This window comes from Runella sp. CRIBMP (assembly GCF_009905605.1).
Classification (GTDB): domain Bacteria; phylum Bacteroidota; class Bacteroidia; order Cytophagales; family Spirosomataceae; genus Runella.
Map to the genome: position 1 here is coordinate 288,358 of NZ_JAAAKZ010000004.1, position 112,499 is coordinate 400,856.

The 112,499-nt window shown below is 45.2% G+C and carries 95 protein-coding genes and 1 tRNA gene (1 of these 96 running past the window's edge); 47 read left to right on the plus strand and 49 right to left on the minus strand.

Annotated features, from left to right (window positions below):
- The 4 genes from GVN20_RS14525 to GVN20_RS14540 all read left to right on the plus strand — a co-directional run.
- Positions 1 to 225, plus strand: the final stretch of a protein-coding gene (locus GVN20_RS14525) for a PLP-dependent aspartate aminotransferase family protein (protein WP_166559027.1). Its footprint begins 894 nt before the window's first position; the window shows 225 of its 1,119 coding nt (coding positions 895-1,119); its start codon lies beyond the left edge, outside the window; its stop codon occupies positions 223 to 225.
- Between the two features lie 154 nt (positions 226 to 379).
- Positions 380 to 464 (plus strand) — tRNA-Ser (locus tag GVN20_RS14530).
- 115 nt (positions 465 to 579) lie between these two features.
- Complete coding sequence (locus GVN20_RS14535) at positions 580 to 897, plus strand: hypothetical protein (RefSeq protein ID WP_166559028.1); 318 nt, start codon at positions 580 to 582, stop codon at positions 895 to 897.
- An 81-nt stretch (positions 898 to 978) separates the two neighbouring features.
- The gene (locus tag GVN20_RS14540; RefSeq protein WP_166559029.1) at positions 979 to 1,287 is read left to right on the plus strand and encodes a hypothetical protein; all 309 of its coding nucleotides are present in this window, start codon (positions 979 to 981) and stop codon (positions 1,285 to 1,287) included.
- A 66-nt stretch (positions 1,288 to 1,353) separates the two neighbouring features.
- On the opposite strand, the gene GVN20_RS14545 is transcribed toward GVN20_RS14540, so the two are convergent.
- The 8 genes from GVN20_RS14545 to GVN20_RS14580 all read right to left on the minus strand — a co-directional run bounded on the left by GVN20_RS14545 (position 1,354) and on the right by GVN20_RS14580 (position 5,387).
- Positions 1,354 to 1,638: a PIN domain-containing protein gene (locus GVN20_RS14545; RefSeq protein ID WP_310586824.1), complete on the minus strand. Its 285-nt coding sequence runs from the start codon at positions 1,636 to 1,638 to the stop codon at positions 1,354 to 1,356.
- Positions 1,639 to 1,727: 89 nt separating this feature from the next.
- Positions 1,728 to 1,889, minus strand: coding sequence for a hypothetical protein (locus GVN20_RS14550; RefSeq protein ID WP_166559031.1), 162 nt, complete (start codon positions 1,887 to 1,889; stop codon positions 1,728 to 1,730).
- A 199-nt stretch (positions 1,890 to 2,088) separates the two neighbouring features.
- Positions 2,089 to 2,232: a hypothetical protein gene (locus GVN20_RS14555; protein WP_166559032.1), complete on the minus strand. Its 144-nt coding sequence runs from the start codon at positions 2,230 to 2,232 to the stop codon at positions 2,089 to 2,091.
- Positions 2,233 to 2,252: 20 nt separating this feature from the next.
- On the minus strand, positions 2,253 to 2,648 hold the full coding sequence (locus GVN20_RS14560) for a hypothetical protein (protein WP_166559033.1): 396 nt from the start codon (positions 2,646 to 2,648) through the stop codon (positions 2,253 to 2,255).
- Positions 2,649 to 2,992: 344 nt separating this feature from the next.
- Positions 2,993 to 3,190, minus strand: coding sequence for a hypothetical protein (locus tag GVN20_RS14565; protein ID WP_166559034.1), 198 nt, complete (start codon positions 3,188 to 3,190; stop codon positions 2,993 to 2,995).
- Positions 3,191 to 3,399: 209 nt separating this feature from the next.
- A complete protein-coding gene (locus GVN20_RS14570; protein WP_229599073.1) occupies positions 3,400 to 3,753 on the minus strand; it encodes a putative toxin-antitoxin system toxin component, PIN family in 354 nt (117 codons plus the stop codon).
- Positions 3,750 to 4,013 (minus strand): hypothetical protein, encoded by a 264-nt coding sequence (locus tag GVN20_RS14575; RefSeq protein ID WP_166559035.1) that lies wholly within the window; start codon positions 4,011 to 4,013, stop codon positions 3,750 to 3,752. The genes GVN20_RS14570 and GVN20_RS14575 overlap by 4 nt, the downstream gene beginning before the upstream one ends.
- A gap of 63 nt (positions 4,014 to 4,076) precedes the next feature.
- Complete coding sequence (locus GVN20_RS14580; protein WP_166559036.1) at positions 4,077 to 5,387, minus strand: restriction endonuclease subunit S; 1,311 nt, start codon at positions 5,385 to 5,387, stop codon at positions 4,077 to 4,079.
- A 324-nt stretch (positions 5,388 to 5,711) separates the two neighbouring features.
- On the opposite strand from GVN20_RS14580, the gene GVN20_RS14585 reads away from it, so the two are divergent.
- Together GVN20_RS14585 and GVN20_RS14590 are read left to right on the plus strand one after the other, a co-directional pair.
- Complete coding sequence (locus GVN20_RS14585; RefSeq protein WP_166559037.1) at positions 5,712 to 5,864, plus strand: hypothetical protein; 153 nt, start codon at positions 5,712 to 5,714, stop codon at positions 5,862 to 5,864.
- Positions 5,861 to 6,268, plus strand: a complete 408-nt coding sequence (locus GVN20_RS14590) for a type II toxin-antitoxin system VapC family toxin (protein ID WP_166559038.1) — start codon at positions 5,861 to 5,863, stop codon at positions 6,266 to 6,268. Before GVN20_RS14585 ends, GVN20_RS14590 begins: the two co-directional genes overlap by 4 nt.
- A gap of 7 nt (positions 6,269 to 6,275) precedes the next feature.
- Here the strand turns inward: GVN20_RS14590 and GVN20_RS14595 are convergent, their stop codons facing one another.
- The 6 genes from GVN20_RS14595 to GVN20_RS14620 form a co-directional block, all read right to left on the minus strand.
- Positions 6,276 to 7,715: an N-6 DNA methylase gene (locus tag GVN20_RS14595; RefSeq protein ID WP_166559039.1), complete on the minus strand. Its 1,440-nt coding sequence runs from the start codon at positions 7,713 to 7,715 to the stop codon at positions 6,276 to 6,278.
- 190 nt (positions 7,716 to 7,905) lie between these two features.
- Positions 7,906 to 8,292, minus strand: a complete 387-nt coding sequence (locus GVN20_RS14600) for a GxxExxY protein (RefSeq protein ID WP_166559040.1) — start codon at positions 8,290 to 8,292, stop codon at positions 7,906 to 7,908.
- 115 nt (positions 8,293 to 8,407) lie between these two features.
- Positions 8,408 to 10,807 carry an EcoAI/FtnUII family type I restriction enzme subunit R gene (gene hsdR, locus GVN20_RS14605; RefSeq protein ID WP_166559041.1) on the minus strand — a complete coding sequence of 800 codons (2,400 nt, stop codon included), beginning with the start codon at positions 10,805 to 10,807 and terminating at the stop codon, positions 8,408 to 8,410.
- Between the two features lie 145 nt (positions 10,808 to 10,952).
- Entirely contained in the window at positions 10,953 to 12,479 is a 1,527-nt protein-coding gene (locus tag GVN20_RS14610; RefSeq protein ID WP_166559042.1) for an SBBP repeat-containing protein, read from the minus strand.
- 199 nt (positions 12,480 to 12,678) lie between these two features.
- Complete coding sequence (locus GVN20_RS14615) at positions 12,679 to 13,827, minus strand: BamA/TamA family outer membrane protein (RefSeq protein WP_229599074.1); 1,149 nt, start codon at positions 13,825 to 13,827, stop codon at positions 12,679 to 12,681.
- A gap of 104 nt (positions 13,828 to 13,931) precedes the next feature.
- Positions 13,932 to 14,690 carry an oxygenase MpaB family protein gene (locus GVN20_RS14620; RefSeq protein ID WP_166559043.1) on the minus strand — a complete coding sequence of 253 codons (759 nt, stop codon included), beginning with the start codon at positions 14,688 to 14,690 and terminating at the stop codon, positions 13,932 to 13,934.
- A 458-nt stretch (positions 14,691 to 15,148) separates the two neighbouring features.
- Here GVN20_RS14620 and GVN20_RS14625 point away from each other — a divergent pair, with 458 nt between their 5' ends.
- Positions 15,149 to 16,948 carry a hypothetical protein gene (locus GVN20_RS14625; protein WP_166559044.1) on the plus strand — a complete coding sequence of 600 codons (1,800 nt, stop codon included), beginning with the start codon at positions 15,149 to 15,151 and terminating at the stop codon, positions 16,946 to 16,948.
- Between the two features lie 373 nt (positions 16,949 to 17,321).
- Here GVN20_RS14625 and GVN20_RS14630 read toward each other — a convergent pair whose 3' ends face one another.
- Together GVN20_RS14630 and GVN20_RS14635 are read right to left on the minus strand one after the other, a co-directional pair.
- Positions 17,322 to 18,689 (minus strand): HAMP domain-containing sensor histidine kinase, encoded by a 1,368-nt coding sequence (locus GVN20_RS14630; protein ID WP_166559045.1) that lies wholly within the window; start codon positions 18,687 to 18,689, stop codon positions 17,322 to 17,324.
- Positions 18,686 to 19,363 carry a response regulator transcription factor gene (locus tag GVN20_RS14635; RefSeq protein ID WP_114065893.1) on the minus strand — a complete coding sequence of 226 codons (678 nt, stop codon included), beginning with the start codon at positions 19,361 to 19,363 and terminating at the stop codon, positions 18,686 to 18,688. The genes GVN20_RS14630 and GVN20_RS14635 overlap by 4 nt, the downstream gene beginning before the upstream one ends.
- A 174-nt stretch (positions 19,364 to 19,537) precedes the next feature.
- On the opposite strand from GVN20_RS14635, the gene GVN20_RS14640 reads away from it, so the two are divergent.
- Genes GVN20_RS14640 through GVN20_RS14655 form a run of 4 tightly spaced genes read left to right on the plus strand, consistent with a single transcriptional unit; the run spans position 19,538 to position 25,863 of the window.
- Positions 19,538 to 20,917 (plus strand): TolC family protein, encoded by a 1,380-nt coding sequence (locus GVN20_RS14640; protein WP_166559046.1) that lies wholly within the window; start codon positions 19,538 to 19,540, stop codon positions 20,915 to 20,917.
- A gap of 25 nt (positions 20,918 to 20,942) precedes the next feature.
- Positions 20,943 to 24,146, plus strand: a complete 3,204-nt coding sequence (locus GVN20_RS14645; protein WP_166559047.1) for an efflux RND transporter permease subunit — start codon at positions 20,943 to 20,945, stop codon at positions 24,144 to 24,146.
- The gene (locus GVN20_RS14650; protein ID WP_166559048.1) at positions 24,143 to 25,240 is read left to right on the plus strand and encodes an efflux RND transporter periplasmic adaptor subunit; all 1,098 of its coding nucleotides are present in this window, start codon (positions 24,143 to 24,145) and stop codon (positions 25,238 to 25,240) included. The genes GVN20_RS14645 and GVN20_RS14650 overlap by 4 nt, the downstream gene beginning before the upstream one ends.
- Before the next feature lie 20 nt (positions 25,241 to 25,260).
- Positions 25,261 to 25,863 carry a hypothetical protein gene (locus GVN20_RS14655; RefSeq protein ID WP_166559049.1) on the plus strand — a complete coding sequence of 201 codons (603 nt, stop codon included), beginning with the start codon at positions 25,261 to 25,263 and terminating at the stop codon, positions 25,861 to 25,863.
- A gap of 67 nt (positions 25,864 to 25,930) precedes the next feature.
- Here GVN20_RS14655 and GVN20_RS14660 read toward each other — a convergent pair whose 3' ends face one another.
- The 3 genes from GVN20_RS14660 to GVN20_RS14670 form a co-directional block, all read right to left on the minus strand.
- Positions 25,931 to 27,352, minus strand: a complete 1,422-nt coding sequence (locus tag GVN20_RS14660; protein ID WP_166559050.1) for a hypothetical protein — start codon at positions 27,350 to 27,352, stop codon at positions 25,931 to 25,933.
- Between the two features lie 372 nt (positions 27,353 to 27,724).
- A complete protein-coding gene (locus tag GVN20_RS14665) occupies positions 27,725 to 28,969 on the minus strand; it encodes a VCBS repeat-containing protein (protein WP_166559051.1) in 1,245 nt (414 codons plus the stop codon).
- Positions 28,970 to 28,982: 13 nt separating this feature from the next.
- On the minus strand, positions 28,983 to 31,835 hold the full coding sequence (locus GVN20_RS14670; protein ID WP_166559052.1) for a PVC-type heme-binding CxxCH protein: 2,853 nt from the start codon (positions 31,833 to 31,835) through the stop codon (positions 28,983 to 28,985).
- 290 nt (positions 31,836 to 32,125) lie between these two features.
- Here GVN20_RS14670 and GVN20_RS14675 point away from each other — a divergent pair, with 290 nt between their 5' ends.
- From GVN20_RS14675 to GVN20_RS14685, 3 genes are all read left to right on the plus strand, one after another.
- Positions 32,126 to 32,461: a hypothetical protein gene (locus GVN20_RS14675; RefSeq protein ID WP_166559053.1), complete on the plus strand. Its 336-nt coding sequence runs from the start codon at positions 32,126 to 32,128 to the stop codon at positions 32,459 to 32,461.
- 62 nt (positions 32,462 to 32,523) lie between these two features.
- Positions 32,524 to 32,673 (plus strand): hypothetical protein, encoded by a 150-nt coding sequence (locus GVN20_RS14680; protein ID WP_166559054.1) that lies wholly within the window; start codon positions 32,524 to 32,526, stop codon positions 32,671 to 32,673.
- A 630-nt stretch (positions 32,674 to 33,303) separates the two neighbouring features.
- On the plus strand, positions 33,304 to 33,576 hold the full coding sequence (locus tag GVN20_RS14685; RefSeq protein ID WP_166559055.1) for a hypothetical protein: 273 nt from the start codon (positions 33,304 to 33,306) through the stop codon (positions 33,574 to 33,576).
- Between the two features lie 8 nt (positions 33,577 to 33,584).
- Here the strand turns inward: GVN20_RS14685 and GVN20_RS14690 are convergent, their stop codons facing one another.
- From GVN20_RS14690 to GVN20_RS14700, 3 genes are all read right to left on the minus strand, one after another.
- The gene (locus tag GVN20_RS14690; RefSeq protein WP_166559056.1) at positions 33,585 to 34,967 is read right to left on the minus strand and encodes a hypothetical protein; all 1,383 of its coding nucleotides are present in this window, start codon (positions 34,965 to 34,967) and stop codon (positions 33,585 to 33,587) included.
- Positions 34,968 to 35,162: 195 nt separating this feature from the next.
- Complete coding sequence (locus GVN20_RS14695; protein ID WP_114065882.1) at positions 35,163 to 35,612, minus strand: cold-shock protein; 450 nt, start codon at positions 35,610 to 35,612, stop codon at positions 35,163 to 35,165.
- A gap of 443 nt (positions 35,613 to 36,055) precedes the next feature.
- The gene (locus tag GVN20_RS14700; protein WP_229599075.1) at positions 36,056 to 37,264 is read right to left on the minus strand and encodes a sorbosone dehydrogenase family protein; all 1,209 of its coding nucleotides are present in this window, start codon (positions 37,262 to 37,264) and stop codon (positions 36,056 to 36,058) included.
- 338 nt (positions 37,265 to 37,602) lie between these two features.
- On the opposite strand from GVN20_RS14700, the gene GVN20_RS14705 reads away from it, so the two are divergent.
- Positions 37,603 to 38,133 (plus strand): gluconate 2-dehydrogenase subunit 3 family protein, encoded by a 531-nt coding sequence (locus GVN20_RS14705; protein ID WP_166559058.1) that lies wholly within the window; start codon positions 37,603 to 37,605, stop codon positions 38,131 to 38,133.
- 76 nt (positions 38,134 to 38,209) lie between these two features.
- Entirely contained in the window at positions 38,210 to 39,922 is a 1,713-nt protein-coding gene (locus GVN20_RS14710) for a GMC oxidoreductase (protein WP_166559059.1), read from the plus strand.
- Positions 39,923 to 40,040: 118 nt separating this feature from the next.
- On the opposite strand, the gene GVN20_RS14715 is transcribed toward GVN20_RS14710, so the two are convergent.
- From GVN20_RS14715 to GVN20_RS14725, 3 genes are all read right to left on the minus strand, one after another.
- Complete coding sequence (locus GVN20_RS14715) at positions 40,041 to 42,800, minus strand: 3-coathanger stack domain-containing protein (RefSeq protein WP_166559060.1); 2,760 nt, start codon at positions 42,798 to 42,800, stop codon at positions 40,041 to 40,043.
- A gap of 324 nt (positions 42,801 to 43,124) precedes the next feature.
- Entirely contained in the window at positions 43,125 to 43,763 is a 639-nt protein-coding gene (locus GVN20_RS14720; RefSeq protein ID WP_166559061.1) for a response regulator transcription factor, read from the minus strand.
- Between the two features lie 78 nt (positions 43,764 to 43,841).
- Entirely contained in the window at positions 43,842 to 46,814 is a 2,973-nt protein-coding gene (locus GVN20_RS14725) for a sensor histidine kinase (RefSeq protein WP_166559062.1), read from the minus strand.
- A gap of 189 nt (positions 46,815 to 47,003) precedes the next feature.
- On the opposite strand from GVN20_RS14725, the gene GVN20_RS14730 reads away from it, so the two are divergent.
- The 5 genes from GVN20_RS14730 (at position 47,004) to GVN20_RS14750 (ending at position 50,696) form a co-directional block, all read left to right on the plus strand.
- The gene (locus GVN20_RS14730) at positions 47,004 to 47,885 is read left to right on the plus strand and encodes an ABC transporter permease (protein WP_166559063.1); all 882 of its coding nucleotides are present in this window, start codon (positions 47,004 to 47,006) and stop codon (positions 47,883 to 47,885) included.
- 47 nt (positions 47,886 to 47,932) lie between these two features.
- Positions 47,933 to 48,145, plus strand: coding sequence for a DUF3098 domain-containing protein (locus tag GVN20_RS14735; RefSeq protein ID WP_114065869.1), 213 nt, complete (start codon positions 47,933 to 47,935; stop codon positions 48,143 to 48,145).
- A 61-nt stretch (positions 48,146 to 48,206) separates the two neighbouring features.
- Complete coding sequence (locus tag GVN20_RS14740; RefSeq protein WP_166559064.1) at positions 48,207 to 49,001, plus strand: undecaprenyl-diphosphate phosphatase; 795 nt, start codon at positions 48,207 to 48,209, stop codon at positions 48,999 to 49,001.
- Positions 49,002 to 49,011: 10 nt separating this feature from the next.
- On the plus strand, positions 49,012 to 49,743 hold the full coding sequence (gene truB, locus GVN20_RS14745) for a tRNA pseudouridine(55) synthase TruB (RefSeq protein ID WP_166559065.1): 732 nt from the start codon (positions 49,012 to 49,014) through the stop codon (positions 49,741 to 49,743).
- A gap of 17 nt (positions 49,744 to 49,760) precedes the next feature.
- Positions 49,761 to 50,696, plus strand: a complete 936-nt coding sequence (locus GVN20_RS14750) for a bifunctional riboflavin kinase/FAD synthetase (protein ID WP_166559066.1) — start codon at positions 49,761 to 49,763, stop codon at positions 50,694 to 50,696.
- Positions 50,697 to 50,710: 14 nt separating this feature from the next.
- Here the strand turns inward: GVN20_RS14750 and GVN20_RS14755 are convergent, their stop codons facing one another.
- The 6 genes from GVN20_RS14755 to GVN20_RS14780 all read right to left on the minus strand — a co-directional run bounded on the left by GVN20_RS14755 (position 50,711) and on the right by GVN20_RS14780 (position 59,486).
- On the minus strand, positions 50,711 to 51,283 hold the full coding sequence (locus GVN20_RS14755; RefSeq protein WP_166559067.1) for an NAD(P)H-dependent oxidoreductase: 573 nt from the start codon (positions 51,281 to 51,283) through the stop codon (positions 50,711 to 50,713).
- A 67-nt stretch (positions 51,284 to 51,350) separates the two neighbouring features.
- A complete protein-coding gene (locus GVN20_RS14760) occupies positions 51,351 to 52,202 on the minus strand; it encodes a helix-turn-helix domain-containing protein (protein WP_166559068.1) in 852 nt (283 codons plus the stop codon).
- A 103-nt stretch (positions 52,203 to 52,305) separates the two neighbouring features.
- Positions 52,306 to 54,576 carry an NADP-dependent malic enzyme gene (locus GVN20_RS14765; RefSeq protein WP_166559069.1) on the minus strand — a complete coding sequence of 757 codons (2,271 nt, stop codon included), beginning with the start codon at positions 54,574 to 54,576 and terminating at the stop codon, positions 52,306 to 52,308.
- A 224-nt stretch (positions 54,577 to 54,800) separates the two neighbouring features.
- Complete coding sequence (locus tag GVN20_RS14770) at positions 54,801 to 55,763, minus strand: MoxR family ATPase (RefSeq protein WP_166559070.1); 963 nt, start codon at positions 55,761 to 55,763, stop codon at positions 54,801 to 54,803.
- A gap of 73 nt (positions 55,764 to 55,836) precedes the next feature.
- Positions 55,837 to 57,231 (minus strand): peptidylprolyl isomerase, encoded by a 1,395-nt coding sequence (locus GVN20_RS14775; protein WP_166559071.1) that lies wholly within the window; start codon positions 57,229 to 57,231, stop codon positions 55,837 to 55,839.
- A gap of 59 nt (positions 57,232 to 57,290) precedes the next feature.
- Positions 57,291 to 59,486 carry a peptidylprolyl isomerase gene (locus tag GVN20_RS14780; protein WP_310586823.1) on the minus strand — a complete coding sequence of 732 codons (2,196 nt, stop codon included), beginning with the start codon at positions 59,484 to 59,486 and terminating at the stop codon, positions 57,291 to 57,293.
- Between the two features lie 227 nt (positions 59,487 to 59,713).
- Here GVN20_RS14780 and truA point away from each other — a divergent pair, with 227 nt between their 5' ends.
- The 11 genes from truA (at position 59,714) to GVN20_RS14835 (ending at position 73,675) form a co-directional block, all read left to right on the plus strand.
- The gene (gene truA / locus GVN20_RS14785; protein WP_166559073.1) at positions 59,714 to 60,469 is read left to right on the plus strand and encodes a tRNA pseudouridine(38-40) synthase TruA; all 756 of its coding nucleotides are present in this window, start codon (positions 59,714 to 59,716) and stop codon (positions 60,467 to 60,469) included.
- Between the two features lie 47 nt (positions 60,470 to 60,516).
- Positions 60,517 to 61,134, plus strand: a complete 618-nt coding sequence (locus tag GVN20_RS14790; protein ID WP_255455446.1) for an NTP transferase domain-containing protein — start codon at positions 60,517 to 60,519, stop codon at positions 61,132 to 61,134.
- 228 nt (positions 61,135 to 61,362) lie between these two features.
- Entirely contained in the window at positions 61,363 to 63,009 is a 1,647-nt protein-coding gene (locus tag GVN20_RS14795) for a TldD/PmbA family protein (protein ID WP_166559074.1), read from the plus strand.
- A gap of 19 nt (positions 63,010 to 63,028) precedes the next feature.
- Entirely contained in the window at positions 63,029 to 64,345 is a 1,317-nt protein-coding gene (locus tag GVN20_RS14800; protein ID WP_166559075.1) for a TldD/PmbA family protein, read from the plus strand.
- Positions 64,346 to 64,598: 253 nt separating this feature from the next.
- The gene (locus GVN20_RS14805) at positions 64,599 to 66,239 is read left to right on the plus strand and encodes a TldD/PmbA family protein (protein ID WP_166559076.1); all 1,641 of its coding nucleotides are present in this window, start codon (positions 64,599 to 64,601) and stop codon (positions 66,237 to 66,239) included.
- A 37-nt stretch (positions 66,240 to 66,276) separates the two neighbouring features.
- The gene (locus GVN20_RS14810; RefSeq protein WP_166559077.1) at positions 66,277 to 67,614 is read left to right on the plus strand and encodes a TldD/PmbA family protein; all 1,338 of its coding nucleotides are present in this window, start codon (positions 66,277 to 66,279) and stop codon (positions 67,612 to 67,614) included.
- Between the two features lie 65 nt (positions 67,615 to 67,679).
- Positions 67,680 to 68,297, plus strand: a complete 618-nt coding sequence (locus GVN20_RS14815; protein ID WP_166559078.1) for a DUF4159 domain-containing protein — start codon at positions 67,680 to 67,682, stop codon at positions 68,295 to 68,297.
- A 3-nt stretch (positions 68,298 to 68,300) separates the two neighbouring features.
- Positions 68,301 to 69,278: a MoxR family ATPase gene (locus GVN20_RS14820; protein ID WP_166559079.1), complete on the plus strand. Its 978-nt coding sequence runs from the start codon at positions 68,301 to 68,303 to the stop codon at positions 69,276 to 69,278.
- Positions 69,279 to 69,280: 2 nt separating this feature from the next.
- The gene (locus GVN20_RS14825) at positions 69,281 to 70,141 is read left to right on the plus strand and encodes a DUF58 domain-containing protein (RefSeq protein ID WP_166559080.1); all 861 of its coding nucleotides are present in this window, start codon (positions 69,281 to 69,283) and stop codon (positions 70,139 to 70,141) included.
- 94 nt (positions 70,142 to 70,235) lie between these two features.
- Complete coding sequence (locus GVN20_RS14830; RefSeq protein WP_166559081.1) at positions 70,236 to 71,456, plus strand: BatA domain-containing protein; 1,221 nt, start codon at positions 70,236 to 70,238, stop codon at positions 71,454 to 71,456.
- The gene (locus GVN20_RS14835) at positions 71,453 to 73,675 is read left to right on the plus strand and encodes a hypothetical protein (protein ID WP_166559082.1); all 2,223 of its coding nucleotides are present in this window, start codon (positions 71,453 to 71,455) and stop codon (positions 73,673 to 73,675) included. Before GVN20_RS14830 ends, GVN20_RS14835 begins: the two co-directional genes overlap by 4 nt.
- Positions 73,676 to 73,728: 53 nt before the next feature.
- On the opposite strand, the gene GVN20_RS14840 is transcribed toward GVN20_RS14835, so the two are convergent.
- From GVN20_RS14840 to GVN20_RS14860, 5 genes are all read right to left on the minus strand, one after another.
- Positions 73,729 to 74,757, minus strand: coding sequence for a cobalamin-independent methionine synthase II family protein (locus tag GVN20_RS14840; protein ID WP_166559083.1), 1,029 nt, complete (start codon positions 74,755 to 74,757; stop codon positions 73,729 to 73,731).
- 144 nt (positions 74,758 to 74,901) lie between these two features.
- A complete protein-coding gene (locus tag GVN20_RS14845; protein WP_166559084.1) occupies positions 74,902 to 75,390 on the minus strand; it encodes a GNAT family N-acetyltransferase in 489 nt (162 codons plus the stop codon).
- A 16-nt stretch (positions 75,391 to 75,406) separates the two neighbouring features.
- Complete coding sequence (locus tag GVN20_RS14850; RefSeq protein ID WP_166559085.1) at positions 75,407 to 76,219, minus strand: sugar isomerase domain-containing protein; 813 nt, start codon at positions 76,217 to 76,219, stop codon at positions 75,407 to 75,409.
- A 47-nt stretch (positions 76,220 to 76,266) separates the two neighbouring features.
- Positions 76,267 to 77,163, minus strand: coding sequence for an ROK family protein (locus tag GVN20_RS14855; RefSeq protein ID WP_166559086.1), 897 nt, complete (start codon positions 77,161 to 77,163; stop codon positions 76,267 to 76,269).
- Positions 77,164 to 77,165: 2 nt separating this feature from the next.
- Positions 77,166 to 77,963, minus strand: coding sequence for an SDR family NAD(P)-dependent oxidoreductase (locus GVN20_RS14860; protein WP_166559087.1), 798 nt, complete (start codon positions 77,961 to 77,963; stop codon positions 77,166 to 77,168).
- A gap of 135 nt (positions 77,964 to 78,098) precedes the next feature.
- On the opposite strand from GVN20_RS14860, the gene GVN20_RS14865 reads away from it, so the two are divergent.
- The 4 genes from GVN20_RS14865 to trxA all read left to right on the plus strand — a co-directional run bounded on the left by GVN20_RS14865 (position 78,099) and on the right by trxA (position 81,626).
- Positions 78,099 to 78,989: a hypothetical protein gene (locus GVN20_RS14865; RefSeq protein ID WP_166559088.1), complete on the plus strand. Its 891-nt coding sequence runs from the start codon at positions 78,099 to 78,101 to the stop codon at positions 78,987 to 78,989.
- Complete coding sequence (gene miaA / locus GVN20_RS14870) at positions 78,986 to 79,909, plus strand: tRNA (adenosine(37)-N6)-dimethylallyltransferase MiaA (protein ID WP_166559089.1); 924 nt, start codon at positions 78,986 to 78,988, stop codon at positions 79,907 to 79,909. The genes GVN20_RS14865 and miaA overlap by 4 nt, the downstream gene beginning before the upstream one ends.
- 6 nt (positions 79,910 to 79,915) lie before the next feature.
- Positions 79,916 to 81,172 carry a serine hydrolase gene (locus GVN20_RS14875; RefSeq protein ID WP_166559090.1) on the plus strand — a complete coding sequence of 419 codons (1,257 nt, stop codon included), beginning with the start codon at positions 79,916 to 79,918 and terminating at the stop codon, positions 81,170 to 81,172.
- A gap of 118 nt (positions 81,173 to 81,290) precedes the next feature.
- Positions 81,291 to 81,626, plus strand: coding sequence for a thioredoxin (trxA, locus tag GVN20_RS14880; RefSeq protein WP_114065843.1), 336 nt, complete (start codon positions 81,291 to 81,293; stop codon positions 81,624 to 81,626).
- A gap of 85 nt (positions 81,627 to 81,711) precedes the next feature.
- On the opposite strand, the gene GVN20_RS14885 is transcribed toward trxA, so the two are convergent.
- From GVN20_RS14885 to trpS, 4 genes are all read right to left on the minus strand, one after another.
- Positions 81,712 to 82,275: a 50S ribosomal protein L25/general stress protein Ctc gene (locus GVN20_RS14885; protein WP_166559091.1), complete on the minus strand. Its 564-nt coding sequence runs from the start codon at positions 82,273 to 82,275 to the stop codon at positions 81,712 to 81,714.
- A gap of 56 nt (positions 82,276 to 82,331) precedes the next feature.
- Positions 82,332 to 83,276 (minus strand): ribose-phosphate pyrophosphokinase, encoded by a 945-nt coding sequence (locus tag GVN20_RS14890; RefSeq protein WP_114462363.1) that lies wholly within the window; start codon positions 83,274 to 83,276, stop codon positions 82,332 to 82,334.
- A 75-nt stretch (positions 83,277 to 83,351) separates the two neighbouring features.
- Positions 83,352 to 83,927 (minus strand): phosphatase PAP2 family protein, encoded by a 576-nt coding sequence (locus GVN20_RS14895; RefSeq protein ID WP_166559092.1) that lies wholly within the window; start codon positions 83,925 to 83,927, stop codon positions 83,352 to 83,354.
- Positions 83,928 to 83,969: 42 nt separating this feature from the next.
- Positions 83,970 to 84,947 carry a tryptophan--tRNA ligase gene (gene trpS / locus GVN20_RS14900; protein WP_166559093.1) on the minus strand — a complete coding sequence of 326 codons (978 nt, stop codon included), beginning with the start codon at positions 84,945 to 84,947 and terminating at the stop codon, positions 83,970 to 83,972.
- Between the two features lie 74 nt (positions 84,948 to 85,021).
- Between trpS and GVN20_RS14905 the strand changes: the two genes are divergently transcribed.
- Positions 85,022 to 85,702: a DUF2461 domain-containing protein gene (locus GVN20_RS14905; protein ID WP_206023272.1), complete on the plus strand. Its 681-nt coding sequence runs from the start codon at positions 85,022 to 85,024 to the stop codon at positions 85,700 to 85,702.
- A 61-nt stretch (positions 85,703 to 85,763) separates the two neighbouring features.
- Here GVN20_RS14905 and GVN20_RS14910 read toward each other — a convergent pair whose 3' ends face one another.
- From GVN20_RS14910 to GVN20_RS14935, 6 genes are all read right to left on the minus strand, one after another.
- Positions 85,764 to 86,108: a hypothetical protein gene (locus tag GVN20_RS14910; RefSeq protein ID WP_166559094.1), complete on the minus strand. Its 345-nt coding sequence runs from the start codon at positions 86,106 to 86,108 to the stop codon at positions 85,764 to 85,766.
- Between the two features lie 253 nt (positions 86,109 to 86,361).
- Entirely contained in the window at positions 86,362 to 86,643 is a 282-nt protein-coding gene (locus GVN20_RS14915) for a hypothetical protein (protein ID WP_166559095.1), read from the minus strand.
- Positions 86,644 to 86,891: 248 nt separating this feature from the next.
- Positions 86,892 to 87,173 carry a hypothetical protein gene (locus tag GVN20_RS14920; RefSeq protein WP_166559096.1) on the minus strand — a complete coding sequence of 94 codons (282 nt, stop codon included), beginning with the start codon at positions 87,171 to 87,173 and terminating at the stop codon, positions 86,892 to 86,894.
- A 380-nt stretch (positions 87,174 to 87,553) separates the two neighbouring features.
- Complete coding sequence (locus GVN20_RS14925) at positions 87,554 to 88,306, minus strand: succinate dehydrogenase/fumarate reductase iron-sulfur subunit (protein WP_206023275.1); 753 nt, start codon at positions 88,304 to 88,306, stop codon at positions 87,554 to 87,556.
- Positions 88,307 to 88,409: 103 nt separating this feature from the next.
- Positions 88,410 to 90,398, minus strand: a complete 1,989-nt coding sequence (locus GVN20_RS14930; RefSeq protein WP_166559098.1) for a fumarate reductase/succinate dehydrogenase flavoprotein subunit — start codon at positions 90,396 to 90,398, stop codon at positions 88,410 to 88,412.
- 74 nt (positions 90,399 to 90,472) lie between these two features.
- On the minus strand, positions 90,473 to 91,258 hold the full coding sequence (locus GVN20_RS14935; RefSeq protein WP_166559099.1) for a succinate dehydrogenase cytochrome b subunit: 786 nt from the start codon (positions 91,256 to 91,258) through the stop codon (positions 90,473 to 90,475).
- Positions 91,259 to 91,571: 313 nt separating this feature from the next.
- Here GVN20_RS14935 and GVN20_RS14940 point away from each other — a divergent pair, with 313 nt between their 5' ends.
- Both GVN20_RS14940 and GVN20_RS14945 read left to right on the plus strand, forming a co-directional pair.
- Positions 91,572 to 94,439, plus strand: a complete 2,868-nt coding sequence (locus tag GVN20_RS14940) for a gliding motility-associated C-terminal domain-containing protein (RefSeq protein WP_166559100.1) — start codon at positions 91,572 to 91,574, stop codon at positions 94,437 to 94,439.
- A gap of 138 nt (positions 94,440 to 94,577) precedes the next feature.
- Entirely contained in the window at positions 94,578 to 95,222 is a 645-nt protein-coding gene (locus GVN20_RS14945; RefSeq protein WP_166559101.1) for a DUF1080 domain-containing protein, read from the plus strand.
- Between the two features lie 91 nt (positions 95,223 to 95,313).
- On the opposite strand, the gene GVN20_RS14950 is transcribed toward GVN20_RS14945, so the two are convergent.
- A complete protein-coding gene (locus GVN20_RS14950; protein WP_166559102.1) occupies positions 95,314 to 96,108 on the minus strand; it encodes a pesticin C-terminus-like muramidase in 795 nt (264 codons plus the stop codon).
- 213 nt (positions 96,109 to 96,321) lie between these two features.
- Here GVN20_RS14950 and GVN20_RS14955 point away from each other — a divergent pair, with 213 nt between their 5' ends.
- Together GVN20_RS14955 and GVN20_RS14960 are read left to right on the plus strand one after the other, a co-directional pair.
- Positions 96,322 to 98,262 (plus strand): putative porin, encoded by a 1,941-nt coding sequence (locus GVN20_RS14955; protein WP_166559103.1) that lies wholly within the window; start codon positions 96,322 to 96,324, stop codon positions 98,260 to 98,262.
- A gap of 144 nt (positions 98,263 to 98,406) precedes the next feature.
- A complete protein-coding gene (locus tag GVN20_RS14960) occupies positions 98,407 to 101,091 on the plus strand; it encodes a TonB-dependent receptor domain-containing protein (protein WP_166559104.1) in 2,685 nt (894 codons plus the stop codon).
- Between the two features lie 211 nt (positions 101,092 to 101,302).
- Here GVN20_RS14960 and GVN20_RS14965 read toward each other — a convergent pair whose 3' ends face one another.
- Positions 101,303 to 102,163, minus strand: coding sequence for a dienelactone hydrolase family protein (locus GVN20_RS14965; protein WP_166559105.1), 861 nt, complete (start codon positions 102,161 to 102,163; stop codon positions 101,303 to 101,305).
- Between the two features lie 127 nt (positions 102,164 to 102,290).
- Entirely contained in the window at positions 102,291 to 104,753 is a 2,463-nt protein-coding gene (gene topA, locus GVN20_RS14970) for a type I DNA topoisomerase (protein WP_166559106.1), read from the minus strand.
- A 199-nt stretch (positions 104,754 to 104,952) separates the two neighbouring features.
- On the opposite strand from topA, the gene GVN20_RS14975 reads away from it, so the two are divergent.
- The 6 genes from GVN20_RS14975 to GVN20_RS15000 all read left to right on the plus strand — a co-directional run.
- Entirely contained in the window at positions 104,953 to 106,191 is a 1,239-nt protein-coding gene (locus tag GVN20_RS14975; protein WP_114065825.1) for a NupC/NupG family nucleoside CNT transporter, read from the plus strand.
- Positions 106,192 to 106,309: 118 nt separating this feature from the next.
- Positions 106,310 to 107,098, plus strand: coding sequence for a M48 family metalloprotease (locus GVN20_RS14980; protein ID WP_114065824.1), 789 nt, complete (start codon positions 106,310 to 106,312; stop codon positions 107,096 to 107,098).
- 58 nt (positions 107,099 to 107,156) lie between these two features.
- Positions 107,157 to 109,349, plus strand: coding sequence for a S9 family peptidase (locus tag GVN20_RS14985; protein WP_166559107.1), 2,193 nt, complete (start codon positions 107,157 to 107,159; stop codon positions 109,347 to 109,349).
- 110 nt (positions 109,350 to 109,459) lie between these two features.
- A complete protein-coding gene (locus GVN20_RS14990; protein ID WP_166559108.1) occupies positions 109,460 to 110,062 on the plus strand; it encodes a Uma2 family endonuclease in 603 nt (200 codons plus the stop codon).
- Positions 110,063 to 110,476: 414 nt separating this feature from the next.
- Positions 110,477 to 111,736: an asparagine synthetase B gene (locus GVN20_RS14995; RefSeq protein ID WP_166559109.1), complete on the plus strand. Its 1,260-nt coding sequence runs from the start codon at positions 110,477 to 110,479 to the stop codon at positions 111,734 to 111,736.
- 365 nt (positions 111,737 to 112,101) lie between these two features.
- A partial coding sequence (locus GVN20_RS15000) for an S-adenosylmethionine synthetase N-terminal domain-containing protein (protein WP_304621485.1) occupies positions 112,102 to 112,499 on the plus strand: 398 nt, incomplete at its 3' end.

Here is a 112,499-nt window from a genome sequence, read left to right on the forward strand (position 1 = left end):
TTGTCGATTCAGGTAAAAGGGGGCGCAGAAGAAGCCTTGGCCGTTAAGAGCAAAGTAAAGGTATTTATTCGGGCCACGAGCTTGGGAGGCGTAGAAAGTTTGATTGAACACCGGGCCACGGCCGAGGGTGTTCATTCGGTCAGTCCGAAGAATTTACTGCGTATTTCGGTCGGATTAGAGCATATTGATGATTTAATTGCAGATTTAGCCCAGGCACTTGGGTGAATATAAGTATTTGAAAATCACAATATTGCTGTTTTTGTAGTCTTTCAGCGAAGTTTTTTTACAATATTTTGTTAATTTTTTTGGTAAAAAGACTTGACAAGCCACGGAAAACAGCTACCTTTGCAGTCCCAAAACAATGGTTCTGGGAAGTTTTAGAGAGATGGCAGAGTGGTCGAATGCGGCGGTCTTGAAAACCGTTGACTGTAACAGGTCCGGGGGTTCGAATCCCTCTCTCTCTGCGAAAAGGCTGTAAATCCCTGATTTACAGCCTTTTAATTTTTCAAATCTGCTCTTATTTCTGCGCTTGCGCAGGTTTTTTCGATTCTTCATTTTTGCTCGTTTTTTCCTTCTCTTATGACAACTGAATACGACCGACTTTTTAGAGAAAATCTATTAGCCTTTACGAAGGCGATACACAATCCTGAAAAAGAATACACGGCTTTTTATCCCATGATCGGGAAGGAATACAATCAAGGGAAGAATTTATTGGTGGTAGGACAGGCCGTAAACGAATGGCTGCCTTCCGGATTTACCATCGGAGATGATGAGAAAACGTTGGATGCTCATATCAAATTGGCGATGGAGGAGTCGCAGGCGGAAGGAGAGGAGTGTGCGTTGAATTGGGTCAATACGAACTGGACAAAATCGGGCCTTTTTCGTTCCTTCTTTTAGAATGTTACCTACAAACTGGTCAAACAAAAATACGGGAAGACCGACAAGGATTGGAATGAGGTGATTGCCTGGAGCAATTTGATGAAAATTGCACCGCAAAATGGCTGGAACCCGGATGGAGAGGAGATAAAAGCGCAGGAATATGCCGCTGCACTATTTGTTGAAGAGCTTAACTGCCTTCAACATCAAAATGTCATCCTGTTTACCAATCTAGAGACGTGGGCTAAGCCAATTTTTGAAAAAGCGGGGATTCACTATGAAGAGCGTTCTTCGGACTTTATTTTGGCTACTGCTACCTATGGCAATTCAAAAATCATTGTTACGAAACGCACAAAGATGGGGCTTAATCATCAACACTGTATTGATGAATTGATGCAGGAAATGGTATAGGGCGAGTAGTGATCACAACAAAAAACGCTCGGTAAGGCCGAGCGTTTTTTGTCAAGCAGATAAAATTTATTGGGTTTTTCTATTGCTTAACAGTACAATATCTACCAAAGACGCGCTCTTAAATTTAGTTTCGCTGCTTACCAACGGCAGATTTATCCATTGAGCCGTAGCAACGATGATTGAATCCATCAGTTTTAAAGAAGTTGACAGCCTTGTTTTAATAGCAAGGTTTTTAATTTGCTCATTTATTTCAAAAATAACCAACTGATCTAATAATTGCTTCAAAAGTTGACGTTCGGAAGAATTCTTGTTGGGCTTATATTGTATCTCCATTTCGGTAATGATGGAGATACAGGGCCTTTTATTACCAAGATTTTACCAACGGGTCGCCTTCCAATAGGCGAATCAGAGCGTTTGTGTCAAATAAAATATAATCTTCTCTATTCACCTCTCAAGTCCCGTTGAAATTTCAGAGGGCCTTGCCCCCATTGCATCTTTCCGAAAAAGGCATCAACATCAAACTTTTTCGATGCTTTGTTAAGCTTTTCCAATGCAGCCTCTATTTGCTTTTCAGTGGCGTTAGACGGAATAATGACAGTCATTGTTGTTGAGAGTTGATTTTTACATCATAAATACATTTCATTTCCCAAATAGTCTATCAGCCACGAAAAACCCGGATAAATTCCTCAGGTATGAAAGCATCATAAAGCCATCTCTGCCGAAGTTCGCTCAATATCTTCTGCCGTAATGCCTTTTCTTTGTATTTCACTTTCTACTGTGATCTCCAACGCTTTGCTTGAATCAGATTTCTACAGATTTTCCCAAAAGTGGCTTTAACTGTGAGGCAATGGCAGCCTCTACTTCGTAGGTTTGTGCGGCATCTTCAAGGGGTATGTAGTAAAATCGTATCGTAGGGCATTCGCCTACCCAATGTTTGAGATGCATGGCGTACGTTTTTTGAGGGCCTACTCCCAAATGCTGTTTGATACGGGAAAGAATGTCTTTTTTGACACTGCCCACATATAGGGCGATTGAGTCTTTGTCAAACTCTTTTTTACTTCTTGATAAAGCAAAGACCTTTGATTCAGGCCTTGCTTTGTATTCCCTAAGTCGATTGAAAAGAGTTTCGCCGTTTTCTTTATGATTTTCAAGTACATTACGTACACCACGGGCTTTTGATTCAGCCTTGTTTCTTGGTCAATTTGTGCTATTTGTCCCAAAAATGCCTGATGGTCATTGACGGTAAACTCAATGGGGCCATTCACTTCAAGAGACGTAAAGGCTGATTGAACCAATTCAATCTGTGAGGTAAGTTTTTGTATGCGCTCTTCGGCGGCCTTATTCAGATCTAAGGATAACATGGATTATTTTTTTAACGCCTCCACAGCAGCTGTCCGAACCTGCGGCAAAAGAAGTTGGTTTTGACTCCCTGTTGAAGATTAAGGGAAAAATTTGTAGATGTCTTTGCGATGAACTACGCGGGCAAACTCGACCGTTTTGCCTTCGATATAAAGACCAATTCGATATTCGCCGATTTTGATACGATAGGCAATTTTTGCCCCTTTAAGCTTTTTAATGTTTTGGATATCAGCTATTTTTTGAGCTTGTTCTACATTTTAAATGGCGGAGATAATATCATCTTTTACGCGCTGACTTGTCAATTTGTCAAGGTCTTTGTCGAATTTGGCCAAGAACTCTACTTTCATCAGCCTCTCAGTTTGCTCATGATGGTTTCCTTAGAGACTTTCTTGGTACGGTCGGCTTCTTTTAATAAAGTGGCCATGCCCAAGTCTTCTTTGGCTTCATCGGTCAGTACGGCCACTTTTACGTTCATTTTGGCCAAAAGGTCGGATAACAGCTTCTGTTCGACCTTGTTTTTGGGGGTGATGATGAGCGATTCCATTGTTTGATGATTGGTTATTCAAAAATACTTTTTTTGAGATGATTCTCAAAGTCTCACTTCCTCAACGCCTCCCTTAAAACCTGCTGCAAAAGCTGTTGGTTTTGTACCTGAATGCTTTGATTTGTGCTTATTGTCTGCCTAAAATTTCCTTAAACTCCTCAAAAGTAATTATCGGAACAGGTGGAAAAAGGTCGGTAATTTTGAGAAGATTACGAATGTGCCTGTCGTTGGTGACTAAATAATCTACATTGGCACCGATGGCGCAATCTACGAATTTGCGGTTCGCCGCTGCGATTATCATCAGGGTCAGTAGTGACCAACTGCCACTTATAAGAGGGTTCGTAACGTTGAGTATTTATAGAAGTTAGAAGGATAGAGAATACAATTTCCATTGCCTGTGCGTCAAACTCACGGTTGATGGTCTCGGCATACTCCGAAATGATTTCATTACTGAAAACCCAAATAAATTCCTCACGTATGAAAGCATCATAAAGCCATCTGTAAGAACCGCTTTTAGGAATTGAATTTAACAGACCATGGGTATCAATAACGGCTTTAATCATTGCTGACTTCTGATTTTTTTTAGGTAATTGCCTCGATGTTCGTTTATCTCTGCCGAAGCCCGTTCAATGTCTTCCACTGTAATGCCTTTTTCTTTCATTGCTCTTTCTACTACAATGTCCAACTCTTTGCTTAAATGCTGAACCAATGTACGGCGTAATGCTGTCAACTCTTCCTCATTCATGTGCCGATGTTGGAAGAGCTGAAGTATCAGCATTTGCGCCTCGTTGAGCTTCAATGGTGATGTTTGCGTAGTTGCCATTTTCGTAAAGATTTAATATTCACTACAAAACTAACAAATATATTGACAGTGGGCCCTAATCCTTCACCTCTTCAAAGCCTCCCTCAAAACCTGCTGTAAAAGCTGTTGGTTTTGCAGCTGACTGTTTTTGATGCTTGCCTCCAACGCATCGCAGGTTTGCATCAATGACTCCAATTTTTCTACAATGCGCCGCTGCTCGGAGAGGGGAGGGAGTGGGATTGTTAATAAATTTAATGACTTACCAGTAAAATGTTGTATTCCAGATCCAGTAAAGTAATCTTGAATTTTCTTAGATACACATAAAAATTCGAGGTAAAATAAGTAAAATTTGGCTGGAACATTAGCGAGGAACCGCACTCTATGTAATGCTTTTTGAAATTTAAAGGACTCGTCATTGGATTCCCAAATTGCAGCGCGTCCAGGCTCTCCACCTTCACAAATCAGCAAATCCCCTTTTTTTACAGAATACTCTTCTAATTCGTGTTCTTCAAATTTCATCTGTAAAATATCATTAAGTATAAATGAATGCCATTGGACATTCAAATTTCTTAAATAAGGATAATATAGCCCTTTGTTTTTTGTAGCATCAAGCATCTTACCTAAGCGATTTATGCTTGTTTCCCCCAACCGACACCAAGTCCAATGCTTGGGAATGGCAAAAGGAATGTCCTCCGCTTTAATCGGCGGCAGGTCTTTTTCTTTTTTGAGTTTTTTGTCGGCAATGAGTTGGGCTTTCTCGGCTTTGATTTGAGCTAAAAGTTGTTGGCCGGTTTCTCCATCGTGGGTTGGTGCAACGAGTTTGCCCTGCATGGCTTCGCGCAGGAAGGATTGTCGAAGTTGTTTGACCAAGTCGAGTTGGTGCGTGAGTTCGGTGGAGAGTTCAGAGTTCTTTAATTCAAGGGTTTTAAATTTAGAGGTAAGAAGTTTTTGCTCTTCGAGTGTTGGTAAATCTATCTGAAAGTTAAAGAATTTGTCCTTTTGAAGTCTGATTCTTTGCGTTGTTCCGTCGCTGCTTTGCTTGCAGATATGGTCAAAAAAGTCAGTACTGGTCAGAAACAGTAAAAACTCTTTTTCAATCAAAGACTCATCCGGGTCTAAACACCAAAAGTCATTGGTAATGATTGCTCCTTCTAACTCATCGGGTACTATTCCAAATGCGCCATTACGTGCATCAATTCCTGATAAAATAAAATCACCGGCCTTTATAGAAGACATAGGTGACTTTATTTCAGAACCTTTTGAAATGTTTCTAAGTACAACGCCTTTATGGTAAAGTTTTATCGTTACAAGTTTGTATTCTTGGTCCGGAAGAACCTTAATGGTCTCTCTTCTTCGTTTTAAAATATCTCCAAGCTTTACTGTTTTCCAACTCATGTGTTAATTATTTATCGCTTCGGATTAATTTATTAGCTGTTTTTAATTTGGTGAGCCCTTACTTTTCTTGCTTGCCCAAGAAAAGTAACAAAAGAAGGGCACTTTTGCCAAAGCTTCCCCGCGCAATCCTTACTCACACCACGCTGGCAAAAGATTCCTCACGCGCAAGGACTTTTTTGTTTATGATTTTAGTAAAAAAGGCAATTTTTCTACTCATGTTGGTTTTGTGTCAATCTGCTTGTTTCAGGTGGTTTATGCCTTTGTCTGTGAGGCTAAACTAATTTTTTTTTATCTTTGTTGAAAGGCTATATAACTCAGGTACCAATGAAAACCATAACGCCCAAAATCAAAACGAACGAAGGAAACAGCAAATCTCCCAAGAAAAACACCCAACACCCAAAAATAACATTGGGAGCAGGCAGGTATTTGGCCGAGATTGACTACGATGCCGTTTTTGATAACGCTTTGAGAAAATGAGAAACTACTTGCTTGATACTCAAGTATTTATTAAAGCATTTCAACAGCCGGAACTTCTACCTAAAAAGATTGTCAGACTTTTGGAAGACCCTCGTTCCATCAAGTATGTCAGTTCGGTTTCTTTTTGGGAAATGGCTTATTTGTTGGATACTAAACCGCACATTTTTAAAATAAAAGTCCCTCTCTCTACTTTTATCAACGAAGCGGTACAAAGTTTACAGGTAATCGTTTTGAATTTAACGGCCGAACATTCCCAACGTTTTTATGAAATTCAACCTGTTAAAGACCACAAAGATATCTATGACAGGATGTTGATAGCCCAAGCGGCAAGTACGGGCTTTACGATGGTGTCAACTGATAGATACTTCCCTGATTATCCCATTCGTTTGTTTGAATACGAATAGCCCTCATTTAGCCCTGCACCGCTTCCTTCAATTGCCCCAACAATGCGTGGCTTTTAGAAAATGAACTTTCCAACATGGCCATCAGTTCGGCACTGCTGTAGTCGTGGCTTTCTTCCTGCTTTATGGGGTTTTTGATGTCCAAATCGTAGTTGCGGTCGATAATGGTTTGGATGTCAACCTTCCAGCACACCTCGCTTTCGGCGCGATTGTCCCACCATTCTTTGATGGGCTCAAACTCCTTGGCTTGGATGGTTTTGGTTTTAGAATACGATTTTTGGCCTTCGGGCAGGCGGTGTTCGTAGTACCAAACTTCCTTGGTCGGCGTGCCTTTCGTGAAAAAAAGCAGGTTGGTCGCTACTGTGGCGTAGGGTTGAAACACGCTGTTGGGCAACCGGATAATGGTGTGCAGGTTGCACTCCTCCAACAGGCGTTGACGTACGCGCAGCTTCACGCCCTCGCCCGTGAGGCTGCCGTCGGGCAACACGATTCCCGCGCGGCCCCCCTGTTTGAGCAGGTGAATCATCAGGACCAAAAACAAGTCGGCGCTTTCTTTGGTGCGGTAATTTTGGGGAAAGTTGTTTTCGTTGTTGTTGGCCACAATCCCGCCAAAAGGAGGATTGGCTAAAATAACGTGGACGCGGTCTTTCTCGGTAAAATTGCTCAGCGGTTGGTCGAGTGCATCGCCAAAACGGATGTTGGGCACTTCGATGTCGTGCAAAATCAGGTTGGTGGTGGCCAACAGAAACGGCAGCGGTTTGTACTCCCAGCCGCGTACGTTTTCGGCAATGCTTTGGCGGTCTTCCACGCTGTTGGCCTGTGCTTTGAGGTGCTCAATGGCGCAGGTGAGGTAGCCGCCCGTGCCGCAGGCGGGGTCGAGAATCTTCTCGCCGATTTTGGGGTCAATGATGTCGGTGATAAACTGCGTAATGGCGCGGGGCGTGTAAAACTCGCCGCTTTTGCCCGCACTTTGGAGTTCTTTGAGGATGCCCTCGTACAACTCGCCAAAGGCGTGGCGGTCTTTGGCCACGTTAAAATCGATCTCGTTGAGTTTGTTCAGCACCTTCCGGATGTTGATGCCGCTTTTCATGTAGTTGTTGTTGCCCTCAAACACCTCCCGCACAATGAGCGCCCGGCGGTTGCCCATACTGACGTCGAGGTTGCGCAGGGCCGGGAAGAGTTGACGGTCCACAAACTCCAGCAGCTCGTCGCCCGTGATGCCTTCGTCGTCGCCCGCCCAATTGCCCTTTTCCTGTATCCAATGATACTCCGCCGGTATGGGCGAGGTGTAGGTGTCGTCCAGCAATTCCAGCTCTAAGTCCTTGTCGGAGAATATTTTAAGAAAAAGCATCCAGCCGAGCTGCTCCACGCGTTGGGCATCTCCGTTGAGGCCCGTATCCTGCCACATGATGTCGCGGATGCTTTTGATTACGCCACTTATGTTACTCATATTGTCTGTACTTGGATTTATGGGATTTTAGGATTAATTAAAATGATTTGATGGAATTTTAGAGACTTTTCAGGGGAGGGTTGAAAGAAATCCTACAATCCTTAAATCCTATTAATCTTAGATTTTGTATTTAGGGATTAAGGTTTTTAAGCAAATAATCCTACAATCCTTAAATCCTATTCGTCTTAGGTTATCGTTTGTTTTCGGGATGTTTAGTGTTGAATACCCGTTTAAAATCAAGGCTTTTACTGCCAAAATTAATGAGCAAACCAATGGGTAATTTATAGGCTTCGCAATAATTAATGGCTTGGGCAAGGTGAGCATCATCAAGCACCGATACGGCTTTTAGTTCTACCATAATTTTGTTTTCTACAAAAAAATCAACGCGGCGCGTGCCGATGTGTATGCCATCATAATAAATAGACATTTCCATTTCGCGAGCAAAACCCAAACCCTGTTTTTCCATTTCAATAGCCAACGCCCGTTGATAAATAACCTCTTGAAAACCAGAGCCTAATATCGAATGTACTTTCATGGCACAACCAATGATTTTATGCGTCAACTCTTCGTGCTTCATTGTATTTTTTGTCGAATATGCACATTAAAAAAATCCTGCAATTCAAATCATCAGGAATTTGCCGATTAGGCAAATAAAAAAAATCCTACAATCCTAAAATCCGCCTAATCCCAGTTTAGGCTGTTTTGTATAGTTCATTTTCCAATTCCTTAATCGCCTTCAAATAATTAGGTTTCCCGCCAAACTCCTTCAAAATCTCCACGGGCGAGCCGAAGTCGGTCAACGGTTTTACTTTGAGTACGTCCATGCTTTCGATGTTGGTAATGCCCTCGTCGGCGTATTTGTCGAGCAGGGCTTCCAGCACTTTCTTGGATTGGGGACCGTACTTGGTGAAGTAGTTGCGCTTCTTCACGTTGTTGGCCCGTTCCTTCCGACTCAGCGGCGGTTGGTCGTAGGCGACGTGGCAAATTAAGTCAAATAAATCAACTTCTTTATCCACCGCTTCATACAACGCCTCCACCATAACGCCCTGTTCGAGCAGTTCGGCCACGATAGCGTCCTTACGTTCAGTGGTATTCCAACGATTTAAAAAATCATCCAACGAAGCAAATTTTCCCTGAATAATGCCCTTCGTATGGTCTTTCAGGCTCGTAGTAATGGGTTTGCCATGATTATCAAAATACAACTCCCGACTCACCAGCACCGACACATCCACGCCGTTGACGTACACTTTTTGGCGCGGTTCCTGCAATGTATCGCCGCTGCTGGGAAGGGTTGGATACCGAATCACGGGCGGTTGGGGCGTCATCTCAATTTCCTCCCCTGTTACTTCATCAATAATGGGTTCGGTATTGTTGGCGTCCTCTTCGACGATGCCGCTCAGGTCTTCTTCTTCGCCTACTGGCTTTACCCGAATCGGGTCACCGTCAAAGGCCGTATCGGCAAACAGGTCGGTGGCATTTCTGAAGTCGAGAATGGTAAAGTACCGTTTGCCGTATTCCTCGTTGATTCGGGTGCCGCGTCCGATGATCTGTTTGAACTTGGTCATGGAATTGATGTTGGCATCCAATACAATCACTTTGCAGGTTTGTGCATCTACGCCCGTGGTCATCAATTCAGAAGTGGTTGCAATCACGGGATAGCGTTCTTCGGGGGCAATGAAGTTGTCGAGCTCGCGTTTGCCTTCGTCGTTATCGCCCGTAATCTGCATCACGTACTTGTAGTTTTCGGCCACCAAATCGGCATTGTGGCGGGCTATGGCCGAGCGCATTCGTTCGGCATGGTCAATGTCCACGCAAAAAATAATGGTTTTGGCAAAGCGGTCGTAGCCTTTCAGAAATTCCGTAACTTTTTGGGCCACGGTATCTGTACGCTCGTCAATCGCCAATTTTCGGTCATAGTCCGAGCGATTATACACGCGGTCTTCCACCAAGTTACCCGCTTTGTCGGTTTTGCCTTGCTCGGGTCGCCAGCCTTCGGCATCCACGTTGAGTGCTACCCGTACTACTTGATACGGAGCCAAAAAGCCGTCGTCAATGCCTTGTTTGAGGGTATAGGTATAAACCGGTTCGCCAAAATATTCGCTGTTGCTGGTTTCTTCGGTTTCTTTGGGCGTGGCGGTCAAGCCGACGTGTGTGGCATTTTTGAAATAACTCAAAATTTCGCGCCAAGCGCTGTCTTCATTGGCGCTGCCCCGGTGGCACTCATCAATGACAATGAGGTCAAAGAAATCGGGAGAAAATTGTTTATAAACGTTGGCCGCTTCATCTGAACCCGAAAGCCCTTGGTACAAAGCCAGATAGATTTCGTAGCTCTTGTCAATTTGGCGGTGTTTGACCACCGTCATTTTATCCTTAAAATGCTTGAAGTCACCCCGTCGGGTTTGGTCAATCAGCGCGTTTCGGTCGGCCAGAAAGAGAATCCGTTTTTTTGCCCCGCTTTTCCAAAGTCGGTGAATGATTTGAAAGGCCGTGTAGGTTTTCCCCGTTCCGGTAGCCATCACCAACAGGATTCGATTTTGACCTTTGGCAATAGCTTCCACGGTACGATTGACCGCGATTTGTTGATAGTAGCGTGGGTTGCGTCCACTGCCGTCGGCGTAATATGGCTGCGCGGCAATCTTCTCCGCGTCGGGCGTAGTGATGCCCTTGTATTTTTTATATTTCTCCCAAAGCTGTTGCGGCGTAGGAAAGTTATCCAAACCTAATTCTTCTTCTATCTGCGCATCGGTGGCGGTGCGGTCATGGAAAAGAAAGCCGTCGCCGTTGCTGCTGAAAACGCAGGGAATGTCCAAAATGCGGGCATAGTTGAGCGCCTGTTGCATCCCAGCCCGCACGGAATGTTTGTTGTCTTTGGCCTCAATGATGGCAATGGGAATATTGGGCTTGTAATAAAGCACGTAGTCGGCACGTTTGCGTTCGCCCCGGGCGGTCATTTTGCCACGCACGTAGATTTTGCCGTCGGTAAACGAAACCTCCTCCAAAAACTGAGTCAATTTATTCCAGCCTGCTTTTTCGAGTGCGGGCGTAATAAACTTGGTGCAGATGTCTCTTTCGGACAGGCTTTTTTTTTCCATTGATTTAGGGGGTGGAATAGCAAGGGAGTCCGTCAACGTTGAATGACGACTACCCTATGATTTTTATGGTACAGGTATTCTCACAAAATAATGCAAGCCCATGGGCTTTTACTAATTTCGAGCCCTAAAACTGTCGGATTAGTTATCAAAACTTTTCAATTCGGGCTACCACAAAACCGTCATTGCCGGCAGAGGTCACGGTCTGATTTCCATAAACGGCCTTGTTTTCAAAATTTCCGACAACAAAAATATTGCCTGAAGTATCAATCGCTATGCCTTGTCCATAATCCTTAATCAGCCCCCCCGCCGACCTTACCCACTGAAAATCTCCGTTTGTATTATATTTTACGGCGTATAAATCATCATATCCTATTGAAAAAAGCGTTGTACCTCCAAACATCGCAGAAGTATGGAAAGCGCCCGTTAGGTAGACATTGCCGTCAGTATCAACCTTTATATCTTCACAGCTCTCATAATTTGTCCCCCCGGCACTTCTCAGCCATTGAATACTTCCGTTTGATGTATACTTTGCGATAAAAATATCAAAAACGCCTGAGGAGGTAGCGTACTTATTTTCAAAGCGTGCTGTTTCCGTAAAAGTACCGCTGATATAGACATTACCGTTGCCGTCTACGGCAACGGCCTGTCCCCTCTCAATGCTTGATCCTCCGGCCGAACGTACCCACTCTTTTCCGCCATTGGTATTGTATTTTGCCAAAAACACATCATTGGTACCTTCAGAGGTGAGCGGAGTGCCATCAAAAAATGCAGTTCCCGAATAAGTACCTGTCACGTATACATTTCCACCGGAATCGGCCGCGATGTCAAAACCGAAATCACCGCTGGTCCCCCCGGCAGATTTTACCCATTGAAAGTTACCGTCGGTGGTATACTTTGCAATAAGTATATCGTCAAACGGTAACGGTGTAGAAGTAACGGTCGTTGTTCCAAAAGTGGCTGTTCCCTGAAAATGCCCGGTGATATACGCATTTCCGGCAGCATCTAGGGCAATACTGTTTCCCCAGTCATTGTTTGGCCCTCCTGCCGATCTCACCCATTGTATGATACCGTTGGTGTTGTATTTAGCGATAAACAAATCACTGTTTCCAGCGGAAGTAAAGGTGATATTTTCAAATGCTATCGTATCGGTATAATGCCCTGTTATATATACATTTCCACTCGCATCTACTGCAATCTCCTGCCCCCATTCTGTGCCCATTCCTCCTGCTGATTTCACCCATTGGACCTGCCCATTGCGATTATATTTTGCGATAAATACATCATTAGTGTTTCCAACAGAAGTAATAGAAATATTCCCAAAAACAGAAGTGCCTGAGTAGTTTCCCGTTACATATAGATTGCCTGCATTATCAACAGCAATACCTTGTCCAATGCCTTCTGCATTGGACAGTGCAGCAATATTAGGAGCAAAGTCAGAAGCATTGGACTGTGTACATACCCACTTACTTCCATTGTACATTCGAAGGCATTTAAAGGTAAGGTCATACGCTAAATCGCCTTCAATTGGCCCAGATAGGGCCAAAATAGCATCATACGTGAGGCGTGGGTAGTTAAAGGAGGGCGTAACCCCAGTGGGAGTGATGGTAACATTCTGGGCATTAAGTCTTAAAATGACCGCCATAAAGGCAAGAGAAAGAAAAAGTAATTGCATTCTTAACGTTGGTATGAAGACAGTAATAAATATAGTGATGCTTTTCAAAGGGAAAAAAGAGGTGTAAGCATTATTTTACTTCAACTTACACTCTTATTTTTTTACCCCCCCCCAGAAAGGAGTTTAAAGACCCCTTTTGAAGCCTTAATTGAGCTTAAATAACATTTCCTAGAAGACTCTTAACCCCATAACTACAATCTCAGAATGCCTCACCCGTAAACAGATAAAAGTTGGGGCCGTCTTCGGAGAACCCAACGTCTAATCGGACATAAATATCCCGCCTTGGGAAAAGCAAATAACGCAGTCCTACGCCAGCAGTAGGGCGGATGTATTGGGTAGAAAATTTGCTGATTTTGGGGGCTACAACGGCCGCTCCCGCAAAAGCAGCGGCCCCAAATCGCTTGCTAAAACCGAAGGGCAACCAGCGATGTTCTACCTGGGCGGCTATCATGTTTTTGTCGCGGTAACGGCCTGAATAATACCCCCGCATAATCATTTCCCCACCCATCAATGCCAGTTGGTTGAAGGGAATATTGCCCCCGTAAAAATTGCCATATACCTGCCAAGCCAGCACATTGCGCGGGCTCGTCGGATGATAGGAGCGCACATCCAGATTGACACCGTGAAATGTATATTCGCTGCCAATGCTTGGATGATATTTAAGATAGGAGAGTTCACCAAAAAGGCCTTTTCTTACATTCAGCACATTGTGACGGTTATCGTACACCAACGCTACTCCCAGACCCACATTAATGGTTCCGTTGGTGCCTAGAGGTTTTTCGTAGAGGTGGTCTTTGGGCTGTTCAAACGCCGTGTTGTAGAGCTGCTGGTAGTCGATTTCGGGACCCACAAAAAGATTGGGAATGATTTTTCTTAAAACCCGTTGCCGGAACAAAAGATAGTTGGCGTCGATCAATGCGGGCGCTTTAGCTGGGGGTTTTGGCCCAATGCCATAATAGAGAAGCGGAAACTTCTGGAAGCGCATTCGGCCTAGCAAAAACCAATTGTCTTGGTCTCCATAAATGGCATTATCGACCCATAGGCCATATTGGCCTTTCATCGTGACAAAGCCAAACGCTTGCACTTCACTTAGGCGGTTGAGGGTATCATTTTTGGCCTGAAAAAGCAGGAGCGACGATACCCCAAACTCAAAGCTAGTTTCGGGCGCGTAAGCCAGCGTAGGATAAAACCGGTAACTGGGTTTGCCAGGGGCGGTAGTGTCTGATATTGTTTTTTTTATAAAATTTTTGAACCGACTATCCTGTCCCAACAAGGGAGCGGCCAATCCAAAAAAGCCCATCAAAAAAAGCAGAAATATCCGCTGCAACATCAACATAGTATCAATCATTGTGTAGATATAAACCCAACTCAAATAAAACCGTTCCTGTAATTTGGCATTTAGTTGAATTAACGTCCACTTTGTCGAAGATGTTTTAATATTTCGGCTTGATATTATACAACGTCCAATGCCGCAATTTGTGGTTTGTAAGCTTCGGGCAAAATCACATTTTTGAGGTAGTTCTCTACTTTTAGTAATCTTAGAAGCTTGTAGGTGCCAATTGCCGACGCAAAAATGGGGAATTTGCCGAGCCTAAGTAGCCTGTTTACCCTTGGAGGAACGACCAAAATCTGCGCTTGTTTGAGCAAAAAAAATCGGAATGAACCTAAATGTTTTTTGTACTGCTGGTAAAGATCAAGGGTGAATTGGCTTGATAGTAAGTTTTCTTGGATGTGTTCTTCGCGCATTTTTAGCCATTCATCAAAATGTACGGGTAAGCCTTTGATGCCCATTCTTGCCCCGACGCGGTAAAATACCTCAAATACTTCCTCTTTTTCCGGATGGGTCAATTTTCGTTCCAGTAACTCAAACGAACGGATGGAATAATCGATAAGCATAAAAAGAACGTCGCGGTAGGCCCAATCGGGGATTTGAGCACCTCTTTTCTGCTCAACGCCCTGATGAATCGCCGCGATTTTGTCAATGGCAAAAAGGGCCTCGCTATACTCCGAAAAAACGATTTGCCGGGCGTACGAAACGGTTGAAAATAAACGCCCCAGCGGGTCGGAGGGGAGTTTGCCCGTGAAATAAAGCCAATCTACGGCCTTGTTTAACGCAAACTCGGCGGAGGCGCCCGCAAAGATAAATAGGATTGTGTCGGCTTTGCCCCATATTTTCCGAACGATGGAATCAGGCGCTGCAAAGTATTTCATTTTATGAATTTAGATTTGTTTTCGTTTTTTCAATCAGAAACAGCAAGGTAAATATAAAAATGTTTCAAAAAGTACTTTTGTTTACAAAGTAAATTAAAAGTATTGATTTTGTCAATAGGGCATAACTTCCGTGCTTATGGGTGGAGTAGTAAAACCCGTGATTTATGTAAAAAAAGGCAAAATATACATAACACTTTTTTCTTGGATTATTCCCTAATTGAAGACTAAATGCACGTTATTTTATTGCATAAATACAAAGGATTAAAAAATTGACAATCTGAATGTTATGGCCTAATTATTAGGCCGTAAATAAGTATATATGCATAATTAATTTAAACTTCACAAAGAGACGATAAATTACAGATAATCAATCTTTTATGCTCTTCGCGCCACTGCAACTTTTCACGAATAAATTTGCTTAATTACTTGCCCACACTTCCCTAATTTAAACTGACTGAATGGTGCACTATGGAATAGGTTGGTTTGTTGATGAATGGCCATTCATCTATTATTCAATCGGATTTGTTTTACTCATTGTTTTGGGACTTGCCTCGGGCCTTGTGCCTGATTATACCGCTAAAATGTCCGCAAAAAGTCATTTTGGACTGCTCGTGGTGATGATTATATTTCTCCGGATTCCGAGTATTGGGTTCAATGAAGAACTCAACCCCGACGAAAGCCAGATGATGGCGCAGGCCATTACGCTAAGGCAAAAACCCATATTCTGGGCGTCGGTAGATGGCACTACTTCTGGCCCGCTCAACAGTTATGCGCTTTTGTTACCCGCCGTTTTGGGTCTTCCCCTCGATTATACGGCGGCCCGCATCACCGCATTGGCATTGATTTTAGTTGCTTTTTACTTCTTTTATCGCAGTCTACAACGGATGTCTACGCCAATCGTCACTCGTTTGACCGCCCTGGCGGTTGCCGTCTTCTTTGGTTGGACAACTTGGTCTGATTTTCTGCATTACAGCAGTGAACTGGCTGCCCTGCCCTTATTGACGGCTTGCTTCTACATTGCTTGTCGGTGGATGAGTGGCGCAAAACGCTCACCGATTGACTTATACCTGATGGGTTTTATGGCGGGGTTGATTCCGTTTTGCAAGTTGCAGGCTTTGCCAGTTATTGCGGGTCCGTTGTTGGTTCTTGCTTTTTTTCTGCTTCGAGCCCAGCGACCCAACTACGGGGCACTTTTTATGTTGATGGGCGGCGGAGCGAGCAGTATCGGTATCATTCTTATGGTATGCGCCCACTATGGCGTATTAGATGACTTTTATACCTACTATTTGCTGGCAAATTTGATTGGTTATGAAGAATTAAACCAATATTCAACGATGTTGCCCCATACACTTTGGGAGAGGTTCATTGCCCTGCCAACCTATCTGGGGCATCATCTTGATATTCTTGCGCTCTTCGCTTTGATTGTGCCGTTGTTGTTGCTGCGGTTTTTGAAGGTCAATCCTTTTGTCAATAAAACGGGAGGCTATCAATGGATTGTGGTCATGGTGGCGGTTACGTTGGGGCTGTCTCTTTTTGCGGTTTTTAAACCCGAAACGCAATTTAGTCATTACCTGCTTTTTGCCGTTTTTCCTCTGGGCTGGATGCTCGGCGTTTGTCTTTCGCCGTTGCTAAAAGAGAACGGTTCTCCTGAAAACAGGTGGCCAACTTGGGTGTTTATGGCGACGATATTCTTCTTTATTTTTCTACGGTTTACTCTGTACGGCTATTTCAGTACCTACAGTGTGGCTTTAGTGACCTTTCCGCCAATGAGTAACAATGACGTGGGAAGAGGGGCTTCGGTAGCCTTCAAGATTAATCCTTACCTCGCGGTTTTTCCGCGTTATGCCCGTTTGCAACAATCAGCCGTTGCCGTATGGATTCAACAAGCTACTAAACCGACAGATTGCATTGCCGTGTGGGGCTGGAACTGCCGTTTATACGTTGAAAGTCAAAGGCGGCAGGGAACGGCAGAAACGCATTCGCAACGTAGTATTATGAAGAACTCGTTTCAGGCGGTGTACCTTGAAAAATACATTCGGAATCTTCAAGAAAACCAACCCGCTTTATTCTTGGATGCGGTAGGACCTAACAATTTGATGTTTACGCTAAAATCGCAGCGGCATGAATCTTACCTAGTATTGAATCGTATGGTAGCAAGAGACTATTCTTTCGTCAAGGAAATTGACAGTATTCGAATTTATCAACGAAAAGACCTCATTCGTCAAGCACCTACTCAGGTATCGTTGTCGAGGCATTGAAAGTGCCATGCCTGCTTCCAAAAAAGCAGCCGTTTTCTAAAAATTCAAAATTGCGAGTCGTATTTTGAGCGATAAATTCACCCGCCAAAAGGTTAATTTCGCAGGCAAATAGGTAGGTTTCACCGGTGAATAGGTAGGATTCACGGCTTTTAGGGATAAAAATGAATAAAAGTTTATGTTACTTTGCTACCGTAGTCTAAAGAGTTCAGCAACCAGTGTGTTCCTGTATTCTATAGTCAACTCAATGTTATGAAAGATAAAGTGAGCCGTGAAAGCGGTTTTTGAAGATTTATTCAAGTAGGGTAAAGTTGTTGCATGACCCGTTCTCTTTGAGAGCGGGTCATGTTTTTTTTTGACACCACTACCAAGCATCTTATATTGAAATGGCTGGCAAACGGACCGAAACGGTGGTGCCTTCTGTGGGGATAGATTGAATATTTAGCACACCCCGATGAATGGTAACGATTTTTTCGGCCAACGTCAGGCCCAGCCCAAAGCCTTTTATCGTTCCTACATTCTCGGCCCGCATCATGGGCAAAAATACCTCTGAAAGTCGGGCGTTGGGAATGCCGATTCCTTGGTCAATAATATCAATTATGACCCAGAATGGTTGGCAGGTGATCACTGCTTGTACGGGCTTAAAATCAGAGTATTTACAGGCGTTGTCAATAATATTTATCAAAGCCGTGCGCAGCAAGCTATTGTTGCCGACCACCTTAATGCGCGGGCTGTTTTCGATAAATACTTCGGTCAATTGCAAATCAATTTGTTGATGGGGGTACTTTTCCTGAAAATAGCCCACGGTGTCCAAAATCGTATCTACCAAATTGACATCTTCCATGAGTCGATTAGGGTTTAGCCCTTCTACCTCCGTCAGGTGCAGGAGCGAATTGGCCAACTCAATGGCGTCTTCCAGCCGATGCAGCGCTTTTTCCATGCTCTCGCGGGTGGCTTCGGGGGTTTGGTCGTAGGCGAGGCCCGTTTCCAACATTCCCTTTACGACCGTCAGCGGCGTTCGGATTTCGTGGGAAGCATACCCAATAAAATGCTCATGGCTGACGGCCAATTTTTGTAGCCGACTCAACAGTTGATTGAATGAGCCCGCCAAGTAACTTGCTTCGTCGGGTTCGGCTTTATAAGATAGACGAAATGAAAAATCGTTGACGGTAGCGGTATTTATCTGACTGATTAAGCGGTCAAACGGCTGCATGGCCCGCCGCGCAAACAAAAAGCCTGCTAATATAATTACCGCCAATGATAAAATGTTGCCGCCCAAAAGGATGGCAAATAAGTTAGTGCTGGTCTGGTGCCCGTTGAGGTCATAAGCCGTTACGACGACCACATAATTTCGGTTTTGGTAATTGAAAGACAGCGCTACGCCTTCTTTGGGGGAGGGCCATTCGGGCGTTTTGTAGGTAAAATACATCTCTTTACGGCGCGCTTCCCGGAGCAGGTCTTTGGTTGGTACATAGTCGTGCGGACCTGTGGAGGAATAAATGAGATTGTTTTCAACGTCAAAAATCATTTCTTTTTGCTCGGGCAAAATGAGAAAGCTGAACCGGTGAAATTCACTGCGATTCAGAAAATAGGTTTGGGCCGAGAGCGCACGGCGTTGCAGCCGGGTACGCATCATCGAACGGCGGTACGATTCGTAGGCTTCAAAAATAAATAAAGAAAACAGCACGAGTATCGTGGCTACCAATAACCCAAACGCAATCGTCACTTTTTCTTTGATGCTCATGGCTCAGCCCCAATCATGTATCCAACCCCAAAAACGGTATGAACGAGTTTTGGCTCTACGGTGTCTATTTTTCGACGCAAGTAATTGATGTACACGTCTACTACGTTGGTGTTGGTATTAAAATGTACATCCCACACATTTTCCTGAATGCTCACTCGACTCACTACGCGCCCCTGATTCACCAACAGGTACTCCAGCAGGGCGTACTCCCGGGCGGTCAGAGTAATGCGCTGACCTGCCCGCCAAACCTGATGCGATTGCGTGTCTAGTTCCAAGTCCAGCAGGGTCAGGCGTTTGGGTAATAGCGGGCGGGAAGAATGCCGCCTTGCAAGGGCTTTTAGTCTGAATACCAGTTCTTTGAAAGCAAAAGGTTTGGTGAGATAATCATCGGCTCCCGATTCAAACCCCAGTACTTTGTTGTCAAGACTCCCCAGCGCCGTTAATAATATCACGGGAATGGCGGGCCAGTTTTGTTTGATAAATCGGCACAAATCATACCCATTTAGGCCTGGAATATTTACATCCAGCACCACCACATCATAGCTGTGCTCATTGACCAAACTGCGCCCTATGATTCCGTCGTAAGCCATCGAAACGGGAATGCCCTCCGACTGTAAACCCTTCTGAATGAACTGTGCCAGTTCAACGTCATCTTCTACCAATAATACATTCATAACACCCTAAAAACACTTTTGAATGGCTAATTCTACCACTAAAGTAACCATTAAACGGCTTGAAATTGGTTTCTAATCAAATTCTAATAAATCACTAATGAGTCTTTAATGAGCGTGGTGGTTATTTTGAAGGGTGAAACGACACCTCCACCCATTTCTTAATTTATTGCACAAATGATGTTTTTTGCCCGTCGTAATTTTGCATTGGTTGCCTTGATTTTAGTGAGTCATACGGGTTTGTTTTCGCAGGTATTGACGATGGAAAGGGCCATTGAAGCAACCTTTTCCCATTATCCGACGCTGGCAGCGCAACGCTCGGCGTTGGAGGCGATTCGGGCAAACGCCCGGGTGGTGCGCGACAACCGCTTGCCCAACGTTCGTCTTCACGACCAGATTGATGTCGGAACGGCCAACGGCCATTCGGGTTCGTATTTTTCGCTGGGGTTAATTGTGCCTACTTCGGGCGGACGACGGACGGAAAACCGAATGGATTTGGCTTCGGGCAATATTGCGCTGGCCTCTATGGACTGGGAAGTGTATAATTTCGGGCGTTTTAAGGCCGAAGACCAGCTTGCCCGCACCGATATTGCCGTTGGAGAATCTGCGCTAGAACGTGAAAAATTTGGGCTGCGCCAAGTCGTCATTACGACCTATTTGGACTTGCTTCGGCTGCATCAACTTTTGAAAATTGAGCAGGGAAACATCGCCCGCGTGGATACCGTTCGTCGAATCACCGTTAACTTGGTGCGTAACGGTATCAAACCCGGGCTTGATTCGTCGCTGGTTTCGGTGCAGTTTTCTAAGGCTAAACTCGGCTATTGGCAGGTGTTGGAAGATTATCGGCAGGCTGCCAATCAGCTCGCCACGCTCACGGGGCGCCCTGTTGAGCAAATGCAAATCGATACCACTTTTCAGTCGGCATCGGTGGGTTTATCTCCCCTTTATTCGGAGCCTACCAACGACCACCCCTTGCTGAAATACCGTGATTATTTGGCGAAATACCGCTCGGCAGAAATTGACGTGATTCGTAAAGCTGCCCTGCCGAGGGTGTCGCTGCTGACGGCGACTTGGGCGCGGGGTTCTAGCATTAACGTTGAAAATAACTACGGACCTTTGGGCAACGGGCTGCTTTATAGCCGAACCAACGTACTGGTCGGGGCGGCAATGACCGTCAACTTGACGGATTTTCGTCGTTCTTCCCATCGTATTCAATTGCAACAGTTTCGGGTAAAAGAAGCGACCAATCAACTGGCGGTGGAGCAACTGCAACTTAAAAATACCCTCAATGCTTCGGAGGCGATGCTTTCTGTTTTACAACTCGAACTAAAGGAATTGCCCCTTTCATTGCAGTCGGCTACGGCGGCTTACAACCAACGGCTTTCGCGTTATAACAATGGGTTGGAAAATATTTTGGGGTTAACGGATGCCCTGCAACTGCTTACCTCGGTGGAGAAAGACGTAGTAACTACCCAAAGCCGCGTTCTTCGGGTGCAACTCCAAAAAGCCTCCGCCACCAATAATTTCGAGGCATTTTTCGCCCTTTTTCGTCGGTAGTATCCCTTAACCACCCATTGTATTTATGTCGCTCTTGTCCACATCGTTAAAACGTCCGCTTTCGGCTTTGGTGCTGATTGGTGGGCTTGTCGTGTTCTCAATTTTATCGGCTACGAAGATTCCGATTGATATATTTCCCCGGCTAAATTCCCCCGTTATTTATGTCATTGAGCCTTACGGCGGGATGTCGCCCGCGCAGATGGAAGGCTTTTTTGCGACCAGAATGCAGGATCAATTTCTGTACATTTCGGGTGTCAAAGAAATTCAGAGCCGCAGCGTGCAGGGGCTTACCATCGTAAAACTGGCTTTTTATGAAGGGTCCGACATGGCGCAGGCCGCTGCCGAAGTGGCGATTCAGGTCAACCGGGCCATGAAATTTTTTCCGCCGGGGGCGTTACCGCCGCAAGTGGTGCGCTACGATGCCTCCTCGGTACCCATCGGTGACTTAGTTTTTAGTAGCAAAACGCGGGCTCTCAAGGAGATTCACGAATTGGCCGTTACGCGTATTCGACCGCTGTTTTCGACCATTCCGGGCCTGACGGCCCCGCCGCCGATTGGAACCAACTCGCGGACTGTTGTGATTAATCTTGACCCCGACAAAATCAGGAGCCTGAACGTATCGCCCGATGAAGTGGTCGAGGCTTTAGCGGCCAATAACGTCATGACGCCCTCGGGGAATATTCGCGTTGAAAACCGGACCTACATTACCACCCTCAATTCCCTCGAAGAAAAAGTCGAAGATTTTAATCAGATTTCCATCAATACCAAGGGCCATCGCACCATTTTTCTGCGTGATTTGGCGACGGTCTCCGACGGTTCTGACGTAACGGCGGGCTACGCCTTGGTCAACGGCAACCGTTCTTCTTATATTCCAGTCGTCAAAACGGCCGACGCTTCAACTTGGGACGTGGTGACGCGACTGAAGGCGAAATTGCCCGAAATGCGTAGCCTCCTTCCAGATGACATTGAGGTTTCGTACGAGTTTGACCAATCCGTTTTTGTGATTAACGCGGTCAAGAGCCTGATTTTTGAAGGGGCCCTCGGAGCTATTTTAACGGGCCTGATGGTGTTGCTTTTTTTGGGCGATTGGCGTAGCTCTTTGATTGTGATCATCACGATTCCGGTCTCCATTATTGCGGCGGTACTACTGCTGAATTTAGCGGGACAAACCATCAATATCATGACTTTGTCGGGGCTGTCGTTGGCCATCGGTATACTGGTGGACCAAGCCACGGTGACCATTGAAAATATTCACCAACATTTGGAGATGGGGAAACCCAAAAAACTGGCCGTGTACGATGCCTGTCGGGAGGTTGCCTTGCCGCTTTTGCTGATTTTATTGTGTATTCTGGCCGTTTTTGCTCCATCCTTTTTGATGTCAGGCGTACCGAAAGCCATGTTTCTGCCGCTTTCGCTTTCCATTGGATTTGCCATGACGGTCTCTTATTTTTTGGCCCAAAGTCTGGTGCCAATTCTGGCCAATCACCTCATGAAAAGCCACCCTCATGTTGCCGAACACAAAGTGAATATAAAACAAAAGACGTCATATTTTGAATGGATGCGCGATGGATTTGTGCAGCAAACTAGGCGATTGATGCGGCGAAATAGGTTGATTGTCAGTGTTTATCTTTTGGTGATTTTCATTTTGGCGGGCGTTGGATTTGTCTACATCGGTAAAGACATCTTACCCCAGATTAATTCTGGTCAGATGGTAATTCGGATGAAAACCCCCGACGGAACCCGCCTCGAGCGCACCGAAGAAAAGGTAAAAGAACTGCTAAATTTGGTGGATGAAGTGGCCGAAGGAAATCTGGCCGTTTCGTCGGCTTACGTGGGTGTGGTACCTACAAACTACGCCACTACCAACCTGTACGTCAGCACGAGCGGCTCCAACGATGCGGTGATTAAAGTAGCGTTGGCAAAAGAATACCACGCCAATATGCAGGATTTTAAAGAACGCTTGCGTGAGGCAGTAATAGAACAAATGCCTGGCATCACGCTTTCTTTTGAGCCCGCCGACCTGACCGAAAAACTCATGAGTCAGGGTGCGTACACGCCCATCGAAGTGCAGGTGGCTGGTCGGGACATGGCCCAAATAGAAAGCTATGCCAATCAACTCGTGGGCGGTTTGGCGGAGGTGCCTTTTTTGCGGGATGTGCGCATCATTCAGCCCCTCAAGTTTCCCGTCATCAATATCAAACTCGACCGCCAAAAACTTGCCATGATGGGACTCAACATTCAGCAGGTAGCCCGGTCTATCACGGCGTCAACGTCTTCGAGTCGATTTACCGAAAAAAATCAGTGGCTTGATCAAAAATCGGCCTACACGTACCAAGTGCAGGTTCAGATTCCTGAATATGCCATGCGGAGCTTGCCCCAATTGCAGGAAATTCCGTTGGTGGCGGGTCAGGTACGCCCAGTGCTGTCGGATGTGGCAACGTTTTCGATGGATACCCTGCCTGGAGAATACGCTCGTACAGGACCGCGACGGTTTGTGACGGTTTCGGCCAATATTCACCACACCGATTTGGGGGCCGCAACCACGGCCGTCGAGAAGGTAGTGGCAGGCATGGGCGAAACGCCCAAGGGCCTTGTTACGCAAATCAAGGGGATGTCGTCGTTGTTGGTCGAAACCCTCGACAGTTTGCAGGTGGGGTTGGCCATTGCGGTGTTGGTCATTTTTCTGCTTTTAGCCGCCAACTATCAATCGTTTAAGCTATCATTTGTGGTGCTGTCCACCATTCCAGCGGTGATTGTCGGGGCCATTGGCTTGCTGTTGCTGACGGGTAGTACGCTCAATTTACAATCTTACATGGGGATTATTATGTCGGTCGGGATTTCGGTTGCCAATGCCATTTTGATTGTGACCAATGCCGAGCAGCTTCGGTGGGAGTACCGCGACGCCCGCAAAGCCGCCGTCGAAAGTGTAGGTATTCGCCTGCGCCCAGTGTTGATGACAAGTTTTGCCATGATTGCGGGCATGGTACCAATGGCCCTTGGTACGGGCGACGCGGGCGAGCAGGTGGCTCCGTTGGGGCGGGCCGTGATTGGGGGCTTGATTGCGTCAACTATTGCGGCTTTGTACATCGTTCCGCAGGTATATGCTTGGTTGCAGGGGAGTGCCGACTTCCAAAACCCCTCCCTTTTGCCCGAAGAGGAGCCCGTCACGCACCCCATTTTTGAAGAAGAATCCCTTGAAATCCATCATTTAGTTCATAAAGAAATATGAAAACAATCGTATTCAGCGGTCTTCTGGCCGCGCTGGTCGTTTCGGTCACCCTGACGAGCTGTTCTTCTTCGGAGACGGCCGAAAAGAAGACCACAAAATTCCAAGCTGACCGACCCAAATTCCAAATTGGCAAAGCCGTTCCGCAAAAAGTGGGGCAGACGTTTCGACTTCCGGGCGAATTTAAGGCTTTTCAGGAGGTAAATATTTATCCCAAGGCCGACGGATTTGTGGAGCAGGTGTTGGTTGACCGGGGTTCTTTTGTGAAAAAAGGCCAAATACTCATGGTCTTGGATTCGCCCGAATCAGAAGAGCGGCTGGCGGTAGCCCGCTCCAATGCCCTGAAAGCCAATGCGCTACTGGTGGCGAGCCGGGAGCATTACCGCCGCCTGAGGGCCAGCAGCAGAGTGCCAGGGTCGGTCTCGGCGTTGGATTTGGAAACGGCCAACGCCCGCATGATGGCCGACAGCGCGTCGATGCTGGGTGAGGAAGCCAACTTTCGGGCACTGACCAAAATCAAATCTTACTTGACAGTTCGAGCGCCGTTTGATGGCGTGATTACGGAACGAAATGTTCATCCTGGTGCACTGGTCGGGGCGGGCGCTAAAATGGAGCGTCCGATGATGGTGTTACAACAACAAAATCACCTTCGACTCGTGCTAGATATTCCCGAAAATTATAGCACAACGCTAAAGCACGGAAAAACGGTTTCGTTTACGGTTGGTGCGTTGCCTGGCCAGGTATTTAAGGGAAAAATTACGCGTCGATCGGGCAACATGAACGAGCAATTTCGCTCCGAAACCGTCGAAATAGACATTACAAATGCCGCTGGAAAGTTTAAGCCGGGCATGTTTGCCGAAGTAATTCTGGACGCAGAAGGCACCACTGGTGCGTTGGCGGTGCCGCTTACGTCGGTGGTGGCTTCTACGGAGCGGCAGTACGTGATTCGTGTGATTGATGGCCGGGCGCAGTACGTCGATGTGCGGCGCGGTCAGCAATCAGGAGATTTGACGGAAGTGTTCGGCAACTTGCGGGCCAATGACCAAATTGTCATCAATGCCCGCGAAGACTTGAAAGAAGGAACGGAAATTCAATAGTTATACGAGGCTGTAAACGGATGAAAGCGATTTTGATGGGGGCGTGTTTGTGGGTGTTTATGGCCAAAACCCAAGCTCAAAAGGGAGCCGATAAACCTAAAAATGGGGTCTATCTAACGGTGGATGATTATATTCATCATCGTTTGGTCCACGAATTTACTAATAAAGGGGAAGGGTTTGAATTGCGGACACCCCGCATGAACCGCATTAAAATCAAAACCCCCGATTCTACTTATCTGTACGATTTAGCTACAGTGTTTGGGTACCGTCAAGCAGGTCGTGATTGGTGCTATCGGAGCGGGGAATTGGTGGAAGTTATTGGTTATAAGTCGCTTGGCTTACTGAGTTATGAAGGCTTATGGCTGTATCGCCGCCGCGACTGGTCGGAACTAAGCCCTAATTATACCTACTTTTTTAGTAAGCATCCAACGGGAGAACTGAGTTGGTTGAGTCGAAAAAAAGTTAAAGAAGCCTACAAAAAAGATGCAGAATTTATGAGCTTACTCAATCAAGTGCGTTGGGGCAGAATTCTGGATACTTCTACCAAGACTGGTCGGCCTCTATTGCTAGATATTTACGCAACAGCGCACCAACTTCACTTTAGTCTGAAAGACAAAGAATAACTTAAATCGTATAATAAACCAGCGGAGATACACTCCCCGCCAATGATATATAGCACCAAGAAACTCACTAATTTGGCTTTGTAGCTGGTTTAGGAGTGGTGGTAGAAAAGAAACTGTTTGGTACGGCGGCTTTCCATAGTTCAAGGTATTTATCATGCCCCAATTTACCTCTAAAATGCCCTTTACCTCCATCGTCTCGCCATGGGCCTTGGGTGTTGGGGTTGCTTAAGTCAATTCCTAGACTCGTATTGGGTAGTGTATTTAAAACCTGCTGTATTTTGTCATTGACAACAGCGGTGTTTTGATTTAAAAAGTCAACGCCTTCTTTGCTTAATTTAAATGCTAGTTGCGAATGATTTGCCTGAACCGTTCGGGTATGGTTGATAACAAAAACGAAATTTTCGTAAAGAGTAGTTAAAAAGTTGGGGCCCACATCATTACCTCCGTGTTCAGCTAGCACCGCTCTTAATCCTGTTAGGGGTATGTACTTGTAGAAAGCAGCCTCAACGGGGCGGTAAGGCATCCAAAATTTGTCTTGCCCGCCAAACCAGTCAAAACCAAACAGCTCCCTTTTAATATTTTTCATGTTCATCCAAACATTGGAGCCTCCGTAGGCAGTCATGTACAGCAAAACTGGGACATTCAGGCGTTTGGCAAGCGTGTCACCAAAGCGCCCCCACATCCAACTGTGAACCCCAAAAGGGCCGATGTTGGATGAAGTAATGGGTTGAAAAACGACTGGAAGGGCATCCAGATCTTGCAATTTTCCGGGTTCATTAGGGATTGAAGGATTACGCAGTACCGCTACCGTGCGTACTCTGGGGTCGGAAGCAGGCTCATCGTAGGAGGGGTCGCCAGCCAGAAAACTGTGCCCCCAAAGTAACAAAACCTCACCAACGCCCACCCGTTCCACCATACGAGTGGTGCCATAAATCGGCGTTGCCCCGTTACTTGAAGGAATATACCGCATGATTGTTTTGACTTCCAATCGGTAATCTCCGCCCGTAATCCAAAGACTGTCGGCGTATTTACCGTTGTTTGCTTGAAACAAATCACTTTGAGCAATTCCGCCCTGAACAGGTATCAGATTTACTTCTACGGCAGCGGCGCTACTGTCGCAGGTACCTGCAATTCGTAATACCGCTTGATTGGAGTTGTTTCGTTGAATAATCTGATTTGGTCTCGGGAAGTCAACTTCAATTTGTCGGCCTACAATAATGCCCAAATAGAAACTCGAACCCGTTGCGGCGGTTGCAAAACCGGGTGATAATAAAATATACTTAGCGGCCGAATCAGCCTTGGAGGGAGGCTGCACAAGCTGGCTGTTTCTTGTAATATTACCAGAAATAGAAGTGGAAGCTCCTGTCCTCAGATTTTGGGTTTTAGGGAGGGAATCTGCTTTTGGAAAAAGCGGATTGGGGGATTGGGAAAAACTTAAACTATAAAAAAATACAAAAGTAATCAGTAAAAGTAGACTTCTTTTTCTCATTTCGCGCGGCACGTTTAGTCGTTAAATACTTGATTTTTAGTTGATTTTGATTTTTTGTCAATATGTTTTTGCATTAAAATTGATTTAATAAATAAAAAAAATATCTATGGTATTTGACCATAGATAACCCATATAGCAAGTATAAATACTTTACGTGTCCAAAGGTAATCTTAAAGATTTAGAATTGAAAAATATCTTGAAGTAGGCAATTTTTTTTAGAAGAAAAAATATACTAATTGGTGATTTTTGATGGGGCTTTTTGAGGTAAAAAAGCAAGATAAGGGCACTTTAGCCGTATGTTTTATTTTATTTTTTTTTCTCTTTTGGAGAGAATGGTAACGTGCCGTTAAGGCACGTTACCAGAAGAAAGCATCATTTTTGTAAGTTATTTTCAAACAGAAATACCCCGTTTTTATTGGCAATGATGATGTCGGGTTTACGGTCTTTGTTCATATCCTGTACCGTAATATTTAAGCCTGCCCCCGAATCGTCGTCAATGACGTGCTCCGTCCAGTAGGGCTTTTTGCCTGGCGTCAGGTCAAACCACAGGAGATAGGCGGCATCTGCGTCGCCAGGGTCGCGGCCGTGGTGGGCCAAAAACCGCTTGCCAGTGATGTATTCTTTACGGCCGTCACCGTTCAAATCTGCCATGATTGATGAGTGGGTTTGGGCGGTGGTGGTGCTCATTACGTGCGTGGTGAAGTTGATTTTGTCTTCTTTATCGGTAATCTGCTGGTGCCACCAAATTCCTAAAGCGTGGGCTGAGGCGCTAATGACATCGTTTTTGCCGTCACCATCTACATCCACAACCTGCATGTGTGAGCAGGGTTGTCCCAAATCGGCGGGATGAAATTTCCAGTTTCCAGCGGTTTTATCGGGAGTTCCTTCAAACCAACCTTCACGAATGACCACGTCGTTTAGACCGTCTTTGTTGACGTCTCCGTACCCAATTCCGTGCGAAAAAATCTCAGTTCCGGGCACATTCTCTGCGCTTAGGTTGTAGCGTTTCCATTCCGTATCACCGCGTTTTACGGGGGCTTTCAACCAGATAATCTGTTTTTTGGCTTTGTCGCCGCAAAGAATATCAAGTCGACCGTCGCCGTCCATGTCAATAAATCCTGGTGATTCGTTGGCGATACCAACCGAATCGGCAATGATGTGTTTTTGCCAGACGCCCGGTTTATTGCGCGGGTTTTCAAACCAGAAGGCGGGTTTTCCCGGAAAATCAATGATGACAACATCATCCCAACCGTCCAAGTTAACATCCATACCCATGTTCAAAAACGAGTTGCTGTATTCTTTTCTAGGATTAAATACCCTTGAAAACATTCCAAAACCTACCGTCGATGCAGAGGCTTCGGCGGTTGAAGCGTTGGTGATTTCGGCGGGGGCCATTTGGTGTTTTATCCAAGAAGGAGCTTCAAACCAGTAATAACCCGCAACGATGTCCAATTTTCCGTCTTTGTTGAGGTCGGCTACGGCTACGCCTTCCGAGATAAAATCCCCCGTCAATTTTGTTTTCTTGAAGCCGGAAGAGAGTGTGCTGGTTACGGGTTGGCTGAACGCAATCCCGCAAATCAGGGTCGAAAGGACGAGAATCAGATGTTTAGTCTTCATTGTTGCGAAGTTTTTATTTTCCTAATGCTTTATCAATCAGCATCTCAATTTCGTGGTTTTCGTGCGAATGCACTTTTCCCAAACGGTCTTTTAGGTCTTTGAGTAGCTTTTTAGACTCTTCGGTTCCAATCGCCGTTACGCGTTGAATCGTATAAGGGAGTAGCTTAGGAAATTTGGAAGTTTCGGCCATTTGCAGTGCTCGTTTTGCGTCGATGACTGCCAGCGGTTCGGCGGCGTACCATAACATCAATGGTAGATTATGATCCTCTTTATCTTCGGCTTTCTGCGCAAGGGCTTCAACTACATCCCATCGCTGCGACGGTTCGAGGCGTATCATTGCCGAGGTTAGGTAAAGTCTGACTTGGGCAGAAGGGTCATTTTTAGCCAATTCGGCAAAACGTTTTAGGGCTTCAGGACTCACGCTTTTGTCTTCGGCAACTAACTGAATGGCCCAGCTCCTGACGTATTCGTTTTCGTGGGAAAGTAACTCAATTAAATCCTTTTCGGTCAGTCCTTGGGTGACGTGGAGTGCCCATAGTGCGCGAAGTTTGCGGGTAGCATCGGGATTTTCGGCGAGTATCTTTTTGAGGGCTTTGTGGACTTTCTTATTGGGTCCACGCTCCTGCAACAGCGTGCGGGCCTGCCGTACGTACCATTCATTGGCGTTTAGCTGGTAGTTAACCAATTCCATATCTGACGCCTTGGCCAAGTTTACCTGTACCCATTTATCATTTTCGTGGGTGATTTTAAAAATTCGACCCATGGTTTTGTCATGTACGTCGGGATTGGGGCTATGGCATTGGTTTTTATCATACCAGTCAATGGCAAAAACCGACCCACTGGCGTCGTATTTGAAGTTTAGCCACTGCGACCAAGTGTCATTCATCGCCATAAAATCATCCCGGTGTCTAACCACGTACCCCGAACCGCTCCGTTGGGGGCGGTCTCGGTTTAGCCGGGCGCCGTTGATGTTGTTCATAAAAATCTCATTTCGGTACTCTGCGGGCCACGAACCGCCCAGATACACCATGGCGCCCGCGTGGGCATGACCCCCACCTTTGGCCGCCGACCGAAAATTGCCCGCGTGGGGACCGCGCTCACCCACCCAGTGTACGTGGTCAGCGGCGGTTTTGATGTCGTCGTAGGTATAGGGGTTAAAGTGTTTTCCCGCCTGCCGCTGATAACGGGCATTTTGGATTATATGGTACATGTGCGGAATCACGCAGGCCGTGATGAAAGGATGCCCGTAGTCGTTAAAATCAATGCCCCAAGGGTTGCTCGTGCCTTCGGCAAAAACCTCAAATTGGTGTTTGGTGGGGTGGTATCGCCACACACCAGCGTTGATTTTAGTGCGCTCTGCATCGGGAGCGCCGGGTTTTCCGACGTTGGAATGGGTAAACACGCCATGCGTTCCGTAAAGCCAACCATCGGGGCCCCATCGCAAGCTGTTAAGGGTTTCGTGGGTGTCTTGCGTTCCCCAACCATCCAACAGTTTTTGGGGCGGTCCAGCGGGTTTGTCATTTTTGGCGTCTATCGGGATATATAAAAGATAAGGAGCTGATCCGAGCCAAACGCCACCCATGCCGACCTCGATGCCACTGACCAGATTCAGGCCTTCCATGAATACTTTTCGGCTGTCGAGGGTGCCGTCGCCGTTGGTATCTTCCAAAATCAAAATGCGGTCTCTGCCCTGTCCTTCAGGCGCGGGAATGGGGTATGTGTGGCCTTCCACCACCCAAAGGCGGTTGCGTGAATCGATCGTAAAACTAATCGGACGCACCACGTCTGGCTCGGCAGCGGCCAAGGTTATTTTAAAGCCTTGGGGTGGTGTCATGGCCTTGGCCGCTTCTATGCCCGACAGCCCTGCATTAATGACAGGGTCTAAAGGTGGAAGAATAATGATGTCTTTCTGTTTCAGCTCGTTAGGGAATTCGGGGCGGGTGGGATAAAATAGAAATTCATCAAAGTTGATGTGCGCCCATTTGTCGTGGGGAATATACGGGATTTGGGAAATACCCGTTTCGTTGTCAATAATCTTGATGTAAATCTCTTTGTCTAAGTATCCTTGAAGGTCGACCACGACTGGTTGCAGCGTGGCGCGCCCTTGTCCAGTGATGTTAAAGATAATCTGATCGGTACCAGCCAAACGTAATTCGACGCGGGTGTCCTCTAATGCCCCTCCGGAAACCCTAAAAGCAGCAAAAGGGTGAGTGACTTTAAAAGAAGTAGAGGTTAATGTTCCCGTCAATTTTGCGTTTGTTGTACCTCCGCTGCTCAAAAAATGCGTTCCCTCAAAGCCAATACGCATATCTTTTTCGTGGATGGGAGAGGGGTCGAGAGAAATCAAAGGGTTGGCAAAGGCCGTTCCGGTGGCGGTCCAATCTTTCAACGTTCCCGTTTCAAAATTAAGATTTAACGGTTGGCCGTCTTTTTTAGGCAACTGCCCCTGAATCGTCGCGGTAGAAATAATGCCCTCCACCACTTCAAAATTTCCAACCATACCTGCCGCTCGGTGGCCGGGTACGGAGCAATAATAAATGTCACTTTGAGTGGCGGTGAAAGTAAGGGTGGTACTCATTCCTTTTTCCAGAATGGTCTTACTTTTTATGCCCATTTTTTCCAGGGCTATGTCGTGGGTCATCAATTCTGCATTGGTGATTTTTATCCGAACCCTATCGCCTTTATTGGCCCGCAGCGTAGGGTTTCGTGCCCCGTCTGGGCTAAAATACCCTACCATTGAGGCCTCGAGTACATAATCACGGTCAAAGAGTGTGGTATCTTGAGTTTTTAATTGCTGGGCAGTGGCGTTATGAAAGGCCAAAAATATGGCGGTACATAAAGGTAGAAACAGACGTGAAAGGTGCATAAGATAGGTAAGAAAGGTTTGGTTATACAAATTCCTTTTAAAATTATAAAATTATCTTAGTCTTCGATACTAAATGTATTACGTGAAATACTATATACGTTACTATCTAAAGGATCCTATATTGCTTTATTTACTTGATAGACAGGGTTTATGACCATAAATGTGGATTTGATTCCCCGTTTGCGAGCGATGTCGGCTGGTATTAAAATTGAGTATGTCATAAAGATTCTGCAAAAATTTAATCAACTTAGTATTTATTCATGGCTAACTAATGAAATCACGGTACAATCATGGCAACGAAAAAGAATGATAATGACAAAAGCGAGCGGGAGGAAGAGTTTCCGGGCTATCCGCTTTATCCAGCAAGTGAGGATATTTACAACAAGGCAACGAAAGAAGGGGATTTGGACCCAGAAGACCTGACCCAGCGGAAGTCAGAAAACGATGAGGTAGGCGAATGGAACGAAAAGGGCTTCGAGGATGATATTTCGGGGGGCGATTTGGACATTCCAGGCGCTGAATTAGACGATGAGCTAGAAGCCATCGGGTCTGAAGACGAAGAGAATAATTATTACAGCCTGGGAGGTGACAATCATATCGACCTCGAAGAGCAAAATGATGAGTAGAACCAAAGCAATTTAGCGGGGGAATATTCAAGTTTATTCCTCCACTTTTTTAAAATACAAAGATGGCTCGCAATCGTTACAGACCAACTAGCCGCCGCTCAGGAAGACCGTCGCAAAATGTGATGGGAGAAATGTTCCAAAAAACCCCTTGGTGGGTATGGATTATTGTGTTGCTGCTTCTTATTCTCTTTTGGAAATTGACGGAAAGATGAATGTATTGGACGTATACCAAGAGAATTGAAGAAACTGGATAGATGGACAAGTAAAAGCCTTTAAACGCAACGATAAAGGCTTTTTTAATTTTTTTTTAAATTTTTTATTGAATAAAAATAACCAAAATATGTTGCTTTTTCCCTTGTTGGGGTAGATGTAAGCGCAAAATTTTAGTAGTAGAGTTGATTGTTTATTTTTGTCTTTAAGGGATATTTTTGCGCTTCTATTTGTCGACACCTCTACTCATTCACCCGTAATTGTTGTAAGTCAACAATGACTTAAAAATATAATAATGTGTATTCGTTTTTGTATTTTTAGCATATTTTAACAGGTGGACCATTTATCTTTTTAGATATATTTCCACATCTCAAGTAAATAAGTTAAAGAAGAATTGAAGTAGGCAACTGGTTGCTAATATTTTTCAGATGACTACCAAAATATACTTATAGTCAAAGCTGGTTTTAGCCTCACCAAAATATTACGAATCGATGGTGTTTTTCGAACAAAAAATGGAGAATGATGATTGATTTTGCTCCATCAAATGACGCGGAACAAGTCAGATTTAATTTGGAATTTATTTAGCTTATCTGCTATATTTGAGGAAGTTACCCTACTAAATACCATAAATAATGTTTATTCGTTACGCAATCTGTCCAATTACTGGGCTTGAGATTGTACCTTGTTCTAAGTCTGATGAAACCTTTGACGGCTACAAGTACATCATTCCCAGTATCAGTGAAAAACTGCTGGTTTCCATCTCAAACAACGTTCTCCAAGACCAAAAGAGTCGAAATGCTCTTATTGAGCACCGCGATAAGTTTGTGAAAAATCTTCAAATGATTTCTAAACTCAGGGAAGAAACCTTTGTTTCTCAGGGCAACTGGTGGCTTTTTGTAAAATAGTATTTTTCTTATTCTACCGCCCCAATTGACGGCGGATTGGCCCGTGGGGTGTTGTAAAAATCGTCTGCTAGAAAAGACTGATACAAGCCAGCCTTTTTGGCGGGTGAAGTAGCAAGCAGCTTAAAACTTACTTCATCCGCCAGACCCGCTGCCGCTGGAGTAGCAAAATAGCGATTGTTCGTAATCAAACTTGGCTTGGTTACGCTTTGCTGACTCCATATTTTATCGTTGGCAGATGTTTCACTCTGTTGGAAAGATAAATTGTTAAATATTTGAATATCACCTCCTTGTAAATTATAGACGTCCACAACAACCCCCACAAATACGGTAGGTTTTGACGTATTCATCTTGCCGGCTGTATTGTTGAATACTTTGGTGTTGCAATAAGTGCTTACGCCTGGTATGATGTGGTGTGCAAAACTTTGAACTTCCAGCGCGCTGTATTTACGGCTGTTCCACACAATGTTGTTATAAAGTAGCACTTCACTGGGCTGAGTGCCTTGGGAGAATGGCCAGAAACGGATAAAATTTCCCTGATGATTGGTACATTTATTATTGTAGACACGGCCGTTTCCGAGCAATAAAAAAATGCCGTTGTGCTTATCAGTACCTCCGTTGATGTCGTCAAGTACATTATGGTGAATATCGCATCCTTCCACGTTTCCGATGTAAAGTAGCGTTTCAACTGTTGGACAGTTCTTAAAAGTACAATAGGCGATTTCGGGGTTTTTACAAAAACCGTTATTAACTATGCCACCCGAATTATTGAGGTTACCGTTGATTTGAATACCTCCAGTATGATCAAAATCACAGTGTAGAAGTTTAAAATTTAGAAAAGCGGTGGCATCAGTGCCGTTGTAGGTGGCGGTATTGTCGTAAAAAATGGCGTAGTCTTCCACATTTTTCAGGCGTATTCCTTCCAGTGTCAACGCCTGAGGAATGCTTCCTGTGATGGTAATGGCGCGGTAGGTTACATCATGCAGGAAAATGTTTTTAGCTTTACGATACCCTGTAACCGTCAGATTGGATACATTCTCCAACGTGATTCCTCCACCGACCACTTCTACGGGACCATTTGCCACAAGTGTGACGGGTTGAGTGCCCGTGCCGTTGAGATTGGTAAACAACAGGTCTTTGTAGGTGCCAGGAGTAATAGCTATAATTTCGCCGGGTTTAATAGAAAGGGCCTTCCCGTCGATGGTTAAATAGCCCGAACCCGAACCCAAGGTGCGGGTGGGAATGAGTGGTACTTGGTCTTCTACCTCAAAAATGGGGTTGTCAAGCGGGGTTGCATTTCCTTTGCAACCGAATAAGAAAATCAAAACCAGAAACAATTTCAACGTGTAGGGTAGGATAATGGTTTTATGGACAGGGCAGTGCATAAGTGACATTAAATTTGCGAGAGTTATCAGATCTCTCGTGCTATTTCTTTATGGGTATATCAAAGATAACAGAATGGTATATATTATAACGACAAAACAGCGTATTTTATGTGCGATGCTACTGGTGATGGGGGGGGATATTCACGACAAAGCCCCGAGAAGACTCTTCTCGGGGCTTTGTCGTGAATATATTGGGTACTTTCTCTACATTTTCTTCACCGCAACGGCACTTGGCCCTTTTTGGCGTATTTCAATTTCGAAAGTAACTTTATCGTTTTCTTTGATTGGTCCGCTTAGTTCATTGATGTGTACAAAGATGCTTTCCTGAGACTTAAGGTCTCGGATAAAGCCGTAACCTTTTTGTTCGTTAAAGAAACTCACAACTCCCTCTCTGATAATCTCTACAGGCTCGTCAATCTGTTTGGCGACCCCAAGCGTAATGTCTTCACTGTTAACGACCTTCTTTTTCCGTGGGTCTGGTGGCGTGTTGGAAATGTTGCCATTCTCGTCAACGTAGGCAATCATGTCTTCGAGGGATTGTCCCTTCTTGGCACTTGCCTGCCGTTCTTCTTTTTTCTCCTCCTTGTCCTTTTTCTTCTTTAATTTTTTCTTCTCTCTTTCTTTTTTACTAAATGTCTCCTGTGAACTAGCCATATTTTATTGTTCTTGAGCGTTGTATCCGTTTTTCAATAGCATGAGGGGGTTAAAAAACAGATGGTGTTGTGGTTTTATTGAATAGAAATACCAATCAAATGAGAGCTTACTATACGACTTAAGGATGCCCCAACGAGTGATCGTAAAAGGCATAAGTTGGACGGAAAAATCAGGAAATATTGGTATTCTGTTTAATATCAACGCAAAAAAGTGCGTAATAATTTCCTATTAGATTAATTATATATTGTGATTTAAAAATAAATGAGAAAATGCTCCTCTCAAAACCCTTTAAAACCCCTTTTTTTAGCCATTATTTATCCTATTTAGCATCCTAAAATGCATAAACATTGATTTAAGTATTTGAAAATCAATGGTTTGAATTTTTGGTTGCTTCTCAACAATTCTCTGAATGTATTTTTTGTCGAAAGCATACCGAAAAGCTTTTATTTTGAGGATACAAAACGTTTTATTTGTCCTTTATAATGATCAAGCACGTATATTTCGTGGTTGGCATCTTCGCCAAAAGCGGAAACTGAGCCCCCGTTGGCGTTGAGCAACTCATGGCTTGTTTTGGTATTTTCTTTAAATGTCAATGTCCATATATTGCCATTGCTGTAGTCGGCAAACAGGTATTTGCCCCGCAACGCGGGCAGCCTTGAACCTCGATAAACAATCCCTCCGGTGACTGAAGTTCCGTCGCTGCGTGGATACTGGTGAACCGGATTTATAAGGCTATCTGACGGGTCACAATCCTTGCGGGGATTGTAACAACGGTTCCCCTCTTTCAATCGCCAGCCATAATTGCCCCCTTTGGTGATGATGTCAATTTCTTCAAATTCATTTTGTCCTACATCTCCTGCCCAAAGTTGGCCCGTTTGGGCGTCAAAGCTGAACCGCCACGGGTTCCGCAGCCCGTACGCGTAGATTTCTTCTCGATACCCCAGCGTATTGGCGGCATAGGGATTATCGGCAGGGATGCCATAGTTGCCTTTGTCGGTTTTGGCCACATCGATGCGGAGAATTTTTCCGAGCAGCGATTGTCGATTTTGGGCATAATTGTGCTGATCGCCCCAAGCGCCCCCGTCTCCCGTAGAAATATAAAGAAACCCGTCGGGCCCAAAGGCCATTTTTCCGCCGTTATGGTTGTCGTAAGGTTGGGTGAACTTCAACAGAATCACTTCGGTAGAGGCCGGGGCTTTCATGTCTTTATAAGACGCAACTTGATAGCGGGCAATGATGGTTTGGAGGGGTTTTCGTTGGGTATAATTGACGTAAAAGTAGCCGTTTTTGATAAAATTGGGATCAAAAGCCAGACCAAGCAATCCCATTTCTCCACCGTCGCTTACGCGGTCACGAATGTCGAGGTAAACCTCTGCTGATTTCGTGGCGGCATTGTTGTCAAATACCTTGATTCTGCCAGACTGTTCTACCACAAAGACCCGATTGGTACTGTCGCCAGCGTGGGTAAATTCTACGGGCTCATTAAACGATAAATTCGGGAAAGCGTTTTCAAGAATATTGGTGGCGCCGGGAATTAAGTTTTTGACGTATTTTTTTTCGTTAAATTGATACATCAACAACACCAAATAGGCTATTCCTACAGCCGCTACTAAAATAAGGAGGGTTGTTGCTTTATGTTTGAGTGAAGTCATTATCATTGGCTAAGAATTTCTAAAAAACAAATAAGTAAATTCAACGTTTTATGTAAATCGTTGAGTATGATTGAATAATACGAAGAATATATCGCCGTATTGTGCCTTGTAAACCATGATTAAATGAGTGGTGATCCGTAACGCCCCTTGGTGGTATGTCAAAAAGTAACAGATCTTTATCCAAAGGTACAGGAAGGTAATTTGTTACTTTCCAATTTTCGGTGATATTTTTGGGGCGTCAACAAAAAGTACAACTAAATCTGCTTAATTTTTAATACGTATCATTAGTAAAAACACTAGATGCCAACCTTTATTTATACTTAACCACCCGAAAAAACATGAACCGTAGAGATGCTATTCAGCACGTTGCTATCCTTCTGGGAAGCGTGATCTCCGCTCCGACAATGGCAGGAGTAATGGGTCAAAAACTGAATGTAGGGGAAAGTCTTCCCGTTACTGCCGAACAAGAGGCATTTTTGGCCGAATTAGCCGACGTAATTATTCCCACTACCACTACACCCGGTGCCAAAGCCGCAGGTGTTGAGAAATTTATTGTGCGTGTGATGCGCGATTGCTACCCCAAAGCTGACCAAGAAAAATTCTATTCAGGTCTTACTCAACTCAATACCGATAGCCGCTCGGCCTTTGGAAAGAGCTTTGTTGAACTCGACTCAAAACAAAAGATTGACGCCGTAAAAGCGTTGACTACGAGCAATAAACCTTTCTTTTTGAGAATGAAAGAATTGACGGTAACGGGCTATTTTACTTCCGAAATCGGGGCGACTAAGGCGCTGGAATACTTGCCGATTCCTGGGCGTTTTGAAGGATGTGTACCCTTGAAACCTGGCCAAAAAGCTTGGGCTTTGTAATGACAGATGAATCAAATTTATAGGTTAGAAGTCACTTTTATACTTTTACCTTTTCACACTTAACTTTGACCAAACAATGTATTTAAATATAGATGCACAAAAAGAAATGACCTATGATGCCATTGTGGTAGGCTCGGGGGTGAGCGGTGGCTGGGCGGCCAAAGAGTTGACAGAGAGAGGTTTGCGTGTGTTGATGCTCGAAAAAGGACATAAACTGGAGCACGTTACAGGCTACGAAAATGCCATGAAAGACCCGTGGCAGTCAAATTATAACGGTCGGTTGACCGAGGCTCAGAAAGAGTCTCATCCAAAATTGAGTCGCGATTATCCTTACAATGAGATGTCGGAAAAATACTGGATGAATGATTCAGATTCTTTATACAAAGAAGTGAAGCGATTTGACTGGTATCGCCCCAACATCGTGGGTGGAAAGTCTATCATGTGGGGTCGGCAATCCTATCGCTTGAGCGACATTGACTTTGAAGCGAACCTCAAAGACGGTATCGCCGTTGATTGGCCGATTCGTTACAAAGATATAGCGCCTTGGTACAGCTACGTGGAAAAAATCGCGGGAATTTCAGGTGAAAAATTGGGCTTGCCCCAATTGCCCGACAGCGAGTTTTTGCCGCCAATGGATATGTACTGCGTAGAAAAAGAAGTTCGCAAACGTATTGAGAAGGAATACCCTGGTCGTACCATGACGATTGGGCGGGTAGCTAACCTTTCTAAACCGACTCAGCTGCAAATCAACAACGGTCGGGCGGCTTGTCAGTATCGTAACAAATGTGCCTTGGGATGTCCGTTTGGGGCGTATTTCAGTACGCAGTCGTGTACTTTGCCACCTGCGGTGAAAACAGGACTTTTGACACTGCGCCCTGAGTCAGTCGTTACTAATCTAATTTACGACGAAAACAAAAAGAAAGCCACAGGTGTACGCGTGATTGATGCCGTGACGATGGAAGAGCGTATTTTCAACGCAGGAATCATTTTTGTGTGCGGCTCAGCATTGGGAACTACAGCAATATTGCTCAATTCAACTTCCAATCGCTTCCCGACAGGTTTTGGAAATGACAGCGGTGAATTGGGACACAACCTCATGGACCACCACTTCCGTACAGGAGCAAGCGGAACTTGGGAGGGAGATGCCGACAAATACTATTTTGGGCGCCGTGCCAATGGTATCTACGTGCCGCGTTATCGTAACATCGGTAATGACAAACGTGATTACCTCCGTGGGTTTGGTTATCAAGGTGGAGGAAGCCGCGCAAGCTGGCAGCGAAATGTAGCCGAATTGAGTTTCGGGGCTGACTTCAAAGAAGAACTTACTAAACCAGGTCCGTGGTCGATGGGCTTGGGTGGCTTTGGCGAAACGCTGCCTTATCACGAAAATAAAATGTACCTCGACCCCAAAGAAAAAGACAAATGGGGGATGCCTTTGGTGGTATTTGATGCCGAATTGAAGGAAAACGAGAAAAAAATGCGTGTTGATATGGCCAATGATGCCGCAGAGATGTTGGAAAAAGCAGGTGTAAAAAATGTGCGGTCTTATGACCGTGGCTCATGGTTGGGCATGGCAATTCACGAAATGGGAACGGCACGCATGGGCCGCGATCCCAAAACTTCGGTTTTGAACGGCAACAACCAAGTACACGCCTGCAAAAACGTATTTGTCACCGATGGTGCTTGTATGACTTCAGCATCTTGCGTGAACCCATCGCTTACTTATATGGCTTTGACCGCTCGGGCGGCTGATTTTGCGGTGAAGGAGAAGAAGAAAGGGAATATCTAAGAAGCATAAATAACAACAAAAAGGGCTGGCGACCAGATGGTTTTCAGCCCTTTTTTGTTGGTAAAATGTATGATTTTTCTTTGGCTAAAGGTACACAGTATAAGCGTCTGGATTTGTTTTATTTTTGGGTTGGACTGGCTATTGAGCTTTCTTCAAAAAAGGGACAACCTTGTAAATTGGTACGGAATGTAGCCCCCGTTTGGGTCTGAAAGCCGGGTAATAATGTAATGCTTTTGCTTGCATCAAACACTACAGAAGTTGCCGATGCCACCGTGCCTACGGCGGTGATGTGACCATCGCCAACTGCCATTGTAGCCTCAGTAGCACCGACTCTTTGATTTTTAGCAGACTCTGGTACTCTTGATGTAAATGAACCCTGAGTTCCTGCAAAGTGAGTGCCTGCTTCGATGGGAACGTCGGCTATGTATCGGTTGTCGGGACAAGCTTCTTTGGGGTGAAACTCGTACGCCCCTATGTCAAAAAAGGAATAACGGCCATTGCCTAAAATATCAAAAGAAGGTGCTGAAGAATAAATGCCAGCATTGACGGCGGGGCTGGTACTTTGCAGTCGGAGACCGTCGTCGGAACTGCCGCCTATCAAATCGGGGCCGAGGAGGTTGGTTTCGTTAACAAAGAGTGGGTTTATGGCAAACAGATTATTAACGGCAGAAGCCCCGATACCATTAGAAGTATTGTTGAGAGGATACTGAACTGTGGCAAATTGCAGGATGTTATTTCTAAAATCTCGACCATTTCGTTCAATAAAAAAATCGGCGTAAGTGGTCGTTGTGTTTGTACCAATGGCGTTTTTATAAAAAATGTTATTGTAGGATCTGTTGATGTCGATAGGTGCGCCGGCGATACCCGGGTCGTAGGTAAAGAGCGCTCCACCAGATGTTTGTGCTGAATTTTTATAAAAAGTGTTATTATAAAATTGACCAAAATAAAGGTCGTTGCGAACAGCCCCGCCGACTCCCATTGAAGCTCTGTTTCCTGAAAAAACATTGTTTCTAAAAGTTACACTACTCTCACCGATATAGATGGCACCGCCATTGGTGGTTGCTAAATTTCGATCAAAGTAATTATTATTGAATACCAACGGTGAACTCAAATAAAAATAAACACCTGCTCCGTTAGTCGCGCTATTGTGCTTGATATTGCAATCGGTTATTTCAAAAGAAGTACTCATGTATGCATTGATGCCGCCGCCACTTTGACTTGAAGCGCCGATGGCATTGCCCCCTTTGATGGTCAAACCTTTGAGTACTATTTGGGTAGCTCTCGCCTCGATTGTGAGTACATGGTAAGCATTTTCGGTATTGTTGGCAATTGCCAATGTGCCTCCTTCGCCAGTCACTACATCATCATCTGAAAAATCTCCAGAGAGAATGGTTTCATTTTGGTGAGCTTTGCGGGTGGAATAATCCAGAATTGACTCCGTTCCAAGAAATCCACCGTAAATTTTTAAGCCACCTTTAAGGGCAAAAGTGTAGTTGCGATTTGAACCGCTCGTAACCCCATATGGTAGTCTATGGGGTTTATAGGTGCCTTTGGCTACCAAAATGCTATTATTGTCGCAATGGTTGGCGTAGCGCAGCGCCGTACCAAAGGCATTTGCGCCCCTAAACGCATTTTCCCAACTACTGCCATCGTTTAGACCCGTGGTAAGGCTTCCGTTTACGTATAAAATGGTATTTGAAGGCCCTGTATTTTGGAATTCGTAGGCCCCCATGTCCAATGAAATACTAGGTATGGTATTGTCGATGGAAGGTATGTCTATTTCCCTGGTTTGGTTGGCCATGTCCACTCCTTCGGTAGAACCGTTGGTGCCTTTGTCAATACCGGGGCTGCAAGAAGTCACCCTTAGGCCGTCGTCACGGCTTCCCCATTTGCCGTCTATGCCTGCTGGAAAATCAATATTGATAAATTGAGGGTTTGCATTCAAACAATTGCTGCAAGTGATACCGTTTGCGCCCCATCCCTGCTCTAAGTTGGAAGAATAGCCCGTGACCCCGCTGCCATTGTTGGCAATACCAGAGAAGCTTGGACTTGTATTGTACCAAACAATGACATTGATGATATACGGAACGGAATTATAATTGTACATAGCTCCCCCGGCTACATTGGCAGTATTCTGAATAATGGTGCAATTTCTAATGTCAGCGGCCGAGCCTTCGTGGTTATAGATGCCTCCCCCGCCTGCGGTTGCGGTGTTGTTGGCAAAAACCGAGTTGGTAATGTAGGGATTACAGGCGGTATTGAGAATCCCGCCGCCGTCGGTGGCTTGGTTGTCGACAATGGCGCACAGGGCAATTCTGATGGGCGAATACACACAAAGCACGCCACCTCCCCAGCTTCGATAATACGTTCTGCCCGCTACCATTACACTTGTTGAGCCATTGGCATTGCCTGCTTCAATCGTAAAGCGCTCTAAAACAGTTGAGTTGTTGCAGTCTATGGCCGTCACTACGTGGTAGACGTTGTCGTTGGTTTCGTATTTTGTACCAATATCTCCACTCAGAATAGATTCATTGATGTGCGAATTTCTGTTTGCGCGGGCGGTTTCGGTTCCGGCAAAACCGCCATAAATTCGTAACCCTGATTTCAACAGAAAAGTGTTGTTTCTATTGGTGAGGCTGGCAGTGCCGCAGGTAGTACAACCACTCGGAATACTTGTTGGAAAATATTTGCCCGCCGCTACCCAAACCTCATCTTGGGCGGGAATGGCGATATCAATCATGGCCTGCAAATTTCCCGAAGCATTGGCCCACGAGCTGCCATCGCCCGTACCAGAAGCGATGGGTTTTACGTAGCGTATAAGGGCATAAGTAGGGGTAATAAAAGAAATCAGTAATAAGAAAGAAATAATCTTTTTCATTGTTAGTGAATTTTAAAGTCAATACAGCCGTGATTTTTTGTGTAGAATTTAACCCTTGAAAACACTACCTAAGATTGACCCATACGGGAAATATGGCCATATATATCACCGCCGATGTTTTAGCAAAGGTCAGAAATATCATGACTTCAAAAATCACATCATCGGGTGAAGGGGATTCTACGCATTTTGGCAAGTAGAACTACGCGCTGTGCCTTTCAGTGCAGATTTGTATTGGAGAGGTTTTGAAATAATTGAAGTGAAAAAATGGTAAATCAGAGGCAAGAAAACAAGTGAGTGCAGTATGTTCGAACAATAATTGTAATCCTACACAAGCCTGTTGCGGATGGCTTTGACGACGGCTTCGGTGTTGGATTTTACGTGGAGTTTGTCATAAATGTTTTTAAGATGGGTTCGAACCGTATCAATACTTAGGTTAAGCTCGGCCGCAATCAGTTTGTAGCTGAGTCCTTCGACCAACCAACGCAAAACCTCTAGTTCTTTGGGGGTGAGATTATAGTCAGTGGGGGCCGTTTTGGAGAAGAAATGTACTACTTTTCGGGCAATCAGCGGCGACATGGGAGCACCGCCCTCCATGACTTCCTGAACCGCTTCCAAGACTTTTTGCGGGGGTGTTTTTTTTAATAAATACCCAATCGCTCCTGCTTGCATGGCTTTAAAGACCCGTTCCTCGTCCTCAAAAACCGTCAGCATCAGGATATTTAATCGTTTGAAATGGACTTTGAGCAACTTTACGGCTTCGATGCCCGTAATATGAGGCATATCGATGTCCATCAGAACTACATCAGGCTGGGTACGAGTGATATTTTCGACGATATTTACGGGATTGGCAAAACACCCCACCACTTCGAAACCATTGCTGAAATTGAGAAAGTGGAAAAGTCCTTCGCGAAAATCGTCGTTGTCGTCAACGATTACTACTCGAATGTTATATACCTGTGCCATGTCCTCGTTTTTAGCTTTTGAGCGCAGTAAAAGTAGTCATTTGATTTTCGTCTCAAATCACATGATTGGGGAAATACGTCAACTGTCCATTTTGATGTAAATGGCCGTTCCCTTGTTTTTTTGACTTTCAATCCTGATTTCTCCGCCAAACTCTTTCGCGCGTTGCCGCATGTTTTCCAACCCGTTACGAAGGCTAGGTTTAAGCGGGTCAAATCCCTGACCATTGTCCTGAATGACCATATTTAACGCCCTATTTTCTGTTTTTAATATTATTTTTAGCTCACTACAACCAGAATGTTTGACGGCGTTGTTGATACTTTCTTTCAAAATAAGATAAAGGTTTCGTCGGGTTTTCATCGGTACCTTAAGCTTTTGTAAGCGCGGGTCAATATCAAACCTGAGATGGATGTCCCTGGTTTCGGTGAGGGTATAGACATATTCTTTTATGCGCAAAACGATGCTTTCTAGGGAGTCGTCTTTGGGATTGATGGCCCAAACGATGTCGTCCATGCTTTCTAGTACTTTTTGGGCATTTGCCGTAATGCTTTCCATGAACTTACGACTTTGGGCTTCGTCAGTCTCTAATGATTTTTGGGCGGATTCGCTCAGCATCGCAATACTGCTCAGGGTCGAGCCCACTTCATCGTGCAAATCCCTAGAAATTGAGTTGCGTAAATGCTGAAGTTTGAGAATTTGCGTTAGGCGGTAGCGATATAAGCCATAAAAAAAGGCCATAATGCTTATGAAAAATAGACAAAAAAACCACCAACTGCGGTAATAAGGAGTGGTGACATAAATCTTGAACTCGGCTATTTGGGAAGTTGTTTCCCATTCTTCGTTCAATACTTGCACTTTAAAGGTATAATTGCCCCCGCTGAGGTTGGTATAACTAACTCGACGAAGGATATTTGCATTTTTCCAGCCATTGTCAAATCCCTCTAATTGATACTGGAAGGTCAATTTTTCAGGATGCTCAAACTCGACAACTGTGTATTGGAAAGTAAGGATATTCTGGTCATGATTAACCTGAAATGGTTGTGTATATGTTTTGAAATCAATGGGTTGTCGCTTTTCTAAAAGACTAAAATCGGTTATGATTGGCTCGTATATCTTGGGAATATTACGAGGTTGGAGCGGATCGAAATAGTTGACTCCTTCTTCATGATTTAGATAAAGGTTTCCGTTGTTTTCATAAATAAAACCGTAGAAATAATTATTAATAAGCCCATCTTGATCAGTAAATAATTGAAATTTTTCGGTGATAGGGTCAAAATTAAGCAGTCCATCGTTGGTATTAAACCACAGTTTTCCAGCCTTATCAACGGTTAACCCATTTTTGAATCTTAGCTTTTTGTTTTTTCTATAACTGTTCCAAGTTTTAACAACCTGATGATTGCTGATTTTTATTAATTCATCGCTATAACTCACCCAAATAGTTCCTTCGGAGTCAATGTCCATTGCAAAAACATTCTGTCTAGGTCCGATTTTTTCAACGACTTTTTTGGTTTGAGGATTAAAAATATCTACCCCGTTTCGCGTTGCCACTGCGATTTTTTGGTCGTTCAGTAGTTTTACATCATACACAAACGGGTGACTGATGGAATGTGGGTCGCTGGCAGCGGGTAGAAATGCTGTGATTTTTTCGGTAGGAAATGCAACTTTCAATAATCCGATTTCTGAACCGATCCAAGCATTGTCATTTCGGTCAAAGAGAATTTTCCAACAAAGTAATTCAGATTTTAAATGCTTCGTTGGCAGGGTTCGTATGCGTAAATCTGGCTCAATGATTGAGAGTGTTTTGGCCGAAAGTACCCAAAGCCTTTTATAACGATCGTATTTTATTTGGCTGATTTTACTCGTCGTCATCTGAAAAGATTTAATGATTCTATGGTGTACTTTATCGTACAAAAATACCCCAAATTCAGAACTCGCCACCCATTCGAGATGCGGTTCAGTAGCGTGTTGTACTATTTGACGAACACGACTGATGTGTAATTCTCTAAAAAAAGGGAATATCTCTTTGTGAATCTGAAATTGGGTGGGATTGGCCCGGTAGATACCTTGGTCGGTACTTATCCAAATGTTTCGCTTGCTATCCTGATAAATATGCCTGATTGTTAGATAGTAAAAACCGTTGGTTTCGTTAATATGAGCGTTGAAATTTTGATAGGTATTTCTGTTTTCTAAGTCCAATATAGACAATCCGCCACTGACCAATCCACACCAAAGTACCTTGTGTCCAGTTTGTAGAGGTAGGGTCGTTATGCTTCTAATTTCCTTTCTTTCCTGATTAAATTCGGTTAGCCTTGGAGGGGTGAGTTTGTCCTTAATGAAGGCTACTTCCCATATTTTTTGCTCTTCATCAGTATAAAGCCAATGATTTTCTTTGAAGGAGTACATCTCCCAGCCGAATGATTTTTTAGGAAAGCGAAACGAATGTTTCGTGTAGGTATCATAACTTATCCATTCTTCGTTGGTAGCAATGATAAGCGTATTAGAATTAATTTTTATAATTTTGAAAGGTGTACTGAGTGAATCTATAGAGGTGCTTTCTAAATGTTCAGTATCAATCTGATAACGAAAAAGACCATTTTCACGGGCTATCCAAAAACATTGGTTAGGGAGGTCATTAAACAGCGCAAATTTTCGAGTGACTTTTTTATTAATAGCCCTGAATTCTTTGTTTTTTGTTTGTGATTTTAGTTCAAATAGGTCGTTGATTAAATTGTATTTAAACAAATTAGAGTTGTTAGTTGCCCAAATGCCTCCTTTGTAATCTATAAAGACCTCCGAATGTGGCTGGGAAACAGTTTTCGAACTATCTTTCAAAATGTAGTGCCTTACCCCTGCTCCGTCCAACCGATTGATCCCTTGCAAAGTAGCCGCCCAAATAAAATGTTGTCGATCTTCCACTACGTTAAAAACATAATTGTCGGAAAGCCCCTCGTGGGTAGAATAACGCTGGAAGTGCAGGTCGTTTGGCAACTGCGCCCATAACAAGCTCGACCATAATAGCAGAACTAAAAGAAGGAGTTTTTTTTTTGATAACATTTTGGACTCGAATGACCAGCAATTTGGTTAAAAAACTTTAAAAACGATTTACGAATCCACTATTTGAATTCGTTCTTGAAATAATTACCTATTTTTGCAATGATTCATGGATGAATTTATGAACGAAGGTAATTGGTCTTTATACACTGAATAGTACGGGTACCCCCGTCCTCACTTTATATTCTATTTATGCCTCTGAAAAAGAAAAAGGTTGGCAGTTATCCCAACGCCATGATTATTGTTAGCTTAACCGCGGCGTTATTTTTGATTGGATTTTGTGGCTTGTTGGTCATGCAGTCCAAAAAGCTTATTTCTATCATTAAGCAAAATATTGAGGTGCGGGTTATGCTCGACAAAGGACTTGACTCAACACAAGTGGCTGATATTCAGAAAAAACTGATTGCCAACCCTTTTGTGTTGAATATTGAAGGAAAGCCTCAAGTGATTTTTTATTCCAAAGACGAAGCGGCCCGCGAGTTCATTGCCGATAGAAAAGAGGATTTTAGTGCGTTTCTGGGCGAAAATCCCTTACATGACAGCTACCGTGTGCGCTTACAGGAGGATTATTTTGAAGATACCAAACTCCAAAAAATCAAATCCGATGTAGAAAAGTTGGAAGGTGTTTTTGAAGTAGTGTATCAGGAAAACCTAGCCGATCAAATCAACAAAAACCTAACCAAAATTTATATTATTCTGGCCACCTTTGCGGTTATTATGCTCATAATCATTGTGTTATTGATGAATAATACCATCCGTTTGGCATTGTATTCACAGCGGTTTTTGATTCGAAGCATGCAATTGGTGGGCGCAACCAATAATTTTATTCAGATGCCTTTTCTCAAAAACGGTGCGGTGCAAGGGCTCATCAGTGGCCTGATTGCGGTGGGTTTGATTGTGGGGTTACAGCAAGTGGCCCTTCGTCAAATTGAAGGATTACACATGTTGCAGGAATACGAAAAACTGGGCTTTCTGCTCCTGGGCGTTGTCATTTTAGGGGTGCTGATTGGGGTTCTAAGTACGTTTCAGGCATTGGCAAGGTATTTGAGAATGACCCTCGATGATTTGTATTAATAAACCCTTACTTCCCATTTTATCAATTCAACATTTAAAATAGTCAAATGAAAAAGAACGCATTTCCCTTTGGTAAAAGTAACTACACCTTCATGATTATTGGTATCGTGCTAATTTTGGGTGGATTTGTCATTATGAGTATGGACTCGGAAGAGTTTGGATTCGGTGTTTTAGGTTTAACCGTTGGCCCTTTGGTGGTAATGGCTGGTTTTGTCGTTGAGTTTTTTGCCATTTTACGCCGTCCCGCCGACGGCAAATAATCAAAACGTTATGAATAAGTGAGGAAGTAAACCCTCACTGCCCACCCCTTACAATTTTAAAATGGATTTTATTCAAGCACTTATTCTTGCCGTAATCGAAGGTATTACGGAATATTTACCTATATCGTCCACGGGCCACATGATTTTGGCGTCCTCTTTTATGGGGATAGAATCCGACCCATTTGTAAAATTTTTCACAGTAGCCATTCAGCTTGGTGCAATTCTTTCGGTCGTTGTTTTGTATTTCAAGCGTTTCTTTCGCAGCTTGGATTTTTACTTTAAGCTCTTTGTCGCGTTTATCCCCAGTGCTGTTTTTGGGGTGCTGTTTAGCGATGTCATCGATGCGCTTCTCGAAAGTCCCCTCGGCGTAGCCATTTCATTACTGGTAGGAGGGGTTATTTTGTTGTTTGTTGATAAATGGTTTAATAAAACCTTTATTGAAAACTCCGACGAAATAGATTATTTCACGGCCTTTAAAATTGGCTTTTTTCAGTGTATTGCCATGATACCGGGCGTTTCGCGCTCGGGCGCAACGATTGTGGGAGGAATGGCGCAACGCCTTTCACGCAAGGCCGCCGCCGAATTTTCGTTTTTTCTGGCAGTGCCTACCATGTTTGCAGCTACTGCCAAAAAAGCCTACGATTTCTACAAAGACGGTTTTGTGCTGACCGACGAGCAAATCAAGTTGTTGGCTGTTGGCAACGTTGTCGCTTTTATTGTAGCTATGCTGGCCATTAAGTTTTTTATTGACTTTTTAACAAAATATGGTTTCCGCGTTTTTGGCTGGTACCGCATCATCGTCGGCGGGGCTATTTTGGCCCTGATGCTGGCTGGATACAAGCTTGAAATCGTTTGATGATTGACCTATGATAGATGAATCTGCTGCTTCTCCCGAAGAGGGAGAAGTTATTTTGCTTAATAAACCTCTCACGTGGACTTCTTTTGACGCCGTCAACAAAATAAAGAGAGCTTGTCGTATCAAAAAAATCGGCCATGCGGGCACCCTTGACCCGCTCGCGACTGGTTTGTTGATTTTGTGTACGGGCAAGAAAACCAAGGAAATAGATACCTACCAAGGAGCCGAAAAAGAGTATACTGGCAAATTGGTGCTGGGCAAAACGACTCCTTCTATCGACCTAGAAACACCCTTCGACGGTGAGTATCCTACCGACCATATTACACCCGATTTGATGCAGGCTGCTGTGGCAAAATTGACGGGTGAGCTTGCGCAATATCCCCCTATTTATTCAGCCGTGAAGATGGGCGGAGAACGCCTCTACAAAAAAGCCCGTCGAGGGGAGGTGGTTGAAATTAAGCCGCGCTCGGTTTCGGTTCCTGTCTTTGAGATTGATGCCGCCAACTTCCCCGAAGTAAGTTTTCGCATTGTGTGTTCCAAAGGGACTTATATTCGCAGTTTAGTACGGGATTTTGGCATGTTGCTGGAGTCTGGTGCTTACATGAGCGAACTGTGCCGTACCCGCATCGGAACGTATTGGCTCAAAGACGCGGAAGAAATTGAAGATTACGTAAAAAGAAAACGACTGGAGTTAAATCTTGACCTTGGAAAATCCAACCCCAATCCTGAGTCTGAAATTTAGCGTCCATTTACAAGAACATGCAGGTTTATTACGATATAGCTGATTTTAAGCCACTTCAGAATGCCATTGTGACCAGCGGAACCTTTGACGGGGTGCATTTGGGTCATCAAATTATCCTCGCCCGCTTGACCGAAACTGCCCAGACGCTGGGTGGTGAAACCGTAGTGTTGACCTTTTGGCCGCACCCACGTATGGTGGTTTCAAAAGACAGCCAAAACCTAAAATTGCTGTCTACCTTAGAAGAAAAAATTGCTTATTTACGACAAAACGGCGTTCATCATTTGGTCATTATTCCGTTTACGCGAGAGTTTAGTGAATTGTCGTCTGAGGAGTTTATCCAACAGATTTTGGTAGAAACCATCGGGACCAAAAAATTGGTCATTGGTTATGACCATCATTTTGGCCGCAACCGTGAGGGTAGTTTTGACTATCTGCAACAACATGCGCCCCGTTACGGTTTTGAGATTGAAGAAATTCCACGTCAGGAGATTGAACATATCACCGTGAGTTCAACCAAAATTCGTCAGGCGCTACTGGAAGGCGACACAACCATCGCCACTGAACTGTTGGGTAGAAACTACACTTTTACGGGTATTGTGGTAAAAGGCAGGCAATTAGGGCGTACTATTGGATACCCAACGGCCAATGTTCAGGTCGCAGAAAACTATAAATTGATTCCCGCCGACGGTATTTATGCCGTGCGGGTAGAGGTGCGGGGGCAAACGTTGGGCGGTGTGATGAGCATTGGTTTTCGACCCACCGTCAACGGTACGAATCGTACGCAGGAAGTATACATTTTTGACTTTAATGATGATGTGTACGGCGAAAAAATGACCGTCGAACTGGTGGAATTTATTCGTCCCGAACTCAAATTCGACGGTCTTGAAGCCCTCAAAAAAGCCATTGATGCCGATTGCGTAGCGGCAGTAGCCGCGTTGAAAAAACATTCGTAAAAGGCTTGAGAAGTCTATAAATACATTCCTTCAATTTCAGCAGCCCAATTTTTGAGGGTCTCTTCGGTGACGCGGTCGGCTTTGTCAAAAAATAAATGGCTTTTGAGGTCTAATCCGCAATAGGTATAAATTCCTGTGTCGGAGGTGAGGCGCAAGGCGGTATCCATCCCGTTGGCGTGGTATTCAGCTTTGGATTTACCATGGGTGTTAACGACAAAAGCTTGTTTACCGCTCAACAAGCCTTTTTGAATGCCTTGGTCGTACCGATACGCAAATCCGTACGACATCACGCGGTCGATATAGCCCTTCATGATGGCAGGCATGCCTGTCCACCAAATCGGATAAATAAACGTAATAGCTTCCGCCCATTCGATGTGTTTTTGCTCTTCACCAACCAAAGGCGCTACTTGCCCTTTGCGTTGTCCCGCCATATCTTCCAACGATAAAACAGGGTTGAAATTTAATTCATAAAGGTCGCGGATTCTCACTTCATGATTCGCTTTTTCCAGCGTATAAACGGCCGTTTCTTTAAGAAAATGATTGAGGCTCCCAATGTGGGGATGGGCATAAATGATTAAGTGTTTCATGTTGTTTTCTTTTTTTGACAAAACTAGTGCCCGCAGTTTTGTCCTGATTGTAAGAAAACGAAAAGTGCTATAATGCCGTCATGCAGAGGTCTTCTTGGAGTTTGAGGAAATGACTGGGCGACATCCTAATGAAGTAGTTGAAGTCGTGAATCAACTGGCTTTGGTCATAATAGCCGCATTTCGCCACAATTTCAAGCCAATCAATTGACCGCGACGGGGCGTTGGCTTTAGATAAAAACTCAATCGCTTTCTTAAATCGCTGATAACGATTGAGTTCTTTGTCGCTGAATCCCAGATATTTTTGGTAGTTGAGCTGAATGTTCCGTTCGCTATATCCGCTTTCTGCAGCTATTTTTTTGACGGTTTTCAAAGTGCCCAACGCATCATTTTGCGCCAGAACCTGCGCCACGTTGCTTTCTCTTGCTCTCAGATACGGCAAACTAAAATCCAACAAAAGGTTGACTTTTTCGGTGAGTGATTGGGCTTTTTTGAGTTGAATCCATACGTCTGCAAAGCATTGCTCCTTGACCAAATCATCGGGTTGGTGAATAAATTCATTGAATGATTTTAAGGATTGCCCAAAAAAACGGTAAAAAGCATCCCACTTAAAATTCGCCACCAGCATTTCTGCTCCAGGTGATAGGGTATAATCAATTGTTTTTTTGATGGGACCAAGAATCAGGCTATTCGGTGCGTCGAGAGAGGGGGTTTGGTCGAAGGAAATCGAAATTTTACTACCAAGATTAAAGACCAAAATGGTTTGAAAAGAAGGGATTAACTTTTTATGGACAGGGTAAGGGGTACGATTGGCAGCGTAATAAAAATGCGTAAAAAACTCCTCAAATCTTTCAGGTACTGCAATACTTTGCGTTTCGTAGAAAGAGTCTTTGTTGGTTGATGGTACTTCGTTGGGAGTCATGGCATGTCTTCGTTTGGGAGTATACGAGAACAACTCAACAGGAATAAGCGCGGCAGACTTGTAGCTAGTCTGTCGCGCTTATGTTTATCAAAAAGGAAAAAAACTACCCTTTCATTTGTGCTTCTACCACGGCAATGGCCACCATATTCACAATTTCGCGAACGGAGCTACCCAATTGCAGTACGTAAACTGGTTTACGCATTCCGAGCAAAATCGGGCCGATGGCCTCGTATTCCCCTACTTCTTTGAGCAGGTTGTAGGCGATGTTGCTGGCAGAAAGATTCGGGAAAATGAGCGTATTGGCGCCGTCTTCGGCCAGTTTGCTGAACGGATGATTGGTACGAAGCAATTCTAAATCAAACGGTAAATGTGCCTGCATTTCACCATCTACCACCATATCAGGGTGTTTTTTGTGTAAAATGGTGGCGGCGGTGCTCATTTTTTCGGCATCATCACCCTTCGCACTTCCAAAGTTAGAGTAAGTAAGGAGGGCTATGCGCGGTTTGATGTTGAAACGTTCTACGGCCTGCGCGGTCAATTCGGTGATTTCTACGATGTCATCGACTGTCGGGTTAAAATTGACGGTGGTATCGGCCAAAAACAACGGCCCACGACGCGTAAGCAATATGTACATACCCGCCACTTTTTTCACCCCTGCTTCTTTTCCAATGATTTGCAAAGAAGGGCGAATGGTATCGGGATAATTGCGGGTCAAACCAGAAATCAGGGCATCTGCTTCGCCCATTTCGACCATCATAGCACCGAATGAACTCCGATAATACATCATCTTGCGGGCTTCGATGATGTTGACCCCCTTGCGCTGGCGTTTTTGGAAATACACTTCAGCGTAGCGGTCAATGTTGGCCGATTGCTCAGGGCTATAAGGGTCAATCACTGGAATCTCGGCGAGATCCAGTTTATTCTGCTCAATGATGGCGCGTATTTTTTCTTCTTTACCCAACAAAATCGGAAACGCAATGCCTTCGTCGCGTACCTGTTGGGCGGCTTTGAGCACCTGCACGTTTTCGGCATCGGCAAAAACCACGCGTTTGGGCGCTTTTCTGGCCTTGCTGATAATCACCCGAGAAATCTGATTGTCCTGACCCAAACGTTTTTCCAGCTGTTGAACGTACGCATCCCAATCCGTTATGGGGTACTGGGCTACGCCGCTCTCCATGGCGGCTTTGGCCACGGCGGGGGCAATGGTCGTAAGTAGGCGTGGGTCAACAGGCTTAGGGATGATATATTCACGACCGAATTTTATGTTATCGGCATTATAAGCTAAGTTAACGATGTCAGGAACGGGCTTTTTGGTCAATTCGGCCAGCGCGTGCACTGCCGCCAATTTCATCGGCTCGTTGATTTCACGGGCCCGCACGTCCAATGCGCCCCGGAATATGTACGGGAAGCCCAATACGTTGTTGACTTGGTTGGGATAATCTGAACGCCCAGTGGCCATAATGACGTCTTCGCGGGCGGCTACGGCATCAGGATACGGAATTTCGGGGTCTGGATTGGCCATCGCAAATACCATCGGGTCTTTGGCCATGGAGCGCACCATGTCTTGCGACACTACGTTGGCTTTTGATAGTCCGAGGAATAAATCGGCACCCACCATTCCTTCAGCCAACGAAGCAAAACGGCGCTCAGAGGCGAATTCCTGCTTCATGGGGTCTAAATCGGTACGGGCGGTATTGATGTGACCTTTACTGTCGAACATATCGACGTTTTCGGGACGAACGCCCAAGGCAATATATAATTTGGTACAAGAACTTGCCGATGCACCCGCTCCTGACACCACGACGCGAATGTCCTCCACTTTTTTACCGACCAGTTCTAGTCCGTTTAGCAGAGCCGCCGAACTAATGATGGCCGTCCCATGCTGGTCATCGTGCATGACGGGGATATTAAGCTCTTCTTTAAGGCGACGTTCGATTTCAAAACATTCGGGCGCTTTGATGTCTTCGAGGTTAACCCCTCCGAAGGTAGGCTCCATGATTTTAACCGTTCTGACAAACTCATCCACGTTCTCGGTGTTGAGCTCAATGTCAAAGACGTCAATGTCGGCGTAAATTTTAAAAAGGAGGCCTTTCCCTTCCATCACGGGTTTACCTGCTTCGGGGCCTATGTTTCCGAGGCCTAAAACGGCTGTTCCGTTGCTGATTACCGCCACTAGATTGCCTTTGGCGGTGTATTTATAGACATCTTCAACGTTTCTGAAAATTTCCATACACGGCTCAGCTACGCCGGGCGAATAGGCCAATGACAGGTCAAGTTGGTTGTTGGTTTCTTTGGTTGGCACTACCTGAATCTTGCCGGGACGACCCTTCGAATGGTAATAAAGTGCGTCCTCTTTGCGAATTTTTGGAGGCATAACGATTTTTTGGGGGTTGAATTTGGGTTTGCAAGGTACGAACGAAAACCATTTGTCGTACTAATTAATTGTCTTTTTATGGAAGTTGGCTTTTACTTTTGTGTTATATGATTCACTTTTTACGGAAGAAGAATGGGCAGAGAACAAAAAAAATCACGCAAAGACGGCAGAGGATTTTTTCTTTGCTCCTCTGCGTCTTTGCGTGATTACTTTGCGGTGAATACCTATACTAATCGTTTTATAATCTCATTGACCGAAATTCCTTCTGCTTCTGCTTTAAAGTTACGCACGATGCGGTGACGTAAGATGGGAAGCGCCACTGCTTTGACGTCCTCGATGTCGGGCGAGTATTTTCCGTTGATGAGGGCGTTGCATTTGGCGGCAAGAATCAGGTTTTGAGACGCACGCGGCCCTGCTCCCCATTCTAGGTAGTTTTTGGTGTCTGCGGTGGCCAAATCGCCCATTGGTCGGGTTTTTTGAACGAGTTTAACGGCATATTCTACCACATTGTCCGTTACAGGAACGCGTCGAACGAGGTGTTGGAACGCTTCGATTTCGGCGGCTGAAATGACCGTATTGATTACAGGTTTATTGTCAGTTGTTGTGGATTTAACAATATTAAGCTCTTCTTGGTAAGAAGGATAATCTAAGTAAACCATGAACATAAAACGGTCCAACTGCGCTTCGGGCAGGGGATAGGTTCCTTCCTGTTCGATGGGGTTTTGGGTGGCCAACACAAAAAACGGACGACTTAACGAATGTTTTTGGCCCGCAACGGTTACCGCGTATTCTTGCATTGCTTCAAGGAGCGCCGACTGGGTTTTGGGAGGGGTACGGTTGATTTCATCGGCCAAAATAATATTGGCAAACACGGGCCCTCTGATAAAACGGAAATTGCGTTCATTGTCCAGAGTTTCAGACCCCAAAATATCGGAAGGCATCAAGTCAGGCGTGAATTGGATACGATTAAAGCTCAAATCCAAGGCACCCGCGATGGTTTGAATCAGGAGGGTTTTTGCTAATCCAGGTACCCCAACCAAGAGGCAGTGCCCCTGACAGAATATAGCGGTGAGCAATAAACGAACCGTATCATCTTGACCAACAATGACTTTGCCAATTTCTGCACGGAGTTTTTCGTAGGATTCTTTAAGTGCCTCAGCAGCAGCGACGTCAGAAGAAAACTTCATTTAAGGTTTATGGTTAGTGGTTTATAAATGGTTGTTGTGAATATAGCTGTTTGCCGCAAAAAAACAATCGACGCTAATTATCCTGCAGATTAATACCCATCATTTTACATCCCTGAAACTCGGGGTCTACTTTAATAAAGACATCTTCGATTGCTTTCTTAAACCACTTATCTACCGCTTCTGTTTTTTTATTGGCTAAAACAATATTAGATAGCTTCTCAAAATCGTCTTTCAAACTGGCCGTATGCGGCTCTATTTTACTTTTGTAATAGATGATTCGCATGGCGGTTTTTCCGTCGTCTGTTCGATAGTTCATGGGCGCACTAATCGTGCCAACTTTCATGGTATCTAGCATCATAAACAAGCCGTAGTCCATTGAAGCATCCAGCGGCAAGCGCGATGAACCCGACTGTTGGTCTTTCAACAAACCACCAGCATCGGCCGTACTTTTATCTTCAGACCACGTTTTGGCCACTTTTTCAAACTTTAGCGTATCAGTCTTGATTACATTATAGAGACTATCCAATACTTTTTTTGGGGCCGACATGTCCATGCGGTTATAATCGGGGCGCAATAAAATGTGGCGGGCGTGGTATTCAGCGCCTCGGGTTTCGAGCAATTGAATCAAGTGCAAACCATATTCTGTTTCAATAGGCTCCGATAGTTCGTTTGGTTTGAGCTTCAGGGAGGCTCCTTCAAATTCGGGCAGCATTTCGCCGCGTTTGGCAAAACCAAGATCTCCACCCCGTTGCGCTGACCCCAAATCTTCCGAATAAGCCGAGGCCAATGAGGTAAAATCTTCTCCTTTTTCTACCCGGGCTTTATAATCTAGTAAACGCGCACGTAATTCGTCGTTCTGTGCTTTTGTTACTTTGGCATAACGAACAATCTGCCCGATTTCAACTTCGGCGGGAATATAAGGTAGGCTGTCTTTGGGAATGCTATTGAAGAATTTTTTTACTTCATTGGGGGTCACTTTGATGGCTTCCGTAATTTTACTTTGCATTTTTTCTGCTATCATTTCCTGTTTGATAGGCTCTCGCAACTCATATTTAAGAGCTTCAATGCTCTTCCCGTACGCCTCAATGATGTTTTTTTCCGAACCAAAACGCTTGGCCATGTAGTCCATCCGGGCCGCTACCTGACTTTCAATCTGTTTGTCTTCAACAATAACGGAGTCTATCTCCGCTTTTGCCAACAGCATTTTATTTACAATCAAGCGTTCTAAGGCCTGGCACATGGTAGGGGCTTGTTGGCCCTGGGCCTGAGATTGTGCCTGAATCATGTATTCTTCCAATTCAGAACGCAGTATATAGTAGTTGTCAACGCGCGCCACAACTTTATTGAGGCTGGTGCTTTTTCCCTGTCCTTGAGCGCCCATGAAGGCAATACACGCCAATACGAGCGTTGCCAAGGTGGAGCGAAGGACTGAGAGGTAAGATGGGTTTTGAATGAATGTTCTTTTCATAATTTGGTAGGCTACTTCAAAATCGGATTCTCTATTGTTAAACGGACTTACGCCGTTTTTTACTTTGCTAAGTTACGTAATTCTTCTTCGTTTATCTGTACGGCAAACTTTTGGCGTAATTGCGTAAGCCAATTACGTTCCAGTTGTTTTTGGTAATCGTTTATCACGGCCCCACGCGCTTCACTGAAGGTTTTGATACGGGCGGGTTCGATTTTGGCAATGGAAACCCATACTTTTTCCTTGTTGATACTTACCAATTGATCGCCAACCTCCCAGCGGGCGGCATCTATATAGCGGTTTGCTCCTTTGGCAAAAGCCCCTTCGGTAATGAGTATATTACCCAGTTTAAGGGCATTAAGGGCTTTTTCGAGGTCTTTTTTAGACGTGCTGAAATACTGAAAGCTTACCCGGCGGTTGCGAGACGCATTGGCCACGGGTTTGAATTTGCCGTAATCTTTCTCGATGATTCTCGTCAGGGGAACACTGTTATTGGTAAGCGCCTTAATAGCATTATGAAGGCGTATCGTGGAAATGGAATCTGGTTCATCGGCATCGCCGTAGGCGGAAACTTCGACCGAATAATTTTCATTATTGAGTAAGGTCAGTGCAACTTCAAACAGGGCTTCCCGGTGTTTTACGCTTAGGATGGTCGATTTGGAAGGGAAAAGCAAATCGGTCCCTTTTCTCCGCAATTGATAAGGCTTAGAAGCAAGGGCTTCATGGGCCCTTTTAAGCAGCGTGTCACTCTCGCTCACCGCGAGGGTAGCAAAAGCGCGCTCGGGGTAGCGGTAGTTGGCTTTATTTTGTTCCCAATATTGCTTCTGACCCAAAGAGTCGGTCAAGGAGCGCTCCAATACGTTGGCTTCCATGGCTTGGGTGTACAAGACTCCGTCGCGCATTTCGGTCATTAACGCCTTAAACTCAGGGTACTTTTTTTCCAAATTTGCTTCTTCTATTTCGACCAATTTCTGATTTACAAACTGACGAAAATAACGTTCGGCAAGGATGGGCAAGGAAGTACCGGCTGGGGTGGGCTGCTGACGATTGTAGACGTATTCAAAAAAATGATTGACGCTATACGGCTGATTATCAATTTGTACCAGTGTTTTGTTTTCAATAGAAGCGTTGAGTGGTGTTTTGAATTTCCATTTGCCTCTTAGCAGGGATGTGTCGATCTGGGCCATGGCTGCCGCTTTGATAGGCGCAATTTCCGTCATTTTTGACGACGCACGTAGTTTAGTAATTAATGCTTCCCGAATGAGTTCACCGCGTGAATCAGTGGTTACTTTTTGCCGAAGTTGCGGGGCTAATTCAGTAAATGACTCAATGGGTTTGCGATTAATCAGTTTAACAATATGCCAGCCGTAGTTGCTCAAAAAAGGTTGTGAAATATCGCCGACGCGTTTGAGTGAGAATGCTACTTCTTCAAAAGCAGGGGTCATGGCTCCTGTGCCGAATTCATGAAGGATGCCGCCGTTGTCTTTGGTGGTCGGCTCGTCGGAATAGTCACGGCACACCACTTCCCAAGCTTCTTGTTGCAATAAACTGTGGGCTTTTTCTATTTTGGACTTGGCGGCGGCTTTGCCTTCAGAGGTGGCATTAGGACTGATACGTACCAAAATGTGCGCTACCTGAACCTTACCTCGCGAAGCGCGACGGTCATTCACTTTAATTAAGTGATAGCCTGCGCCCGTTCGTACGGGGTCTGTTATCTTTCCAATGGGCGAGGTGTAAGCAGCATTTTCAAAAGGATAAACCGTCTGAAATACCGTAAAATGCCCTAAATCTCCCCCTTTTGGGCTAGATAACGCATCCTTTGAAAAACGGGTTGCGGCCTCTTCAAACGTAATTTCTTGTTGCAGAATTCGGCTACGTAGGGCAATGGCTGCCCGGTACGCCGATAAGGTGTCATCGGGAGAGGCGTCGGGAGATACGGGGATTAAGATATGTGAAGCTCTGACTTCCTGTTTCAAGCGTTCGTAGGCTTCTGCTACGAGGTTTTCCACAAATACTTTATCAGAAAGGTACGGCTGGGCCAATTGTTTCCGAAAAGAAGCCATTTCTTCCCTAAATTCGGCCGTTGTGTCTTTGCCAGCACTTTGGGCGGCGATTACTTTCAACTTTAAATTCGTATAAAGCTGAAGGTATTCCCTAATATTGGTTGATTTGGATGTGTCGTCCGAAAATTGGTTTTTGGTAAAAGATTGAAAGAATTCATCAGTCGTAAATTTCCGGTCACCTATGGAAAGAATCACAGGTTCGGGGGGAGCCTGTGGTGCCGGTTTGGACGTTTTGCACCCCCATATACTTATAAATACGCCAATAAAACCCCAAAAACGATACTTCATCTTAACTTTTTAAATCTTAACAGGAATGCGCCTTCATTTATTGTGAAGTTTGCAAAGTTACGCCAACTTTCTGAAAGTTTAAACAATACCTCCTTTTCACCCCCGCCAATCTGTTTTAGCCATTATCTTTGCACATGCGTTATTTTATAGAAGTAAGTTATAAAGGAACAAATTATCATGGTTGGCAACGGCAACCCAACGGCAATACCGTACAGGAAGAACTTGAGCGAGCGTTGGCCATTATTCTGCGGCAGCCCGTTGAAATCATCGGTAGTAGTCGAACCGACGCGGGCGTCCATGCCGAGCAGCAATTCGCGCACTTTGACGTAGAAAATCCCATTGCTGCTCCCGACCGGGTGGCATTGGGGCTGAATAGCCTTTTACCCAAAGACATTACCGTACCCAAAATTGTGGCCGTCAGACCCGATGTACATTCTCGTTTTGCTGCCACGCACCGCTGTTATGAATACCGAATTATTTTTCAGAAAAACGCTTTTCTTACTGATTTAGCCCACGTATTTCGACCCGAGTTGGATGTTCAGCGAATGAATGAGGCCGCCGCGTTGTTGCTTCAATACACCGATTTTGAATGTTTTAGTAAAATCCATACCGACGTAAAAACCTTTTTGTGTACCATTGAGCAGGCCTATTGGGAAGAAACTCGATTGGGACTAGTATTTCATATTAAAGCCAATCGTTTTTTGCGCGGTATGGTGCGCGCAATTGTAGGTACTTTGTTGGAAGTGGGGCAACGAAAAAAGTCGTACGCGGATTTTGAACAGTTGATTATATCCAAGAACCGTAAAAATGCCGCTGCTCAAGCGCCTGCCTGTGGGCTATTTTTGGTGGAAGTAGGCTACGATTGGGCGGCGGTCATGGACGATATTTAACGTTGGCGAGGCTTAAGCCTCGCCAACGTTAAATATCGTTTTTAAAATTGACACACTTAAACGTATATATTCATTTGAAGAAGATTGGGATTATATTACTGGCGGCTGGCGAATCCAAGCGCATGGGCTCGCCTAAACAACTCTTGGACATTGACGGAAAAAGCCTCCTGCGTCGGACGGCTGAAGTTGCTTTGGCAACAGATTGTTACCCTGTTGTCTTAGTCATTGGGGCCAATAAGGCTCAAATTGCCCCCGAAATCATTAACCTGCCGCTGACTGTCATTGATAACCCTATGTGGCCCGAAGGGATGTCGTCGTCGGTGAAGATGGGAATGGCAGGGTTATATATGACTTACAAAGACGTGGATGCCGTTCTGATTTTAGTGTGCGACCAGCCGTATCTTTCGGTGTCGCTGTTGGAGCGGATGATTAAAATTTATGAAGAAAAACAACCGCCGATTGTCGCCTGTAAGTACGGCGACCAAATTGGTGTTCCTGCCTTGTTTGACCGTAAAATATTTGACGAACTGTTGACCCTGACGGGTGATAAAGGGGCGAAACCCGTTGTGATGAATCATTTGGACGAAGCCTACCTCGTGACTTTTGAGGCGGGAAGCGTTGATTTGGATACCCCCGAAGATTACAAAGCTTTTCAAAATGGATAATTTCAGGTAATGACGTTTAGTCTGCGGACTGCGCGTCTGCGGACTACGCGTTGAAAATTTCGTTGCGCTGCAATGGCTTTTCGATAACGTCGCTTAATAAAGCAAATTTGTCGCGGAATAATAGGCTGGTTTTATAATTTCCTTATTTTTGAATGTTATGTTCTAACCGATGGTAAGAAGTTTTTTCACTTCAACCGATTACAACGATTCATCAAAACTAGACCAAGCATGAAAAGAAGGGATTTTATTCAGTTGTCAAGCATGGGCTTGGGGGCTATGATGGGAGCATCCATTCCCGTTTTGGGCAATGTGGTTCCTGTTGAGCAGCTGCTCGAACCCGCCGTCGATGCGGCCATTAAGAAAAAGATGGCTGATGTGGCCCTCAACGTGGCCAAGTCGAAAGGGGCAACTTATACCGATGTTCGCATCGGCCGTTATCTTCAACAATACCTCTTTACCCGTGAAACCAGGGTTCAGAACATCGTTAATGCGGAATCGTACGGCGTAGGAATTCGCGTGATTGCCAACGGAACTTGGGGTTTTGCCGCTACGAGCGATGTGAGCAACGAAGGCATTGCCAAATGTACCGAAACGGCCGTAGCTATTGCCAAAGCAAATTCAAAAATCCAGACCGAGCCGGTCGTTTTGGCTCCTCAAAAAGGAGTGGGAGAGGTAACGTGGAAAACGCCCATCAAGAAAAATGCCTTTGAGGTTCCGGTTCAGGAAAAGATTGATCTGTTGATGAAAGTAAACGGCGAGGCAATGAAAAACGGAGCGGGTTTTGTCACTTCCAACCTGTTTTTTGTCAATGAACAAAAATATTTTGCATCCTCCGATGGCTCGTATATTGACCAAGACATACACCGTATTTGGCCAACTTTTACCGTAACGGCCGTTGATAAACAAGCGGGTAAGTTCAAAAGTCGTGATGCTATCAGTTCGCCGATGGGCATGGGCTACGAATATCTTGACGGTTTGGCCAGCGAAAAAATCGCGGGACCGAATGGGTTGGTTGGGTATCGCAACTCGTACGACATGGTTGAAGATGCCATCATGTCGGCCAAACAAGCCAAAGAAAAAATGACCGCCAAGTCGGTCATGCCTGGTAAGTATGACCTCGTGCTGGACCCAAATCACTTGGGATTGACTATCCACGAATCGGTAGGTCACCCCACCGAGTTGGACCGCGTATTGGGGTATGAAGCCAATTATGCTGGAACCAGTTTTGCGACCTTGGACAAATGGAAAACCAAGAGTTTCAATTATGGCAGCAAACAAGTCAATATCGTAGCCGATAAAACCCAGCCTTACACTTTAGGAACCGTTGGCTACGACGACGAAGGCGTTCCTTGCAAGGAGTGGGATTTGATTAAAGACGGTATTTTGGTGAATTATCAGGCGATTCGTGACCAAGTAAATATTTTGGGCGAAAACGCCTCACACGGTTGCTGCTACGCCGACAACTGGAATTCGGTGCAATTCCAGCGGATGCCCAACGTGTCGCTGCGCCCAGGTAAAGAAAAACTCAACGTTCAGGAAATGATTAAGGGCGTTGAAAAAGGGATATACATTATTGGTCGTGGTTCGTATTCGATTGACCAACAGCGTTATAACTTCCAGTTTGGTGGCCAACTTTTCTACGAAATCAAAAACGGAGAAATCGTGGGAATGCTGGATGATGTAGCCTATCAGTCAAACACGCAAGAGTTCTGGAATTCGTGCGTGCAGATTTGTGACAAGGATGATTACCGTACGTTTGGGTCGTTTTTTGACGGCAAAGGGCAGCCTTCGCAGGTGAGTGCGGTTTCGCACGGAAGTTCGACGACGCGTTTTAACGGCGTGAATATCATCAATACGGGCAGAAAAATCGGATAATTAAACCACGACATCAACAATGGCTATTTTAACGAAAGAAGAAGCTAAAAAAATCATAGATAAAGTGTTGGCGTTTTCAAAAGCCGACGAAATGAGCGTGAACCTGACGGGCAGCCGCACTGGAAACATCCGCTACGCCCGTAATACGGTTTCGACCAGCGGGGAGTCGTATGACTTGTCTTTGTCGGTAACAGCCGTGTATGGCAAACGCTCGGGCACGTCTACTATCAACGAGTTTGATGACAAATCGTTGGAGAAAACCGTGCGGCGGGCCGAAGAAATTGCCCGATTAGCGCCCGAAAATCCCGAATATGTGCCAATGCTTGGGCCGCAAACTTATTTGGAAAGTAATACTTTTTTGCAAAGTACGGCCGATATTAACCCCGAATACCGGGCAAAAGTGGCGTTTGACAGCATCGATCCTTGTCGTAAAAAGAACTTAACGGCGGCGGGTTATCTGGAAGATACCACTGATTTTTTTGCCATGGGCAACAGCAAAGGGCTTTTTGGTTACAACAAATCCACCTCGGTCGAATTTTCTGTCACCGTTCGTTCGGCGGATGGAACTGGCTCTGGGTACGTATCTCGCGATTTTAATGATGCCGCTAAGCTCAATGCCAAAGCATCGACGGAGATTGCTATGCAAAAAGCCATGGCTTCGGTATCGGCCAAAGCCCTTGAACCTGGGAAATACACGGTAATTCTCGAACCAACGGCGGCCCTTGATTTGATTCAAAACATGATGCGCAGTATCGACGCCCGTAATGCCGATGAAGGTCGCAGCTTTTTGAGCAAAAAAGGCGGCGGAACGCGGTTGGGAGAAAAACTATTCGACGAGCGCGTAACCATTTATTCCGACCCGACCAACATTGATATTCCCAAAGCAGGGTTTTCACTGGACGGGCGTCCGCAAGAAAAAGTGACGTGGGTCGATAAAGGCGTGGTTAAAAATATGGCGTATTCTCGATTTTGGGCCCAAAAACAGGGCGTCAAAGCAGTGCCCCCTCCGCAGGGGTTCATCATGACTGGCGGTACGCAATCGCTGGCTGACCTTATTAAAGGAACCCAAAAAGGAATTTTGGTGACTCGATTGTGGTATATCCGTGCCGTTGACCCCCAAACCTTGTTATACACCGGGCTTACCCGTGACGGGACGTTTTATATCGAAAACGGACAAATAAAATACCCCGTCAAAAACTTCCGTTTCAATGAAAGCCCTATTATCATGCTCAATAATCTTGAAGCGATGGGCGTACCCGCCCGCGTGAACGGAAGCATGATTCCCCCGCTGAAAATTCGCGATTTTACCTTTACAAGTTTATCGGACGCCGTCTAGTTGAGTGTAAAGTGAGAAAGGCTAAAGTGTAAGGAAATTAGTTGGGTCAGTAGTCAGATGTGCTGGGTACGGTCTGACTATGTCTGACCTTGTTGCATCAACCTTTACACACTCGTTTGCCGTTCATCAAAATCCCCCTGTCTGGGGGAGAATTAAGACTATATTTATCAGGATTTTTGAAATTGAATTAAACACATTCAATTTCAAACGTTTTTTCAATTACCCATACAACCATCTATAAACAAACTAAGCCTTGAAGAGAAGAGATTTCATGCAACTGTCGGGCATGGGATTTGGCGCAATGATGTTGCCCAATATCCCGATTGTGGGGAATTCAGTTTCTCCCGAAGCCCTATTGGAAGGCGGCATTGATGTAGCCCTCAAAAAGCGTCTGGCCGACGCTGCCCTCAACGCCGCCAAATCCAAAGGCGCTACTTACACCGATGTACGGATTGGCCGTTATCTGCGTCAATTTGTGATTACCCGCGAAGACAAAGTACAAAACATCGTCAACACTGAATCTTATGGGGTTGGCGTTCGGGTCATTGCCAATGGCTGCTGGGGATTTGCGGCGGTGGTAGACGCCAAAACCGAAGAAGATACCGCCAGAGCGGCCGAAGAAGCTGTGGCCATTGCCAAAGCCAATGCTCGATTGATGAAGCAACCGGTGCAATTGGCTCCTCAAAAAGGCTACGGTGAAGTAAGTTGGAAAGCGCCCATCGAACGTAATTCATTTGAAGTACCCATCAAAGAAAAAGTGGATTTGCTGTTGGGTGTCAACGATGCTGCTCTAAAAAACGGCGCTAATTACGTGAACTCGGTGTTGTTTATGGTTAATGAACAAAAATACTTTGCTTCTTCCGACGGTTCTTACATTGATCAGGACATTCACCGGATTTGGCCTATTTTTTCGGTGACCACCATCGATCCCAAAACGGGTAAATTTGAAACGCGTCAGGCGTTGAGCGCCCCCGTTGGAATGGGTTACGAATACCTACAAACCAACCCTAAAGACAAAGTAACGGGCATTACTACCCGCTACAATAAGGGCTATGATATGCTGGAAGATGTGATTTCGGCGGCCAAACAAACCAAAGAAAAACTCGCGGCCAAATCGGTGGAAGCAGGCAAATATGATTTGGTGTTAGACCCGTCTCACCTGTGGCTAACCATTCACGAATCGGTAGGGCACCCGCTCGAACTCGACCGTGTGTTGGGTTATGAGGCCAATTTTGCAGGAACCAGTTTTGCTACCTTGGATAAATGGCAGAGCAAAAACTTCAATTATGGAAGCAAAGAAGTAAATCTCTTTGCTGATAAAACCCAAGTAGGCTCGTTAGGGGCCGTTGGTTGGGACGACGAAGGCGTGAAAACCAAGCAATGGGATTTGGTAAAAGAAGGAACGTTGGTCAATTATCAGGCCATTCGTGACCAAGTACACATCATCGGAGAAAAAGAATCACAGGGCTGTTGCTACGCCGACAGTTGGGGCTCGGTGCAGTTTCAGCGCATGGCCAATGTTTCTTTGGCGGCGGGAAAAACGCCCCTCTCGGTCAGTGAAATGATTAAGGATGTAAAAAAAGGAATTTATATTATTGGAGACGGTTCGTTTTCAATTGACCAGCAGCGCTATAATTTCCAGTTTGGCGGTCAGTTGTACTACGAAATCAAGGACGGTCAAATTGCGGGAATGCTCAAAGATGTGGCATACCAGTCAAATACTCAGGAGTTCTGGAATTCTTGCGTGAAAGTGTGCGACGAGCGAGATTATCGTTTGGGTGGTTCATTCTTTGACGGAAAAGGCCAGCCGCAGCAAGTCAGTGCGGTATCGCATGGTAGCTCAACGGCCCGTTTTAACGGTGTAAACGTCATTAACACCGCCCGTAAAATTTAAGCATTGACCTTATCTCCAACAATTAACATCAAAAAAAATGGCAGTTATATTAACTGAAGAGGAAGCCAAGGCCTTGCTACAAAAGGTGTTGAGCTTTTCAAAAGCGGATGAATGTGAAGTGAATCTGCTGGGCGAAATACGCGGAAACCTGCGCTATGCCCGAAACGAAGTTTCCACCAGTGGAGCCATGACCAACAAAGATATTTCGGTCCAATCGTCTTTCGGCAAAAAAGTAGGTGTGGCTTCTATTGATGAATTTGACGATGCCTCGCTCGAAAAAGTGGTGCGCCGCTCTGAAGAATTAGCCCGACTTGCGCCCGAAAACCCCGAACACGTGGGCGTCATGGAGCCGCAGCAATACATTAAATCCAACGGTTATTTTGAATCTACCGCCAGCATCACCCCCGACAAGCGGGCCGAAGCAGTAGCGAAAAGCCTCGAATTGTCGAGCAAACAGGGCCTTGCAGCGGCGGGATTTTTGGAAGATCGTAAAGGGTTTACCGCCATGATGAATTCGAAAGGGCTGTTTGCGTATTACAAAAATACCAACGTTAACTTTTCACTTACGGTCAGAACAGACGACGGAACAGGCTCGGGTTACGTAGCCAAAGGGTATAATGATTTCAATAAACTGGATACGGCGGCGGCTACCAAAATTGCCGTTCAAAAATCGTTGGCTTCCAAAGGAGCAAAGGCGCTTGAGCCTGGAAAATACACCGTGATTTTAGAGCCAACGGCGGCGTCGGTATTGCTCGAAAGTATCTTTTTTGGAATGGATGCCCGCAGTGCTGACGAAGGCCGCTCGTTCTTCAGCAAGCCTGGAGGAAAAACCAAGCTAGGGGAAAAGATTGTAGACGAGCGTGTTACGTTTTATTCTGACCCAACGCATCCTGATTTACCCGCGGCTGCATGGTCGGGAGATGGACAGCCGCAGGCCAAAACGCTTTGGATTGATAAAGGGGTTGTGAAAAACCTTTCTTACTCTCGTTTTTGGGCGCAAAAAAAAGGGGTAAAACCCGTTCCAAACCCCAATAATATGATTATGGAAGGAGGAACGGCGACTTTGGACGAGATGATAAAAAGTACCAAACGCGGTATCTTGGTCACCAAACTCTGGTACATCCGTCCCGTAGACCCTCAAACACTTTTGTTGACGGGGCTCACCCGCGACGGGACATTTTATATCGAAGATGGTAAAATTAAATATCCGATCAAAAACTTCCGTTTCAACGAAAGTCCAATCATCATGCTGAATAATCTTGAAACCTTAGGGATTCCAGAGCGAGTGGTTAGTACGGAATCAGACCTAAATTATATCTTGCCACCGATGAAAATCAGGGAGTTTACATTTTCATCCCTTTCCGACGCGGTATAATCTTAGGGCTGCGGCCCGTGACCACCGTTGCGGGCCACAGCCCTAAGGTTTAATCTTTTCCACGCATGAGACCATTTTTTTTTACCCGAATTCAATATGCTTCGGGAGATTGGGACACCGACCAACGGATGCCTTCCAATCTCCTCAATTCGTTGGTAGAGTATACCACAATTCCGATTGATGAAAAAGAAAAAATTGTGCAATTGATGGGTACTGAGTTGTTTAGAAGCCCTTTCTGTTATTTGAGCGGCCATAAATTGGTAGAATTTTCCACTCTGGAACGCGACCATTTTAAAAAATACGTTGAAAACGGGGGTTTTGTGTTTGTGGATGATTGTAATCACGACATCGACGGGCTGTTTGCCAAGTCGTTTGAGCAGGAAATGGCGCGCACTTTTGGGCCGAAGGCCTTACAGAAAATCCCCAACGACCATCCCATTTATCATTCGTTTTTTCATTTTGAAGGCCCGCCAACAACGAGTTTTGAACTCAACGGCTGGGGCGATGATTTGGTCCATGATTACTTGAAAGCTATTGAAGTCAACGGCCGAATTGGGGTTTTGTACAGCAATAAAGATTACGGCTGCGAGTGGGATTATGATTTTAGAAATAAGCGATGGTTGGCCGAAGACAATACAAAATTTGGAGTAAACATTATTAGTTACGCATTAACAACCGTTTAAGCATTGGAAACGCAGGACTTAACCCACTATAAAACACTGGTATCTAAGCTACCACACCTGAAAAAAGAGATTGCCAAAGTGATCGTCGGGCAAGAGGAAGTAATCAATGAAATCCTGATTTCTTTACTCGCTGGCGGACATTGTTTGCTGGAAGGCGTGCCCGGATTGGCCAAAACACTCATGGTAAAAACGATGGCCGAAGCCCTAGAAATGAAATTTAAACGGGTGCAGTTTACCCCAGATTTAATGCCAGGCGACATCATCGGTACCGAAATTTTGGAGGAAGACCACGAGACGGGCAAAAAGTTTTTTAAGTTTAACCAAGGACCCATTTTTGCCAACATCGTTTTGGCCGATGAAATCAATCGTACGCCGCCCAAAACGCAGGCAGCGTTGTTGGAAGCAATGCAGGAATACAAAGTGACGTATGCGGGTATGAATTACGATTTACCGCGCCCGTTTTTGATTATTGCCACCCAAAACCCTATCGAACAGGCGGGTACTTACCCCTTGCCCGAAGCGCAACTTGACCGTTTTTTGTTGTATATCAAGTTGGGCTATCCGTCCGAACAGGAGGAATTGGATGTGTTGAAAAATACCACGGGTTTTGGCAGTCAAAGCCTGCAAACCATTCTTACGGACCAAGAAATTATTGATTTACAAAAACTGACGCGTCAGGTTCATATCAGTGATGAATTGATTGTAAAAGTGAATCAATTGGTCCGTTCCACGCGTCCCGATACTACTTCATCTGCCTTTGTCAAAAAATGGTGCGGATGGGGGGCAGGCCCACGGGCGGGGCAAGCGTTGATTCTCTGCGCTAAGGCCCGGGCGGTATTAAACCAACGGTTTTCGGTTATCCCCGAAGACATTCAAATATTGGCGTACCCCGTATTGCGTCACCGTATCTCGCTCAATTTTAGGGCTGAAGCTGAGAATATTACAACGGATGATGTGGTGGCAGAACTGTTGAAAGGATAGCCATGCTCACCACCGAACTCATTAAACTAAATAACCTTCAAATCGCGGGTAAACTGGTCAGTGAAGAGCTGATGTTGGGGATCCATGGCAGTAAACGGTCGGGGATTGGGATTGAATTTGAGCAATATCGCCACTACGAACCCGGCGACGACCCAAAACGCATCGACTGGAAACTCTACGCCCGTACCCAAAAACATTTGGTACGAGAATCTGCCACGGAAAGCAATTTCCATATTCGGTTTGTATTGGACTTGTCGGGGTCGATGAATTATGCCGAAAAAAATATCAGTCGTCTAAATTATTGCAAGATTTTGCTGGCGTCGTTGGCCTATTTGGGTTACCGACAAAGCGACCAGATGAGTTTGTATGCCTTGCAAAACGGAGACTTAGAGACCCTCGTTCCCGCAGGAAAGCAGGCTTTTCAACGGATTTTGTACGAGTTGGAAAAAGCTGAAGCAACGGGAATGTGGCAGAACGAGCATCCTAAATTTCCGCATTTTCAGCAAAAGCAGAAAGAGTTGTTTGTATTTGTGTCTGATTTTCTGCAAGTGGATGATGAATGGATGAAACTCATTCAGAGCGTAGCCAATCCGCGTCGCGAAATCCTTATTTTTCAAGTACTTGGTGCCGAAGAATTGCAATTTAACCTGAATGGTTTTTATCGTTTCAAGGATTTGGAGACGGGAAAAGAAATGGAACTCGAAGCATCTACTATCAAAGAAGAGGTTCAAAAAAAAGCCGCCGCCTACTTGGCTAATTTAGACGAAGCCTTACAAATCCCGCACGTACATTTAGTTCGAACTACTTTGCACGAATCCATTGCGTCGGCGATTTCAGAGGCGTTGAGAATGAGAAAAGTTTGATGATAAATTTCTGAATTGTCCTGTTGTTGAGAATAAGGAAGATATTTTTTGAATTGTCCTTTCCTTTAGGGCAGGAAACATAAAAATAAGATAAATGGAATTTTTAAACCCTTTGATGTTGTGGGGCAGTTTGGCGGTTGGCATTCCTATCGCCCTTCATTTTTGGCATCAGAAAAAGGGGCAATTGCTTAATTGGGCGGCTACGCAGTGGCTGACGGAGAAGGACTTACAACCCTCACGAGGGATTCGCCTAGACAATGTGTTGTTGTTGATAATCAGATGTTTATTGGTAGTTTTGTTGGCTTTGCTGTTGGCAAAACCCATCCTGCATTGGTATACAAGCACTCAAAGCCCTCAAAAAATCCACTTGGTACAACTGAATCCTTTGGTGGTCGACAATTTTAAATTTGAACTGGAAGAGGCCCTCAAAAAAGGGGAAAAAATATATAAAATGGGGGCAGCATTGGAGTCATTGAACGACATAACCTCCCTGACCTATTCTGGTGCGATACATCCGTTGGAATTACAAACGAGTATCAATAAAGCCAATGAATTGAATCGGGAAGTGCGAACTAAGCAATTTGAGATTTATTTGGTTAATAGTCAGGGGTTAAGTCAAGTGCCAAACATCTTTGTGCCGGGGACGTTCACCCTACATTCCATCGTGGATACGTTCTCAAAAACACCCAAACCCTACTTGGAATTTGCAGGCAAACATAAGTTGTTTGTCAATCAAGCCAATCAATTGACGGTTGCGGCTGTGTTACCTCCTAATGAAAAATTTGAATCACAGCCTCTCCCAAACAATGTGGTAAATGTATGGGTTGCCCTTGATAATAAAGCCGAAAAGCAGGCTATTCAGGCTGCGTTGAAAGCATTGACGGATGTGTACCAAATAGCGTTTTCGATTGACGAAAAATTAAATTCGCAAAAACAGTACGACTGGGTTTTTATGGATAATAAACTGCCGCTTGATGTAAAAGTTTTTTCCACCCAAACGCGTTTTATTTTTTCGGAGGCAAACCACATTCCGATAAATGGAGAGTGGAAAACGGCGCAATTTTCGGGGGAAATGTTTACAAACGGGCGACTCCCCGAGTGGTTGGGTGAAGTATTGGTGAGTCATTTTCAGCTAAATCCTTCTTCAAAACCATTAAGCGATCAGCAAATTAAGAACCTGTTTAAAACGCTATATATTAATGGTCAATATGCTGTAAATCAGACAGAAGGGGGACGGTTTTCGAAATGGATTTTTTTGTTTTTTATCATTTTGTTGGGTATTGAACGTTGGTTAGCCATCCAAAAAAACGCATGAATCAACTCCATAAAATCATCACTTGGGTAACTTACCAACTCTACGCTGGCGCTTTGCTGACGAGTGTGCTGCTGGCGGGTTCGACTTTTTTAGTGGTTTCGTTGGTCGCATCCACGGTCATGGTGCCTGCGCTTGCGGCTTTGGCCGTATTTGTGGTGAGCGCGTACTGGAAAGGGCTTTTTCAAAGCAAACGAGCCGAGGCGATTCAACTCATTCATCAGAACCTCCGTGATACCGAGTATAGCCTTCAACTACTTGAAATAGAGCGACCTAATATCGCGCAGCAGTTACAATTGGAACGTTTAGCCGAAAAAATTCAAGGTCAGAAAACACCCCGTGTTTTGCCGTCTCATTGGTGGATTTTTGTGGCCCTATTTTTAGTTTGTCTGGGGTTGCGGTTTGGATTACCATTACTAAAAAAAGACAAATTTAAGGACTTAGTTGAAGAAGTTACAAAAGGACAAATCCTTGAAAATCAAGTAGTAATTCCTTCGTTGGTTTCCGCCAAACTGATTGTTACTCCGCCCGCTTACACTAAGCTGCCTATTCGGGAAGGAACGGATTTGAACGCATCTTCTATCAGTGGTTCGGAGTTGATATGGCAAGTGTCGTTTAGTCATTCGCAAAATGTGGCGATTAAATTAACCAATAACCGAGGAGAAGAACTTCCCTTTAAAAAAGTAGGGGATCAATTTGAATACCGCGACCAATTGTACAACTCAGGATTGTACGGTATCAAGGCGTATTGGAAAGACTCATTGGTCTATCAATCAGACTATTATCGCCTAGAAGCTATTCCAGATTTGGCCCCCAAGATTGAGCCTGCCTCTAAAGAATTATACCAATATCATTTCTTGAAAGACCCTAAAACCCTTCAGATTTCGGCCAAAATATCTGATGATTTTGCGGTCCAACAGGCGTTTATCGTGGCTACGGTGGCCAGAGGTTCGGGTGAAAATGTGAAATTTAGGGAAGTGAAATTGGGCATTGGTCAAGCCAATTTTAAGGAAACAAATATCGTCAAAAACATTGATCTAAAAGCCCTCAATTTTACACCCGGCGATGAATTGTATTATTATTGGGCGGCGATTGATAACAAACGTCCCGAGCCAAACTATTCAAAGTCAGATACTTATTTCGTGGTATACAAAGATACCGCCAACGTGGAAGAATCAGAATTGGCGACCATGGCGATGAATATTTTGCCCGAATATTTTAGAAGCCAGCGGCAAATTATCATTGATACTGAGAAGTTGATTGCCAAACGAAAGAAATTGGCGGCCAAAGAATTTAACAGCACTTCCAACGAAATCGGATTTGACCAAAAAGCCCTTCGTTTGCGCTATGGACAATATTTGGGTGAAGAATTTGAGAATTCTATCGGCGGAGGCAATGCCTTGCCCAAAGATAATGATGGCGATGCCGTTGTGGGGTTTGCTTTATTGCATGGTTTTGTACATGCCCATGATACAGGAGAACCGGGGGGCGAATCGGGCGGAAATTCGCACGAGGGGCATAACCACGGCGGAGGCGGAAAGAGCGAAACAGAAGAAAAAGACCCCGTAGCTTCGATTTTGGAAGAATATGTTCACTCCCACGATGATGGAGAAGCCAATACGTTTTATGAACAATCAACGCGCTCACTCTTGAAAATGGCGTTGGAACAGATGTGGCAGTCGGAACTGCATCTGCGGTTGTATGAGCCAGAAAAGGCCATTCCGTTTGAGAAAAAAGCCTTGGAATACTTGAAATCCGCGCAGCACCGAGCACGGACCTTTGTTAAAAAAACGAGTTATGACCCGCCACCCATCAAAGAAAGTGAAAAGCGCCTGACAGGAGAGTTGAAAAACTACAATGAAGCGTATCGGAGCGAAAAAAACTATTCCCAACAGCAAGTCGAACGGTTGGTTTCGGAGGTGTTGGGGATTGTAGAGGAGTCTGAAAATCAAAAACTTAAAGGGGGGCAAAAACAAAAAGTACTCGAATTGGGTAATTTATTGACCTCAAAAGTGATGAATAGCCAGTTGTCAAACTGGTCGATTTTAAGTTCATTACAGAAACTTGCAAACGATAAACCCCTCACCGAAACGGAGAAAAAAAACTTAGAAACCAAGCTTTATCAATTGATTGGCGGTTCGTTGCCAGCCCGCGAAAATGCCGCGCCGTCATCGTATTCAAGCGATAAAAAACTGGAGAAGGCTTTCTGGAAAAGTCTGTAAATAAGCTTTTTATCTTTCCCACGCCGCGAGTTTTTAGCGGCGTGGGAAAGATTTCAGAGAGAGGCTCTGACCAGCTTTGCCCCGTCGCACATGGCTTTCAATTTTTGTTTGGTAGCCCAGCGGGCAGTTTGGCTCATACCGCAGTCGGGAGCCACGGCGAGTTTTTCGGCAGGGACGTAGGGCAACACTTTACGAATACGCTCTGCTACATCTTCGGCAGTTTCGATGTAGTAACTTTTTACGTCAATGACGCCCACGGCAACGTCAAATTTCTCGGCGAAGCGCTCTAATAAATGTACATCCGTAAAGTTGAGCACCGTCATTTCGCTGTGGAGTTCGTCCACGTTCATGTCCAAAAAGCTAGGCAACATGGGCGCAATGGTTTTCTTACCTACCGACCGACCTTTGTAATTTCCAAAACAAAGGTGCATGGAAAGGCGGGTTTTGCCCACGCCTGGTGCCACGGTGCGGTTAAAAATATCCACAAAACGCTGGGTATCTTCGCGGTACGCGTAGCAGCTCATGGAAGGTTCATCGACGCAGATTTCTGGTACACCGAGTGCTACTAGGTCTTCAATTTCTTGGCGAACCAACGGCAAAATAGCCTCTGTCACTTCCCAACGGTCTTTGTACAGCCCTCCCGGATTGAGCCGTCCTGAAAGTGTATACGGCCCCGGAATAGACATTTTGATGCGTTGACCTTCGGGGGCTAGGCGTTTCAGTCGCTTGTATTCTTCCACTACTCCTAAGCCTTTGGGAGCGGTCAGTGGCTCAATGATGCTGTTTTTGCCGCGTTGGTCATGGGCGGGTGGGCCATACTTGCGGGTTTCGGTGCCGTCGTTGACAATCCCTTTGATAAAACCGTAAAAGGAAAGATTAAAGTCCAAACGTGTTTGTTCACCGTCGGTGATTACGTCAAGCCCTGCGGCTACTTGGTCATGTACGGCCGCAATCACGGCATCGTCAATCATTTCGACAATGTCGGCGGGGCCAAATTTATCCAGATTCATACTGGCAAATTCGAGCCAGCCGGGAAAAGGCATCGAGCCTACAACGGTTGTTTTTATGGGGAGTGGTTGCATATTCTTTAGGTGTTTTTAGGATACTGTAATTTCAGCGGGTGGTGATGATGTAAAACCAAAAAATGTAAAAGTCTCTGTGCGGAGGGTTGCTCACAACCCGACCCTTTAAAACCTGAAATTTTTTTATTCTGCCATTCAATACTGCTAATCTAACCATTGGTACATTACATGTGCGTCGGTCAATCCTAATTCCCTGTGTTGAAAGGCTTTGGGCAATGTTCCTATGATTGTAAAGCCGCATTTTTGCCAAAGGCGGACGGCAACAGTATTGGTGGAAATAACACAATTGAACTGCATGGCTTTGAACCCGAGTCTTCGCGCTTCTCCCAACGAAAAACGGCACAACTGCTCTGCAATGCCCTGTCCGCGATAGGCTGGATGAACCATATACCCCGCATTTACTACGTGATTTCCCAAGTCGGGCTGATTGGCTTTTAGAAAAAAAGTACCTACAATTTGACCTTTTTTCTCGGCTACGTAGGTGTATTTTTCGGGGTCAAACCAGATGTCCATCATTTTTTCTTTGGAAGAATCTGGCGCGTACATGTAGGTATCGCCCGCTCGAATGACAGGTTCTATAATTTCCCAAACGGCATCTTGGTCATTTATTTCGGCCGGGCGTATGGTTAACATTGGTTGAATAAAAATACTATTTAAGTGTTTTATTTTCAGAGATATAGCTAGGTATTCCTACTTTCTCGTACATTTTCGCAATGCGGTGAGCGTGCTCGTCATAAGCCCCTTCAAAAAGCTCTACCGCCCGCTGGGTGCCTACCACGGCGGCGGCGCTGAGTACTTTTGGCGGCTGCCCCGCTTCAGTCAAGAGGCGGGCGGTTTCGGCTTTCAAGCAATTGATGAGCGTTGCACCGCCCACGGTACTTCCTGGGGCAACGGGCGTATCGAGGTTGGGTACGTAAACCATGGCATCGCCAGCGGGTGCGCCCGTGTCGAGAATTAAATCGGCAAAATCCGTCAATTTCTTACCGTCGGCGCGTTTGGAAGTACTCGCCGCTGAATGTAGGCTAGTCACCAACGCAACAACTTTGATGCCACGCTGTTGAAAAATTTCAGCCATTTCTACGGGGACAATGTTGGTGCCCGAAGAGGAAATAACCAAGGCGGTATCGGTGTCAGAAAGGTCAAAATTGCGTAATATGCGCTCGGCAAATCCAGGTACATTCTCTAAAAACATGGCTTGTCGCTGTCCGTTAGCCCCTACTACGAGATTATGAAACGTAAGAGAAAGTTCAACAATGGGGTTAAATCCAGCAAATGAACCGTAGCGAGGCCACATTTCTTCTACCATAATTCGGCTGTGTCCGCTACCAAAAATGTGGACCATCCGCCCCGCCAAAATGGAAGCAGCAAACCATTGCGCAGCCTGTTCAATTTGAGGTTTTTGCGCTTCAATGGTATCTAATATACCGCGCGATTTATTGATAAAGTCTTGTATTACTGACATATACGATTGTTTTTGTAGAGACGAAAATTTTGTCTCTTCTTGCTGATTTACAAGGTATTTTTGATTTTTGACATGGCAAAACCTGCGGCTCCGATGGCCCCTGCCATGTCGCCAAACTCGGCCTGAACGATGGGCGTTTCCTTCCCACCTGGTCGCCATTCATAAAAGTCCATGAATTGTTTAAGGGGTTCAAAAAGGGCATCGTCGGCAAAAGTAATTCCTCCCGCCAGGACAATCAATTCGGGCGAAAAAGCATTGACCAACGAGCTGAGTGCCACGGCTAATTTTTGGAGGGATGAAAGCCAAACCAGCGAAGCCCAAGCATCTCCTTTACGGTATGCTTCTACCAGCTGCCATGTCGATTCAAAACGCCCTTTGGAGCGTTTGGCAACGGAATAATTGCCGATGGCATATTCCAAACTGCCTGGCATTCCTACAATGCTAACTTCGTCGTCGGTGGCATTGAGCGACAAGTGCCCCAAATGTCCGGCCATTTGACTAAGTCCTTGATACAATTGTCCGTTGATGAGTAGACCGCCACCTATTCCCGTGCCGAGGGTCAATAAAACGACATTTTTATGCCCTTTCGCCACGCCAAAGGTTGCTTCAGCCATCAATGCCGAATGGGCGTCGTTAAGGATGTAACTGGTTTCACCCAAGTAATTGCTCCAAACAAAATTTTCCAGCCCGTTAAGACGATTGGGTAAAAAAGCAATGCATTGATTCTGCTCGTCTGGCAGGCCTGGGGCCGACATTCCGATGGCTGCGACCGGTTCTTGCAACCAACTTTTGAGGTAAAGCACCATTTCCAAGACATTTACGCGCCAAGTAGTGTCGCCATTGTCGTGAGTTGCCACGTAATGTTGTTTCAAAACGGTCCCCTTTTCGTCAATGATGATTCCTTTTACGTTGGTCCCACCAAGATCTATTCCGATGATGTACATAGTCAATATTGTCCTTCAGAAATGGACCAGCCGCCGTCGACCGATAAAATTTGTCCCGTAGTAAATGTTGAATAATCGGACATGAAATACACCGCAGCTCCGTCTAAATCAGCGGGTTGTCCGTTGCGACCACCGTCCAATGGTTGTTTTGTTTTAACAAAATTGAGGATGACCTCATCTTTGGACGCGCGCTGACTCATAGGCGTTTCGACCAAAGCTGGGGCCAATACATTGATGCGAATGTTGTTTTGGGCGTAATAGGCCGCAATGGATTGAGAAAACCCAATAATGGCCGATTTAGTGGCCGCGTAAGCGTGCGTGACAAAGTATTTGGGGGAAGGGGAGTAGCCCAATACTGAGCCCATATTGAGGATGCTCCCGCCCGTATTTTGTTTTAAAAACTGACGGATAGCCGCCTGATTGGAAAGCATCAGAGACGTGAGGTTAAGTTCAAATGTTTTGCTCCAACCTTCCAACGACAGCTCGTGCAGTGGTCCATCGCCGTATTTGCGCCCGCTGCCGCCGGCTACGTGGTACAATCCTTCGAAGCCACCGTAGGTTTGAATTCCTTTTTGAATGGCATTGTCGGCCGTGAATGGGTCAATGGCGTTGCCTTGAAGTACTGTTGCTCTTGTGGTTCCCAAGATTTTTTCAGCTTCGGCGCAGCTATCAGGGTTTCTTCCAACCACCACCACGTTTGCGCCCTGCGCTACAAATGCCTTCGCCGCTGATAATCCCAACCCGGTGGTTCCACCGATGATAATAATTGTTTTATTTTCAAGCCACTTATCCGAAACCATGTTATTTTTGTCATTAATCCCGACTTGTTTTGACCGATTTATAGGGCTGATTTTGGGATAAAAATATCAACTTATTATAAAAAGTTGAAGAACGTTTTATCTAACGTATGTTCTTGAAAAATTAACCAACTTCCTTTGGAATCAACCCCGCCGTTTATCCGTGAAATAGCCGATTTTCTACGTACTTTAGCGGAGATAGAAGCCCCCCCCGTTTCGATTGAAATGCCCTTTTCTTACTTTTTTTTCTCTAAGCAACGCCTTATCATTCACTGCATTCCGTTCAATCAAGGGTTAACGGAAATTTTGCCAGATACCTGCGTAAACGTATCTGATGCGTGGGCTGCCATGGGCATAAAAGTGGTTCATATTTGGGAAGATGTGTGGCGGACAAAAAATGAAGTCGTGCAGTCAAGATTGAGGTCATTATTCGGGCGTTCGTATCGAATCCCTGCGCGCTTGACGGAAGTGCGCCGAATCGACAAGCCGACGTTGGATGCCTTTCTAAAAATCAATCATTTGCAGGTTTCGACCACGGCGAAGTATAAGTACGGCCTTTTTTTACCACATCGTTATTTCAGGGTATTGGAAAAATGGACTAAAAAACCTGATTTTTCATTTCTCAGGCCTGAACCATCTTCACTTCTTGTTGCGGTGGCATCCTTTAGTGGTGGAAAAAATATCCCTAGAAACTCACAAACATACCGTTCTTTTGAGTTGATTCGTTTTGCCAATGTGTTGGATGCAACAGTTGTGGGTGGGTTGGATAAATTGTTAAAAGCGTTTATCAAAGAAGTGCATCCCGACGACATCATGACCTACGCCGACCGCGATTGGTCCAATGGGCAAAGCTACGAACGACTGGGTTTCGAACGGCTCGGAACAACACCCCCTCAGACGTTTTTAGTCAATCCTAATACTTTTGAACGAGAATACGCAACGCCTGAAAGTAAACTTGAAAACGCCGTAAAAGTCTACAACTCGGGCAATATAAAGTATTTGCTTGACCTCCTAAAGTATCCAAAATGAAGCCAATTATTGTCATTCTCGGACCCACTGCCTGCGGCAAAACCCACTTGGCAACGCAGTTAGCGTATGCGTTGGACGGGGAGATTATCAGCGCCGATTCGCGTCAGGTTTATGAAGGAATGGACATCGGAACAGGAAAGGATTTGAAGGAGTATGTGGTTCATAATCAACAGATACCGCACCATTTGATAGACGTCCTAGAGGCGGGAGAAATGTACAATGTTCACCGTTTTCAACAGGATTGTTACGAAGCAATTGCGGAGATCGAGGCTAGAAATAGACTGCCTATTATTTGTGGTGGAACAGGGTTGTACATCGAAGCGGTGTTGAAAGAACATCAGTTTACGGCGATACCCATTGATGAAGAATTTCGCGAAAAACTTCGGCAATTATCTGACGAAGAATTGCGGGAATATTTTAAAAATACCCCTTCAGAGTACGCCCATTTGGCCGATACGTCCACCCGAAAGCGCCTGATTCGGGCCATCGAAATTTCGGTTTTTCTCACCCATCATCCTTTTCCTGCTTCATCCAATACGAAGGGAGTTATTCCTGAATATTATTTATTTGGACTTTCGCTGCCTGTAGAGGAGCGGCGCGCCCGCATTACCCGACGCCTACACGAACGATTGCAAAATGGAATGATTGATGAAGTTCAGGGGCTGTTAAAACGGGGTATTTCGGCCGAGCAATTGATTTATTACGGATTGGAATATAAATTTATTACCCAATATCTCCTCGGTTTGTTAGATTATGGTACGATGGTTGAGCGATTAAACGTAGCGATTCACCAATTTGCCAAACGTCAGATGACTTTTTTTAGAAAAATGGAGAGGGATGGTTTGCTCATTCATTGGTTGGATGCGCATTTGCCCACGGAAGAATTAATAAGAGAGATAAAATCAACGGCAGGATTGTAAAAATCTATGAAAAACAACAACGTGAAAAAAACAAAAACACTTTTTCAATTACTCTGCTTTGTCATGGTGACGATAACGCTTGGCGTTTACAGTTGCCGCGAAACGGAGCCTGAACCACTGACGGCAACTTTGTCTGATTTGTTTGCCCAAAAACTGGAAGATACGCTTCAAAATAGGGGAGTGGGCTACGCTTTTACGATTTATGAGGGAACGGAATTGAAGGCTGAAGGAAGCGGTGGGTTTCAATCCCGTATGGCAGACCCCGAAGGGCAAAAGGACTTTACACCCGATACAAAGCTGCACATTGCCAGCATGACCAAGACGATTACGGCAATGGCCTTTTTGAAAGCGGCTTCCCAAAAAGGGTTGAAAACCAGCGATTTAATTGCGCCTTATTTGCCTGCTTCCTGGAAGCTAGGAGCGGGGATTGATAAAATTACTTTTGGTGATTTGTTAACCCATAAAAGCGGAATAAGGGGACTTGGTGGTTCGTGTTTGAACGGCGCTTACGGTGAAAATATATACGCTGGTCTAAAAAGTTTGATGGCATTGGGAGTAACTTCGCGGGGAAATTATTGCTATCAAAATGCTAATTTTGGGCTGTTTAGGATATTAATTCCCCGTATTTTGGGCTATGCTTTTACGGGCAATGACGCCACTGACGATACCCAAACCCAACAGCGCTATTTGGCTTTTTTACAGCAGGAAATTTTTGAAAAAGCGGGAGTTCAAAATGCCATCGCGTCTTTTCCCGCCAATAATCCCACGTACACTTACAACTTTCCCCTTACTACTGGCCAAAGAGGCTGGAATCCAGGTAGTTTCGGACCCGTACTTGGAGCCTACGGCATGTATCTGACCGCGACCGAAGCGGGTAAAATCTACGCATCGGCGTTGTCGTCGGGGGCCAATGAAGTGCTTACACCCTCCTTGGCTGACACACTGATAGTGAAGAACTTAGGTTGTTATAAAGCCACCTCAAACCTTGGTACGATGGTTTATCATGATGGTTGGTGGTACGAAATGCTCACTCCTGCTGGACGTGGGCTTCGTACTATATGGGTCAAATTTCCCAATAACCTTACCTGTGTGTTGTTTGTCAATGCCCTTCAATACAAAAATAATTCATTACTTTTTCCGTTTAACGACGGCAATATTGTGGGGTTTGTTTACAACGCCTACGCCAAGGCGTTGCAGGCGCGCGGGGCACGGGTAAGTGCGGAATCTGCATCGCTTTCGATAGAGCATCCCGAACCCCACTAGGCTGTTTAAGAAGATTGTCGATTTTAAAGTTTGGGAACTTTTGCCAGGGGCAAAATGGTTTCTTCACTAAATACAATCATTCACTAATCGTACCGGCGACCCGGTCATCAATAATAAAATGGGAAAGGCAGTCGAAATTACAGACGCAAACTTTGGCGACTTGGTCGCAGGTTCAGATAAACCAGTTTTGGTAGATTTTTGGGCAGAATGGTGCGGACCTTGCCGCATGGTGGGCCCCGTAGTAGAAAAACTCGCAGAAGCTTATGAAGGACAGGCAGTTATCGGAAAAGTAGATGTGGATATGAACCCCGAAACAGCCATGAAATTTGGTATTCGCAGCATTCCAACTTTGTTGTTTTTCAAAAATGGAGAGGTCGTAGACCGTGTAGTAGGCGCAGTACCACAAGTAGTATTGGAAGACAAATTGAAAGCTCAGTTGCCAGTAACGGCCTAATTTGCAGCCTAAAATTCTGGTATATAAAAGAGAAGCCCCGCAATTTGCGGGGCTTCTTGTCTATTAGCCATTATATGGGGAAAGCTTACTTCAACGTACCGCGCAATGCACGTGGGATTTCAACGCCCGCGATTGGTAGCGAAGCATTGTTTACGATTTTAAACCCTTCTACTTTTAAGTGACCTACTTTTACTGATTTACCTAAATCAAGATCACCTACGGGTACGTCAACGAAATCAGGGATGTTTTTTGCCAACCCGATTACTTTGATTTTACGCAGTTTCTGTACCAATTTACCACCTTTGGTTACCCCAATGGCAGTTCCTGTAAAACGTACAGGTACTTCAATTTTGATTTCTTTTTCATCGTCAATGGCCAAAAAGTCGGCGTGGAGGATGATGTCACTCACTGGGTGATACTGTACATCCTGCAAAATTCCGTAATGAATTTCACCTTCGATGTTTAACGTCACTTTGTAAACGTTAGGAGAGAAAAGAAGTTCACGGAAGAGGTACATAGGTGCCGCAAAGTGCACTTGTTCCGTTCCACCGTACAATACACATGGAACCATTGCCTGAAGGCGTAGTTCGCGTGCTTCTTTCTTGCCGAGATTCGCTCTTTTAAACCCTACAATCTCTGTACTTTTCATAATTTTTGTATTTAAAATAGTTTGAAAATAGCTAATGAATCACTCATTAACCCCTGCTAGGCAGGATTTATAAACAATGAACTAATAGATTCGTGGTCACGGATACGGCCGATGGCTTTGGCAAATAATTCTGACACCGACAATACCTTAATTTTTTCATTTTCTTCGCGCAACGGAATGGTATCCGTCACAATCAGTTCTTCCAACATCGATGTCCGAATACGTTCGTGGGCGGGGCCTGACATCACTGGGTGGGTACAAATGGCACGTACCGACTTGGCTCCTTTACTCATAACGAGCTCGGCGGCTTTGCAAATGGTGCCTCCTGTATCAATCAAATCATCAATGAAGACCACGTTGGCGTCTTTTACGTCACCGATTACCTGCATTGAGGCCACTTCGTTGGCTCTTTTGCGGTATTTGTCGCAAAGGATAATGTCGGCGTTGAAAAACTTCGCAAAGTTTCGGGCGCGGGCGGCACCACCCACGTCGGGAGAAGCCACCACCAGATTGTCTAGCTCCAGACTCTTGATGTAAGGCACAAACACGCTTGTACCTTCTAGGTGTACCACTGGAATGTCAAAAAATCCCTGAATGGCACCGGCGTGCAAATCAAGCGTCATGATTTGCTCGGCCCCAGCGGCGGTAAGCAAATTTGCGACCAATTTGGCGGCAATCGGTACCCTTGGTTTGTCTTTGCGATCTTGACGAGCGTATCCAAAATAAGGAATAACCGCCGTGATTTGGTGAGCAGATGCTCGTTTGGCGGCGTCGATCATCAACAATAATTCCATGAAATTTTCGGAAGAATTAAAGGTTGATTGAATCAAGTAAACGTCGCATCCTCGAATGGATTCTTCGAAGCTGGGAGACATTTCACCGTCACTGAATTTACGTAAACTGTAGCCACCTAAGTCTCTCCCGTAATGACGGGCAACTTTTTCTGCCAAGTAATTTGACTGCGAACCGGAGAATATTTTTATTGGATTAAATGAGGCCATGCCCTGAAAAAATTTGCGCAAAGGTACGGATTTTTCTTTTACCGAATTCATGATTGGGATGTTTTTTGAGGAATCTTAGGCAAGTTTCTTTCGTAACCTGAGGATTCTTTCAACACTTTTGACGGCAATCCATGCCGCCGCCGCTCCAATGCAGGCCCCAACTACTACATCAAACGGATAATGAACCCCTACGTAAATACGGCTGTAAGAGACGGCCACTGCCCAAGGAAAGAAGAACCATGTGATCCAAGGGTACTTTTTTCCTACCAATAAATACAGCGCCATAGCCAGCCCAAAGCTATTGGCGGCATGGGAGGAGGCAAACCCATACCTGCCTCCGCAATCTTCAACCACTAAGTGAAGTTTATCTTGTAAATACAAAACATGGCATGGCCTCAGACGTTCAAAAAAGGGCTTGAGCAGGCCCGAGGCAGTTTGGTCGGCAATAACAATGGTAAGAATCAGCGCGCCAATCATCCCCGCTGCCCGTTGATTATACTTCCAAATGAGCCAGACAATCAGCAAAGCGTACAGGGGTATCCACGTGTTTCGTTGCGTTACCCAATACATAATCGTATCTGCCCAAGGGGTATGTAACCCATTGAGCGTTAAAAATATACGAGTGTCGATTTCCTGAATTTGATGGAGCATGTAGGTCCCTCTTCTGTTTATGGGAAGCTGGGTTAGCGTGTGTTAAGATAAACCAATTTTCTGGCGAACATCAGCTATTTTTTTTGCCGCAACGGCGCGGGCTTTTTCTTCGCCTTCCTGCAATTTTTGCTCCAAAGCGTCGGGGTTTTCGTGGTAATAATAATTGAATAGCTCACGCTCTTTCCCAAAGCGACTGTTTAGTGCTTCAAACAAAGCCTGTTTGGCGTGTCCATAGCCGTAGCCGCCTTTGAGATAATTCTGACGCATTGTTTCGATGTCAGATTCGCTGGCAATGAGCGAAAAAAGTTTGAAAGTAATATCGTTTTCGGGGTCTTTGGGAGCCTCTAGTGGCGTAGAATCCGAAATGATTTTCTTGGTTATTTTCTGTAATTCTTTTTCGGGCAAGAAAATATCGATGTAATTTCCGTACGATTTACTCATTTTTTGGCCGTCTATGCCAGGTATCACCATCATTCGCTCATCAATGCGGGCTTCGGGTACCACGAAAGTTTCGCCGTAGGTACGATTGAAGTTTTCGGCCATGTCGCGGGTCATTTCGAGGTGTTGCTTCTGGTCTTTTCCCACGGGTACAAAATGAGCATCGTACAACAATATGTCGGCAGCCATCAAGACAGGGTACACAAACAGGCCCGCGTTGACATCCGCCAACCGGTCTGCCTTGTCTTTGAACGAGTGGGCATTGGCCAGCATGGGGTAAGGCGTAATGCACGACAAGTACCAAGTCAGTTCGGTATGGTAGGCGGCCACCCGTGATTGGCGATAAAAAACCACTTTTTTCGTATCCAGTCCGCACGCCAACCACGCCGCTGCCACGGCCCGGATATTGTCCTTGAGGGTGTTGGCATCTTTGAGGGTGGTTAAGGAATGCAAATCGGCAATGAACAAAAATGACTCATTCCCAGTTTGTTCGGAAAGTTGAATGGCGGGCAAAATGGCGCCCAAAATATTGCCAAGGTGCGGTTTGCCGCTGCTTTGAATACCCGTTAAAATTCGTGACATTTTTTGTAGTTTACAGTACTTCTTCCTGCGAAGCGGTGCAAAATTGCTATTTTTAAGGCAAAATACGAAATCTTATGCTGACGGAGTCAACCTTACATTTTTTAAAAGACTTAGCCGAAAACAACAACCGTGATTGGTTTGCTGAAAACCGTAAACGTTATGAAACCTCAAAAAAAGACCTTGAACAGTTGGTGGCCGCTGTATTGAAAGGGGTGAGTGAGTTTGAATCATTGCCCAATACCGAAGTAAAGGACTGTATTTTTCGAATCAATCGCGATATTCGTTTTTCCAAGGATAAATCGCCTTATAAACAATGGTTTAGTGCGGCCATCGGGCCAGGAGGGCGTCATTCGGGCCGTACCGATTTTTACCTACATATCCAGCCCGGAGAATCCTTTTTAGGGGCGGGAATGTGGGCTCCAACGCCTAAACATTTGGCCAAATTTCGGCAAGAAATTGACTTTAATCCCCAAAGTCTTAAAAGCATCATTGATGCCCCCGAATTCCGCGATTATTTCCCCGAAATTTGGGGAGAATCCCTTCAGCGTTCTCCTAAAGGATACCCCGACGACCACCCAGACATTGATTTGTTGAAACGGAAGCAATTATTTTTTATGCATAAATATTCCGATGCGGAGGTTACCTCGCGGGGTTTCGCCACTGAGGTTGTTAAGGGCTGTCGCCTCATCAAGCCGTATTGTGAGTTTCTGAATTATTTGTTTTTTGATGAACAGGAAGAAACTTTTGAATTGTAACCATTTTCCAGAAGCGTCCATTTTCAAAAAAGCCGCTCTAACAGCGGCTTTTTTGAAATTACTAATTGTATAGTTTTAAAATCCGCCTAATATGAGGCTCTAACTCTTTTGAAGGCAGGAGTTGCCATTCTCGGTCATAATTGGCGACACTGCCTGTGGCCATCCCTTTTTCGCCCTCCCAAATTCGGAGCTTCCAGATTCTTCCGTTGTTTATTCCCAGCTTGGAAGATTTGGGGAGGACATTTACTTCAAATCGGTATTTTGCAATCTTTCCTCCATGCCAATTCATGGCCTCTACGAGGGCTTTCTCGGCTTTAAGTTGAAGAAAATAGTCATTGTCAATTTCGGAATATAAGCCATAGTCCTGCTCATCTCGTGAGCTTGCGAAATAATGAATAGTATCCATTAAAAACAATATTTAGATTGGGTAGGGTAAATTAATATTTAAATGTACATCAAATATCCCTAAAAGTGCAATATGTAAATCAAAATGGGATGTATTTTTTTATGTCTAGTTTTTCAATAAAATAATTTAAAGATTCATTATAACTATTTTGCCAAAAAATTGAGACGTATTGTTAGTGTGAGCTTTTTGTGATTCTCAATTGGTTCTGATGAGAAAAGACTTTCAATATCCTAAAAGGGAAATAAATTGGCCATCAATAGACCATAATCCCGATGCCTTTGACTTGCGCTTCATAGATATTCTCAAGGATTGTTGAATAGTGGGGATTGACTCTTCTTTCAATAATAAACCAAGCGGTACTGATACTGAAGGGGTTTTCGTACGTTTTACGGATGATTCTGGAGGCAGAAAAGTCATTTACGGTGCAGATAACTTTAATCGCTTCTTTTTGAAAGCGCTCGTGTCGGATGATGTGTAGGTCAAAATTTATCTTAGGTAAATTTCTTTGCGCTATATCAAATAGTTCTTCAAGCATCAATTCCGAGTATTTACTACAATGTACTACTAATTCCCAAGAATTGATAGTTTTATAAAAAACACTTCTGAAATAAACGATTTAATAATGTGCCATAATCGTATCGATGATTTTTTTAGTGGGTAGTTCAATGTCAGTTTTGTTGAAGAGAAATTATCCTTTTAATGCTTTGTCTATACCCACAAACCGCACGAACTGAATGAAATTGAACTCCAATTGGTCAAATATTACTTTTTTATCCTCTGCTTTTAAATGTAGGTTGGGGGTATAGCGCAGATTGGTACGTAAAAGCCAAGCATCGGACTGGGTAATCCGAATATCCCCACCGAAAATGACGCCAAGGACCAATTTTTTTGCTTTAAAAGTTTGAACATTGCGCCGTCGGTATCGGCTAACGCTTCGTAGGCGAGCGTTGGGCCTACGTAGGGGACAAAACCATTGTAGTCGCCCCAAAATTTGTACCTTTCGAAGGTATATGAACGGCGCTCGTAGTTTAGTTCAACATCGTACCCGTTTGAGCCATAACGCAATGTACGGTAAGGTACTCCTTACCAGCAATTTAACCGATTTTTGGCGTTCAATTTACGTACTCCTGTTTTCATGTAGCGCACGCCGCCTTTTGAAGCCTCCCGTTTGTATTAATCCAATAACTCAACCCAATGTTGAATGACCAAGGGGATAGTTTTAGGTTACCGTATGCCGTACGGGAAATTTGATTTTGCGACCGAAGGAACTGTTTTGTACGTTTTATTCGACTCGTTAACGAGTTTCTTGTCAGAAGGGTATTGATCGGGTAGGGTTGTGCAAGATAGGATAACATGGTTGAAAAATCCCACAAAAAAAGCGTCTGCCGATTTTGAATGGGCTAACCCAAACCGACAGACACTTTATTGAGGTTGTTTTATTGCAATTAAACGCGTTCCGAAGTCACTTTCGCGCCTAAATATTCGCGGTTGAGGCGGGCAATGTGTTCGAGCGGAATCTCTTTTGGACATTCAGCGGCGCATGCACCCGTGTTGGTACATGAACCAAATCCTTCTTCATCCATTTGAGCGACCATGCGCTCAACGCGCAACTTGCGTTCTGGCTGGCCTTGTGGTAAAAGAGATAGTTGAGAAACCTTTGCCGACACAAACAGCATAGCCGAGGCATTTTTGCAGGCCGCCACGCACGCTCCGCAACCAATACAAGCGGCGGCTTCAAAAGCTTCGTCGGCGCGGTCTTTCGGAATTGGAATACTGTTGGCATCTTGGGCATTTCCAGTATTGACCGAAATATACCCCCCTGCCGATTGAATACGGTCAAAGGCCGAACGGTCAACCACTAAATCTTTAATGACTGGGAATGCTTTTGCGCGCCACGGCTCCACCACAATGGTATCGCCGTCGTTGAAACTGCGCATGTGAAGCTGACAGGTTGTCACGGCACCTTTAGGGCCGTGCGGCCGGCCGTTGATGTACATTGAGCACATCCCACAAATACCTTCGCGGCAGTCATGGTCAAATGCAACGGGCTCCTGTCCTTCGTTGATGAGTTGTTCGTTTAGTACGTCGAACATTTCCAAGAACGACATGTCGGGGGAGATACCCGCCAATTGATAGGTCGCGATTCGACCCGAATCTTTTTTATTTTTCTGACGCCATACTTTGAGGGTCAGATTCATATTTCCTGCTGACATCTTTTTTGGGGATAATTATTGTCAACCTGAAAGCATCTAAAAATAGGATTGATTGCACTTTTAGACCCTTTCAGCATGACAAAGGTTATTATTTGTAACTCCGCTGCGCGATTTTGATGTTATCGTATATCAAATCCTCTTTATGAAGCTCCCAAGTGCTTTCACCTTTGTGCTCCCATGCCGATACAAACATGTAGTTTTCATCGTCGCGAAGGGCTTCGCCTTCTTCGGTTTGATATTCTTCACGGAAGTGACCACCGCATGATTCGTTACGGTTGAGGGCATCGGTACACATCAATTCGCCCAGTTCGATGAAGTCAGCCACGCGGCCGGCTTTATCAAGCTCAGGGTTGAATTCGTCGGCACTGCCCAGTACTTTCACATCTGACCAGAACTCTTTTTTCAACGCCTGAATTTCTTGGATGGCTTCTTTCAAACCTGCCTCGTTACGGGCCATTCCGCATTTATCCCACATGATTTTGCCGAGGCGCTTGTGGAATACTTCAGGGGAGGTTTTCCCTTTGATAGAAAGCAGTTTTGTGATGCGCTCTTTGACTTTGTTTTCTGCCTCAACAAATTCTGCCTGATCAGTAGAAATGTGCGTAGTGCGGATTTCGTTGGCAAGATAAGAACCAATGGTATAAGGAATAACGAAATAACCATCTGCCAAGCCCTGCATCAATGCACTGGCTCCAAGGCGGTTGGCGCCATGGTCAGAGAAGTTGGCTTCTCCAAGAGCGTACAGACCAGGTACCGTCGTCATCAAGTTATAATCGACCCAAAGACCACCCATGGTGTAGTGTACTGCGGGATAAATACGCATCGGTACTTCGTAAGGGTCTTCGCCCGTAATCTGCTTGTACATGTCAAACAGGTTGCCGTATTTTTCTTTTACTACGGCTTTGCCGAGTTCAGTGATTTTTTCAGGAGTGGCGTCATGAAGGTTAAGTTTGTTTACTTCCCCTTTACCGTAGCGCTCGATGGCCGCGGCATAATCAAGATAAACCGCCATTTTGGAAGTTCCTACACCATAACCTGCATCGCAACGCTCTTTGGCGGCACGAGAGGCAATGTCACGGGGTACGAGGTTTCCGAAGGCAGGATAACGACGCTCAAGGTAATAATCACGCTCCTCTTCTGGAATTTGATTGGCAGGACGCGTATCATTTTGTTTTTTAGGAACCCAAATCCGTCCGTCATTCCGCAACGACTCCGACATGAGGGTCAGTTTAGACTGATGGTCGCCAGAAACTGGAATACAGGTAGGGTGAATTTGTGTAAAGCAAGGGTTACCAAAAAACGCCCCTTTTTTGTGCGCTTTCCAAGCCGCCGTAACGTTGGAACCCATTGCGTTGGTCGAAAGATAAAAAACGTTTCCGTATCCACCGCTGCAAAGGAGTACTGCATGAGCAGAATGACGTTCGATTTCGCCAGTCACCAAGTTACGGGCAATGATTCCACGGCATTTGCCGTCAATCACCACCACGTCGAGCATTTCATGACGGGTGTACATTTTAACAGCACCTAAACCCACCTGACGCTGAAGGCCTGAATAAGCGCCCAACAACAACTGCTGTCCAGTTTGTCCTGCCGCGTAGAATGTACGCTGCACCTGCGTTCCTCCAAAAGAGCGGTTTGAAAGCAAGCCGCCGTATTCACGGGCAAAAGGAACCCCCTGCGCTACGCATTGGTCAATGATACCCGCCGACACTTCTGCCAAACGGTACACATTGCTTTCGCGGGCGCGGTAGTCGCCTCCTTTAATCGTATCATAAAATAAACGGTAAGTTGAGTCACCGTCGTTTTGGTAGTTTTTAGCGGCATTGATTCCTCCCTGTGCCGCAATAGAGTGCGCACGACGGGCTGAATCCTGAAAACAAAAAGCTTTTACTGAATACCCCAGCTCGGCCAGAGTAGCAGCTGCCGAAGCACCTGCAAGACCCGTTCCTACTACGATAATTTCCAGTTTTCGCTTGTTAGCCGGGTTGACGAGCGGAACGGTGGAACGGTATTTTGTCCACTTGGTTTCCAACGGCCCGTCGGGGATTTTGGCGTTCAATTTGGGTGAGGTTGCCATATAAAAGTGAATTGTGAATTGTTAATCATTAGCGAGGCATTGGGCTGAATACATCATAACCCAAACTCCTTCATTTACATACTTTTAAAGAAAAAATACAAAGGCATCAAAGCAAAGCCAATCGGAATGATAATTCCGAATACTCCCACCCCTAAAAAGGTAAGTAGAGAATTGTACTTGATGTGGTTGATACCCAAAGTCTGGAATGCACTTTTGAAGCCGTGCACCAAGTGGAAAGATACCGCAAACATGGAGAGAACGTAGAAGAAAACCACGATGGGGTTTTTGAAGCCTTCCAACACACTACGGTATAAATCCTTAACAATTACGACGCGAGTGTTGCTTTCTTCCCGGACAAATTCTTCCAGTTTGTTCTTGATTTCCCCTTCGTAAGGCGTTGCGGTTACTTCGCCCGTTACCAGATTTTGTTCGTATTTGGTGTAGGGAACATATCCAAACTTATATTCAAACCAGAAGTTAGACATGTGTACCACGATAAATACCAACAAAACTGTGCCTAAAACGGCCATGTTACGCGAAAAAAACGAGCTGTTGGCTTTTCCGTCGTAGGCTACGTAGCGTTGGGCTCCGCGTGCCAGACGGTTTTGGTACGCAAGATACAAGCCTTCGAAGGCGTGCAATAAAATTAGTGCGTATAAACCGTACGAGATGGTTTTGATGAGCGGATTGGTGGTCATAAAAACGGCGTAGACGTTGAAAGCCAAGCCATCGTCCTGTTTAAATAATTGCAGGTTCCCACTCATGTGGACAATTAAAAAAGAGCACAAAAACAAGCCAGTCAACGCCATGACTAATTTTTTACCAATGGAGCTTGTCAGTGTTTGGGTAAGCCAAGACATATCAAAAAATGTTAAATTAAAACGATAAATTATACTGTTTTCAGCGGTCAAAAGTAGGTCTCAATCAATTTAGAAACAATCTAAAGTGTAACTTTTTTTGCTAAATAACGAGTGATATTTAAAGCTTGTTTTTTTAACCTTGTGTGTAGATTTTTTGTTTGATAAAAAACCGAAAAACGAATCAGAAAAATGCCTCTACATTTAAAAACAAATAATTTTTACACCATTTGAGCAAATATTTCGTTTTTTAATTGATAATATGCGACGACCTAACTTCAAGGTATTTTTGACCCCATTTTATATTTTACTACCGATGAGGCATTTGACTCTACGTTCTCTATTTTTTCTGTTGTGCGTCTTCAGCACATACTATTCTTACGCAACCCACGTTCGCGCAGGTGAAATCACGGCCAAAAGATTAACCGACAAAGATTTAACCTATGAAATTTTGCTCACCACCTACCACGACGAAATTGGGGGACGGATGGCCAGTGACGGGCAAAACGATGTAACCTTTTGTATCCGTCCCTTTGTCGGGGGAGTAGGTTCAACGTTATTGGCGATGCGAACTGGCAGACAAGCCATCACCAATTCGACTTCAGCCAATACTTTTAAGGCTAATTTTACTTTTTCTTCGCCTGGTGTTTATGTTATTTCGGTGGGGATAGAAAACCGTAATGACGGGGTTGTCAATTTGACCAATTCTGTGAATGTCCCTTTTTACGTAGAAACAATTTTGGTGATTAATGCCTCGTTGGGTTTGAACAAAACGCCCGTGATGCTCAACCCTCCCTTGGATTCGGCGCGCATCGGACAGAAATTTTGCCACAATCCTGCGGCATTTGATGCCGACGGTGATAGCTTGGCGTATCGACTTTCGACTCCCAAACGTGGCGAACCAGGGACGTGTATCAACCGAGTGGCAGATGGCTATCGTGACCCTGCCTTAGGATTGAATCCTGACGCTCAAAATGAATTAAAAAACGGGCCCGCTACTTTTACCATTAACCCCATTACTGGTGATCTATGTTGGGACGCACCCGCCGTTGCGGGTATTTATAACGTTGCGTTTATCATTGAAGAATGGCGTGATGGCGTTAAAATCGGGGAAGTAGTACGGGATATGCAGATTGTGGTGGGCGACAGCCCCAACCGAAGGCCGCTGCTCGACCCCATTGCCAACACTTGCGTTGAAGCAGGCCAAACCGTGACCCAAACCGTGCGGGCAACCGACCCCGATAACAACCGAATGGTGCTTTCTGCTTATGGCGGGGTCTTTAATGTCAATCCTGATGGAAAACCCATTACAGATGCGAGCCAGTTCCTAATTGCCCCAGCGTTTGCTACGTTTACGCCATCGCCTACCACGCCACTGAGTTCGCCAGCGGTAGGTACTTTCCGTTGGCTGACCAACTGTAACCATGTGAGGGAGGCTCCTTACGATGTTGTCTTTAAAGTAGAAGATTTACCCGGTAGGATGAGCCTGCAATTGGCCTCGCTGGAGTCGTTTTCGATTCGGGTGGTAGCTCCCAAACCTACTGGGCTTGCGGCGCGGGTTTCGACGGGGGCAGTTCCAGGCTTTACCTTAACTTGGACGTCTTATCTGTGTCAATTGCCAGGCGCACAAATTGCTATTTACCGCAAAGAAGGTTGTACGGGTGGTACATTTAGTGGCTGTACCAATCCTGGCGACCCGTTGGCGCTGGGTTATACCGAAATAGGCCGTGTACCAGCGGCTACGACTACTTTTACGGATGACAACAATGGAATGGGGCTTCGCCGGGGAGGAGTTCAATACAGTTACCGGATTCGGGTCGTTTATGCCTTGCCGCAGGGAGGAAACAGCCCACTTTCGGACGAAACCTGTTTGGACTTGCCCGCACAAATTCCAGTATTGACCAATGTTACCGTTGATACGACAAGCACCACGCGCGGGGTAATAACCGTAAAGTGGACACGGCCTCCGTTTGCTCCTGGTGATGTGCCCGGGCCATACCAATATCGTCTTTCTCGGGCAACGGGGCTGAACGGAACCAATTATACCGTTATCGCCACCATCAACACGACCCTTCAACCCAATGCCGATACGATTTATATAGATCGGGGGTTAAATACTTCCCTTAACGGCTACCGCTATCGGCTGGAGTTTTTTCATACACTCAATGGTACTTTGACCAGCTTAGGAACGACCGAGCCCGCCAGCAGCGTGCGGTTGGATGTGTCGCCGGCGTCACAAGGATTGCGTCTCAATTGGCAAGCGATTGTGCCTTGGCGGAACGAAAACCAGCGGCACCGCGTGTACCGTGAAAACCGCGAGCGCCCAGGCACGTTTAACCTGATTGCTGAAGTATCGGTGCAAGGGCCTAATACCTTTACCTACATCGACGACGGAACTGACCGCTTTTTGGCCGATGGAGATGTCTCCAAGAAGTTATCGACTGATTCCACCTACTGTTATCGCGTCGAGACCGTCGGAACTTACGACAGTCCACGGATTCGGGTCGGGCAATTGTTCAATTTCTCCCAAATTGCCTGTGGTGTGCCATCAGACAGCACCAAACCTTGTCCTCCAGAGTTAAAATTGGATATATTGGATTGTGCAACTGTTTCGGGCGGGCCTTGTCCCGAAACAGTCAGTAACACCCTGAACTGGACTTCTCCCGCTACCAATTCGGCCAATCAACCTTGCGCCGCAGTGGCAAGCTATAATGTGTACTTTGCGCGTTATCCTGAAGATGACTTCAAGCGCGTTGGGCAAACGACCGTGCCTGTAACCACCTTCAAACACAATGGATTGGATTCGTACGCGGGTTGTTATTACGTGACAGCCATTTCACGTTTTGGGTCAGAAAGTACCCGTAGCAACGTAGTTTGTAATAATAACTGTGAAGATTTTCGAGTACCCAATGTCTTTACGCCCAACGGCGACGGCAAAAATGATTTATTCATTCCGCTTACATGCTCCATTTTTGTAGAATCTATCACGTTTGTGGTCTACAATCGTTGGGGGGTAAAAGTGTTTGAAACCAATACCCCCGCCCTCAATTGGGATGGAAAAACAACCGACGGACAGGAACTGCCCACTGGAACGTATTTCTATCAGGCTAAAGTGAGTTTCAAAACGTTGGCCCGTGAAAGTGAGCCTGTTACAACTAAAGGATGGATTCAGCTTATTCGGTAGTTAAAACCGATATGATAAAAAGAGTGAGGGGCTTCGGCCCCTTTTTTATGGATTTTGGCAGAAAAACGACTCTAATCAAAAGTAGTAATTAGGCGGGTGTATCCTTATGTTATTTTAAACCTTAATCATTGAAGAATCATGAAAAAAGTTTTGTATTTCGGAACACTGATGCTCTTAATGGCCGTAAGTGTAAGTTTTGCTCAGAAGAAGAAGAAAGACGGTTGGATTACTATTTTTGACGGAAAATCAATGGACGGTTGGAAAGTCGGGGAGAATGCTTCTACGTTTAGTCTTGAAAACGGTACCCTCAAGGTGGCAGGCCCCCGGGCGCATATTTTTTATGACGGCAAAGTAGGAGAGCATAACTTTAAGAATTTTGAATTTAAAGCCCAGGTAATGACTACTCCCGGGTCTAACTCTGGAATCTATTTTCATACTCAATACCAAGAAGGCGGTTGGCCTTCAAAAGGCTACGAAGTGCAGGTCAACAACTCACATACCGACTGGCGCAGAACGGGAAGCCTCTACGGAGTTCAGGATGTAAAAGATGTTTTTGTGGACGATAACGTGTGGTATACCGAGCACATCATTGTGCAGGGCAAGCACATTACCATCAAAATCAACGACAAAATCGTAGTGGATTACGTAGAACCTGAGGAGGTAGCAACGAAGGTGAAAGATGGTGGTCGTAAAATCAGTAACGGAACTTTTGCGTTGCAAGGCCACGACCCCAAAAGCATAGTCTATTATAAGGATATTATGGTTAAGCCATTGGGCGAATAGTGGGCCTACGATTTGTTTGATGAAAGACCAAAGCCGCATCTCTGATATAGAGATGCGGCTTTTTGGTGAATTTATTAGTTATTCATCAAATTTAAACATCCCAATCCTGCTCGTTGAGGGTGTTTTCCAAATGCACATCTGTTTGAGCGTTATGACTGGCATGATGTTCTTCAATGATGGGTGTTTCGGCGTAAAGGTCGTTGCTCCAGATGGTTTCTGCGACTTCAATAGATTCATTTTCAGGCAATTCAATGGCATCAATCACTTCGGCAATTTCCGACCCAGATTCAATGGGCGGGGCGTTGGGGTCGAGAAAAGTTGCATAAAATGTATCGTTACGGTAAGACAAAGGTTCTCCACCCGAAAAACGTTCAAACGACTGAGCTACGGTATCCCAATCTTCCCGCAATACCGCCTCAGTAAGCGTAGGAAACTTGCTTAGACCGGGGTTGTAGGCAAAGTCAAACAGAATGTGTTTTTGCTTTTCAGATAAATTCTCCCACGAAATCATGTCATGCGTTACAGTGTCACTTTCATCGGTAAATTGGGCCAACTGCGACCGCAGCCTGCGTTCGTATTCATCAACGAGCACATGGTCAAACAGCGCCTGTTGTTGCTCTTCCGTAATGTAGAGTTCATGGCGGTGTTGATTGACCCAAGCTTGGGCCTCATCGCCAGTTTTGGAGGCCGCATCCATAAACGCCTGTGCAGTTTGCGGATGAATGCCCGCTTTGGTTAAGTCTTCGTAAATTTCCATGGGCGTACGGCTTCCCATGTCATAGCCGGGGCCAATCGTTACTCCCGATAACCCACCTGGAAAATGGGGCACCAGGCTTTGGCCCTGATGACCTATTTCTTGCTGATACGTAAAGGCATATCTGGACATTTGACTTTTCAGTGATGGTTATAACAAAATTAACACGCTTTGAATGACAAACCCTAACCGAATACTCAAAAGGTTAAATATCGTTAATTCTTGTCAAAGTGTTTAGTGTAATTGCTTGAAAGTCAACGTTAAATTAAAGAGTGGGCGTGAAATAAAGGGCAATTCAGGGTCCTCGATGAACGGTAGACTAAAAACTTATACTAACTTTGTGGCGTGAAAAAGTGGTTATACATTGTTTTTTGCGGGTTTTTCTCCGTAGCGGTTTACGGCCAAATCAGGATGCCGACGGGTGGCTCTTTAGGCTCAGGCCAGCAGGGCGGCTTGGGGCAGGGCGGGCAGGTCAAAATTGATGATTCTACCAAGGTGATTTATGGCCCCCGTACCGCGCGTTATTTTTTGGAAGAGGATATTTTTAATAACTACAAAACCCTCTATCAAATTGATACATCTTACGATGATTTTCATCGCTATAACTTTGTGCAACGCTCTGATTTTCAGTTGGTAGATTTGGGTAATTTTGGAACGGCTGCGCGGAATGTATTCTTTCGCCCCATCGAGCAACTAGGTACTCAATTTGGTTATGATGCTTATTCCCCCTATGCCTACCAAATCAACGACGTAAAATACTACGACACTAAATCTCCGTATACCAATCTCTACCTGACGTTGGGCGGCGGCGGGCAGAATATCCTTCGTTTCGACCACAGCCAAAACCTCTCTCCCCGTTTAAATTTGGGGATTAACGTTCAGCGTTTTACCACCAATAAACAATTCGGGACCAGCGGGCAGAGTGATTCCCAAACGAATTTAGCCCAGAATTGGGGGTTTGTTTTTCACGGAAATTACCGCTCCAAAGATGAAAAATACACTTTTTTGGGGCAATTCAACCACCTGAATCATCACGTTTACGAACAAGGTGGGATGTCGCCCGACAGCCTTAACTTCAAAACTGACCGGGGCATTGAATACGATAACCCTTCGGCTACGTTTCGGACTGCGCAATCATGGGAGCGGCGCAACAATTGGCATACCTACCAGCAGTATGTCTTAGCGCAGGGTTTTCAGGTGTATCACGTGTTTGATTACAAACGCAGTATTGATGTTTTCTCCGATACTGACCTGACCAATGCCCGTTTGTACGGGTTTTACAATAACTATTACTACGATTCGACGCAAACCCGGCAGGAAGTAAAGTTTCGGTTGTTTGAAAATAAATTTGGTATCAAAGGGCGTTTTCAGGGGTTTAATTACCGCGCCCATTATCGTCAGCGCATTGCCAATATGAACGGTGCTTACACCAAAAGCGACAGCACTACGGGGACATATCGACTCAGCCGATTTGAAAATTTTGTGGGATTATGGCTCGCTTATTACCTCAAAGACAGCGCGCAACGCGCCACGGCCGAATTTGAATATCTGTTGGGTCGTGATTTTAAAATCAAAGGAGAAGTAGTAAGTAAATGGTTTAAGGTAGGTTATCTTTCGACGTTTACGTCTCCTACTTTTGTTCAACAATTGTACGATGCTAATCACCTGCGTTGGACAAACTCCAACCGATTGGTCAATTCAAACAACATCTACGGCCAAATAAACGTCAACACAAAGCAACTCCGATTGAGCCCTCGGCTGGATTATCATTTAATCAACAACTATTTTTATTATGATACCGCAGCCGTGGCGCGTCAATATACCAGTGCGTTTAGTGTGGTGCGCTTAGGAGGTGAAGCTGAATGGCGTCCGGGTAAATTTCAATTTTTGACCCAGACCTATTATACGTTGGTGTCAAACAATGATATTCTGCGTATTCCACGCTTTTTTGCCAACTTTCGGGCTACTTTTGATTTTGTTTATGCCAAAGTTCTTTTTCTACAAGTAGGGGGAGAAATCCATTACAAGTCGGCCTATTATGCCGATGCCTACATGCCCCTGACCCAGCAGTTTTACCTTCAAAACCGTCTCAAAACCGAAGGTGTGGTCTACACAGAAATCTTCCTCAATGCCCGCATCAATCGGGTCAGATTGTTTGTTAAAATGGCCAATGCCGCGCAAGGGAATTACCAAGGTGCACTGATACGTGGGTATTTCTCTACACCCTTTTACCCAGTTGTGGGGCGGTCGCTTGGTTTTGGGGTCAATTGGCCCCTCTTTGACTGATTTCGTTCGTCTATGTTTTTCCCCTATTTAGTCGTTTAGACCTTACAGTTGGTCGTTTTTATGTGCTTTCTAACGCTTTAGGAGTAACATTTGTATACTTAAAATTGTCTTAAGTAATAGACAAATTACTATAATCAATTTATAATGAAAAAAGTATTTTACGTTTTAACAGCCGTTTTAGGGATTACTTTCACTTCTCAGGCTCAGTTTCCCGGAGGCGGTGGCTTTGGTGGGGGTGGTCGCGGTAGTGACCGAGGTCCGGGTGGAATGGGCCAACAACAACAGCAGGCAATGCCTGACCTTCCCAAAGGAAACGGGCGGGTATCTGGAATCATCGTTGATTCTGCTTCTGGCAAGCCAGTTGAATACGCAACCGTTGCCCTTTTTGATATTAAAACTGGCAAACCTGTCGACGGTTCGGTGACAGACCTTAAAGGTGCTTTTTTGTTAAAAGGAGTACCCGATGGAGATTTTAAGTTTGTGGCCAGTTTTATTGGTTACAGAAACTTCGAAATTGCCAAATTAACGATTGGAAAAGGCAGTAAGGAACAAAATTTGGGAAATTTAAACCTTCCCCCTGATGTGCGTACCCTAGCGGAAGTGACCGTAACGGGAGAAAAAGCCATTATTGAAGATAAAGTAGACCGTTTGGTATACAATGCCGAAAAAGATATTTCAAACACAGGAGGTGATGCGGGTGATGTGCTTCGCAAAGTACCCCTTCTTTCGGTGGATTTGGACGGAAACGTGTCGATGCGCGGTAGTGAAAACATCCGTGTATTGATTAACGGCAAGCCTTCTACCATCGTTGCCAACAGCGTGGCTGATGCCCTGAAAATGATTCCATCCGACCAGATTAAAACCGTTGAAGTAATCACTTCACCTTCGGCAAAATACGACGCAGAAGGCTCGGCAGGTATTATAAACATTATTACCAAGAAAAATACCCTTCAAGGTATTACTGGCTCGGTTGATATTGCAGGCGGAAATCGGTCGAGCAATTTATTCGGAAACGTAAACCTGAGAACTAAAAAATTGGGGGTGTCCGTCAACGCGGGTGGACGTATGATGTACCCGCCAACAGGTGGCTACATTAATATCAGCCGTCAACTGGCCAATGGTGACGTAGTGAGAACACGTCAGGAAAACAATGGTCAACAATTGGGTGGATTTGGAAATGTGCAGTTGAGTGTCGACTATTCGCCTACCACAAAGGACAATGTGACCCTGAGTGTTCGTAACAGCCGCCGGGCGTTCAATCTTGAGAATACACAGCAATCATTCAGCTTTTTTGGTACGACCGTAAATCCAACATTTGCCAATAAGATTGATACCAAAAACATCGGTAACAACCTTGATGTAAACTTGGATTATACCCGCAAGTTCGAAAAAGAAAACAAGGAATTTAGTATTCTGGCACAGTTGAGTCAAAATGCGGGTGACAACAGCTATACCCGTGACCAGTACCGTGGCTCAACGGAGGGTGAACTTTTTTACCGTGAAAGCAACCCCAACAAAAGCTTAACGAAGGAGCGCACCTTACAGGTTGATTATCAAGATCCAATTAGTAAATATGCCCAGATTGAAACGGGTGCAAAAATGATTTTACGTCATATCGAAAGTGATTTTCGTTTCAATTATGATAGCACGGGTCGGGGCATTTATACGCCTAATCCGCAGAGAACCAATATTTTTAGCTATGACCAAAACGTGTTTGCGGGTTATTTGTCTTTCCTGTTTCAAACGACTAACAAGTGGGGATTCAAACCTGGCTTGCGCTATGAATACACGCAACTGGGTGCTAAATACCAAGATGCTCCAGCGGTTGAATTACCAAACTTTGCAACCTTGGTTCCGAGCATTACGATTTCAAAAAGCCTGAAAGGAAACAAAACGATTCGTTTCAGCTACAACCGCCGGATTCAGCGTCCGTCAATTCAGTTCTTGAATCCCAACGTTTCGCAGAGTGATCCGTTCAACGTTTCTTTCGGAAATCCGAACCTTAACCCTGAGTACACCAACAACTTTGAAGTTAACCTTAGTACGTTTATCAAAACTACAACGCTTAATTTCTCGGCTTATACCCGTATGACCGAGGGCTCGATTGAAAGCGTGCGTTACCGTGGTGGACAGGCATTGTTTGATCAATTGACCAGTCAGCAAGGGGTAAACGTTGGAAGTGTGATAGTAAATGATAACACGCTTCTCTCCACTTTCCAAAACATCGGCAGCAACCGTGCGTATGGTTTGAACGTATTTGCCATGGTAAAACCAGTGAAAGGAATGACCATCAACGGAAACATCGACGTACGTTATATCACGTTGAACAGCCCTTCGTTGGGGGTTAAAAACCAAAACTGGACCTATAACCTCTTTGGTCAGATTCAGTACCAGCTAGGCAAAGACTGGAGCGCGCAGATGTATGCTTTTGGTCGGGCACGTGATATTCAGTTGCAAGGTACCCGAGGTGGTTTTATGGGATACAGTCTAAACATTCTGAAAGAGTTTAAGAAGAAACAAGCCAGCCTAGGTTTTGGCGCTGAAAACTTCTTGCAAAACGCATTTAGCCAACGTAGCAACCTCAACAGCACGACACCCGGAAATATCTTTAGCCAAGAGCAGGTCAACTTGATGTACAACCGTGGTTTCCGCCTTACCTTCCGTAAGCGTTTTGGTAAAATGTCGTTTGATGGTAATTTCTTCCAACGTAAGAAAAGTGTTAACAACGACGATACCAAACAGGGCGGTGATAACTCAGGCGATAGCGCTGGAGGACAGCCGGCTGGCGGTGGCGCCACGGGCGGTGGTCGTCGCGGAGGAAGCAAGTAGAATAGCTTTTTTGATATATATCCACACCATAAAAAAAATCCCTTCCAAGTCATTGGAAGGGATTTTTGATTATGGGTTGGGGAGTAATTAAGTATCAAGGCACAATAAATTTAAGATTCACGCTAAGGCGCAAAGCTGCAGAGTGTTTATTATCAATAACCTATTCTCTTTGCCACTTTGCGTCTCTGCGTGATTGAAATTGCTTTAATACTTAACTGCCTAATTCCTTCTTAAAGAGGCCAATGGTTCTTTCCCATGCCAGTTTTGCAACAGCCTCATTGTAGCGCGTAGGGGCAGAGTCGTTGTTGAAAGCGTGTTGCGCACCTTCATACACATATAGTTCATACTTGATTCCCGCTTTTTTGAGGGCTTCTTCGTAGGCGGGAATTCCCGCGTTGATGCGTTCATCCAGTGCACCATAATGGAGCATTAGTTTTGCTTTGATTTTAGGCACATCGGCGGCATCAGCTTGCCGTCCGTAATAGGCGACGGCAGCGTTGAGGGAAGGGACGTTTACGGCCAGTTGGTTGGCCATCGCACCGCCCCAGCAAAACCCTACGCAACCTGTTTTGCCGGTACAGTCTTTGCGAGACTTGAGATAATCAAAGGCTTTGATGTAGTTGTTGAGGTTTTTCTTGGCGTCAAGTTGCCCGAAATACGTGCGAATCTGCTCGGCGTCGGTGGGTGTACCGCCAAACGGAGAAAGGGCGTCGGGCGCAAGGGCGATAAAGCCCGCTAACGCTACACGGCGGGTTACATCTTCAATGTGGGGGTTAATGCCCCGATTTTCGTGAATGACCACTACTGCGGGGTAGTTGCCTGGGGCCGCTGGCCGCGCCAAATACCCTTTCATTTGCGTGCCATCTCCTTCATAGGTAATGTTTTCGATGGTCAAACGCTCGTCGTTGGGTTTGACGGTGGAGGCGTGTGCATAATTGATTTCTAACAAAGGAAGCACGGCCATTGCTGCGGCCGTGCTTCCAGTGAGTTGGGTCAATCGCTTGAAAAAGTCGTCCCGTTTGAGGGGCTTGTGTGTATACTCATCAAAGAGATTAATAATGCGTTGGTCCATGTTTTGTAGGAGTGAGAAGTGAGTAGGAAGCAGTGAAAATAAGTACAATCGGTAAATACCTAAAGCAATTTACCCCTTATAAACTACTTATGCTTCATTCTCTCTTCTGAGCTCTAACTCCTAAAAACTATCCTCCCGCCAGTTTCAAACAATCTTCCAGCGTGAGGGTTGCGGGATCGGTGTCTTTCGGGATTTTAATATTCCGCTTTCCAACCGCTACGTAAGGGCCGTAAGGGCCACGTAAAACTTTAACGGTGGTATTTTCGGCAAATTCCCGAATGACCTTGTTGCTTTCGGCTTCCCGTTTTTTCTGAATGATTTCGAGGGCTTCTTCCCGCGTCACGCGTTGCAAGCTCATGCCTTTGGGGAGAGAATAATACTTGTCGTCGTGTTTGATAAATGGCCCGTATTTGCCCATACCCGTGGTGATGGGCTTCTCTTCCAAAAATCCAAGTCCTTCGCCTTCGCCAGCCAAGTCGCCGCGTTTGAGGCGGATGGCGGCAATACACGCCTCGGCTTCGATGGTATAGGGGTCGTCACCGCGGTCGAGTGAGTAAAATTTATCGTCGTGCTTAACGTACGGCCCGTATTTGCCCACGCCTACCACCATCGGTTTGTCTTCAAAGAACCCTACTTCACGGGGGAGCGAAAACAGCTCAATGGCTTCTTCGAGGGTAATGGTTTCTACGAGTTGGCCTTTTTTCAGGTTGGCGTATTGGGGTTTAGCGTCTTCGGTTGCTTCGCCGATTTGGACGTACGGTCCGAATTTTCCAATCTTGGCAAAAATCGGTTTTCCAGATTTAGGGTCAAGTCCTAGCTCACGGGCTTCGGCTCTTTTGAGTACTTTTGAACCTTCTACTTCACCGATTTTCTGGTGAAATCCTTGGTAAAAACTATCAATCATTTGTTGCCAAGGTAGTTTTCCTTCGGCAATTTCGTCAAACTCTTTCTCCACGTTGGCCGTAAATGAGAAATCAACGACGTTGGGAAACAGTTCGACCAAAAAGTCGTTGACCACCATGCCCGTGTTGGTCGGAAATAACTTTGCTTTTTCGGCGCCGTAATTTTCTTTCCCAACCGACTCTTTTAGTTCGTTTTGTTTTAGTATCAGTTCTTTATAATCACGTTCTTGCCCTTTTTTATCCTGCTTGACCACATATTCTCGCTTGATAATCGTCGAGAGTGTAGGTGCATAGGTAGAAGGACGTCCGATGCCCATTTCTTCCAATTGCTTCACCAAACTTGCTTCTGTGTAGCGGGGTTTGGGGCGCGAAAATTTCTCTGTTGCTTTCAGAAAATCCAAATTCAGGATTTGCCCAATGTTGAGCGGGGGCAACATTCCTTTGGTGTCTTCTTCCTCGTCGTCTTTAGATTCTAGGTATACTTTCAAAAAACCGTCAAACTTAATGACTTCACCTTGCGCCACCAATTCTTCGCTGGTGGTTGAAATGGTAATGGTGGCAATGGTGCGTTCGAGCTGCGCATCGGCCATTTGGGAGGCAATAGAGCGTTTCCAGATTAATTCGTACAGGCGTTGCTCATTGCGGTCACTGCTGGCTTTCAGTTCCCCAAAGTTGGTTGGGCGGATGGCTTCGTGGGCCTCCTGTGCCGACTCAGATTTGGTTTTGAATACGCGTTTTTGGTGGTATTTTTCGCCGTATTCGCTGTTGATTTGGTCGGTTGCTTTTTGCAATGCCTCCTCCGATAGATTGGTGGAGTCGGTACGCATGTATGAAATCTTACCCGCTTCGTAAAGTTTTTGGGCCACGGTCATCGTTTGTGAGACTGAAAAGCTCAATTTGCGCGAAGCCTCCTGTTGTAAAGTAGAAGTGGTGAATGGGGGTGCGGGAGATTTTTTACCAGGTTTTACTTCCAGATTTTTGATTTTAAAGGTAGCGCCTTTACATTTTTCTAAAAATGTTCGGGCTTGTGCTTCCGTTTCGAAGTTCTTGGGCAGCTCGGCTTCGAGGACTTTTCCACCTTCCAAAATAAACTTGGCAACGACTTTAAAAGAGGATTTTGATTCGTGGGCTTCCACTTCCCGCTCCCGGTCCACAATGAGGCGCACCGCTACGGACTGCACGCGTCCTGCTGACAGCGCGCTGCTGTTGCCTATTTTTATTTTTCGCCACAAAACTGGGGATAATTCATAGCCTACAAGCCGGTCGAGTACGCGGCGAGCCTGTTGGGCATTGACCAAATCCATGTCGATAAGGCGTGGATTTTGAATGGCTTTTTGCAGGGCTGTTTTGGTAATTTCCCGAAAAACAATCCGTTTTGTATCTTTTGGTAAGCCGAGTGCTTCTTTCAAATGCCACGAAATGGCTTCTCCTTCACGGTCATCGTCAGTTGCAAGCCAAACCTCGTCGGAGGACTTTGCTAGCTTCTTTAACTCATTGATAACCTTTGTTTTATCGGCAGAAACTTCGTAGGCAGGTTCGTATCCGTTTTTAACATCTACCCCTAAATCTTTGTCGGGTAGATCGCGAACGTGGCCAAAACTTGATTTGACCGTGAAATCTGCTCCGAGGTATCCTTCGATGGTTTTGGCCTTGGCCGGTGACTCAACTATAACTAAGTTTTTTGACATGGTGGGTGTGTTTAGTCCCAATATTGCCGTCAAATATAGGGGGGAATCTGAGTGGAAACAAAATTGAACGAAGGGTAAATGACTTTATTTTTTGTAAAATGAGGATATAATTACCGAAAAATAAAACGTCATTCCTATCTTTACCCGCTTGATTTAACCAAAACTAACCTACACTTTAGAGATATTACTGACACACTTCATGGAACGTTTCACAGGACTTATTGGGATTGTATTAATTTTAGGTATTGCCTACGCGCTCTCCAACAACCGCAAAGCGATTAACTACCGCACCGTTGGCGTGGGACTGGCGCTTCAATTCGGACTAGCCGTCTTTATTCTTAAAACCACCATTGGACAAACTATGTTCGATTGGCTGGGCAAAGGTGTTCAGAAAGTGTTGGGTTTTTCGGATCGCGGTGCCGAGTTTGTGTTTAGTCCATTGGTAAAACCTTCCGTACTTAATAAAGCCTTCGGAGCAGGCAACGATTTTATCTTTTTCTTCAGTATTGTTCCGACCATTATTTTTGTGGCCGTTCTCGTTAATATTTTGTACCATATCGGTCTCATGCAACGTATCGTGGCGTTGTTGGCTAAGTTAATGAAATGGCTGATGGGGGTAAGTGGCGCCGAGGCTTTGTCAAACGTGGCATCGGCTTTTGTGGGGCAAGTAGAGGCCCAAATCATGATTAAGCCCTACCTCAAAGGCATGACCAACTCCGAGCTGCTTGCTTCCATGACGGGAAGTTTTGCCTGTATTGCAGGGGGGGTAATGGCTACCTATATTAAGTTGGGCGTGCCTGCGTCGTACCTGATTGCGGCGAGTTTGATGGCGGCGCCTGGGGCGTTAGTGATTGCTAAAATTGTGTTTCCCGAAACCGAGACTTCCGAAACCAAGGGAGTGGTGAAGTTAGAAATCAAAAAAGCGCACGCCAACCTGTTGGATGCCATCGCAGCGGGAGCCAGCGAAGGACTTAAAGTGGGCTTTAACGTGATTGCGATGTTGATTGGATTTATTGCCCTGATTGGCTTGGTCGATTTTCTGTTGGGCAAAGCAGGGGGCCTTTTTGCTTTTCCTACGTTGAGCCTTAACTTTTTGCTCGGAAAAGTTTTCTCGGTATTTGCCTGGGCCATGGGCGTGCCTTCCAAAGATGTGGAAGTAGCGGGGGCCTTGATGGGGACCAAGATGGTCATCAACGAGTTTGTAGCGTACTTGGATTTGGTTCATATCAAAGATACCCTAGATGCCAAAACAATTGCCATTACTAGCTTTGCCTTGTGTGGTTTTGCCAATTTCAGTTCGATTGCTATTCAGGTGGGTGGTATCAGCGAATTGGCCCCGACGCGTCGTTCTGATTTAGCACGTTTGGGCTTTAAAGCACTTATTTGCGGAACTTTAGCATCTTATATGTCGGCAACCTTGGCGGGGTTGCTCATTTAATCTTAGACTTTTTACAAAAAATACAGAGCGATTAAAGTCAGGTATGATTTTTTTATCGCTTATCGAATACATGCCTTCACAATGATGGCTTCACTATTCAACTTTAAACTTTAACACAATGGGACGTTCTCGTATTGGTGGAAGGCTACTGATTGGACTAATCATGGCCGTGGTTGCATTGTTTGGTTACTTTAACAAGTCGCAGGTTAATCCAATCACTGGCAAAACGCAGCGGGTAAGCCTTACCCCTCAGGAAGAAATTACGCTGGGTCTTCAAAGCGCACCTCAAATGGCCGCCGAATTTGGAGGCTTGTATCAGGACGAACAAGTACAGGCGCTGGTCAAGAAAGTGGGGCAGGGCATTGTGCAGAATACCGAAGTAAAAGACGGCCCTTACCAATTTGATTTTCATGTGCTGGCTGATGCCGAAACGGTCAATGCGTTTGCTGTGCCGGGAGGACAGATTTTTATCACGATGGGTCTGTTGAAGCGCCTCAAAACCGAAGACCAGCTGGCAGGCGTACTTGGTCACGAAATCGGGCACGTGGTAGGCCGACATTCGGCGCAGCAAATGGCCAAGCAAGAGCTAGTAGGTGGATTGGCAGGGGCGGCATCGGTGGCGTTATCAGACCCCAACTCCCCTAATGGCAGTGCCTACATTGCGCAATACGTAGCTAATTTGATGAACCTGAAATATGGGCGTGACGATGAGCTTGAATCGGATGATTTTGGCGTAAAATACATGATTCAAACGGGCCGAAACCCCGAAGCTATGGTGGAGGTGATGGAAATTTTGGCCGCCGCAGGTGGGCCGAATCGACCCGCTGAGTTTCAGAGTACTCACCCAAGTCCTGAGAACCGAGTTGCAAAAATAAAAGCCGCAATGGCTAAATACCGTAACCCGTAGAGTAAGCCTGCCCCTACGTTTATCATTTTTCTATCAACAAATCAATAAACCCTTTGGAATGAAACGCATCCATTTCTTACTCCTTTTCCTTCTTGTACAACTTTCGCTGCGGGCGCAGTTTAACCGAGGTGTTCAGTGGACCGAAGACGGCAACGGTTATCGCCGTATTGAAAACAAGGAAATTATCCAGTATTCTCTGCCTGATTTGCAAAAAACGGTGTTGATTTCTGCTAAGCAGTTGACCCCTGCGGGGAAAAGTGAACCCTTGACCGTTCGGAGCTATGAGTTTTCAGAAGATGGTCGTAAAGCATTGATTTATACCAACACCGCGCGTGTGTGGCGCTACGACACGCGGGGCGATTATTGGGTGTTGGATTTGGACAAAAATACCCTGACCCAAGTGGGAAAAGGACGTCCCGTTTCTTCTTTGATGTTTGCCAAATTCTCGCCCGACGGCAAGAAGGTAGCCTATGTAAGCGAACGTAATATTTTTGCCGAAGACCTCGCAACAGGAAAAATCACCCCACTGACCAAAGATGGTACCACGCGCCTCATCAACGGAACCTTTGACTGGGTGTATGAAGAAGAATTTGACTGCCGCGATGGTTTCCGTTGGAGTCCAGACAGCCGAAACATAGCCTATTGGCAGATTGATGCTACTAAGATTCGTAATTTTTTGATGATTAATAATACAGATTCTACCTACGCTTTCAATGTGCCCGTAGAATATCCCAAAGTGGGAGAGCGCCCCTCTCCGTATAAAATTGGCGTGGTGAGTGCGAGCGGCGGTGCTACTAAGTGGATGAGTACCCCTGGCGACCCTGGCAATACTTACATTCCCCGCATGGAATGGGCCAACGCCAACGAACTGGTGTTGCAACAGCTCAACCGGAAGCAGAATCAAGCAAAATGCCTCTATGCCGACGTAAAAACGGGCCGCACTACCGAGTTTTATGCCGACAGTGACGATGCTTGGGTCGAAACCAAAAGCAGCTACTCATGGGCCGACAGCCCCGCAGGTTGGGATTGGCTAAACGGCGGGAAGGAGTTTTTGTGGATGAGTGAAAAAGACGGCTGGCGTCACCTTTACCGTGTTTCGCGCGATGGTAAAACGGAAAAGTGTCTCACAGTGGGTGACTACGATGTGATTGGAATTGTGCGGATTGATGAGAAAAACAATTATGCGTACTTCATGGCGTCGCCTGATAACGCTACCCAAACCTACCTGTTTCGGGTAAAATTGGACGGAAGTGGGAAAGCAGAACGGATGTCACCAGCAAGTCAGGTGGGGTCTCATCGCTACGATATTTCGCCCAATGGCGCGTGGGCGTCTCATTCATTTTCCAATGCCAATACGGCTCCGATGAACGAGTGGTTGCGCCTCCCCGACCACAAAGCGCTGAAGGAGAGTGATGATATTACGGCAAAATTGGCCGCGCAAACTTCGGCTAAGAAAAAAGTGGAATTCTTTCGGATAAAAACGGAAGATGGCACGGAGTTGGACGGATGGATGGTGAAACCAGATGATTTTGACCCGACAAAAAAATACCCGATTGTATTCTCTGTTTACGGAGAACCCGCCAGCTCGACCGTCATGGACCGTTGGGGCACAGGTCGCAATGGCCTTTACATCGGCGACATGGCCAAAGATGGCTACATTTATGCTTCCGTCGACAACCGTGGTACGCCTTCTCCGAAGGGACGGGCTTGGCGTAAAGCCATTTATCGTAAAATTGGCAACGTCAACATTCGTGATTTGGCGATGGGGGCAAAAACCTTATTTGCACAAAATGCCTTCATCGATACCAGCCGCGTAGCGGTGCATGGTTGGAGCGGGGGAGGTTCTTCTACCCTCAACCTGTTGTTTCAATATCCTGACCTGTTCAAAACGGGCATTGCCGTAGCAGCAGTGGCCGATCAATTGAGTTATGACAATATTTATCAAGAACGGTACATGGGGATTCCGCAGGAAAATCGGGAAGATTTTGTTAGTGGGTCGCCACTCAGCCATGCCAAGAACTTACGCCCTACCCAAAACCTTTTGTATATTCACGGTACAGGCGACGACAATGTGCATTATCAGAATGCCGAAAAATTGGTCAATGAATTGATAAAGTACAACAAACAGTTCCAATTTATGGCCTATCCTAACCGTTCGCATGGTATTTACGAAGGCGAAGGGACTTCCCGTCACTTGAATACACTTTTTACTAAATTTTTAAAAGAGCATTGCCCACCCGGCGCAAAGTAGAGCGTTGAAGGGGATTTGTTTTGAGATTTGCGATGGCTCTTTTGGTTTGTTCAAACCAAAAGAGCCATCGGTTTTTTTTCTAATTTTACGGTAAGAAATCATAAAGTACTATGGGACAGCCCGAATATCAGCAGCGTTTAAGTATTGAAGAGTACCTAGCGCAGGAAAAGGAAACCGATACAAAATATGAGTACCACGATGGCGAGGTATATGCCATGGCTGGCGGAACCCCTACGCATAGTCTGATTGCTAATAATGCAGGACGTAGCTTAGGAAATGCACTTTTAGGTAAACGTTGTTTCGCGTACAATAGCGATTTGCGTGTGGCCACGTCGCGCAATAAATATGTGTACCCAGATGTGTCTGTGGTGTGCGGGAGGGTTTCTTTTTTTGAGGAACTTAAAAATGCGACCAATAATCCCGTGTTGATTGTTGAGGTACTGTCGGAAGAAACCAGGGCCTACGACCGTGGGGGTAAATTTATGCGTTACCGCATGATGGAGTCCTTTCGGGAATATGTCTTGATTGAACAAAGTTTGCCTTTTGTGGAAGTATTCTATAAAAATGAATTGAATACGTGGGAATACCGGGCTTATACAGACTTAGAAGGTATGATTCCGCTGCATTCATTGGACATCGAAATTCCAATGGCCGACATTTACATGGGCGTTGATTTTCTGCCTTTTGACCCTGAAAATTTGCAATTGTTATAGCTTTCCCTTTTTGGCGGTGACAACACCGCCAAAATTTAGCTTCTTCTTTCCCCTTTTTGGGTAGTTGTCTCCGTCAATAATTGTGGCCTGTTTTCTTCTTTGCCCGCCACACGTTGAGTCAGGGAGCTCTCGTGAGTATCTCTACTGCCTATTTGCTTCACTGCCAGCGTTTTTGCCTTTTTGTTATTTTGACATTTTAAATTAATTTTCAGAAAAAGTATAATCCTTTTCTTCCTTGATAAAATAAAATTTTCTGCTATTTTTGTTAAGGAAATTTTAGGTATTGAGGCCGCACAAATGCACACCGTTGTTCGTGCTCAGTACATTGTTTCTGTAAGACACAATTCCCGTTAACCATTTCGTTTACAGTTCCCACACGACCAGTCCACCAACCTGATAACTCTCACGGACGATATGAAAACTTGGTATCTGTTCTTTTTGCTTCTGGCGACGGCCACCAAAAGCCTCGCCAACGCGGTCCTCATTCCGATGGACGATAAGCAATCCAACCACCTTAAAGCGTACGGCGTTGCCTATTGGGTATTGAAAGAAGATTTGGAGGTGGATTGGTTGCTCAATTACCGGGGTGGTAGTTTTTTAATTAAATATTCCTCGGCGGTGGAAAAAGAATGCCGTTTGCGGGGGGTATCGTATGAGGTCATCTCCGACGCCACGGTCAATTCGATGATGACCTACATTACCAGTCCCGACGTAAACATGGATGCTGTGAAGCTCCACAAGGCCGCCAAAATCGTCGTGTATAGTCCCATCAAAGTGGGGCGGGCCTCGTTTGAAGATACCGACGCCGTTTTGTTGGTGCTCAAGTACGCCGAAATCCCGTTTGAGATTGTGTACGATGAAGAAATTATGAAAGGTGATTTGGCCAAATATGATTGGCTGCACCTCCACCACGAAGATTTTACGGGGCAATTTGGCCGCAATCGCCGCCGGATGAGCCTTGAAGATTTACAGGCGCAGGAAAATATCGCTAAGAAATTCGGGTATAAGAAAGTGTCCCAGCTCAAGCTCGACGTAGCCCGTACCATCAAGGGTTTTTGTGCGGGCGGCGGGTATTTGTTTGCCATGTGTTCAGGGGCGGAGTCTCTGGACGTGGCCCTGGCGGCCGAGGGGGTTGACATCGTACCGTCCATTTTTGACGGGGATGGCATCGACCCCAACGCGCAATCTAAACTTGATTTTAGCAAAACATTGGCCTTTGAAGATTTTAAATTGGAGCTTGGTGACGACGAATACCGCGGAGGAATGTCATTTTCTAGCATCAATTCTTCCTCTGGTCAAGGATGGAACGATGAAAGCAACAGCTTTTTTTCATTGTTTGATTTTTCGGCCAAATGGGATGTGATACCTGCCATGCTCGTCCAAAACCACGAAACACTGATTCGGGAGTTTATGGGACAAACAACCGCCTTCAACAAGAAAACCGTTAAGTCGAGTGCGTTGGTGATGGGGCAAAGCAAATCCTCCGACCGCTATATTTACGGTGAGTTAGGCCGAGGACAGTTTACTTTCTACGGCGGCCACGACCCCGAAGGGCAGCGTGGTTTTCACCGGATGCCTACCGACCTCAATCTCCACCCGCACTCCCCAGGGTATCGGCTTATCCTGAACAATGTGCTTTTCCCTTCGGCAAAGAAAAAGAAACGAAAAACGTAGAAGAACCATCCTGCGGCCTTTGGTGGAGTTTTCTCCGCCAATCTTTTTTTCCTGTCACGAATTGTTGGTGAAATAACACCCACAATGGGAAAAGTTTTCTCCGCCAACCATTTTCCTTAAACTTCAGCTTCTGTTATAGCATTCTTTGAAATAGATAAAACATCTATTTAAGCTATGTATTGTCCACTAAATATCTGAAAATTGAGGGCTATTTGGGGTAAGTATGCTAAAAGTTATCTTATTTTGATGTCTATGGCTGCTTTATACCCCCCTAAAGCAACGTACACATTCTTTTATCGGTTAATTTTGTGTCTTTAACTCAACGTTGAATTCACAAATATTCATATTGTAAATCCTCTTTCCTGATGTCTTATTTATTCACTTCAGAATCTGTGTCGGAAGGTCACCCCGATAAAGTAGCTGACCAAATTTCAGATGCGCTCATCGACCATTTCATGGCGTTTGATCCCAAATCAAAAGTAGCCTGTGAGACCCTAGTGACCACAGGACAGGTAGTATTGGCGGGCGAGGTAAATACCAAAACGTACCTTGACGTGCAGCAGATTGCCCGTGATGTGATTGCGAAAATTGGATATACCAAAGCAGAGTACATGTTTGAAGCGCACTCGTGCGGGGTACTTTCGGCCATTCACGAGCAATCAGCAGATATTAATCAGGGCGTTGACCGTCAAACGGCCGACGATTTTGAAAGCAAAGCCAACGCGCAGGGAGCTGGTGACCAAGGAATGATGTTTGGCTATGC

What these genes read in the sequence shown, in the direction of transcription:
- GVN20_RS14535 (WP_166559028.1), top strand. Translation starts at nt 580, where the DNA reads ATGACAACTGAATACGACCGACTTTTTAGAGAAAATCTATTAGCCTTT.
- GVN20_RS14540 (WP_166559029.1), top strand. Translation starts at nt 979, where the DNA reads ATGAAAATTGCACCGCAAAATGGCTGGAACCCGGATGGAGAGGAGATA.
- GVN20_RS14550 (WP_166559031.1), bottom strand. Translation starts at nt 1,889, where the DNA reads ATGACTGTCATTATTCCGTCTAACGCCACTGAAAAGCAAATAGAGGCT.
- GVN20_RS14555 (WP_166559032.1), bottom strand. Translation starts at nt 2,232, where the DNA reads ATGCATCTCAAACATTGGGTAGGCGAATGCCCTACGATACGATTTTAC.
- GVN20_RS14560 (WP_166559033.1), bottom strand. Translation starts at nt 2,648, where the DNA reads ATGTTATCCTTAGATCTGAATAAGGCCGCCGAAGAGCGCATACAAAAA.
- GVN20_RS14565 (WP_166559034.1), bottom strand. Translation starts at nt 3,190, where the DNA reads ATGGAATCGCTCATCATCACCCCCAAAAACAAGGTCGAACAGAAGCTG.
- GVN20_RS14570 (WP_229599073.1), bottom strand. Translation starts at nt 3,753, where the DNA reads ATGATTAAAGCCGTTATTGATACCCATGGTCTGTTAAATTCAATTCCT.
- GVN20_RS14575 (WP_166559035.1), bottom strand. Translation starts at nt 4,013, where the DNA reads ATGGCAACTACGCAAACATCACCATTGAAGCTCAACGAGGCGCAAATG.
- GVN20_RS14580 (WP_166559036.1), bottom strand. Translation starts at nt 5,387, where the DNA reads ATGAGTTGGAAAACAGTAAAGCTTGGAGATATTTTAAAACGAAGAAGA.
- GVN20_RS14585 (WP_166559037.1), top strand. Translation starts at nt 5,712, where the DNA reads ATGAAAACCATAACGCCCAAAATCAAAACGAACGAAGGAAACAGCAAA.
- GVN20_RS14590 (WP_166559038.1), top strand. Translation starts at nt 5,861, where the DNA reads ATGAGAAACTACTTGCTTGATACTCAAGTATTTATTAAAGCATTTCAA.
- GVN20_RS14595 (WP_166559039.1), bottom strand. Translation starts at nt 7,715, where the DNA reads ATGAGTAACATAAGTGGCGTAATCAAAAGCATCCGCGACATCATGTGG.
- GVN20_RS14600 (WP_166559040.1), bottom strand. Translation starts at nt 8,292, where the DNA reads ATGAAGCACGAAGAGTTGACGCATAAAATCATTGGTTGTGCCATGAAA.
- hsdR (WP_166559041.1), bottom strand. Translation starts at nt 10,807, where the DNA reads ATGGAAAAAAAAAGCCTGTCCGAAAGAGACATCTGCACCAAGTTTATT.
- GVN20_RS14610 (WP_166559042.1), bottom strand. Translation starts at nt 12,479, where the DNA reads ATGCAATTACTTTTTCTTTCTCTTGCCTTTATGGCGGTCATTTTAAGA.
- GVN20_RS14615 (WP_229599074.1), bottom strand. Translation starts at nt 13,827, where the DNA reads ATGATTGATACTATGTTGATGTTGCAGCGGATATTTCTGCTTTTTTTG.
- GVN20_RS14620 (WP_166559043.1), bottom strand. Translation starts at nt 14,690, where the DNA reads ATGAAATACTTTGCAGCGCCTGATTCCATCGTTCGGAAAATATGGGGC.
- GVN20_RS14625 (WP_166559044.1), top strand. Translation starts at nt 15,149, where the DNA reads ATGGTGCACTATGGAATAGGTTGGTTTGTTGATGAATGGCCATTCATC.
- GVN20_RS14630 (WP_166559045.1), bottom strand. Translation starts at nt 18,689, where the DNA reads ATGAGCATCAAAGAAAAAGTGACGATTGCGTTTGGGTTATTGGTAGCC.
- GVN20_RS14635 (WP_114065893.1), bottom strand. Translation starts at nt 19,363, where the DNA reads ATGAATGTATTATTGGTAGAAGATGACGTTGAACTGGCACAGTTCATT.
- GVN20_RS14640 (WP_166559046.1), top strand. Translation starts at nt 19,538, where the DNA reads ATGATGTTTTTTGCCCGTCGTAATTTTGCATTGGTTGCCTTGATTTTA.
- GVN20_RS14645 (WP_166559047.1), top strand. Translation starts at nt 20,943, where the DNA reads ATGTCGCTCTTGTCCACATCGTTAAAACGTCCGCTTTCGGCTTTGGTG.
- GVN20_RS14650 (WP_166559048.1), top strand. Translation starts at nt 24,143, where the DNA reads ATGAAAACAATCGTATTCAGCGGTCTTCTGGCCGCGCTGGTCGTTTCG.
- GVN20_RS14655 (WP_166559049.1), top strand. Translation starts at nt 25,261, where the DNA reads ATGAAAGCGATTTTGATGGGGGCGTGTTTGTGGGTGTTTATGGCCAAA.
- GVN20_RS14660 (WP_166559050.1), bottom strand. Translation starts at nt 27,352, where the DNA reads ATGAGAAAAAGAAGTCTACTTTTACTGATTACTTTTGTATTTTTTTAT.
- GVN20_RS14665 (WP_166559051.1), bottom strand. Translation starts at nt 28,969, where the DNA reads ATGAAGACTAAACATCTGATTCTCGTCCTTTCGACCCTGATTTGCGGG.
- GVN20_RS14670 (WP_166559052.1), bottom strand. Translation starts at nt 31,835, where the DNA reads ATGCACCTTTCACGTCTGTTTCTACCTTTATGTACCGCCATATTTTTG.
- GVN20_RS14675 (WP_166559053.1), top strand. Translation starts at nt 32,126, where the DNA reads ATGGCAACGAAAAAGAATGATAATGACAAAAGCGAGCGGGAGGAAGAG.
- GVN20_RS14680 (WP_166559054.1), top strand. Translation starts at nt 32,524, where the DNA reads ATGGCTCGCAATCGTTACAGACCAACTAGCCGCCGCTCAGGAAGACCG.
- GVN20_RS14685 (WP_166559055.1), top strand. Translation starts at nt 33,304, where the DNA reads ATGTTTATTCGTTACGCAATCTGTCCAATTACTGGGCTTGAGATTGTA.
- GVN20_RS14690 (WP_166559056.1), bottom strand. Translation starts at nt 34,967, where the DNA reads ATGTCACTTATGCACTGCCCTGTCCATAAAACCATTATCCTACCCTAC.
- GVN20_RS14695 (WP_114065882.1), bottom strand. Translation starts at nt 35,612, where the DNA reads ATGGCTAGTTCACAGGAGACATTTAGTAAAAAAGAAAGAGAGAAGAAA.
- GVN20_RS14700 (WP_229599075.1), bottom strand. Translation starts at nt 37,264, where the DNA reads ATGACTTCACTCAAACATAAAGCAACAACCCTCCTTATTTTAGTAGCG.
- GVN20_RS14705 (WP_166559058.1), top strand. Translation starts at nt 37,603, where the DNA reads ATGAACCGTAGAGATGCTATTCAGCACGTTGCTATCCTTCTGGGAAGC.
- GVN20_RS14710 (WP_166559059.1), top strand. Translation starts at nt 38,210, where the DNA reads ATGTATTTAAATATAGATGCACAAAAAGAAATGACCTATGATGCCATT.
- GVN20_RS14715 (WP_166559060.1), bottom strand. Translation starts at nt 42,800, where the DNA reads ATGAAAAAGATTATTTCTTTCTTATTACTGATTTCTTTTATTACCCCT.
- GVN20_RS14720 (WP_166559061.1), bottom strand. Translation starts at nt 43,763, where the DNA reads ATGGCACAGGTATATAACATTCGAGTAGTAATCGTTGACGACAACGAC.
- GVN20_RS14725 (WP_166559062.1), bottom strand. Translation starts at nt 46,814, where the DNA reads ATGTTATCAAAAAAAAAACTCCTTCTTTTAGTTCTGCTATTATGGTCG.
- GVN20_RS14730 (WP_166559063.1), top strand. Translation starts at nt 47,004, where the DNA reads ATGCCTCTGAAAAAGAAAAAGGTTGGCAGTTATCCCAACGCCATGATT.
- GVN20_RS14735 (WP_114065869.1), top strand. Translation starts at nt 47,933, where the DNA reads ATGAAAAAGAACGCATTTCCCTTTGGTAAAAGTAACTACACCTTCATG.
- GVN20_RS14740 (WP_166559064.1), top strand. Translation starts at nt 48,207, where the DNA reads ATGGATTTTATTCAAGCACTTATTCTTGCCGTAATCGAAGGTATTACG.
- truB (WP_166559065.1), top strand. Translation starts at nt 49,012, where the DNA reads ATGATAGATGAATCTGCTGCTTCTCCCGAAGAGGGAGAAGTTATTTTG.
- GVN20_RS14750 (WP_166559066.1), top strand. Translation starts at nt 49,761, where the DNA reads ATGCAGGTTTATTACGATATAGCTGATTTTAAGCCACTTCAGAATGCC.
- GVN20_RS14755 (WP_166559067.1), bottom strand. Translation starts at nt 51,283, where the DNA reads ATGAAACACTTAATCATTTATGCCCATCCCCACATTGGGAGCCTCAAT.
- GVN20_RS14760 (WP_166559068.1), bottom strand. Translation starts at nt 52,202, where the DNA reads ATGACTCCCAACGAAGTACCATCAACCAACAAAGACTCTTTCTACGAA.
- GVN20_RS14765 (WP_166559069.1), bottom strand. Translation starts at nt 54,576, where the DNA reads ATGCCTCCAAAAATTCGCAAAGAGGACGCACTTTATTACCATTCGAAG.
- GVN20_RS14770 (WP_166559070.1), bottom strand. Translation starts at nt 55,763, where the DNA reads ATGAAGTTTTCTTCTGACGTCGCTGCTGCTGAGGCACTTAAAGAATCC.
- GVN20_RS14775 (WP_166559071.1), bottom strand. Translation starts at nt 57,231, where the DNA reads ATGAAAAGAACATTCATTCAAAACCCATCTTACCTCTCAGTCCTTCGC.
- truA (WP_166559073.1), top strand. Translation starts at nt 59,714, where the DNA reads ATGCGTTATTTTATAGAAGTAAGTTATAAAGGAACAAATTATCATGGT.
- GVN20_RS14795 (WP_166559074.1), top strand. Translation starts at nt 61,363, where the DNA reads ATGAAAAGAAGGGATTTTATTCAGTTGTCAAGCATGGGCTTGGGGGCT.
- GVN20_RS14800 (WP_166559075.1), top strand. Translation starts at nt 63,029, where the DNA reads ATGGCTATTTTAACGAAAGAAGAAGCTAAAAAAATCATAGATAAAGTG.
- GVN20_RS14810 (WP_166559077.1), top strand. Translation starts at nt 66,277, where the DNA reads ATGGCAGTTATATTAACTGAAGAGGAAGCCAAGGCCTTGCTACAAAAG.
- GVN20_RS14815 (WP_166559078.1), top strand. Translation starts at nt 67,680, where the DNA reads ATGAGACCATTTTTTTTTACCCGAATTCAATATGCTTCGGGAGATTGG.
- GVN20_RS14825 (WP_166559080.1), top strand. Translation starts at nt 69,281, where the DNA reads ATGCTCACCACCGAACTCATTAAACTAAATAACCTTCAAATCGCGGGT.
- GVN20_RS14830 (WP_166559081.1), top strand. Translation starts at nt 70,236, where the DNA reads ATGGAATTTTTAAACCCTTTGATGTTGTGGGGCAGTTTGGCGGTTGGC.
- GVN20_RS14835 (WP_166559082.1), top strand. Translation starts at nt 71,453, where the DNA reads ATGAATCAACTCCATAAAATCATCACTTGGGTAACTTACCAACTCTAC.
- GVN20_RS14840 (WP_166559083.1), bottom strand. Translation starts at nt 74,757, where the DNA reads ATGCAACCACTCCCCATAAAAACAACCGTTGTAGGCTCGATGCCTTTT.
- GVN20_RS14845 (WP_166559084.1), bottom strand. Translation starts at nt 75,390, where the DNA reads ATGTTAACCATACGCCCGGCCGAAATAAATGACCAAGATGCCGTTTGG.
- GVN20_RS14850 (WP_166559085.1), bottom strand. Translation starts at nt 76,219, where the DNA reads ATGTCAGTAATACAAGACTTTATCAATAAATCGCGCGGTATATTAGAT.
- GVN20_RS14855 (WP_166559086.1), bottom strand. Translation starts at nt 77,163, where the DNA reads ATGTACATCATCGGAATAGATCTTGGTGGGACCAACGTAAAAGGAATC.
- GVN20_RS14860 (WP_166559087.1), bottom strand. Translation starts at nt 77,963, where the DNA reads ATGGTTTCGGATAAGTGGCTTGAAAATAAAACAATTATTATCATCGGT.
- miaA (WP_166559089.1), top strand. Translation starts at nt 78,986, where the DNA reads ATGAAGCCAATTATTGTCATTCTCGGACCCACTGCCTGCGGCAAAACC.
- GVN20_RS14875 (WP_166559090.1), top strand. Translation starts at nt 79,916, where the DNA reads ATGAAAAACAACAACGTGAAAAAAACAAAAACACTTTTTCAATTACTC.
- trxA (WP_114065843.1), top strand. Translation starts at nt 81,291, where the DNA reads ATGGGAAAGGCAGTCGAAATTACAGACGCAAACTTTGGCGACTTGGTC.
- GVN20_RS14885 (WP_166559091.1), bottom strand. Translation starts at nt 82,275, where the DNA reads ATGAAAAGTACAGAGATTGTAGGGTTTAAAAGAGCGAATCTCGGCAAG.
- GVN20_RS14890 (WP_114462363.1), bottom strand. Translation starts at nt 83,276, where the DNA reads ATGGCCTCATTTAATCCAATAAAAATATTCTCCGGTTCGCAGTCAAAT.
- GVN20_RS14895 (WP_166559092.1), bottom strand. Translation starts at nt 83,927, where the DNA reads ATGCTCCATCAAATTCAGGAAATCGACACTCGTATATTTTTAACGCTC.
- trpS (WP_166559093.1), bottom strand. Translation starts at nt 84,947, where the DNA reads ATGTCACGAATTTTAACGGGTATTCAAAGCAGCGGCAAACCGCACCTT.
- GVN20_RS14905 (WP_206023272.1), top strand. Translation starts at nt 85,022, where the DNA reads ATGCTGACGGAGTCAACCTTACATTTTTTAAAAGACTTAGCCGAAAAC.
- GVN20_RS14910 (WP_166559094.1), bottom strand. Translation starts at nt 86,108, where the DNA reads ATGGATACTATTCATTATTTCGCAAGCTCACGAGATGAGCAGGACTAT.
- GVN20_RS14915 (WP_166559095.1), bottom strand. Translation starts at nt 86,643, where the DNA reads ATGCTTGAAGAACTATTTGATATAGCGCAAAGAAATTTACCTAAGATA.
- GVN20_RS14925 (WP_206023275.1), bottom strand. Translation starts at nt 88,306, where the DNA reads ATGAATCTGACCCTCAAAGTATGGCGTCAGAAAAATAAAAAAGATTCG.
- GVN20_RS14930 (WP_166559098.1), bottom strand. Translation starts at nt 90,398, where the DNA reads ATGGCAACCTCACCCAAATTGAACGCCAAAATCCCCGACGGGCCGTTG.
- GVN20_RS14935 (WP_166559099.1), bottom strand. Translation starts at nt 91,258, where the DNA reads ATGTCTTGGCTTACCCAAACACTGACAAGCTCCATTGGTAAAAAATTA.
- GVN20_RS14940 (WP_166559100.1), top strand. Translation starts at nt 91,572, where the DNA reads ATGAGGCATTTGACTCTACGTTCTCTATTTTTTCTGTTGTGCGTCTTC.
- GVN20_RS14945 (WP_166559101.1), top strand. Translation starts at nt 94,578, where the DNA reads ATGAAAAAAGTTTTGTATTTCGGAACACTGATGCTCTTAATGGCCGTA.
- GVN20_RS14950 (WP_166559102.1), bottom strand. Translation starts at nt 96,108, where the DNA reads ATGTCCAGATATGCCTTTACGTATCAGCAAGAAATAGGTCATCAGGGC.
- GVN20_RS14960 (WP_166559104.1), top strand. Translation starts at nt 98,407, where the DNA reads ATGAAAAAAGTATTTTACGTTTTAACAGCCGTTTTAGGGATTACTTTC.
- GVN20_RS14965 (WP_166559105.1), bottom strand. Translation starts at nt 102,163, where the DNA reads ATGGACCAACGCATTATTAATCTCTTTGATGAGTATACACACAAGCCC.
- topA (WP_166559106.1), bottom strand. Translation starts at nt 104,753, where the DNA reads ATGTCAAAAAACTTAGTTATAGTTGAGTCACCGGCCAAGGCCAAAACC.
- GVN20_RS14975 (WP_114065825.1), top strand. Translation starts at nt 104,953, where the DNA reads ATGGAACGTTTCACAGGACTTATTGGGATTGTATTAATTTTAGGTATT.
- GVN20_RS14980 (WP_114065824.1), top strand. Translation starts at nt 106,310, where the DNA reads ATGGGACGTTCTCGTATTGGTGGAAGGCTACTGATTGGACTAATCATG.
- GVN20_RS14985 (WP_166559107.1), top strand. Translation starts at nt 107,157, where the DNA reads ATGAAACGCATCCATTTCTTACTCCTTTTCCTTCTTGTACAACTTTCG.
- GVN20_RS14990 (WP_166559108.1), top strand. Translation starts at nt 109,460, where the DNA reads ATGGGACAGCCCGAATATCAGCAGCGTTTAAGTATTGAAGAGTACCTA.
- GVN20_RS14995 (WP_166559109.1), top strand. Translation starts at nt 110,477, where the DNA reads ATGAAAACTTGGTATCTGTTCTTTTTGCTTCTGGCGACGGCCACCAAA.